This is a genomic window from Bradyrhizobium genosp. A (genome assembly GCF_049949275.1).
Taxonomy (GTDB): domain Bacteria; phylum Pseudomonadota; class Alphaproteobacteria; order Rhizobiales; family Xanthobacteraceae; genus Bradyrhizobium.
In genome coordinates this window covers 6,263,829-6,376,947 of the sequence record NZ_CP188196.1, presented here as the reverse complement: position 1 = coordinate 6,376,947, position 113,119 = coordinate 6,263,829, and the positions used below count along the sequence as shown (strand labels likewise).

105 protein-coding genes, 2 tRNA genes and 4 pseudogenes (2 of these 111 only partly in view) are annotated in these 113,119 nt (G+C 62.4%); 77 read left to right on the top strand and 34 right to left on the bottom strand.

The genetic code is table 11. The annotated features are described in order from the left end of the window. Together ACP2YP_RS29930 and ACP2YP_RS29925 are read left to right on the top strand one after the other, a co-directional pair. Positions 1-444, top strand: the 3' portion of a protein-coding gene (locus ACP2YP_RS29930; RefSeq protein WP_426419825.1) for a DUF2336 domain-containing protein. Its footprint begins 696 nt before the window's first position; 444 of the gene's 1,140 nt are visible here — the last part of the coding sequence; its start codon lies beyond the left edge, outside the window; the stop codon is at positions 442-444. A 405-nt stretch (positions 445-849) separates the two neighbouring features. After that, a pseudogene (locus ACP2YP_RS29925) lies at positions 850-1,491 on the top strand (SDR family NAD(P)-dependent oxidoreductase); the annotation flags it as partial. A gap of 7 nt (positions 1,492-1,498) precedes the next feature. On the opposite strand, the gene ACP2YP_RS29920 reads toward ACP2YP_RS29925, so the two are convergent. Then, complete coding sequence (locus tag ACP2YP_RS29920) at positions 1,499-2,119, bottom strand: hypothetical protein (RefSeq protein WP_426419824.1); 621 nt, start codon at positions 2,117-2,119, stop codon at positions 1,499-1,501. A gap of 220 nt (positions 2,120-2,339) precedes the next feature. Here ACP2YP_RS29920 and ACP2YP_RS29915 point away from each other — a divergent pair, with 220 nt between their 5' ends. Both ACP2YP_RS29915 and ACP2YP_RS29910 read left to right on the top strand, forming a co-directional pair. After that, positions 2,340-2,909: a TetR/AcrR family transcriptional regulator gene (locus ACP2YP_RS29915; protein WP_426419823.1), complete on the top strand. Its 570-nt coding sequence runs from the start codon at positions 2,340-2,342 to the stop codon at positions 2,907-2,909. Between the two features lie 192 nt (positions 2,910-3,101). Then, complete coding sequence (locus ACP2YP_RS29910; RefSeq protein WP_426419822.1) at positions 3,102-4,814, top strand: sulfatase-like hydrolase/transferase; 1,713 nt, start codon at positions 3,102-3,104, stop codon at positions 4,812-4,814. Between the two features lie 5 nt (positions 4,815-4,819). Here the strand turns inward: ACP2YP_RS29910 and ACP2YP_RS29905 are convergent, their stop codons facing one another. Beyond that, positions 4,820-6,373, bottom strand: coding sequence for a glycine betaine ABC transporter substrate-binding protein (locus ACP2YP_RS29905; protein ID WP_426419821.1), 1,554 nt, complete (start codon positions 6,371-6,373; stop codon positions 4,820-4,822). Beyond that, entirely contained in the window at positions 6,370-7,152 is a 783-nt protein-coding gene (locus ACP2YP_RS29900) for an ATP-binding cassette domain-containing protein (protein ID WP_426419820.1), read from the bottom strand. The genes ACP2YP_RS29905 and ACP2YP_RS29900 overlap by 4 nt, the downstream gene beginning before the upstream one ends. A gap of 132 nt (positions 7,153-7,284) precedes the next feature. Here ACP2YP_RS29900 and ACP2YP_RS29895 point away from each other — a divergent pair, with 132 nt between their 5' ends. The 6 genes from ACP2YP_RS29895 (at position 7,285) to ACP2YP_RS29870 (ending at position 12,338) form a co-directional block, all read left to right on the top strand. Continuing rightward, entirely contained in the window at positions 7,285-8,103 is an 819-nt protein-coding gene (locus ACP2YP_RS29895; RefSeq protein ID WP_426419819.1) for an ABC transporter ATP-binding protein, read from the top strand. Continuing rightward, a complete protein-coding gene (locus tag ACP2YP_RS29890) occupies positions 8,103-8,888 on the top strand; it encodes an ABC transporter permease (RefSeq protein WP_426419818.1) in 786 nt (261 codons plus the stop codon). Before ACP2YP_RS29895 ends, ACP2YP_RS29890 begins: the two co-directional genes overlap by 1 nt. 105 nt (positions 8,889-8,993) lie before the next feature. Continuing rightward, complete coding sequence (locus tag ACP2YP_RS29885) at positions 8,994-9,530, top strand: DUF305 domain-containing protein (RefSeq protein ID WP_426426308.1); 537 nt, start codon at positions 8,994-8,996, stop codon at positions 9,528-9,530. 9 nt (positions 9,531-9,539) lie between these two features. Continuing rightward, a complete protein-coding gene (locus ACP2YP_RS29880) occupies positions 9,540-11,009 on the top strand; it encodes a YncE family protein (protein WP_426419817.1) in 1,470 nt (489 codons plus the stop codon). Between the two features lie 40 nt (positions 11,010-11,049). Then, positions 11,050-11,568 (top strand): sigma-70 family RNA polymerase sigma factor, encoded by a 519-nt coding sequence (locus ACP2YP_RS29875; protein WP_426419816.1) that lies wholly within the window; start codon positions 11,050-11,052, stop codon positions 11,566-11,568. Next, complete coding sequence (locus tag ACP2YP_RS29870) at positions 11,565-12,338, top strand: anti-sigma factor family protein (protein WP_426419815.1); 774 nt, start codon at positions 11,565-11,567, stop codon at positions 12,336-12,338. Before ACP2YP_RS29875 ends, ACP2YP_RS29870 begins: the two co-directional genes overlap by 4 nt. A gap of 9 nt (positions 12,339-12,347) precedes the next feature. Here ACP2YP_RS29870 and ACP2YP_RS29865 read toward each other — a convergent pair whose 3' ends face one another. Continuing rightward, on the bottom strand, positions 12,348-12,932 hold the full coding sequence (locus tag ACP2YP_RS29865) for a cupin domain-containing protein (protein WP_426419814.1): 585 nt from the start codon (positions 12,930-12,932) through the stop codon (positions 12,348-12,350). Between ACP2YP_RS29865 and ACP2YP_RS29860 the strand changes: the two genes are divergently transcribed. The 14 genes from ACP2YP_RS29860 to ACP2YP_RS29795 all read left to right on the top strand — a co-directional run bounded on the left by ACP2YP_RS29860 (position 12,932) and on the right by ACP2YP_RS29795 (position 27,300). Beyond that, entirely contained in the window at positions 12,932-13,957 is a 1,026-nt protein-coding gene (locus tag ACP2YP_RS29860) for an ABC transporter substrate-binding protein (RefSeq protein WP_426419813.1), read from the top strand. The genes ACP2YP_RS29865 and ACP2YP_RS29860 overlap by 1 nt on opposite strands. Positions 13,958-13,986: 29 nt before the next feature. Beyond that, positions 13,987-14,691, top strand: a complete 705-nt coding sequence (locus ACP2YP_RS29855; RefSeq protein ID WP_426419812.1) for an NUDIX hydrolase — start codon at positions 13,987-13,989, stop codon at positions 14,689-14,691. 95 nt (positions 14,692-14,786) lie between these two features. Beyond that, positions 14,787-16,097, top strand: a complete 1,311-nt coding sequence (locus ACP2YP_RS29850; RefSeq protein ID WP_426419811.1) for an ABC transporter substrate-binding protein — start codon at positions 14,787-14,789, stop codon at positions 16,095-16,097. Between the two features lie 14 nt (positions 16,098-16,111). Next, positions 16,112-16,882: an ABC transporter ATP-binding protein gene (locus ACP2YP_RS29845; RefSeq protein ID WP_426419810.1), complete on the top strand. Its 771-nt coding sequence runs from the start codon at positions 16,112-16,114 to the stop codon at positions 16,880-16,882. Next, positions 16,882-17,586: an ABC transporter ATP-binding protein gene (locus ACP2YP_RS29840; RefSeq protein WP_426419809.1), complete on the top strand. Its 705-nt coding sequence runs from the start codon at positions 16,882-16,884 to the stop codon at positions 17,584-17,586. The genes ACP2YP_RS29845 and ACP2YP_RS29840 overlap by 1 nt, the downstream gene beginning before the upstream one ends. A 13-nt stretch (positions 17,587-17,599) precedes the next feature. Next, complete coding sequence (locus ACP2YP_RS29835) at positions 17,600-18,481, top strand: branched-chain amino acid ABC transporter permease (protein WP_128950396.1); 882 nt, start codon at positions 17,600-17,602, stop codon at positions 18,479-18,481. Beyond that, positions 18,478-19,497 (top strand): branched-chain amino acid ABC transporter permease, encoded by a 1,020-nt coding sequence (locus ACP2YP_RS29830; RefSeq protein WP_426419808.1) that lies wholly within the window; start codon positions 18,478-18,480, stop codon positions 19,495-19,497. Before ACP2YP_RS29835 ends, ACP2YP_RS29830 begins: the two co-directional genes overlap by 4 nt. Continuing rightward, a complete protein-coding gene (locus tag ACP2YP_RS29825; protein WP_426419807.1) occupies positions 19,457-20,374 on the top strand; it encodes a polyphosphate kinase 2 family protein in 918 nt (305 codons plus the stop codon). Before ACP2YP_RS29830 ends, ACP2YP_RS29825 begins: the two co-directional genes overlap by 41 nt. A 710-nt stretch (positions 20,375-21,084) precedes the next feature. Next, on the top strand, positions 21,085-23,421 hold the full coding sequence (locus ACP2YP_RS29820) for a mechanosensitive ion channel family protein (RefSeq protein WP_426419806.1): 2,337 nt from the start codon (positions 21,085-21,087) through the stop codon (positions 23,419-23,421). Positions 23,422-23,842: 421 nt separating this feature from the next. Next, positions 23,843-25,438 (top strand): NAD-dependent malic enzyme, encoded by a 1,596-nt coding sequence (locus ACP2YP_RS29815; protein WP_426426307.1) that lies wholly within the window; start codon positions 23,843-23,845, stop codon positions 25,436-25,438. A 312-nt stretch (positions 25,439-25,750) separates the two neighbouring features. Further along, positions 25,751-26,143, top strand: coding sequence for a BlaI/MecI/CopY family transcriptional regulator (locus tag ACP2YP_RS29810; protein ID WP_426419805.1), 393 nt, complete (start codon positions 25,751-25,753; stop codon positions 26,141-26,143). Then, positions 26,140-26,370 (top strand): hypothetical protein, encoded by a 231-nt coding sequence (locus ACP2YP_RS29805; RefSeq protein WP_426419804.1) that lies wholly within the window; start codon positions 26,140-26,142, stop codon positions 26,368-26,370. The genes ACP2YP_RS29810 and ACP2YP_RS29805 overlap by 4 nt, the downstream gene beginning before the upstream one ends. A 153-nt stretch (positions 26,371-26,523) precedes the next feature. After that, positions 26,524-27,048: a septal ring lytic transglycosylase RlpA family protein gene (locus ACP2YP_RS29800; RefSeq protein WP_426419803.1), complete on the top strand. Its 525-nt coding sequence runs from the start codon at positions 26,524-26,526 to the stop codon at positions 27,046-27,048. A 99-nt stretch (positions 27,049-27,147) separates the two neighbouring features. Then, a complete protein-coding gene (locus ACP2YP_RS29795; RefSeq protein WP_164988191.1) occupies positions 27,148-27,300 on the top strand; it encodes a hypothetical protein in 153 nt (50 codons plus the stop codon). 69 nt (positions 27,301-27,369) lie between these two features. Here ACP2YP_RS29795 and ACP2YP_RS29790 read toward each other — a convergent pair whose 3' ends face one another. The 3 genes from ACP2YP_RS29790 to ACP2YP_RS29780 all read right to left on the bottom strand — a co-directional run bounded on the left by ACP2YP_RS29790 (position 27,370) and on the right by ACP2YP_RS29780 (position 30,896). Then, positions 27,370-27,675: a hypothetical protein gene (locus ACP2YP_RS29790; RefSeq protein WP_426419802.1), complete on the bottom strand. Its 306-nt coding sequence runs from the start codon at positions 27,673-27,675 to the stop codon at positions 27,370-27,372. 128 nt (positions 27,676-27,803) lie between these two features. Then, positions 27,804-28,076, bottom strand: a complete 273-nt coding sequence (locus ACP2YP_RS29785; RefSeq protein WP_426419801.1) for a hypothetical protein — start codon at positions 28,074-28,076, stop codon at positions 27,804-27,806. A 129-nt stretch (positions 28,077-28,205) separates the two neighbouring features. Continuing rightward, positions 28,206-30,896, bottom strand: a complete 2,691-nt coding sequence (locus ACP2YP_RS29780; protein ID WP_426419800.1) for a flavin-containing monooxygenase — start codon at positions 30,894-30,896, stop codon at positions 28,206-28,208. Positions 30,897-31,124: 228 nt separating this feature from the next. Here ACP2YP_RS29780 and ACP2YP_RS29775 point away from each other — a divergent pair, with 228 nt between their 5' ends. After that, a complete protein-coding gene (locus ACP2YP_RS29775; protein ID WP_426419799.1) occupies positions 31,125-31,334 on the top strand; it encodes a hypothetical protein in 210 nt (69 codons plus the stop codon). An 82-nt stretch (positions 31,335-31,416) separates the two neighbouring features. Further along, complete coding sequence (locus tag ACP2YP_RS29770) at positions 31,417-32,886, top strand: carboxylesterase/lipase family protein (RefSeq protein ID WP_426419798.1); 1,470 nt, start codon at positions 31,417-31,419, stop codon at positions 32,884-32,886. A 7-nt stretch (positions 32,887-32,893) separates the two neighbouring features. Here the strand turns inward: ACP2YP_RS29770 and ACP2YP_RS29765 are convergent, their stop codons facing one another. Then, entirely contained in the window at positions 32,894-33,073 is a 180-nt protein-coding gene (locus ACP2YP_RS29765) for a hypothetical protein (protein ID WP_426419797.1), read from the bottom strand. A gap of 163 nt (positions 33,074-33,236) precedes the next feature. On the opposite strand from ACP2YP_RS29765, the gene ACP2YP_RS29760 reads away from it, so the two are divergent. Then, positions 33,237-34,025, top strand: a complete 789-nt coding sequence (locus tag ACP2YP_RS29760) for a DODA-type extradiol aromatic ring-opening family dioxygenase (RefSeq protein WP_426419796.1) — start codon at positions 33,237-33,239, stop codon at positions 34,023-34,025. 125 nt (positions 34,026-34,150) lie between these two features. Here ACP2YP_RS29760 and glgA read toward each other — a convergent pair whose 3' ends face one another. Continuing rightward, positions 34,151-35,602, bottom strand: a complete 1,452-nt coding sequence (glgA, locus tag ACP2YP_RS29755; RefSeq protein WP_426419795.1) for a glycogen synthase GlgA — start codon at positions 35,600-35,602, stop codon at positions 34,151-34,153. Then, the gene (gene glgC / locus ACP2YP_RS29750) at positions 35,599-36,861 is read right to left on the bottom strand and encodes a glucose-1-phosphate adenylyltransferase (RefSeq protein WP_426419794.1); all 1,263 of its coding nucleotides are present in this window, start codon (positions 36,859-36,861) and stop codon (positions 35,599-35,601) included. The genes glgA and glgC overlap by 4 nt, the downstream gene beginning before the upstream one ends. 356 nt (positions 36,862-37,217) lie before the next feature. Here glgC and ACP2YP_RS29745 point away from each other — a divergent pair, with 356 nt between their 5' ends. The 4 genes from ACP2YP_RS29745 to ACP2YP_RS29730 all read left to right on the top strand — a co-directional run bounded on the left by ACP2YP_RS29745 (position 37,218) and on the right by ACP2YP_RS29730 (position 40,487). Then, the gene (locus ACP2YP_RS29745; RefSeq protein ID WP_426419793.1) at positions 37,218-37,631 is read left to right on the top strand and encodes a hypothetical protein; all 414 of its coding nucleotides are present in this window, start codon (positions 37,218-37,220) and stop codon (positions 37,629-37,631) included. A gap of 375 nt (positions 37,632-38,006) precedes the next feature. Further along, on the top strand, positions 38,007-38,852 hold the full coding sequence (locus tag ACP2YP_RS29740) for a CmcJ/NvfI family oxidoreductase (protein ID WP_426419792.1): 846 nt from the start codon (positions 38,007-38,009) through the stop codon (positions 38,850-38,852). A 103-nt stretch (positions 38,853-38,955) separates the two neighbouring features. Next, positions 38,956-39,270, top strand: coding sequence for a septal ring lytic transglycosylase RlpA family protein (locus ACP2YP_RS29735; protein ID WP_426419791.1), 315 nt, complete (start codon positions 38,956-38,958; stop codon positions 39,268-39,270). Between the two features lie 47 nt (positions 39,271-39,317). Continuing rightward, positions 39,318-40,487 carry a Gfo/Idh/MocA family protein gene (locus tag ACP2YP_RS29730; RefSeq protein WP_426419790.1) on the top strand — a complete coding sequence of 390 codons (1,170 nt, stop codon included), beginning with the start codon at positions 39,318-39,320 and terminating at the stop codon, positions 40,485-40,487. Between the two features lie 219 nt (positions 40,488-40,706). Here ACP2YP_RS29730 and ACP2YP_RS29725 read toward each other — a convergent pair whose 3' ends face one another. Further along, complete coding sequence (locus tag ACP2YP_RS29725; protein ID WP_426419789.1) at positions 40,707-40,925, bottom strand: GCG_CRPN prefix-to-repeats domain-containing protein; 219 nt, start codon at positions 40,923-40,925, stop codon at positions 40,707-40,709. A gap of 113 nt (positions 40,926-41,038) precedes the next feature. Further along, entirely contained in the window at positions 41,039-42,349 is a 1,311-nt protein-coding gene (locus ACP2YP_RS29720) for an ABC transporter substrate-binding protein (RefSeq protein ID WP_426419788.1), read from the bottom strand. Positions 42,350-42,818: 469 nt separating this feature from the next. Between ACP2YP_RS29720 and ACP2YP_RS29715 the strand changes: the two genes are divergently transcribed. From ACP2YP_RS29715 to ACP2YP_RS29700, 4 genes are all read left to right on the top strand, one after another. After that, on the top strand, positions 42,819-43,949 hold the full coding sequence (locus ACP2YP_RS29715) for a sugar ABC transporter substrate-binding protein (RefSeq protein WP_200469262.1): 1,131 nt from the start codon (positions 42,819-42,821) through the stop codon (positions 43,947-43,949). Positions 43,950-44,013: 64 nt separating this feature from the next. Continuing rightward, positions 44,014-45,561, top strand: a complete 1,548-nt coding sequence (locus ACP2YP_RS29710) for a sugar ABC transporter ATP-binding protein (RefSeq protein ID WP_426419787.1) — start codon at positions 44,014-44,016, stop codon at positions 45,559-45,561. After that, positions 45,554-46,666, top strand: coding sequence for an ABC transporter permease (locus ACP2YP_RS29705; RefSeq protein ID WP_426419786.1), 1,113 nt, complete (start codon positions 45,554-45,556; stop codon positions 46,664-46,666). Before ACP2YP_RS29710 ends, ACP2YP_RS29705 begins: the two co-directional genes overlap by 8 nt. Further along, complete coding sequence (locus ACP2YP_RS29700) at positions 46,663-47,622, top strand: ABC transporter permease (RefSeq protein ID WP_426419785.1); 960 nt, start codon at positions 46,663-46,665, stop codon at positions 47,620-47,622. Before ACP2YP_RS29705 ends, ACP2YP_RS29700 begins: the two co-directional genes overlap by 4 nt. A 26-nt stretch (positions 47,623-47,648) precedes the next feature. Here ACP2YP_RS29700 and ACP2YP_RS29695 read toward each other — a convergent pair whose 3' ends face one another. Beyond that, positions 47,649-49,037: a PLP-dependent aminotransferase family protein gene (locus tag ACP2YP_RS29695; protein ID WP_426419784.1), complete on the bottom strand. Its 1,389-nt coding sequence runs from the start codon at positions 49,035-49,037 to the stop codon at positions 47,649-47,651. Positions 49,038-49,368: 331 nt separating this feature from the next. Here ACP2YP_RS29695 and ACP2YP_RS29690 point away from each other — a divergent pair, with 331 nt between their 5' ends. The 8 genes from ACP2YP_RS29690 to ACP2YP_RS29655 are packed head-to-tail and all read left to right on the top strand — an operon-like array spanning position 49,369 to position 56,293. Next, the gene (locus ACP2YP_RS29690; protein ID WP_426419783.1) at positions 49,369-49,851 is read left to right on the top strand and encodes an MSMEG_0572/Sll0783 family nitrogen starvation response protein; all 483 of its coding nucleotides are present in this window, start codon (positions 49,369-49,371) and stop codon (positions 49,849-49,851) included. A 38-nt stretch (positions 49,852-49,889) separates the two neighbouring features. Then, positions 49,890-50,945 (top strand): Nit6803 family nitrilase, encoded by a 1,056-nt coding sequence (locus ACP2YP_RS29685; protein WP_426419782.1) that lies wholly within the window; start codon positions 49,890-49,892, stop codon positions 50,943-50,945. Beyond that, the gene (locus ACP2YP_RS29680) at positions 50,872-51,990 is read left to right on the top strand and encodes an MSMEG_0568 family radical SAM protein (protein WP_426419781.1); all 1,119 of its coding nucleotides are present in this window, start codon (positions 50,872-50,874) and stop codon (positions 51,988-51,990) included. The genes ACP2YP_RS29685 and ACP2YP_RS29680 overlap by 74 nt, the downstream gene beginning before the upstream one ends. Next, positions 51,987-52,535: an MSMEG_0567/Sll0786 family nitrogen starvation N-acetyltransferase gene (locus tag ACP2YP_RS29675; protein WP_426419780.1), complete on the top strand. Its 549-nt coding sequence runs from the start codon at positions 51,987-51,989 to the stop codon at positions 52,533-52,535. The genes ACP2YP_RS29680 and ACP2YP_RS29675 overlap by 4 nt, the downstream gene beginning before the upstream one ends. 2 nt (positions 52,536-52,537) lie before the next feature. Beyond that, positions 52,538-53,533 carry a sll0787 family AIR synthase-like protein gene (locus tag ACP2YP_RS29670; protein ID WP_426419779.1) on the top strand — a complete coding sequence of 332 codons (996 nt, stop codon included), beginning with the start codon at positions 52,538-52,540 and terminating at the stop codon, positions 53,531-53,533. After that, a complete protein-coding gene (locus ACP2YP_RS29665) occupies positions 53,530-54,696 on the top strand; it encodes an MSMEG_0565 family glycosyltransferase (protein ID WP_426419778.1) in 1,167 nt (388 codons plus the stop codon). The genes ACP2YP_RS29670 and ACP2YP_RS29665 overlap by 4 nt, the downstream gene beginning before the upstream one ends. Then, positions 54,689-54,976: an MSMEG_0570 family nitrogen starvation response protein gene (locus tag ACP2YP_RS29660; protein WP_426419777.1), complete on the top strand. Its 288-nt coding sequence runs from the start codon at positions 54,689-54,691 to the stop codon at positions 54,974-54,976. The genes ACP2YP_RS29665 and ACP2YP_RS29660 overlap by 8 nt, the downstream gene beginning before the upstream one ends. A gap of 12 nt (positions 54,977-54,988) precedes the next feature. Further along, on the top strand, positions 54,989-56,293 hold the full coding sequence (locus ACP2YP_RS29655) for an MSMEG_0569 family flavin-dependent oxidoreductase (RefSeq protein WP_426419776.1): 1,305 nt from the start codon (positions 54,989-54,991) through the stop codon (positions 56,291-56,293). Positions 56,294-56,309: 16 nt separating this feature from the next. On the opposite strand, the gene ACP2YP_RS29650 is transcribed toward ACP2YP_RS29655, so the two are convergent. Then, positions 56,310-57,209, bottom strand: a complete 900-nt coding sequence (locus tag ACP2YP_RS29650; protein WP_426419775.1) for an SMP-30/gluconolactonase/LRE family protein — start codon at positions 57,207-57,209, stop codon at positions 56,310-56,312. A 201-nt stretch (positions 57,210-57,410) separates the two neighbouring features. Then, positions 57,411-57,542 (bottom strand): annotated as a pseudogene (locus ACP2YP_RS29645) (ABC transporter substrate-binding protein); the annotation flags it as partial. Between the two features lie 200 nt (positions 57,543-57,742). On the opposite strand from ACP2YP_RS29645, the gene ACP2YP_RS29640 reads away from it, so the two are divergent. Then, the gene (locus tag ACP2YP_RS29640) at positions 57,743-59,407 is read left to right on the top strand and encodes a hypothetical protein (protein WP_426419774.1); all 1,665 of its coding nucleotides are present in this window, start codon (positions 57,743-57,745) and stop codon (positions 59,405-59,407) included. Between the two features lie 141 nt (positions 59,408-59,548). On the opposite strand, the gene ACP2YP_RS29635 is transcribed toward ACP2YP_RS29640, so the two are convergent. From ACP2YP_RS29635 to ACP2YP_RS29625, 3 genes are all read right to left on the bottom strand, one after another. Continuing rightward, positions 59,549-60,064 carry a GNAT family N-acetyltransferase gene (locus ACP2YP_RS29635; protein WP_426419773.1) on the bottom strand — a complete coding sequence of 172 codons (516 nt, stop codon included), beginning with the start codon at positions 60,062-60,064 and terminating at the stop codon, positions 59,549-59,551. Then, positions 60,061-60,813 carry a 3-deoxy-manno-octulosonate cytidylyltransferase gene (locus tag ACP2YP_RS29630; protein WP_426419772.1) on the bottom strand — a complete coding sequence of 251 codons (753 nt, stop codon included), beginning with the start codon at positions 60,811-60,813 and terminating at the stop codon, positions 60,061-60,063. Before ACP2YP_RS29630 ends, ACP2YP_RS29635 begins: the two co-directional genes overlap by 4 nt. 96 nt (positions 60,814-60,909) lie before the next feature. Further along, positions 60,910-62,133: an SMP-30/gluconolactonase/LRE family protein gene (locus ACP2YP_RS29625; protein WP_426419771.1), complete on the bottom strand. Its 1,224-nt coding sequence runs from the start codon at positions 62,131-62,133 to the stop codon at positions 60,910-60,912. 309 nt (positions 62,134-62,442) lie between these two features. Here ACP2YP_RS29625 and ACP2YP_RS29620 point away from each other — a divergent pair, with 309 nt between their 5' ends. The 5 genes from ACP2YP_RS29620 to ACP2YP_RS29600 all read left to right on the top strand — a co-directional run bounded on the left by ACP2YP_RS29620 (position 62,443) and on the right by ACP2YP_RS29600 (position 67,174). Continuing rightward, on the top strand, positions 62,443-62,691 hold the full coding sequence (locus ACP2YP_RS29620) for a hypothetical protein (protein WP_426419770.1): 249 nt from the start codon (positions 62,443-62,445) through the stop codon (positions 62,689-62,691). A gap of 599 nt (positions 62,692-63,290) precedes the next feature. Then, entirely contained in the window at positions 63,291-64,853 is a 1,563-nt protein-coding gene (locus ACP2YP_RS29615; RefSeq protein ID WP_426419769.1) for a 2-isopropylmalate synthase, read from the top strand. Positions 64,854-65,156: 303 nt separating this feature from the next. Next, positions 65,157-66,161 carry a TRAP transporter substrate-binding protein gene (locus ACP2YP_RS29610; protein WP_426419768.1) on the top strand — a complete coding sequence of 335 codons (1,005 nt, stop codon included), beginning with the start codon at positions 65,157-65,159 and terminating at the stop codon, positions 66,159-66,161. A gap of 197 nt (positions 66,162-66,358) precedes the next feature. After that, complete coding sequence (locus ACP2YP_RS29605; protein WP_426419767.1) at positions 66,359-66,931, top strand: Spy/CpxP family protein refolding chaperone; 573 nt, start codon at positions 66,359-66,361, stop codon at positions 66,929-66,931. A 167-nt stretch (positions 66,932-67,098) separates the two neighbouring features. After that, positions 67,099-67,174 (top strand) — tRNA-Lys (locus ACP2YP_RS29600). A gap of 212 nt (positions 67,175-67,386) precedes the next feature. Here the strand turns inward: ACP2YP_RS29600 and ACP2YP_RS29595 are convergent. Together ACP2YP_RS29595 and ACP2YP_RS29590 are read right to left on the bottom strand one after the other, a co-directional pair. Continuing rightward, complete coding sequence (locus ACP2YP_RS29595) at positions 67,387-67,542, bottom strand: thiamine pyrophosphate-dependent enzyme (RefSeq protein WP_426419766.1); 156 nt, start codon at positions 67,540-67,542, stop codon at positions 67,387-67,389. Further along, positions 67,514-68,110 carry a thiamine pyrophosphate-dependent enzyme gene (locus ACP2YP_RS29590; protein WP_426419765.1) on the bottom strand — a complete coding sequence of 199 codons (597 nt, stop codon included), beginning with the start codon at positions 68,108-68,110 and terminating at the stop codon, positions 67,514-67,516. Before ACP2YP_RS29590 ends, ACP2YP_RS29595 begins: the two co-directional genes overlap by 29 nt. Positions 68,111-68,466: 356 nt before the next feature. Between ACP2YP_RS29590 and ACP2YP_RS29585 the strand changes: the two genes are divergently transcribed. Further along, positions 68,467-68,562 (top strand): hypothetical protein, encoded by a 96-nt coding sequence (locus tag ACP2YP_RS29585; protein WP_426419764.1) that lies wholly within the window; start codon positions 68,467-68,469, stop codon positions 68,560-68,562. A 73-nt stretch (positions 68,563-68,635) separates the two neighbouring features. On the opposite strand, the gene ACP2YP_RS29580 is transcribed toward ACP2YP_RS29585, so the two are convergent. Continuing rightward, positions 68,636-69,133 (bottom strand): winged helix-turn-helix transcriptional regulator, encoded by a 498-nt coding sequence (locus ACP2YP_RS29580; protein ID WP_426419763.1) that lies wholly within the window; start codon positions 69,131-69,133, stop codon positions 68,636-68,638. Positions 69,134-69,339: 206 nt separating this feature from the next. On the opposite strand from ACP2YP_RS29580, the gene ACP2YP_RS29575 reads away from it, so the two are divergent. The 14 genes from ACP2YP_RS29575 to ACP2YP_RS29510 all read left to right on the top strand — a co-directional run bounded on the left by ACP2YP_RS29575 (position 69,340) and on the right by ACP2YP_RS29510 (position 83,722). After that, positions 69,340-69,978 (top strand): 2-hydroxychromene-2-carboxylate isomerase, encoded by a 639-nt coding sequence (locus ACP2YP_RS29575; RefSeq protein WP_426419762.1) that lies wholly within the window; start codon positions 69,340-69,342, stop codon positions 69,976-69,978. 59 nt (positions 69,979-70,037) lie between these two features. Further along, a complete protein-coding gene (locus ACP2YP_RS29570) occupies positions 70,038-71,585 on the top strand; it encodes a class I adenylate-forming enzyme family protein (protein ID WP_426419761.1) in 1,548 nt (515 codons plus the stop codon). 44 nt (positions 71,586-71,629) lie between these two features. Then, positions 71,630-72,367 (top strand): SDR family oxidoreductase, encoded by a 738-nt coding sequence (locus tag ACP2YP_RS29565; protein ID WP_426419760.1) that lies wholly within the window; start codon positions 71,630-71,632, stop codon positions 72,365-72,367. A 12-nt stretch (positions 72,368-72,379) separates the two neighbouring features. Next, positions 72,380-73,561, top strand: coding sequence for an acyl-CoA dehydrogenase family protein (locus tag ACP2YP_RS29560; RefSeq protein WP_426419759.1), 1,182 nt, complete (start codon positions 72,380-72,382; stop codon positions 73,559-73,561). Positions 73,562-73,584: 23 nt separating this feature from the next. Beyond that, complete coding sequence (locus ACP2YP_RS29555) at positions 73,585-74,715, top strand: acyl-CoA dehydrogenase family protein (protein ID WP_426419758.1); 1,131 nt, start codon at positions 73,585-73,587, stop codon at positions 74,713-74,715. 14 nt (positions 74,716-74,729) lie between these two features. Next, positions 74,730-75,917, top strand: a complete 1,188-nt coding sequence (locus tag ACP2YP_RS29550; protein ID WP_426419757.1) for an acetyl-CoA C-acyltransferase — start codon at positions 74,730-74,732, stop codon at positions 75,915-75,917. Positions 75,918-75,938: 21 nt separating this feature from the next. Then, the gene (locus tag ACP2YP_RS29545; protein WP_426419756.1) at positions 75,939-76,946 is read left to right on the top strand and encodes an NAD(P)H-dependent flavin oxidoreductase; all 1,008 of its coding nucleotides are present in this window, start codon (positions 75,939-75,941) and stop codon (positions 76,944-76,946) included. A gap of 102 nt (positions 76,947-77,048) precedes the next feature. Further along, positions 77,049-78,254: an ABC transporter substrate-binding protein gene (locus ACP2YP_RS29540; protein WP_426419755.1), complete on the top strand. Its 1,206-nt coding sequence runs from the start codon at positions 77,049-77,051 to the stop codon at positions 78,252-78,254. 74 nt (positions 78,255-78,328) lie between these two features. After that, the gene (locus tag ACP2YP_RS29535) at positions 78,329-79,498 is read left to right on the top strand and encodes an iron-containing alcohol dehydrogenase (RefSeq protein WP_426419754.1); all 1,170 of its coding nucleotides are present in this window, start codon (positions 78,329-78,331) and stop codon (positions 79,496-79,498) included. Between the two features lie 79 nt (positions 79,499-79,577). After that, a complete protein-coding gene (locus ACP2YP_RS29530; protein ID WP_426419753.1) occupies positions 79,578-81,404 on the top strand; it encodes an AMP-binding protein in 1,827 nt (608 codons plus the stop codon). Positions 81,405-81,455: 51 nt separating this feature from the next. Continuing rightward, positions 81,456-82,283, top strand: a complete 828-nt coding sequence (locus tag ACP2YP_RS29525; protein WP_426419752.1) for an enoyl-CoA hydratase — start codon at positions 81,456-81,458, stop codon at positions 82,281-82,283. 98 nt (positions 82,284-82,381) lie between these two features. Beyond that, positions 82,382-83,086 (top strand): SDR family NAD(P)-dependent oxidoreductase, encoded by a 705-nt coding sequence (locus ACP2YP_RS29520; protein ID WP_426419751.1) that lies wholly within the window; start codon positions 82,382-82,384, stop codon positions 83,084-83,086. Positions 83,087-83,108: 22 nt separating this feature from the next. Further along, positions 83,109-83,390, top strand: a complete 282-nt coding sequence (locus ACP2YP_RS29515; protein WP_426419750.1) for a TetR/AcrR family transcriptional regulator — start codon at positions 83,109-83,111, stop codon at positions 83,388-83,390. A gap of 113 nt (positions 83,391-83,503) precedes the next feature. After that, a complete protein-coding gene (locus ACP2YP_RS29510; RefSeq protein WP_426419749.1) occupies positions 83,504-83,722 on the top strand; it encodes a hypothetical protein in 219 nt (72 codons plus the stop codon). A gap of 392 nt (positions 83,723-84,114) precedes the next feature. On the opposite strand, the gene ACP2YP_RS29505 is transcribed toward ACP2YP_RS29510, so the two are convergent. The 4 genes from ACP2YP_RS29505 to ACP2YP_RS29490 all read right to left on the bottom strand — a co-directional run bounded on the left by ACP2YP_RS29505 (position 84,115) and on the right by ACP2YP_RS29490 (position 87,860). Continuing rightward, positions 84,115-84,396, bottom strand: coding sequence for a hypothetical protein (locus ACP2YP_RS29505; RefSeq protein WP_426419748.1), 282 nt, complete (start codon positions 84,394-84,396; stop codon positions 84,115-84,117). Positions 84,397-85,334: 938 nt separating this feature from the next. After that, a complete protein-coding gene (locus tag ACP2YP_RS29500) occupies positions 85,335-85,937 on the bottom strand; it encodes a hypothetical protein (protein ID WP_426419747.1) in 603 nt (200 codons plus the stop codon). A 369-nt stretch (positions 85,938-86,306) separates the two neighbouring features. Then, positions 86,307-87,152, bottom strand: coding sequence for a universal stress protein (locus ACP2YP_RS29495; RefSeq protein WP_426419746.1), 846 nt, complete (start codon positions 87,150-87,152; stop codon positions 86,307-86,309). A gap of 30 nt (positions 87,153-87,182) precedes the next feature. Beyond that, positions 87,183-87,860, bottom strand: coding sequence for a TetR/AcrR family transcriptional regulator (locus tag ACP2YP_RS29490; RefSeq protein WP_426419745.1), 678 nt, complete (start codon positions 87,858-87,860; stop codon positions 87,183-87,185). Positions 87,861-88,065: 205 nt separating this feature from the next. On the opposite strand from ACP2YP_RS29490, the gene ACP2YP_RS29485 reads away from it, so the two are divergent. The 5 genes from ACP2YP_RS29485 (at position 88,066) to ACP2YP_RS29465 (ending at position 92,688) form a co-directional block, all read left to right on the top strand. Beyond that, complete coding sequence (locus tag ACP2YP_RS29485; RefSeq protein ID WP_426419744.1) at positions 88,066-88,710, top strand: TetR/AcrR family transcriptional regulator C-terminal domain-containing protein; 645 nt, start codon at positions 88,066-88,068, stop codon at positions 88,708-88,710. 447 nt (positions 88,711-89,157) lie between these two features. After that, positions 89,158-89,898: an SDR family NAD(P)-dependent oxidoreductase gene (locus ACP2YP_RS29480; protein ID WP_426419743.1), complete on the top strand. Its 741-nt coding sequence runs from the start codon at positions 89,158-89,160 to the stop codon at positions 89,896-89,898. 28 nt (positions 89,899-89,926) lie between these two features. Next, complete coding sequence (locus ACP2YP_RS29475; protein WP_426419742.1) at positions 89,927-90,739, top strand: oxidoreductase; 813 nt, start codon at positions 89,927-89,929, stop codon at positions 90,737-90,739. Between the two features lie 128 nt (positions 90,740-90,867). After that, positions 90,868-91,830, top strand: coding sequence for an alpha/beta fold hydrolase (locus ACP2YP_RS29470; protein WP_426419741.1), 963 nt, complete (start codon positions 90,868-90,870; stop codon positions 91,828-91,830). Between the two features lie 225 nt (positions 91,831-92,055). Further along, on the top strand, positions 92,056-92,688 hold the full coding sequence (locus ACP2YP_RS29465; RefSeq protein ID WP_426419740.1) for a TetR/AcrR family transcriptional regulator: 633 nt from the start codon (positions 92,056-92,058) through the stop codon (positions 92,686-92,688). Positions 92,689-92,973: 285 nt separating this feature from the next. On the opposite strand, the gene ACP2YP_RS29460 is transcribed toward ACP2YP_RS29465, so the two are convergent. After that, the gene (locus ACP2YP_RS29460) at positions 92,974-93,951 is read right to left on the bottom strand and encodes a GlxA family transcriptional regulator (protein WP_426419739.1); all 978 of its coding nucleotides are present in this window, start codon (positions 93,949-93,951) and stop codon (positions 92,974-92,976) included. Positions 93,952-94,061: 110 nt separating this feature from the next. On the opposite strand from ACP2YP_RS29460, the gene ACP2YP_RS29455 reads away from it, so the two are divergent. Together ACP2YP_RS29455 and ACP2YP_RS29450 are read left to right on the top strand one after the other, a co-directional pair. Continuing rightward, on the top strand, positions 94,062-94,703 hold the full coding sequence (locus ACP2YP_RS29455; RefSeq protein ID WP_426419738.1) for an HD domain-containing protein: 642 nt from the start codon (positions 94,062-94,064) through the stop codon (positions 94,701-94,703). A 119-nt stretch (positions 94,704-94,822) separates the two neighbouring features. Then, the gene (locus ACP2YP_RS29450; protein WP_426419737.1) at positions 94,823-96,307 is read left to right on the top strand and encodes a catalase; all 1,485 of its coding nucleotides are present in this window, start codon (positions 94,823-94,825) and stop codon (positions 96,305-96,307) included. Positions 96,308-97,187: 880 nt separating this feature from the next. On the opposite strand, the gene ACP2YP_RS29445 is transcribed toward ACP2YP_RS29450, so the two are convergent. Both ACP2YP_RS29445 and ACP2YP_RS29440 read right to left on the bottom strand, forming a co-directional pair. Further along, positions 97,188-98,006 carry a dienelactone hydrolase family protein gene (locus ACP2YP_RS29445; protein WP_426419736.1) on the bottom strand — a complete coding sequence of 273 codons (819 nt, stop codon included), beginning with the start codon at positions 98,004-98,006 and terminating at the stop codon, positions 97,188-97,190. Between the two features lie 190 nt (positions 98,007-98,196). Further along, positions 98,197-99,045, bottom strand: coding sequence for an alpha/beta fold hydrolase (locus ACP2YP_RS29440; protein ID WP_426419735.1), 849 nt, complete (start codon positions 99,043-99,045; stop codon positions 98,197-98,199). Positions 99,046-99,382: 337 nt separating this feature from the next. On the opposite strand from ACP2YP_RS29440, the gene ACP2YP_RS29435 reads away from it, so the two are divergent. After that, the gene (locus ACP2YP_RS29435; protein WP_426419734.1) at positions 99,383-99,973 is read left to right on the top strand and encodes a TetR/AcrR family transcriptional regulator; all 591 of its coding nucleotides are present in this window, start codon (positions 99,383-99,385) and stop codon (positions 99,971-99,973) included. A 440-nt stretch (positions 99,974-100,413) separates the two neighbouring features. On the opposite strand, the gene ACP2YP_RS29430 is transcribed toward ACP2YP_RS29435, so the two are convergent. Then, positions 100,414-100,992: a TetR/AcrR family transcriptional regulator gene (locus ACP2YP_RS29430; RefSeq protein ID WP_426419733.1), complete on the bottom strand. Its 579-nt coding sequence runs from the start codon at positions 100,990-100,992 to the stop codon at positions 100,414-100,416. A gap of 93 nt (positions 100,993-101,085) precedes the next feature. On the opposite strand from ACP2YP_RS29430, the gene ACP2YP_RS29425 reads away from it, so the two are divergent. The 3 genes and pseudogenes from ACP2YP_RS29425 (at position 101,086) to fabF (ending at position 106,600) form a co-directional block, all read left to right on the top strand. Beyond that, on the top strand, positions 101,086-102,204 hold the full coding sequence (locus tag ACP2YP_RS29425) for an efflux RND transporter periplasmic adaptor subunit (RefSeq protein ID WP_426419732.1): 1,119 nt from the start codon (positions 101,086-101,088) through the stop codon (positions 102,202-102,204). Continuing rightward, on the top strand, positions 102,201-105,317 hold the full coding sequence (locus tag ACP2YP_RS29420) for an efflux RND transporter permease subunit (protein ID WP_426419731.1): 3,117 nt from the start codon (positions 102,201-102,203) through the stop codon (positions 105,315-105,317). Before ACP2YP_RS29425 ends, ACP2YP_RS29420 begins: the two co-directional genes overlap by 4 nt. 15 nt (positions 105,318-105,332) lie before the next feature. Beyond that, positions 105,333-106,600: pseudogene (gene fabF / locus ACP2YP_RS29415) on the top strand (beta-ketoacyl-ACP synthase II). 661 nt (positions 106,601-107,261) lie between these two features. Here fabF and ACP2YP_RS29410 read toward each other — a convergent pair. The 3 genes from ACP2YP_RS29410 to ACP2YP_RS29400 all read right to left on the bottom strand — a co-directional run bounded on the left by ACP2YP_RS29410 (position 107,262) and on the right by ACP2YP_RS29400 (position 109,795). Further along, positions 107,262-107,750, bottom strand: a complete 489-nt coding sequence (locus tag ACP2YP_RS29410) for a hypothetical protein (RefSeq protein WP_426419730.1) — start codon at positions 107,748-107,750, stop codon at positions 107,262-107,264. A gap of 549 nt (positions 107,751-108,299) precedes the next feature. Further along, a tRNA-Trp gene (locus tag ACP2YP_RS29405) sits at positions 108,300-108,368 on the bottom strand. A gap of 302 nt (positions 108,369-108,670) precedes the next feature. Then, positions 108,671-109,795 (bottom strand): alkene reductase, encoded by a 1,125-nt coding sequence (locus ACP2YP_RS29400; protein ID WP_426419729.1) that lies wholly within the window; start codon positions 109,793-109,795, stop codon positions 108,671-108,673. A 283-nt stretch (positions 109,796-110,078) separates the two neighbouring features. Between ACP2YP_RS29400 and ACP2YP_RS29395 the strand changes: the two are divergent. Then, a pseudogene (locus tag ACP2YP_RS29395) lies at positions 110,079-110,184 on the top strand (LysR family transcriptional regulator); the annotation flags it as partial. A gap of 18 nt (positions 110,185-110,202) precedes the next feature. Next, positions 110,203-111,471, top strand: a complete 1,269-nt coding sequence (locus tag ACP2YP_RS29390; protein WP_426419728.1) for an adenylate/guanylate cyclase domain-containing protein — start codon at positions 110,203-110,205, stop codon at positions 111,469-111,471. A 93-nt stretch (positions 111,472-111,564) separates the two neighbouring features. Here the strand turns inward: ACP2YP_RS29390 and ACP2YP_RS29385 are convergent, their stop codons facing one another. After that, entirely contained in the window at positions 111,565-112,458 is an 894-nt protein-coding gene (locus ACP2YP_RS29385) for an SDR family NAD(P)-dependent oxidoreductase (RefSeq protein ID WP_426419727.1), read from the bottom strand. Between the two features lie 128 nt (positions 112,459-112,586). Continuing rightward, positions 112,587-113,119, bottom strand: the end of a protein-coding gene (locus tag ACP2YP_RS29380; RefSeq protein WP_426419726.1) for a hypothetical protein. The gene runs 616 nt beyond the window's last position; the window shows 533 of its 1,149 coding nt (coding positions 617-1,149); the start codon falls outside the window, past its right edge; the stop codon is at positions 112,587-112,589.

The following is a 113,119-nucleotide window of genomic DNA, read 5'->3' as shown; positions in this document are numbered from 1 at the left end:
GCGCGGATGGGGTCGAGCGAGCACGCCAGGGCATTGGCCGAGGTGAGGTCCCTGCATTCGAGCGGACAGCTCGATGATGCGCGAGTATGCGGCTACATCGGCGCGCGAAGCTTCGACAAGACGGCAATCGCCCTGTCGCTGATGAGCGAGCTGCCTCTCGGAGCGGTCGAGCGTGCGCTGGTCCGCTCCGAGCCAGAGCAGATTTTGATTCTCGCGAAGGCCATTGGGTTATCGTGGGACACGACGAAGGCGATCTTGACGTTTCGGCCTGGTTCGTCACTCGAGGCGAGAGAGCGACTGGAGCAGTGCTTTGCGAGCTTTCTCCGGCTGAAGCCGAATACCGCCAGAACGGCTCTCCAGTTCTATCGGCTCCGCGAGCGCGCGAGCCAGGTCCCACTGCACCAGCCAGCGGCGGACATTCCTTTAAAGCAAACCAAAAATTAAGTGCTCATCCGGTACGTTCGGAGGATAGGGGGACGTCTCGCCGCTCGCAGTCTTCCGAAGCATTGCTGCTTCATTCAAATTCTTCGCGCGTTGAAGTACACTCAGAGCGCCAAGAACTGACGCTTAAACCACATTCTTGGGTTCGCGTCGTTTCTCAGGACTTTTTCAAAATGCGCAATCGCCAAAAGCGCTGTGTCCTCAGAGTCTAGGATTCGGCTCTTCATCTGCACTCTCATCGCGCAATCAATCGCATTTTCGACGTTCGCACGCTGCTTCATCTTAAGAACCGACATCTGCTCCGCCTTCTTTGCGGCTCGACGCAGCCTCGAAAAGATCATCGGTGCGCAGCTTGAGAAGCGGACGCCATTGCCCTGGCGAGGCCTCCTCCTGCATGATTGCCGGGGCGAGGCGCTGGGCGGCGAGACGCTGGCTGGTCTCGTCAACAATGCCGGCATCGCTGTCGGGGGGCCGGTCCTCGAATTGTCTGCGGATGATTTCCGTCGCCAGATGGATATCAACGTCATGGGCCCTGTTATCGCGACGCAGGCTTTCGGGCCGCTGTTGGGTGCCGACCCCTCGCTGAAGGGGCCGAAAGGACGGATCGTGATGATCAGCTCGGTCGCGGGCAAGAACGGCAATCCGCTGTCGGCACCCTATTGCACCTCCAAGCATGCGATCGAGGGCCTGTCAGAGAGCCTGCGCCGTGAGCTGATGCTGTTCGGCATCGACGTGATCATCGTCGCGCCCGGCGCGGTGAATACGCCGATCTGGAGCAAGGCCGAGCAGTTCGACATGTCGGTCTACCAGAACTCGCCCTATCTCCCGGCGCTCAACAAGGTCATGGCGTTCATGATGAAGCTCGGTGAGACCGGGCTGCCAGCCGAACGGATCGCCGAGGTCGTCTTCGAGGCGCTCACCGCTGCGAAGCCCAAGGTTCGCTACCAGATCACGCCGGACTGGCTTCGACACTTCATGACCACTGCGCTGCCCAAGCGCGCGGTCGACCGCATCATCGCCAAGCGGCTTGGGCTGCTGCCGCAGGGCTGATGGAAGTTCAGCTTGCTTCGGCCGTCCGCTGCTGTGGGCGGGCGGCCATCGCGATCATTCGGAGCATCATCACGGCGAGGAGCGGGATAAGGAAGGCGGCATAGAGCGGCATCATTGGCACGCGCATGCCGAAGGACACCATGAACTGGAACCAGAGGTAGTAGCCGCCAACAAGGTGCAGTGCGCGCCATGCGCGCGGTCCGATCAGCGCCGCCGCGCGATCGAACGAGGTCGCGCTCATGGCGATGATCACGGCATAGCCGATGCCGCCGAAAATGTAGGAGGCCGGCGAGGTGGCCTCCGCAAAGCCGGCCGGATCCATTTTCGCGAATACGATGATCGCAACCGCATGGATGGCGTGGGAGGCGGCAAAGCTTAAGCCGAGATAGCGGCGGTTGCGGCGCTGCCAGCGTGTCCAGGCGTTCGGCCAGAGCCGCGCCAGCGCCGCGGCGCCGAAGGCGAGGCAGAACAGCAGCAGCGAGCTGCGCGCCGTGAAGCGGATCACCATGCGCACGCCCTCGACCTCGAACTGCCGCATCGAGGCGATCCAAAGGCTCAAGATGATCAGGCTCAGCGTGAGGACGGCGAGCAGCCGCCAGCCTTCGAACCAGCTTTGACGTTGCGACATGGTGATTTCCTCCATCATGTAATCATCGATTACATTTCGACGTGACAAGATCGTCAATGGTGTAATCGCTGCTTACATTCACGTTCGGGTGATGCTAGAAGGCGTCATGCCTGCCCGTCAGACGTCCAAGCCTCAGACCTCCAAGCCCCAGACATCCAAGGCTCGCGCCCGCCGCCAGACATCCGAAGCCAGGCCCTATCATCACGGCGACCTCCGCCGGGTGTTGATCGATGCTGCGCTGCAACTGGCGGCCGAGGGTGCCGAGGTCTCCGTACGCGAGGCTGCGCGGCGGGCTGCGGTGTCGCCGGGGGCGCCGTTCCGGCACTTCCCCAACCGCGACGCGTTGATGGCGGCGGTGGCCGAGGAGGCGCAGCGGCGCTTTCGCGTCGAGATCGAGGCCGCGCTGACGGAAGCGCCGTCGGCCGACCCACTGGCACGCTTCCGCGCCTTCGGTATCGCCTATGTGCGCTGGGCGATGCGCAACCCCGCGCATTTCGAGATCATCTCCACGGGGCGCTATTTCGTCCATGGCAGCTCGGCCGAGCTGACGCGCGACAATGCCGAATTGGTCGCGCTGACCGACCGGATGCTGACTGATGCGGACGAGCAGGGCCTGCTGCGATCGACGGATCTCAAACGCATCCTCATCGCCGGCCGCGCCCTGATCTACGGCTACGCCCGAATGAACCTCGACGGCCATTTTCCGCGCTGGGGCGTGGCGGAGGACGAGATCGAGCGGATGGCGGAGGGGGTGATCGACCTGTTCATCGCCGGGATCGCGAAACCCTAGCGTCGCCTGAGGTGCGGTCTTTCGCCTCCCGCTAACATTAAGCGAAGGTCGGATCGCCGCACGCGTTGCCTGCCCGTGACCATTCCGTTACAGTTTTGTGACGCGGCGCAGGCTTTTCCGGCTGCGCCAACGCCGCAGGCCGGTCAGACGGCTTGGCCTCACCCCCGCCGGACCAGCTGTTGCGTGTCGTCGATGGCGTCCGCGCCCAATTCAGGTCCTTCCGCCACCACCGCCGTCCTGGCGAGCGTCGCCGCGCTCGGGATCTGGCGTCTGCTTGCGGTTGCCGCACCGCATTTCGCAGCGCTTGCGCTGATGTACGAGACCGAGACCGATTTCGGCTCGCGCCTGTCTTTCCTGTTCGCCTGGGGTATCCTCAACTTCTTCTGGATCACGCTGTTGCGCCGGCCGGCACTGTCGGGCGCACTGTCGCTGACCATGGTCGTGGTGCTGGTGCTGCTGTCGCGGCTCAAGCACGACGTCGTCCAGATGACGGTCAACTTCATCGACTTGATGATGATCGACCGCGACACGGTCGCGTTCCTGTTCACGATCTTCCCGAACCTGCGCTGGTCGGTGATCGGGGCCGGCCTCGTCACGCTGCCGCTGATGTATGCACTGTGGTGGCTCGATCCGTTCCGCATCCGCCGCCTGCCGGCACTCGCCGCGATGCTCGCCTGTCTCGCGGGGTTGGTCGGCTATTCCGTCCATCGTCCGGACGAGGCCTGGCGCGGCTATTACGACGACGGCTATCTCTCGAAGTTCTTCCGCTCCGGCGTCGCCGCGGTCTCCGACTTCGCGCGGCACGGCTTTATGGAGTCGGCCGCCTCGATCGACGAGCGGCTCAACATGCCGCTGGTCGACGCCTGCCATCCGGCCGGTCGCCGGCCGAACATCATCATGATCCATGATGAATCGAGTTTTGACATCCGCGCCGCCCAGGGCATCAAGGTGCCGCCGGGGTACGGCAGCCACTTCAAGTCCTGGGACGGCAAGGAGCGCATATTTCTGGCCGAGAGCAATGGCGGGCCGAGCTGGTTCACCGAATACAACGTGCTTGCGGGTCTCTCCTCGCGCTCGTTCGGCCGCTTCGCCTATTTCGTGACGCGCATTGCCTCGGGCCGGGTCGAGCGCGGCCTGCCGCTGGCGCTGCGCCGTTGCGGCTACGACACCCTATCGCTCTATCCCGCTTATGGCGGCTTCATGGGCGCGCGCAGCTTTCAGGTGACGACCGGCGTCGAGCGCTTCCTCGACTCCAGGGATCTCGGCGCCAAGGACGTCGAACCCGACAGCTTTTTCTACGACAAGGCGCTGCGGCTGATGGGAGAGCAGACGCCGAACAAGCCGCTGTTCAGCTTCATCTATCTCGGCGCCAATCATTTCCCCTGGGAGACGCGCTTCCGCCCCGATCTGGTGCCGAACTGGCGCGCGCCGGGCAACGTGCCATCCATCGACGAATATCTGCGCCGGCAGGCGATGAGCGCCGAGCAATACAAGGCCTTCATTGCGGGCCTGAAGAAGAGCTTTCCGGGCGAGCCCTTCCTGATCGTGCGCTATGGCGATCACCAGCCTGAGTTCGCGCCGAAGCTCCTCGAGCCCGGGCTCGACGAGGGCGCGATCGGCAAGAAGCTCGACGCCTACGATCCGCGTCTCTACGCGACCTATTACGCGATCGACGCCGTCAATTTCGAGCCGGTGAAGAGCGACGCGGTGATGGACACGGTCGACGGTCCCTATCTGCCGCTGGTGATCCAGGAGGCCGCCGGCATTCCGCTCGATCCGTCCTTTGCCGAGCAGAAGGAGATCATGCTCCGTTGCAAGGGTATCTTCTACGGCTGCAAGGACGGCGCGGAAGCGCGGCGGCTCAACCGGTTGCTGATCGATGCGGGGATGATCAGGGGGCTGTAGTTGGCCTACTGCTTGCCCACCTTCTCCCACAACCACTTTGCCACCGCGTCTGGTGACGAATTCGCGTCATTGCCACTGGCGCGCAAATTGGCCTCGCGCATGGTGGCGATGTCGATCTTGCCGAGCAGCGGGCTCAGCGCCGCTTTGAGCCGCTCGTCGCCGGCGCGCTTCGGCGCCAGCAGCAGGATGGCATCGTAAGGTGGGATCGCGTGCTTGGGATCGTCGAGCACCACCAGATCGTATTTCGCGATCAGCCCGTCGCTGGTGTAGCCCGCGATCACGTCGACCTCTCCGCTCGCGACCGCCGCATACATGAAATCCGGCTGCATCTGGCGCTGTCCGCCGAACTGAAGGCCATAGGCCTGTTGCAGCGCCGCCCATTCCGGCCGCGAGAAGAATTCGTAGTCGCCGGCGATCGACATCGACGATGTGTGTGCGGCGAGATCGGCGATGGTGCGGATGCCAAGCGCGTCAGCACGCTTTTTCGGCATCACAAGCGCATAGGCATTCTCGAAACCGAGCTCGCCGAGCAGCGTGATGTTGTCCTTGGCGAGCGCCGTCTTCAAATCTGCTACCAGCTCCGCGCGCGGCTTGATGTCGGTGCGGTGCAGCTGGTTGGCCCAGAGCGTGCCGGAATAGTCGACATAGAGATCGATGTCGCCGGCCTTCAGCGCCTCGAAGATCACGCTCGAGCCGAGACCGGAGCGCGCCGTGGCGGAGAGGCCGGCGACATCGAGACGGTCCCGCAGGAGGGCCGAGAGCACGTATTGCTCGGCGAAGGTTTTTGCACCGACCACATAGCCGGACGCCGAACGTCCCATCGTCGGCACCAGCGTCGCCGCAACCAGCGCCGCGATCCCGATCGCACCGAGCCCGGCGCTCAGGCGGCTGCGATTGCGCAGGCCGCTCTCGATCAGGCCAAGCAGCTGATCGACGGCGAGCGCGAGCAGGGCTGAGGCAACGCAGCCGAACAGCACGAACACCCAGTTCTGGGTCTGTAGCCCCGCAAAAATGTAATTGCCGAGGCTGGTCTGACCGATCGGCGTCGACAGCGTCGCGGTGCCGATCACCCACACCGCGGCGGTGCGGATGCCGGCCATCATCACCGGCAGCGCCAGCGGAAGTTCGACCATGACGAGCGACTGCCGCGCCGTCATGCCGACGCCTTTGGCGGCTTCGATCAGCGCGGGGTCGATGCCGTTGAGCCCGGTGATGCCGTTGCGCAGCACCGGCAGCATCGAGTAGAGCGCAAGCGCCAGCATCGCCGGCAGGAAGCCGAATGCGGAGAAGGAGAGGCCGAACCATTTCAACGTCACGGACGCCGCGAGCAGCAGCAGCGGATAGAACAGCGCGAGCAGCGCCAGCCCCGGCACGGTCTGCACGATGCTGGCGAGCGCGAGCAGGACGGTGCGCGGCGCCGGGCGGTTGCGTGTGAGGATTGCGAGCGGCAGGCTGACGATCAGGCCGAGCGCGAGCGCGGCGAGGCTCACCCGGACATGATTGCCGAGATAATCGGGCAAATGTGACAGCGCCTCGCCCCAGCGCGGATCGGTTATCATGCGGCACCGCTCTGCAGTAGCAGCGCGTTCAGCCGCTCGACCTGGCGCCGAGGCGTGCGCAGCAGCTCGAGTACGTAAGCGTCGCTGCTCTTCGTTAGCTCCGACGGCGTGCCTTGCGCGAGCAGCTTGCCGCCACGCATGACTGCGATGCGGTCGGCGAGCAAAATCGCCTCCGTCATGTCGTGCGTGATCATCACGGTGGTCAGGCCGAGCTTGCGGTGCAGCTCGCGAAAATCCTCGCCAAGCGCATCACGGGTGAGGGCGTCGAGCGCGCCGAACGGCTCGTCCATCAACACGATGCGAGGCTTTGCTGCCAGCGCCCGCGCCACGCCGACGCGCTGGTGCTGCCCGCCGGAGAGCGCTTCCGGCAGCCGGTCGCGATGTGCGGCGCGGTCGAGCTGCACCAGCTCGATGAGCTCGTCGACGCGCGCGGCAATGTCGGCCGCAGGCTGGCCGAGCAGTTTTGGCGTGATCCCAATATTGTCGGCCACGCTTAAGTGCGGAAACAGCCCGCCGCTCTGGAAAACGTAGCCGATCCGGCGCCGCAGCACGACCGGATCGATGTTTTGGACGTCCTCGCCCTCGACCGTGATGGTGCCGCCATCGGCCTCGATCAGCCGGTTGGCGAGCCGTAGCAGCGTCGTCTTGCCCGAACCCGAGCCGCCGACGATGGCCAGAAACTCGCCCTCGGCGATGTCGAGCGAGACGTCGTCGACGGCCCTGAGGGGGCCGAAGCTCTTGGTGACGTGCGCATAGCCAATCATCGGCCTGGAAGGCATCAGACGTGCACTCAGCTCGTTTGCCCTCCAGGGGAGGGTGGGGGGTCGAGCCCCATGCGTAGCACGGTTGGCCGGTTGATTGAACTTGGCCGCGCGAGCGGCTAAGGCATCGCCAGGGTTCGGAGGAAACACATGACAACGCCCACGGCAGTGGCGCTGGAAGATACCAAGGTTGCGTTCCGGCTGGGGGACGGGCGGGTCTATACGGCGGTGGAGCAGGCCCATCTTGCGGTCGCGCAGGGCGAGTTCGTCGCCATTGTCGGCCCGACCGGCTGCGGAAAATCCACGCTGCTTAACGTCGCCGCTGGGCTGCTCAAGCCGGCTGCGGGCCGCGTCAAGATTTTTGATCGGCCGCTCGCCGGGCTGAACCGGGATGCCGGCTATCTGTTCCAGGCCGATGCGCTGTTCCCCTGGAAGACGGCGCTCGACAACGTCGCGATCGGGCTCGAGATCAAGGGTACGCCGCGCGCCGAGGCGCTGCCGCAAGCGCAGAAATGGCTCACCTCCGTAGGTCTCGGCGCCTTTGCGGGCCGCTATCCGCACATGCTGTCCGGCGGTCAGCGCAAGCGCGTGGCGCTGGCGCAGGTCCTGATCCGCGACCCAAAGATATTGCTGATGGACGAGCCTTTCGGGCCGCTGGATGCGCAGACGCGCCAGGTGATGGGCAACCTGCTGCTCGACTTGTGGAATGCCGACCGCAAGGCCGTGCTGTTTGTCACTCATGATCTCGAAGAGGCGATCGCGCTTGCTGACCGCGTCGTGATCATGTCGGCGGGGCCCTCGTCGCGCATCATCGGCGACTGGCGCGTGCAGCTCGCCCGCCCGCGCGACATTTTCGAGGTGCGGATGGACAAGGAGTTCCATGCGCTGCATCGCGAGATCTGGAGCGTGCTCAAGGACGAGGTGATGAAGGGCTACGCGCAATCTACCCACGCGGCGGAGGCGGTCTGATGTCGCGGGTCACGCTGCTTGGCTTGCAGGTGCTGGTCGCCGTCGTCTGCATCGTGTTGTGGCAGGTGCTCTCGACCGTGCCGGTGTTCGGAAAAATCCTGCTGCCGCCGTTCTTCTTCTCCAATCCGGTCGACGTGTTCGAGCAGATCGTCAAATGGTTCGTTTCCGGCGTGATCTGGAAGCATCTCTGGATCACGCTGGTGGAATCGATCCTGGCCTTCGTGATCGGCTCACTCGGCGGCGTCCTCATTGGCTTCTGGTTCGCGCGCCAGCCGCTGGTCGCTGCGGTGTTCGACCCCTACGTGAAGATGGTCAACGCGCTGCCCCGCGTCGTGCTCGCGCCGATCTTCGCGCTGTGGCTGGGGCTTGGCATCTGGTCCAAGGTCGCGCTCGGCGTGACGCTGGTGTTCTTCATCGTGTTCTTCAACGTCTACCAGGGCGTCAAGGAGGTCAGCCGCACCGTGCTCGACAATGGCCGCATGCTCGGCATGAGCGAGGGGCAATTGATGCGGCACGTCTATTGGCCGTCGGCGCTGTCGTGGATGTTCTCGTCGCTGCACACCTCGGTCGGCTTCGCCGTGGTCGGCGCCGTCGTCGGCGAATATCTGGGATCGGCGGCTGGCCTCGGCTATCTGATCCAGCAGGCCGAAGGTGTGTTCGACGTCGCCGGCGTGTTCGCTGGCATGTTCGTGCTGTCGGCCTTCGTCATCCTGATCGATTTCGGGGTGACGCTCGCTGAGCGGAGGCTGCTGGTTTGGCGGCCGACGATGGATGGGCGCGGCTAAGTTACCCACCTTACTTGACTGCTGACATTTATGTGATTGACGCGCCGGAATAGAACGCGCGACCACGCGTCATACCCCATGCAACCACCTGCATGGGAGTTCAGGATGCACCGGTCACCGTTTCGCCGCGTCGCTGCGGCGCTTGCAAGCAGATGCCGATGGCCAAAGCCGGGTCTCGGCACGGCGCTCCTTGCTGCACGCATTCTCGTCGCCTTCGCGGTGCCTCCGCTGGTATTCGCGCACGAAGCGCACCCGGCCGCTCCGCAGGCTGTTCTAAGCGCCGAGGAGAGCGCTTTCCTACAAGAGAACGACGCCGCGATGACCAAAATGATGAACGACATGGCGGCCAAGCCAACCGGCGACGTCGATCGCGACTTTGTCGCGATGATGAATCCGCACCACCAGGGTGCGATCGACATGGCGGTGATCGAACTGCGTTACGGCACGAACGAGCAGTTGCGGCGTATCGCCCAGGAAATCATCGTCGACCAAATGCAGGAGATCGCGGCCATGAAGCTCGCGATCGGTGAGCCGGCGAACGATATCACGCCCTCTCCGACCCAGCCGCCGTCCGCACCAGTCGTCAACGTCCATCATCATCCGGGCATGCAGATGGATATGTCTGCCGGGATGAAGAAATAGGAGCCTCGCATGAAGATCTTGAGAAACGCGATCGGGAAGAGCGTTCTTCTCGCGGCCACGATGCTTACGACGGGGTCGGTCGCATGGGCGGGGCAGGCGCCGAGCGCACTGTCCGCCCCCAATATTCCGATCAGCCACCACGACCGCGTCTACGCGGCAGAACAATTCTCGAACACTGTCTCCGTCACCGATCCCGCCGATAACGTGCTGCTTGGTGTGATCCGGCTGGGTGACCCGCAGCCCGGCAATTTTAGCCCGCTATACAAGGGGCAAGTGCTCGTGCACGGCATGGGCTTCTCGCCCGATCACAGGACACTCGCCGTGGTATCGATCGGCTCGAATTCGGTGACGTTCATCGACACGGCGACCAACGCGGTCAAGCATATCACTTATGTCGGACGATCGCCGCACGAGGCGTTCTTTACGCCTGATGGCAAAGAGGTCTGGGTCACGGTTCGCGGCGAGAATTATATCTCCGTCATCGACCCGATGAGCTTTGAGGAGAAGACCCGCATCACGACTCCGAACGGTCCGGGCATGCAGATTTTCTCACCTGATGGCAAGTACGGCTATATCTGCTCGTCCTTCAATCCTGAGACTGACGTGGTTGCGGTCGCCGAGCACAAGATCATCGCGACGGTGAAGCAGGAGAGTCCCTTCTGCCCGAACATCGCGGCGACGCCGGATGGAAACCAGGTCTGGTTCACGCTGAAGGATGTCGGCCGGACACAAGTGTTCAACGCCAAGCCGCCGTTCAACCCGATCAAGACGATCGATACGGGTCCGATCACCAATCACGTCAATTTCGCGCACACCGCCAAGGGAATGTTCGCATACGTGACCATCGGTGGCCTGAACGAGGTGAAGGTGTTCCGCACCGACGATTTCTCGCAGGTAGCGACGATTCCGGTCGGCAGTTTGCCGCACGGGGTCTGGCCGTCTGGCGACGGCACGCGCATCTATGTTGGGTTGGAGAACGGCGATGCGCTTGCGGCCATCGATACGACGACCAACAAGGTGGTTGCCAACGTTCCGATCGGCCAGGCGCCGCAAGCGATCGCCTACGTTCCAAACGCGGCGCCTAACCCGGCTGACCGCCAGAACCTGCTGGCACTCGGCGTTGCCGGTCAGGTTGCTCATTTGGCGCTCGCGTCAAAAGACGGCCCGAAGAACGGCAAGATTCCGACCAGCGTGTCATTGTTCGATCAGGGGCTGATCCAGATCTTGCAGGCCTCGGTGACGGGACTTCAGCCCAAGCAGAAATATGTGCTTGCGCTGGCCGACCATGGAGATGGTAGTGGTACACTGCAGCCATTGGCGGCGTTCATGACCAATCCGGCCGGATCCGCTATCGTCAATGCAGCCGGTCCGATCCGTCAGATCGTCGACCAATCTGCCACTGCTGCTAGGCGGTATCTGGTGATCGCGTCCGGTGACGCGGCCATGCCCGGCGAGGCGGTCCAGATCGAGGCGCAATGACGTCCGGCCGAACGGCAAGGGAGAGCAGGTGGAGCGCCCCATGAAGGACATGCTGGTTCAGGTCGAACCGCTGATCCCCGCGCTCCGGCGTTATGCGCGCGCGCTCATGCGCGATCGCGCGGCGGCCGACGACCTGGTCCAGGACTGCCTGGAGCGCGCCGTCAGCCGTTGGTATCAACGGCGCGACGGCAGCGTGCGCGCCTGGCTGTTCACGATCCTCCATAATCTGGCGGTCTCCCAATTTCGCCAGACGACAGCGCGGGGCAGACATATGCCGATCGACGATGCGGGCGAGCAGGAACTCGTCAGCGCGGCAGTTCAGGAGCAGAGGCTGATCTATCAGGATGTCCTAAGCAAGCTTGCGAACCTGCCTGAAGAACAGCGGGCCGTATTGTTGCTGGTTGCAGTCGAGGATCTTTCCTACGCGGATGCTGCTGAAGTTCTCAAGGTTCCGGTTGGCACCGTGATGTCGCGCTTGTCGCGCGCGCGGGAGAGGCTGCAGCAGGAGATGGATGGCGTTGCGCCAGGGAATGTCGTGACATTGCGGAGCGTGAAATGAGCCAGCGCCCGATCACCGAGGACGATCTCCACGCCTATGTGGACCAGGCGCTCGAGCCCGAGCGGCGCGCGGAGGTCGCATCCTATCTGGACGATCATCCAGACGTCGCTGGGCGCGTCGCGGCCTATGCCACCCAGCGCGAACAACTGCGTGGCGCGCTTGCGTCGATCGCCGGCGAGCCGTTGCCGGCCGAGCTGAATCTGGCGCACATCATCGACAACCGGAAGCGGCGTCCTCTGCGGGCGTGGGGTGCGATTGCGGCGCTTTTGCTGCTCGGTTGCGGTGGTCTCGGCGGCTGGACCATGCACAGCCTGCTACTGGAGGGATCGAACGGACTGTCTTCGTTGGCGCAAGAGGCCGCCTATTCCTATAACGTCTACGCACCGGACCGCGTGCGGCCGGTCGAGATCAGAGCGTCCGATAGCGCCGAGCTCACGCGATGGGTCTCCAACCGGCTGAAGCAGCCCGTCAAGGTGCCTGACCTCTCGATCTCGGGCTATCGGTTGATGGGTGGGCGCCTGGTTGCGACGTCGCACGGCCCGGCTGGGATGTTCATGTACGATGACGATCACGGTGACCGTCTCGTCGTGCTGACGCGCCCGATGAGCAATCGCTATCTGGCTACGCCGATGATGCCGCAATCTACTGGCGATGTCGCGGGTTTCGTGTGGGCGGATGGCGGCATGGGTTATACGCTCGTCGGCCAGCTCCCGGGGGACACCCTCAAGCCGATCGCGAACGAAATCCGGAAACAGGCACGCCCGATCTAGTGCCGGGATTCACGAAACGGGCCCGCACGGCAGTGCGAGCCCGAACGTTGGAGCGCGGTTGCGAAGAGATCCAATCCACAGCTTGGTGCCCCCATGCGCCGTGCCCTTGGGGATGATGACGAGGTCGCCCGGCTTCACCGTCACCTCCTTGTCGCCGAACCAGATCGTGCCGGTGCCTTCCTGAATGTACTGGATCTCGTTGGTGTTGGGATGCATGTGCTTGGGCACATTGCCGACCCGGATCGAGACGGTGGCGCCATCGGCAACCATGAACGTCTTGGAACGATAGCCGACATTATTCGCAGGCCCAAGCGCATCACCCGCCATCTCGGCGGTATGGATGATTTGCGGGGTGATGCTTTCGGCGGCCAGTGCCGGCCCGAACAGGTAGGTCGGGCCGCATCCGGCGACGAAGGCGGCGGTGATCGACAGCCCGGCTGCAAAGCGATTGATGGATGATCCGCGCCACCGGGAATTGTTGTTGTGCGCACATGCTATTGCGCCGAAAGGCCAACGGCCAGTGCCACTTAAGCGGTGCTTCTCAAGCCAGTCCCGCTGCTCTAATGTGCCGCCCAGCCGAACGGAGGAAACCAATGAAGAACACGATTGCGAGGCTGGCCGGCGCGCTGCTTGCGCTGACGCTCACCACCGGTCTTGCCGCGGCGCAAAGCAAGGTGACCATCGCGGTCGGTGGCGGCGCCTGCCTGTGCTATTTGCCGACGGTGCTGGCCAAGCAGCTTGGCGAGTACGAGAAGGCCGGCCTCAATGTCGATCTGGTCGACCTCAAGGGCGGCTCGGACGCACTCAAGGCCGTGCTTGGCGGCAGTGCCGACGTGGTTTCCGGCTATTTCGACCATTGCGTCAACCTGGCGGCCAAGAAGCAGGAGCTTCAAGCTTTCGTGGTCTATGACCGCTATCCCGGCCTCGTGCTGGTGGTCGCCCCCTCGCACACGGGTGACATCAAGTCGGTCAAGGATCTCGCCGGCAAGAAGGTCGGCGTCAGCGCGCCCGGCTCCTCCACCGACTTCTTCCTGAAGTATCTCCTGAAGAAGAACGGGCTCGATCCCGCCGGTACCGCCGTGATCGGCGTCGGCCTCGGCGCCACGGCCGTGGCTGCGATGGAGCAGGGGCAGATCGATGCCGCGGTGATGCTCGATCCCTCCGTCACCGTGCTCCAGGGCAGCCACAAGGACTTGCGCATCCTCAGCGACACCCGCACGCAGAAGGACACGCTCGAGACGTTCGGCGGCGAATATCCGGGCGGTGCGCTGTACTCGACCGTGGCCTGGGTCAATGGTCACGAAAAGGAGACACAGGCGCTGACCAACGCGATGCTCGCCACGATCGCCTGGATCCATTCGCATTCGCCCGAGGAAATCATGGCGAAGATGCCCGATGAGATGGTCGGCAGGAACAAGGACCTCTATCTCGCCGCGCTGAAGAACACGATCCCGATGTTCTCCGAGACCGGCAAGATGGATCCGAAGGGCGCCGACGCCGTGCTGGCGGTGTTCAGCGTCGGTTCGCCCGAGGTGGCCAACGCCAAAATCGACGTCAGCAAGACTTTTACCAACAAGTTTGTCGACCAGGCCAAGAAGACCACCGGGAGCGCCAAATAACTGACGCGAAGGCTTGGCAATCAGGCGTCATGACGTCACTGACCATTCATCGCGTCTCGACGCTTGAACTTGCCGTGCGCCCCGTCGTCTGGCCGTTCGCCGAGGAGCGGCGCGCCGAGATCAAGGCGCATTTCGCCGAGCAGCAGCGCGCGCGGCCGAAAATCTGGAACGGCCGGGTCCTGCTCGGGCGCGACGCCGTCTTCACCGACGGTCATCTCGCTGCGACTTATTTCGAGACGGATTTCGCGAGCTTCCTTGCCTGGCGCGACTGGGGCTTTCCCGATCTGGCCGTGTTCAACGGGTTCGGCGCGGGGGCGCTGCGCACCTCCGATGGCGCCTTCGTGATGGGCGAGATGGCGCATCACACCGCCAATGCCGGGCGCATCTATTTCGCGTCGGGTACGCCCGACCTCGACGATGTCAGAGACGGCACGCTCGACATTCCCGGCAGCGTCGTCCGCGAGCTCGAGGAGGAGACCGGCCTGCTCCCTGGCGATTATTCGGCGGAGGCGGACTGGCACTGCGTCGTCACCGGCAGCGCACTTGCAATGATACAAATCCTCAACCTGGACATGCCGGGTGAGGCGGCCCGCGCGCGGATTGAAGCCAATCTGGCTCGCCAGGACGAGCCGGAGCTTTCGGCCATCCATCTCGTGCGCGGAATGGATGATCTCACGCCGGCCATGCCGCGATTTGTCACGGCCTTCATCGCGCAACAGTTCGCCTCGCGCTGATGCGCGAGGCTTGACATCGCGCGGCCGAGCCCATGTGATGGGCGAAGGAGCAAAAACAAAAAAAATGCAATGTACAATCGTCCAGGGAGGTTTAGATGCGCCTGCGCATGGCTACCCGCTTGGTACGTGGGCTGTTGATCGCGATTGCAGCGATGGGCTTGACCGTTTCGGTTCAGGCTCAAGAGAAGAAGATCAAGATCGGCGTGATTTTCGACCTGACCGGCCCGCTCGCGGGCGGCGGCTCCGAGCTCGAATATCTCGGCACTAAGATCATCCTCGACCATTTCAGCAAGACCGGCGTCGAGGGCTACAAGGTCGAGGCGGTCTATGCCGACGCGCAGAGCAAGCCCGACATCGCCATCAACGAATCCGTCCGCCTGCTCGAGCAGGAGAAGGTCGACATGGTGCTCGGCTTCTTCTCCTCGGCGCAATGCGTGCCGGTTGCCGCCCGTGTCGAGCAGTTGAAGAAGTTCATGTGGATGACGACCTGCATCTCGTCCGCCGTGTTCGCCGACAAGAACTACAAATATGTCTTTCGCCCGCAGGCGAGCGGCGACCAGTTCGGTGCGATGACGATGGATTTCATTGCGCAGAACGCCCAGTCAAAGCTCGGCAAGGAGCCGAAGGACCTCCGCGTCGCCATCATCCACGAGGACGGCTCCTATGGCGTCGACGTCTCCAAGGGCAACGAGGCCGGCGCCAAGAAGGCCGGCTTCAACATCGTGCTGAAGGAGGGCTATTCGGCGACCGCGCCGGATCTCTCCGCACTGGTGACCAAGCTCAAGCGCGCCAAGCCCGACGTCGTTTTCCATACCGGCTACAACCCTGATATCACGCTGTTGCTGCGGCAGGCGCGCGAGCAGGGCCTGAAGTTTGCGGCCCTCGTCGGCCATGGCGCCGGCTACGGCGTCTACGAGAAGCTCAAGGAGGGGATGGGCACTGATGCGAGCTACATCTTCAACACCGATCCGATCTCGATCTGGCTCGCCAACCAGAAGACCATGAACCCGAAGCTCGCGCCCGTCATCAAGATGGTCGGCGAGGAGTTCGACAAGATCAGGCCGGGCGTTGCCATCCGCTCCGCCCATGTCGGCATCGGCGCGTCCAACACCTACGTGTTCATGGATGATGTCCTGCCGCGCGCGATCAAAAAGTATGGCGGGGTCGATCCCGAGGCGCTGCGCAAGGCGGCGCTCGACACCGACATTCCGGAGGGTGGCACCATGCTCGGCTTCGGCGTCAAGTTCTATGGCGAGGGCACGCCGATGGCGGGCCAGAACGAGCGCTCGTTCCCGGTCGTGATCCAATACATCGACGACAAGTCCTCGGTGGTGTGGCCCAAGAGCCAGGCGCAGCGCGAAGCCGTGCTGCCGCTGCCGAAGGGCACCACCTACAGCAACCAGTAGCAGCGGAGCGAGCGGTGCTGGAGGTCAGCGGGCTGGTGAAGCGGTTTGGCGGCTTCATCGCCGTCAACAACGTGTCGTTCAAAGTCGATCAGGGCGAGATCCTCGGCCTGATCGGCCCCAACGGCTCTGGCAAGAGCACGATCTTCAACATGCTTTCCGGCACGCTGGCGCCGAGCTCCGGATCGATCCTGTTCGATGGTGCGGAGATCGCAGGGCTGGCGCCGCACCGGATCATCAACCGCGGCATCGGGCGCACCTTTCAGATCCCGCGACCGTTTCGCCGCCTCTCCATCTTCGAGAACGTCGCGCTCGCGGGCTTCTACGGTCAGGGTCGGCACAGCCGCGTCAAGGCAGAGGAGGCGGCGGAGCGGTCACTCGCGATGGTGGGCTTGCCGACCGATCGTCACGCCAGCGTCGACGGCCTCGGGGCGGCCGGGTTGAAAAAGCTCGAGCTTGCGAAAGCGCTCGCCACCGCGCCAAAATTGCTGCTCGCCGACGAGAGCCTCGGCGGTCTCGACGAGGCCGAGATGGGCCAGGCCGCCGACATGCTGCGCAACATCCGCGACGAGCTGGGCATCACCATCATCTGGGTCGAGCACATCATGGGCGTGCTGATGCGCGTCGTCGACCGCGTCATGGTGCTCGATCACGGCGAGAAGATCTCGGAAGGCCTGCCGAGCTCGGTTGCGGGCGATCCGCGCGTCATCGAAGTCTATCTCGGCACCGATGCCGAGACCACGCAAGCTGCGGCCGCTGAAGCGCGCCGCCGTGCGGGAGGCCAATGATGCTGGAGCTTCGCGGCGTCAGTGCCGGCTATGGCACCTTCCAGGCGCTGTTCGACGTCAATCTCGACGTGAAGGCCGGTGAGGCCGTCGGCGTCATCGGCCCGAACGGCGCCGGCAAGACCACGCTGATGCGCGTCATCTCCGGCCTGATCCGCCCCTCGCGCGGCTCGATCACCACGGAGGGCGTCGACGTCCTGGCGACGCCGCCGCACAAGATCGTCAGCCTCGGGATCGCGCATGTGCCGGAGAACCGGCGGCTGTTTCCGCAGCTCTCGGTCGACGACAATCTCAGGATGGGCGCCTTCATGAAGGAGGCGCGCGCTCGCTATGCCGAACGGCTGGAGTTCGTGTTCGACCTGTTTCCGCGGCTGAAGGAGCGCCGCCATCAGATGGCCGGCACCATGTCCGGCGGCGAGCAGCAGATGTGCGCGATCGGCCGCGCGCTGATGTCGAATCCAAAGCTCCTGCTGCTCGACGAGCCCTCGGCGGGGCTGGCGCCCGTCGTGGTGCAGCAGGTGTTCGAACTGGTGAAGCGGATTCGCGCCAGCGGGCTGACGGTGCTGATCGTCGAGCAGAACGTGCAGCAGGTGCTGCGCGTGGTCGACCGGGCCTATCTGATCGAGGCCGGCACGATCCGCGCCTCAGGCACCTCGGCCGAGATGCTGTTAAGCACCACGGTCAAGCAAGCGTATCTCGGAGTGTGAGGGGCCTGCAGGCATGCAAGCATTTTTGGATATTTTCGACATCTATCTGCTGGAAGCCGTGATCAACGGCATCCTGCTCGGCGGCGTGCTGGCGCTGCTCGCGCTCGGGCTGAACCTGATCTTCGGCGTCATCGACGTGACCTGGATCTGCTACGCCGAGCTTGTGATGATCGGCATGTACGCGATGTATTTCATGGTCCAGTATTACGGCATCAGCTATTTCATCGCAGCACCACTGACCATTCTGCTCGTCGCGATCCTCGGCGCGCTATTGCATTATCTCGTGATCGCGCCGCTGCTGACGGCGCCGCCGATCAACCAGCTGCTCGCGACCGGCGGCGTGCTGTTCGTGCTGCAGAGCTTTGCCACCGTCGCCTTCGGCATCGACTTCCGCAATCTCGGCATCCGCCTGCCGGTGCTCGCCTTCGGCGACATGAACTTCAGCTACGCACGCCTGCTGTCGTTCCTGGCCGCGCTGGTCGGTATGGTCGCGGTCTATCTGTTCATGACCCGCACCTTCACCGGCACGGCGATCCGCGCCATCTCGCAGGACCGCCAGATCATGGCGCTGATGGGTGTCGACACCAAGCGTATTTATCTTATCACGTCCGCAATCGGCGGTGGGCTGGCCGGGCTCGCCGCCTGCCTGCTGGTGCTGCAATATGACGTGCATCCCTTCGTCGGTCTTTCCTTTGGGCCGATCACCTTCCTGATCTGCGTGCTCGGCGGCTTAGGCAATTTCATCGGCGGCTTCATCGCCGCCTTCGTCTTTGCCGAGATCATCTCGCTCGGTGGTCTGTTCTCCGATCTCGAATGGGGTTACGTGCTCGCCTTCGCCTTCTTCATCGTCATGATGTTCATCCGGCCCGCGGGCCTGCTTGCGAGGCGCCGATGATGGGGCAGGGCCGGCTTGTCGCATGGGGGATAGGACTGGCCGCGCTGGTCGCGCTGCCCTTCGTCTATCGCGATCCCTATCATCTGCACATTCTGGTGCTGATCCTGATCTGGTCGTTCGCCTACACGTCGTGGTCGATGATGGGGAGGTTCGGCTTGGTCTCGCTCGGCCACGGTGGCTTCATGGGGATCGGCGCCTATGTCACGGCGCTGCTGTGGAATCATCTCGGGCTGTCGCCATGGATCGGGATTCCCGTCAGCATGGTCGCGGCCGGTGCGCTGGCGCTGATCGTCGGTTATCCCTGTTTCCGCTTCCGCATCACCGGGCATTACTTCGTGCTGGTGACGCTCGCGCTCTCCGGCATCGTGCTTCAGGTTATCACGGCCACGCGCGACTATACCGGCGGCTCGCTCGGCTACACGCCGAACCGCGCGTCTGGCAACAAGCTGCTGGCGCTGCAATTCGACGACAAGACCACCTGGTATCTGATCGCGCTTGCGGTGTGGCTCGCCGGCATCGTCGTCTGGCATTTGATCGATCGCAGCATGAGCCGCTACGCGCTCGAGGCGATCTCGGAGGACGAGGACGCGGCTGCCGCCGCCGGCGTCGACGTCACCGCGGAAAAACTGAAGGTCACCTTGATCAGCGCTGTGATGACGGCGCTCGCCGGCGCGATCTATTGCCAGTACCAGATGTTCATCACGCCCGACACCGTCTCCGGCATCGCGGTGTCGCTCCAGATGGTGTTCGCGGCCATCGTCGGCGGCCTGTTCGTCTCGCTCGGTCCGACTGTCGGCGCCGTCATCACTATCCTGCTCGCGGAAACCTTGCGCATCGGCTTTGGCACCAGGGCGGTCGGCTGGGACAACCTCGTCTACGGCGTGCTGCTGGTGCTTTTCATCATATTCCTTCCGAAGGGCATCCTTGGTAGCCTGCTCGACCGATTGAAGCCGCAACGCAAGGTGCCCCGCGCTCATGAACAAAAAGCCGTCCAAATCGCTCGTCCAGGAACTTGACCGCTACATCACGCCATTCCGGCATGACGGGTCCGGCAAGTTTCACCTGAAGGATTACAAGACCAACGAGAAGGGCGATCTGGACAAGGAGACGGCGCAGGAGATTCTCGACGCCAACAAGAAGCGTCTCGTCGCATTCCAGGAAAAGCTCTATGCCCAGGACCGCTGGTCGATTCTGATCATATTCCAGGCCATGGATGCCGGCGGCAAGGATTCCGCGATCAAGGCGATCTTCGAGGGCATTAATCCGCAGGGCTGCGAGGTGTCCGCCTTCAAGGCACCGAGCACCAAGGAGCTCAACCACGATTTCCTCTGGCGTCACGTCATCGCGCTGCCGGAGCGCGGCCATATCGGCATCTTCAATCGCTCTCACTACGAGGAATGCCTGGTGACGCGCGTGCATCCCGAGATCCTCGCCAAGGAGAAGCTGCCGCCAAGTCTCGTCACCAAGAACATCTGGAAGGAGCGGTTCGAGGACATCTCCGCTTTCGAGCGCTATCTCTGCCGGAACGGCACATTGGTGCTGAAATTCTTCCTCAATCTCTCCAAGGAGGAGCAGCGCCTGCGCTTTCTCGACCGGCTGGATGAGCCGGCCAAACAATGGAAGTTCTCGATGGACGACATCAAGGAGCGCGCCTTGTGGCCACGCTACCAGGCGGTCTATCAGGACATCGTGCGCCACACCGCCACGCCGCATGCGCCCTGGTATGTCGTGCCCGCCGACCACAAATGGTTCGCCCGCGTCGTGATCGGCTCGGTCATCGTCGCGGCGCTGGAAAAACTGGATCTGCGCTTTCCGCGCGCCGACAAGGCTTCGCTGGCGGAGTTCGACGAAGTCCGCAGGGCGCTCGAGAACGAGGGCAAGAAGCGAAGGTGACAACGAGCAGGCAAATCAGCCGCGCGCTCGTAGTCACCGGAAAGAATCCTCGAAAACAACCCCATGCACAGTAGCCAACGATAGTGAAATCAACGGCTTGACTCGCCGGCGCAAACGATATTCGGAATTAGCGAATTTCATTTGACCCGACGGGCAAAACAGGGGCATGATGTCACCATCGCGCCGGTGACCCTCAGTACCCCCGGCCCCCACCATACGCTGCCGAGGGGGATTTCTTCCGCGCTCCGGTGTCGTCAGTCGTTGCGGAACAGGCGTGCAAATGTGATCCCCAGGCCATTGATCCCCGCTTGACAGATTTATGTCGCGGGAGGAGCATCCACGTGGTCGCAAACAAGCGACGCGTAACGTCCACTTCATGAGCAAGGGGAGGTCTATGACGCCACCTCCGCAAATCCAGCCGCGTTAAGTGCGATGGAGCTCGTTCGGACTATCGCATAGCGGCAGAAACCGCGAACGGCACGCCGGGTAAAGGTTTAGAGGGCTGCATCAGTAAGGCATAGCCCCTACCTGCCCGGCGCTGTGCGTTTTGGCGCATTCACTGCATTGCAGGAAATGCCAAGAGATCGTCGCCTCATCGGCAAAATTCCGACACACCATCGGGGCGAATAGCGGCATCCGACATGACGCATGCGCTTGGTGCGGCGACGATTCGACCGCTGCCGGCGCATTTCATTTTTTAAGGAATCCGCGTGTCGCATAAGCTCGCCCAGGCGCTCCTCGCAGCCCTCTTCCTTGCAATCTCCTCTCTCTCCAGTACCCGCGCCGAGCCGGCTGCTCCGGCTGCTGGCAATGCCGCCGTGCTGTCACCTGACGAGGCCAAGCGGGCGCTGGAGACGCTTCAGGACGACAAGAAGCGCGCGCAAATGATCGATACGCTGCGCGCGATCGCGAATGCGTCCGGTCCGCAGCAGCCAGCGCCCCCGCCCGAGCAGAAGTCACCGATCCCGCTGTCGGCTGACGGCCTCGGCGCGCAGCTTTTGCTCACAGTGTCCGAGGAGATCGGCGAGATTTCGCGCGATGTCGCCGACATGGCGCGGACGCTCACGCACTTTCCGGCGTTCTACTACTGGATCGTGCGGACTGCGAATGATCCCGATGCTTATAATCTCCTGATCGAGATCGCCTGGAAGCTGGCGCTGGTGTTCGGCTGCGCGCTTGCGGCCGAATGGGTGATGGTGCGCCTGGTCCGGCGTCCGGTCGCCTTCCTCGAAGCACGCGTGCCGCAGACCGCGCACCTGCCGGTGCAGGTGCTGCCCCTGGCCGATACGCTGTCATCGGTCGCCGACGTCGCGCCTTCGCCGGACTTGCACAAGCGCCGGCACAGCCTCGCGCGCGTCTGGCAACTGTTGCTCCGGCTGCCCTTCGTGCTGGGGCGGCTGCTGCTCGAACTGCTCCCGGTGGTCGTTTTCGTTGGCCTCGCGACCGCACTGCTCGGAACGGAGATCGGCGAGCCCGCGACCGTCCGTCTCGTGATCCTCGCGGTTGTCAATGCCTATGCGTTCTCGCGCGGGCTCATTTGCGTCGTCCGTGCGCTGGCCGGGCCGTTCGGCCTGTTTCCGGTGCGCGCAGAGACGGCGGCCTATATCGAGATCTGGGCGCGCCGCATCGTCGGCGTCGCGGTGACCGGCATTGCGTTTGCCAATGTGGCGCTGCTGCTCGGCCTGCATCGCGCCGGCTACGCGGCGCTGGTGCGCATGGTGATGCTGGTCGTGCACCTCTTTGTCGTCGTCATCATCCTGCAATGCCGCCGCCAGGTCGCAGACGCCATCCGCGCGCCGGCCGACCGGCAGGGGCTCGCGGCGCGCCTGCGCAACCGCATCGCCGGCGGCTGGCATTATCTGGCCATCGCGCTCGACCTGGCGCTGTGGGCGGTCTGGGCGCTGAACATCCGCAACGGCTATTCGTTGCTGCTGCAATATTTCGTCGGCACCATCGCGGTGGTGCTGATCACGCGGGTCGCGATCATGGTGACGCTGAGCTTGATCGACCGCGGCTTCCGCATCCAGCCGGAAGTCCTTCAGCGCTTTCCGGGACTGGAGGTCCGCGCCAACCGCTATCTGCCGCTGCTGCGCAAGATCGTATCCAGCGTCATCGCCTTCATCGGCTTCGTCGCCGTGCTCGAGGTCTGGGGCGTCGATGCCATCGTCTGGTTCTACGGTGGTCAGATCGGCAGCCGGCTGCTCTCGGCGGTGGCGACGATCGGCATCGCCGTCGTCATCGCCGCGGCGATCTGGGAGGCCAGCAACGCGCTGCTGGACCGGCAGATCAATACGCTGTCGCGCGACGGACATTATGCCCGCGCGGCACGTCTGCGCACCTTCCAGCCGATGCTGCGGACCGCGCTGATGTGCCTGATCGCCTCCGTCGTCGGGCTCACGACGCTGAGCGAAATCGGCGTCAATGTGGCACCGCTGCTCGCTGGCGCCGGCATCGTCGGCATTGCCATCGGCTTCGGTTCGCAAAAGCTGGTGCAGGATCTCATCACCGGCCTGTTCCTGCTCCTGGAGAACACGGTCCAGGTCGGCGATACCGTCAGCGTGTCGGGCTTGTCAGGCGTGGTCGAGAACGTCTCGATCCGCACCATCCGCTTGCGCGCCGGCGACGGCGCCGTGCACATCGTGCCGTTCAGCGCGGTGACGACCATCACCAATGCCAGCCGCGGCGCCGGCAATGCCTCCGTCAGCGTCAATGTCGCCTACAAGGAAGACACCGACCGCGCCGGCCAGATTCTCAAGGACATCGTCGAGGAGATGCGCCGCGAGAGCGAATTCCGCCCGTTGATCCGCGGCGATCTCGAGCTCTGGGGCATCGACAAGGTCGATGGTGCCATGGTGTCGATCGTCGGTCAGATCCGCTGCACCGAGGCCGGCCGCTGGCCGGTCCAGCGCGAATTCAACCGCCGCATGAAGCAGCGCTTCCAGCAGAACGGCATCGAGGTCGCATCCGCCACCCAGACCATCTTGATGCAGATCGCGCCGCCGGCCGATGTCGCCACCAATCTGACGTCAAGGCGGGCGGCCGGATAGTCGGTCGTCACATTTTCCGGCTTGCCTCCGCATATGGTGGCCGGTCGTGAAGGCTGCGGACATCAAGCCGGAATAGCTGAGCGGCGCCACAAGCGCGCTTCTCCTCCTCCTGAGGAGCCCGCGAAAGCGGGCGTCTCGAAGGATGCGCCGCGGGTGAGATCGGGGGCCTGCATGGTTCGAGACGGCGCTGGCGCGCCTCCTCACCATGAGGGTCGGAAGCTTGCGACGTTAACCTTTTATCGTTCGCGAAAATCTCGCTGCGGTGCGAGATCACAATCGCGGCCTGAGGGGCAACGTCCTTGATCTTGATGGAACGCTGGCCGACAATGTTTGCCCTTCAATAAGAAACTCCCTGGGGGATTTCGTGAATAGACCTGCTTGGGTCAGCGCCCAACCGACCTCATCCGATTCCGCGCAAGGCATGACGGTGCTGCGCGATCCCCTGCTTAACAAGGGCACGGCCTTCACCGAGGCGGAGCGCGCCGCGCACGGCCTGCGCGGCCTGCTGCCGCCTTGCGTGCTGACGATCGAGACGCAGGTCGACCGCGTGCTGACCAATCTGCGCACGCTGCCAACCGACCTGGAAAAATACGTCGCGCTGAATGCGCTGCATGACCGCAACGAGGCGCTGTTCTTCCGCGTCGTGGTCGACAATATCGACGAGATCCAGCCGATCATCTACACGCCGACGGTCGGGCTCGCGTGCCAGAAATACGGCCTCATCTTCCAGCGGCCGCGCGGCATGTTCATCTCCTCGCGCGATCGCGGCCAGATTGCCGAGATCCTGAAGAACTGGCCTTATCCGGCCAAGCTGATCGTCGTCACCGACGGCGAACGCATTTTGGGACTTGGCGATCTCGGTGCCAATGGAATGGGTATCCCCGTCGGCAAGCTTTCGCTCTATTCGGCCTGCGCCGGCGTGCACCCCGAGCACTGCCTGCCGATCGTGCTCGACGTCGGCACCAACAACGAGGAGCTCCTGAGCGATCCCTACTATCTCGGTCTGCGCGAGCGACGGCTCACCGGCGAGGCCTATGATAGTTTCGTCGACGAGTTCATGACCGCCGCGCGAAAGACATTTCCCGATGTGCTGATCCAGTTCGAGGATTTCGCCAACCATTCCGCGTTCAAGCTGCTGCACAAATACCGGGATGAAGCCTGTGTCTTCAACGACGACATCCAGGGCACCGCAGCGGTTGCGCTCGCCGGCCTGTTCTCGGCGTTGCGTGTCAACGGCGGCAAGCTGAGAGACCAGCGCATCCTGTTCCTCGGCGCGGGCGAGGCCGCAACCGGCATTGCTGATCTCGTCGTCTCCGCCATGATGGCGGAGGGCGCAACGGAAACCGATGCGCTCCGGCGCAACTGGCTGGTGGATTCCCGCGGCCTCGTTGTCAGCGGTCGCGAAGGTCTCTCCGGCCACAAGCTCCGTTATGCGCATAAGGATCAGGCGCCGATGGCCGACTTCCTCACCGCGATCAAGACGCTGAAGCCGACGGCGATCATCGGCGTCGCCGCGGTCGGCGGCGCCTTCACGCCCGAGGTGCTCAAGGCGATGGCCGCGCTCAACGAGCAGCCGATCGTGTTCGCGCTGTCCAACCCGACCTCGAAGGCCGAGTGCTCGGCGGAGGATGCCTATCGCTACACCGAGGGCCGCGCGCTGTTCGCCTGCGGCAGCCCCTATGATCCGGTCAAGCTCAACGGCCGCACCTTCGTGCCGCGCCAGGGCAACAACTCCTACATCTTCCCCGGCGTCGGACTTGGCGTCATCGCCAGCCGCTCGCGGCTCGTGACCGACGAGATGTTCATGGCGGCGGCCCATACCCTCGCCAATTGCGTCGGCGAGGACGACCTCGATCAGGGCAGCCTCTATCCCGCGCTGCCCCGCATCCGCGAGGTCTCGGCCCTCATTGCGGCGGCGGTCGCTGATGTCGCCTATCAGCGCGGGCTCGCCGACGGACCCGCGCCGAACGACGTCAAGGGCCTGGTCCGGTCGCAGATGTACGAGCCGAAGTACTGAGTTAGGAGGCTGTCGCTTATGACGGCTGGAGACTGCCGGGAGAGCTCGGCCTGCATGGTTCGAGACGCCCGCTTTGCAGGGCTCCTCACCATGAGGGTTTAATATCTCGCAGCAAACGCGACCTCATCCTGAGGGCCCGCCGTAGGCGGGCGTCTCGAAGGATGGGCCGCGGGCAAGCTGCCCGCTACGTCGTTCTGCATATTCGAAAGCCCTGCTGGCCATGACGGCACGGTGGAATCGCCGTTGTTTGCCGCCGCCTTATGTGCGACGGTTCGTAGCGTTACAAGAATCTCAAGCCGTTAGGTAGCCACCATGGATGATCGTTTGCCCGACCTGGGCGATCTTGAGCACGAGGTCATGCAATTGGTGTGGGCCCATGGGCCGGTCACGGCCGAAATCGTGCGCGAGCGGTTGTCGCGGCGCCTGAAGGAATCGACGGTGCGGACGGTGCTGCGCCGGCTGGAAGAAAAAGGCTATGCTCGCCACACCGTGGACGGACGTACCTACGTGTACCACGCCGCCGAAGAGCGCGCCCGCGTCGCGGCCAAGGCGGTGCAGCGCATCGTCGACTGGTTCTGCAATGGCTCGATGGAGGAGGTCCTCGTCGGCATGGTGGACAATGCGATGCTTGACCAGCAGCAATTGCGCGCGCTGGCCGACCAGGTGGCCAAGGCGAAGAAGGCGAGGGGAGTGAAAAGAGAATGATCGCAGCTCTGGCTGAGGCGGCGTTACGCTCCTTCGCGCTGGGAGGCGTCGTCTGGATCGGTCTCATCCTGTTTCGCGTGCGGGAGCTCGACTTTCTCGCCAGCCTGAGAACCGGCTGGCGGCTGCTCTATCGGCGCGAACTGATGCGGCTCATCAGGGGCGACGTCGAAGCCGGTGAGGCGCGGCCGGAGGCGCGCCCGATCAGCTGGCGCGCCGTATCAGGCTGATTTTCCGCCGGTCTGTGTCGATTCAGGACAGGTGACTGTGGTGGATTCATCACAGCCGGCGGCGAAACCATGGTGGCCGCAAGGCCGCTTTTGTTCAGCCAAGGTTCTGCCCTCATTGCCCACCGAAACTTAGGCGTGTTCGGAGGGCGCATCATGTCTCGCTTTGCACGTGCCGAAACTGTCCGGATTTCGCCGGCAACCGCGAGCCGGTTGCTGCTCGCCATCATCGGAGCCGCATCGCTCGCCGCGTGCGCGCAATCACCGGTTGGCCGTCAGAAGGCCGACCTTGCCGTGACCGGCCGGCAGGCGGCGATCGAGCGGCCGCACCGCGTGGCAGCGCTGCATCCGCGCCCGATCTACAGGCCGCGTCCGTCTGACGACACAGCGAGCACCAAGCGGACCGCTTCGCATGGCGTTGCGAGCTTCTATTCGGATACGGAGACCGCGAGCGGTGAGAAGTTCGACAAGAACGACTTGACCGCGGCCCATCCGAGCCTGCCGTTCGGCACCAGGCTGCGCGTCACCGATGTCTCCTCCGGCCGCTTCGTGACGGTCAGGGTCAACGATCGCGGGCCCTTCGTTCACGGACGCGTGGTCGACATCTCGCCCTCCGCCGCCGAGGCGCTTGGCATGGTCGACAGGGGCGTCGCCAATGTCCGGCTCGACGTCGTGCAATAGGGCTGCTTGTCGAGATCGACACGCCGCGCTTAACCGGCTGTTAGCTGCTCTCGCGCACCATGGGTGCCCGGCAATTCGGGGCTTTGGGGGAGATGGCGCTTGAACACGATCCAGTATCTCGAAGATCAGGCGGCGCGCGCCGAGCGGCTTGCCAAACGGATCACGGATACGCTGACGATCGAAAAGCTCCTGACCTTCGCCGGCGAACGCCGTCGCGAGATCGAAGTCATCGCCGGCCGCCGGCGCGCCTGACTCCGAGAGCGCCGCGGAAGCGGCGCTTTGTTGCCTGCTTGCTTGAGCTTGCCGCCGCGGCCCGCGCAATCAGCTATGGCTCTCGACGAAATCGCTGAGGTAGTCGGGGAGCGTCACGCCATCGATATCGCATCGTGCCTGGATTTCACCGGCGACATCGGTCGAGATGTCCTTCATCCAGTGCTCGAGCGTGTTGAACGAGATCACCTTGATGGGGTCGTTGAAGCAGCCGGCGACGAGCTCACCGATGGTGGCTTCGAGGTCGCTCCGCTCGACACGGATTTCAGTCGCCTTGTCGAGGCGATCGATCACCACGAACATTGTCTGGTCTGCGCCATAAGGCACGACCGGGGATGGCACGCCAGCTTCAAGCATGTGAGCGTCTCACGCCTTGGCTTCCGATCCCTGTCAACGGGAAAAACCGGAAGAAGGTTCCTGCCGAGATCGAAAGGCGCAGGTAAAGACGTTTGTCGTACGCGTGCGGCGGCGGTGTTCGCCTACGCTCAGAGAAATTCTCTCAGCCGCGACAGTTCGAGGACGTGCTCGGGCGAGAGGATGTCCGTGACCAGCGGTGGCTGCGGCACCGTGTGGATCTCATAGAGATGCCGGGTCGGCGCGGGCTTCGCCATGAAGGCCGAGATGCACTCGTCCAGCGTCCCTTCGCTCACCTGATAGGATGCGCGGTCCGGCCGGCGCTGGTTTCCGAGCGACGGCCATTTATGTAGCACGGCGAGGGCGCCGAAATCGACTTTTGACTCAACTGATACGCCAGCCATCGTCCCCGCCTCACGCGAAAAGAACCCCAGCACGCAACCTCGCGTGCCAGGGCCCATATCCATCGCTGCATCTCAATGCCACGCGCCGATAACGCGGCGGCCGGGAAAAGGTTCCCGGCCGATGGCGTCTTAACTCGCGGCCGCTGCGATTTGGTGCCTTGGGCTCGCCTGGCTCTGGCTGGTGTCGTCGCCACGGCTGACCTCCGGCGGAAGCCCTGCGAAACGCCGCAGGGCTTGCGCCATCTGCACCCGGCCCTGGACGCCGGTGATCACCACGTCGACCATCACAAAGGACGAGTGGAAATGGCCGCGCGCCTTGACTTGCTCGACCGGGACACCCGCTGCCGCCATCGCCTCGGCATAGGCGACGCCCTCGTCGCGCAACGGATCGAACTCGCAGGTGACCACCAACGCCGGCGGCAGGCCGGCGACCTTGCCGCGTAGCGGCGAGACGCGCGGATCGGTGCGGTCGGCTGGCGAGCAGTAGAGGTCCCAGAACCAGTACATCAGCGACCGCGTCAGGAAGTAGCCCGTCGCATTGTCGTTGTAGGAAGGCCGGTCGAAGGTGCAGTCGGTGACCAGACACACCAGCAGCTGGCCGGCGATGTCAGGCCCGCTGCGGTCGCGCGCGAGCTGGCAGGTGACGGCGGCGATGTTGCCGCCGGCGCTCCAGCCTGCGACCAGCACCGGGCCCGGCTTGCCGCCGAGCTCGGCCAGATGCTCGGCGATCCAGCGCGTCGCTGCATAGCCGTCCTCGGCCGCCGTCGGGAAGCGATGCTCCGGTGCGTGACGATACCCGACGCTGACAAAGGTCATGCCGGTTCGCCGCACCATGTCGCGGCAGAACGGCTCGTCCGACTGCTCGTCGCCGAGCACCCAGCCGCCGCCATGGAAATAGACCACGACCTGATGAGGTCCCGGTGTGGCCGGCTTGTAGACGCGATAAGGCAGCGGGCCATCCGCGCCGGGCAGAGTGCCGTCGACGATGTCGCCGATCAGCCGTCCGGCGGGGCGGCCCTTGTTGAACTCGTTGACGAAGGCGCGTGCGCCGATCGCGCCCATCGACTCGATCGGCGGCAGGTTCAGCGACGCCAGCAGGTTCAGCACCAACCGCACGTCCGGCTGCAGCCGCACCACCTCGCCGTCATTGCATTGCGCGGCGACGTTGGGGCCGGTGAGCCTGAAGCCGAGCATGCCGCGGCTCGTGACCTCGTCGCAGATGCTGCGATAGGGACCGACGCCGCCGGTGTAAGGCATCAGGCCCTGCACCTTTCCGGGTACGTTGGCGCCCGTGTACCAGGTGTTGGCGAGCCGGTGCAGCGTCACCATCGAGCAGTCGGCCATGTGCCGGCCCCAGCCGGCCTGCGCCGTCTCGGTCGGCTCGATCGTGGTGAAGCCGGCGTCGTGCAATGCTTTGAGCCGATCGACGACCCAGTCGACATGCTGCTCGATCGAGACCGCCATGTTCGACAGCACCGACGGGCTGCCGGGGCCGGTGATCATGAAGAAGTTCGGGAAGCCCTCGACCGTGAGACCGAGATAGCTCTGCGGTCCGTGTGCCCAGACATCGCTGAGCGACCTGCCGTTGCGCCCGGTGATCGGATGCACGGCGCGGATCGCGCCGGTCATGGCGTCGAAGCCGGTCGCGAACACGATGACATCGACGTCGACATTGCGTTTGCCGGTGGTGATGCCGCTGGCGGTGATTGCCTTGATCGGCTCCTGGCGCAGATTGACCAGCGTGACGTTCGGCCGGTTGTAGGTCGCGTAGTAGTTGGTATCGAGGCAGGGTCGCTTGGCACCGAACGGATGGTCGTGCGGTGTGAGTGCCGCGGCCGTTTCCGGGTCCTTCACTGCGGCGCGGATTTTTTCGCGGATCAGGTCCGAGACGATGTTGTTGCCGTCGAGATCAACACCCTGATCGGCCCAGAGCTGAGTCAGGATGTGGACGAGATCGCCCGCGGCCCAGGCGCGTTCGAACCGCTCGCGACGCTCGGCATCGCTCAATTGCCAACTCACCACCGTCTGCTGCGGGTAGGGGACGCCGGTCATCGACTGGCGCGCCTGCTCGCGATAGGCCGCGCGGTCGCTCTGGAACAGGTCCCTGCGATCGGCCGGCGAGGGGCCATTATGCGCAGGCAACGCGAAATTCGGCGTGCGCTGGAACACGGTCAGATGCGCGGCCTGCTCGGCGATCAACGGGATCGACTGGATGGCCGACGAGCCGGTGCCGATCACGGCGACGCGTTTTCCGGCGAGATTGACGCCGTCATGCGGCCAGCGTCCGGTGAAATAAACTTGGCCCTTGAAGTCCTTGACGCCATCGATCTCCGGCGGTTTTGGCGCGGAGAGGCAGCCGGTGGCCATGATGTAATGGCGGCAGGAGACCGGCGCGCCATTGTCGGTGGTGAGCTGCCAGCGCTCGGCTGCCTCATCCCATTTCGCTTCGGTGACCTTGGTCTTGAAGCGGATGTCGCGGCGCAGATCGTAGCGGTCGGCGACGAAGCCGAGATAACGCAGGATCTCGGGCTGGGCCGCGTATTTCTCCGACCAGGTCCAGGCCTTGTCGAGTTCCGGATCGAATGTGTAGCTGTAGTCGATGGTCTGGATATCGCAGCGCGCACCGGGATAGCGGTTCCAGTACCAGGTGCCACCGACGTCGCCGGCTTCGTCGAGACCGACGGCCGAGAGGCCGGCCTTGCGCAGGCGATGGAGAAGATAGAGGCCGGCAAATCCGGCGCCGACCACTGCGACGTCGACCTGTTGAGCTGTTCCACTCGCCGCCCTGGACTCGCGTGCGGCGACCATTGCGTCAGGCATGGTATTCCTCCCGTGTATTTTGTTTTGCCGGCAGGCTAGTCCTGCAGGCTCGGCTTGTCATCAGAGCAAGTGCAATCTTCGGTGGTCGTTTGCGGCGTCATCGTGGCGGCGCGAACCCTGCTTCAATGCACGGATCGCGGTGCACAATGGCCGTGATTACCCGGGCTAATCATACCTGACCCGCCTGTGTATGCTTGCGGCTACAAGCCAAGCGTATCCTAGGGCGTCATGACAGAGTTGAGTGAGCGAACCAAAGCCAACATGGACGTCGTCCTGGAGGAGACGTGCCGCCAATTGCCGCATGGCGGCGATCACGACAGCCGCAGGTTCATCGCCGAGCGCCTGATCGAGGCGGCGCAATCCGGCCACTCGACGCTCGGCGAGCTCGGCATCGTCGCGCGGCGTGCGCTGGCGGAGATTATTGCCAAGGGCGGCTAGCTCCAGCCACAGCGCTTGCCTCGCCGCAGGCCGCGGACGTAACCTGACGGGGAACATTTCCGCGCATCGAGATCCCCTGAAGATGCAATCCGTGCTTGCGCTCATTGCAGTCTTTGCATTGCTCTACACCGGCGCGGCCATCGCCCAGCCGGTTGGGCAATTTCCATTTGCGCTGACGCGCGAAGGCCAGATGCTTGGCGCCGTCGAGGGCGAGGTGGCGTCGTTCAAGGGGCTTGCCTATGCAGCGCCGCCGGTCGGCAGCCTGCGCTGGCGTCCGCCGCAGGCATTGCCCGAGAGTTCGGAGATGAGCATGGCTTATGATTATGGCGCGCCCTGTCTCCAGCCATCGCTGCCTGCGGCGCGCGAGGATTGCCTCACGCTCAACGTGTTTCGTCCCTTCGGCGTCGACGGGCCGCTGCCGGTGATGGTGTTCATCCATGGCGGCGGTTTTGTCACGGGCACCGCCAATGATCCGTTGTTTGATGGCGTACGGCTCGCGCAGGCCGGGCTCATCGTGGTCACTGTGAATTATCGTCTTGGCGTGCTCGGCTGGCTGACGCATCCCGCGCTGTCGGAAGGCAACTCCGGCAATTTTGGCCTGATCGACCAGATTGCGGCGCTGCGCTGGGTGCACGACAACGTCGCGGCCTTCGGCGGCGATGCGAACAACGTCACGCTGTTCGGCAACCGTGCCGGCGCAACGTCGATCGCGCTGCTGATGCTGTGCGCCCAATCCCGCGATCTCTTCCAGAAAGCCATTCTGCAATCGGTGCCCGGCCGCGCGCGGCTGCTGTCGTCGCAGGAGGCCGAGGCGGCAGGCCGGCAGTTTGCCGCCGCACTCGGGCAAGAGACGGATCTGCGCGCCGTCGAACCGGCGCGTCTGCTTGCTGCCGAAAAGCGTCTGCTGGAGACATCGCCGCGCAGCTTTACGCCGGCGATGGATGGACATCTGGTGACGGAAGACATCGCCGCCGGATTTGCGATGGGACATGAGAGCCGCATTCCCCTGATCATCGGCTCGAATGACGATGAGACGCGTTACGGCAGCGAGCTGGAGGTCAAGGAGACGCTATCCGCTTCGGGCGAGAGCATCGATGACCTGGGCAGGCTCTATCCCGATGCAACGCGGCCGTCAGACGTTGCGGCCAGCTTCTACACCGACAAGGTCTTCTCCGAGCCGGCGCGAATGCTCGCCCGGCTTCATGCCGCGACCAGCGCGCCGACCTTCCGCTATCGCTTTGCCTATGTGCCGGAAGCACGGCGCGGCCATCCCGACGAAGGCCACGGGCGGGAGTTGCAGTTCATCTTCGGTGTGGAGGGCGTGCCCGGTGCAGGCATCTTCTCGCGCCGGGATCGCGAGGTCGCAAACCGCATGCGGGCCTACTGGATCAACTTTGCCAGGAGCGGCGACCCCAACGGCGCAGGGCTGCCGCATTGGGATGCGGCCGCGGACCACGACCATCTGCTGCTGATCGCGAATGATCGTACCGCCAGCGGCGACGACCCTTGGGTGGAGCGTCTGGACCGGCTCGCGCGCGAGAGCAAAAAATGAGTTGGACTTAGGCCGCGAGCTCGACGCGCGGCGCCGGCGTCAGCCGCTCTTCTTCCAGATAGTCCATCGCGCCGTCCTTCTCGACGGCGTAGAACTGCTGGCCTTCCTTCGTTCGGTAGGCAGCGCGAACGACGCCGCGGCGGCCCTTGTCACTGTTGACGACGTCCCCCAGCGCAAACTTCCTCATCTCACGTCTCGCTTGTCTTTTGGGGCCGACTCCTTCGGCCACGCCGGCGATTTTGGGCGGCAAATCGTTAACGACTTGCTAACCATACCGGTTCGCCTATGCTCGCCGCCGATCGCGCGGGCCGTTCGCACGCGCATGTTGTCAACGAGACGAGCCGGCACAAATGACGCGATTTCCGACCCTCTTCCTGTCCCACGGCGGCCCCTGGCCTTTCATGGAGGACAGGCGGGTTCAATATGCGAAGACCGCAGCGGAATTCGGCCGGCTGCCGCAGCTTCTGCCGGCGCGGCCGAAGGCGGTGCTCGTCATCACCGGCCATTGGGAGGCCGACGCCTTCACGGTGTCGACCTCGGCGCATCCTCCGATGGTGTACGACTATTACGGTTTCCCCGAGCATACCTATCACATCACATATCCGGCGCCGGGCCAGCCTGAGCTCGCAGCAGACGTGAAGGCACTGCTCGCGCGCGCCGGTCTCGATTGTCGGGAAGATCCCAATCAGGGGTTCGACCACGGCACCTTCGTGCCGCTCGGCCTGATGTATCCGAATGCCGACATGCCGATCGTGCTGCTGTCGCTGAAGTCGAGCTACGATGCGGCCGAGCACATCAAGGTCGGGCAGGCGATCGCCTCGCTACGCGACGAAGGCATTCTGATCGTCGGCAGCGGGCTTACCTATCACAACATGCGCGGCTTTGGGCGCGCGGAATCGAAGCCGGTCTCGTATGATTTCGAAGCTTATCTGAACGAGGCGATCGGCGCGGATGCGGCGCGCCGCAACGCGATGCTGGTCGACTGGGAGAATGCGCCAAGCGCGCGTCCCGCCCATCCGCGTGAGGATCATCTGCTGCCGCTGATGGTGGCGGCCGGTGCGGCGGGCAGCGATGTCGGCAAGCGCGTCTTCGTCGACGAGGTCGCAAACGTCGCGATGGCGTCGTATGTGTTCGGGTGAATTAGGGCGGATTAGCGAAGCGTAATCCGCCATCGGGCCGCAACAAAGCTGGCGGATTACGCTTCGCTAATCCGCCCTACGCATCGCGCAAGCTCAACCGTATTTCCATTCGGCGGCGCCGAGGCCTACGCGCGGCGGGACGCCATCAGGCCGCGATAAAGCGCGGCGTACTCGCCGGCGCGGTTGCGCCAGGACACATCGGTCGCAAGGCCGCTCAATTGCAGCCGTCGCCAGGTCGGCTTGTCGTGGAAGGCGGCATTCGCCTTGCGCAACGTGCCGGCGAAGGCCTCCGCCGTCACCGGGCCGAACTTGAATCCGGTGGCATTTTGTCCGGTCTCGCCGATGTCGACGATGGTGTCCTCGAGGCCGCCGACGCGGGAGACGATCGGGACCGCGCCGTAGCGTAGCGCGCAGAGCTGGGTGAGCCCGCACGGCTCGAACCGCGACGGCACGAGCAGCGCGTCCGAGCCGGCCTGGATCAGATGCGCCAGTATCTCGTCATAGCCGATCAAGACTCCGATCCGGCCGGGATTGGCGCGTGCGGCGGCCTGATAGCGATCCTGCAGATCGCGGTCGCCACTGCCGAGCAGCGCGAGCTGCATGCCCTGGTCAAGGATCGTCGGGATCGCCTCGAGCAGCAGGTCAAGTCCCTTCTGCCACGATAGCCGGCTGATGACGCCGAGTAGCGGCGCTTCGTCGGAAGAATCGAGATTGAATTGCTGCTGAAGCACCGCCTTGTTCGCCGCTCGAAACGTGAGGTCCTGCGCGCCGAAGCGATAGGCGATATGCGGATCGGTTTGCGGATTCCACACTTCGGTGTCGATGCCGTTAAGGATGCCGCTCAGCACGCTTGCGCGCTCGCGCAGCAGGCCGCCGAGCCCCATGCCGCCTTCGTCGCTCTGGATCTCCTGCGCATAGGTCGGCGACACCGTGGTAATGCGATCGGCCAGTTGCAGCCCGGCCTTCAAAAAGCTGATACCGCCGAAATATTCGAGGCCGTGGACGTCGAACGACGCGCCCCGGGGCAAGCCAATCGCGTCAGCGAGCATGCGGTCGAACTTGCCTTGATAGGCCATGTTGTGAATGGTCATTACGGTGCCGGGCCGCGCCCTGCCATCGTAGTGCAGATAGGCCGGCGCCAGCCCGGCCTGCCAGTCATGGGCATGCACGACGTCAGGCACGAAGGCCGCAACGAGACCGTGGCCGATATCGGCGGCGATGCGCGACAGCGCCGCGAAGCGCGCGCCGTTGTCCGGCCAGTCGACGCCTTCAGTGGTGACGTAGGGGTTGCCCGGCCGCGCGTAGAGATGCGGCACGTCGAGCACGAACAGGTCGAGCCCGTCATGAGAGCCCGCAAGCAGCCGGCCCGGGCCGCCGAAATAATCCGGCCAGCGCCGGATTTCATCTGCGCCCGCGAGCAGCCGCATCACATCCGGATAGCCCGGCACCAGCGTGCGCATCTCGACGCCGTGCGCCTTCAGCGCAATCGGCAGCGCACCGGCGACATCCGCGAGGCCGCCGGTCTTGACGATGGGATAGACTTCAGAAGCGACCGCGAGGACGCGAACAGGCGTCATGTATTGAGCCTGTCGATCATCGTCTGGGTGATCAGCGAGATGCCCTGCTCGGTGGTGCGGAAGCGCTTTGCGTCGAGCTCGGGATCCTCGCCGACCACGAGCCCTTCGGGGATTTCGATGCCGCGGTCGATCACGACGTTCTTCAGCCGCGCGCCGCGCCCGACATTGACGTAAGGCATGATCACGGCGTTCTCGACATTGGCGTAGGAGTTTATGCGCACGCCGGTGAACAGCAGCGAGCGGCGTAGCGCCGCGCCGGAGATGATGCAGCCGCCCGAGACCAGCGAGCTTACCGCCGAACCGCGCCGGCTCTCCTCGTCATGGACGAACTTTGCGGGCGGCGTGATCTCCGCATAGGACCAGATCGGCCAGGCGCGGTCGAACAGATCGAGCTCGGGCACCACGTCGGTCAGGTCGATATTGGCAGCCCAATAAGCGTCGACCGTGCCGACGTCGCGCCAATAGGCACCGTTGTCGTTTCCCGAATGGACGCATGACGTCGAGAACTGGTGCGCGATAGCGCGGCCGTTCTTGACGATGTAGGGGATGATGTCCTTGCCGAAATCGTGGTTGGAGTGCGGGTCCTCGGCGTCGCGCTTGAGCTCCTCGAACAGAAATTTAGCGTCGAACACGTAGATGCCCATGCTGGCGAGCGAGACGTCCGGCTTGCCCGGCATCGGCGGCGGGTCCTTGGGCTTTTCCAGGAATTGCTGGATCCAACCGTTCTCGTCGATATGCATGATGCCGAAGCCGGAGGATTCCGCGCGCGGCATTTCGAGGCAGCCGACCGTGACATCGGCGCCGCTGTCGACGTGCTGCCGCAGCATCACCTCGTAATCCATCTTGTAGATGTGATCGCCGGCGAGCACGACGATGAAGCGGCAGGCGTGCGACTCGATGATGTCGATGTTCTGATAGATCGCATCCGCCGTGCCGACATACCACATGCTCTCCGAGACGCGCTGGCTCGCAGGCAGGATGTCAAAGCTCTCGTTGCGCTCGGGGCGGAAGAAGTTCCAGCCCATCTGAAGATGCCGGATCAGGCTGTGCGCCTTGTACTGGGTCGCGACCGCGATCCGGCGGATGCCCGAGTTGACCGCATTCGACAGCGCGAAATCGATGATGCGGGATTTGCCGCCGAAATAGACCGCGGGCTTGGCGCGCCGGTCGGTCAATTCCAGCAGCCGGCTGCCGCGACCGCCGGCCAGGACAAACGCCAAAGCCTGGCGGGCAAGCGGCTCATTTCCGGCGGCACTCATGTCATCCTCCCACTCGTCTGGCGCAAGCCAAATTCTGGCGCAAACCAAGGCCTTCGCGAAGTGCCTTCCGGCCGCGCACCATTGGAACCGATTGTAACGGTACGAATAGGTAATCGGGAAGGTGCTTGTTGGTTGCGAACGCGTGGGAAGCTTAACGCTTTGCAGCGGCGCGGCGGGCCCCGGCATCGTCGTCCCGGTGTCACATCGGCGCTCGGGAGGCGATGTCGGGTGGCCACAATTCCGGCATGGGAGCGCGTCTTGTGCGCTGCACGCGAATTCGAGGCTTTGACTTGGCGTAGCGATGCAAGATCATGGCATCCTTTCCAAATGAAGCGTCAGAGAGAAGGAGTGAGACGATGCATATCTGGAAGTCGGCAATTGCTTGTTCGCTGACGGCTGCGGTCATGGCCGGTCAGATCGAGCCGGCGGCAGCGGCCCCGCTGCCGACCAATGTCGCGACCATGAAAGCCGCGGCTGGCGACGACGTCACGCCGGTCTATTGGCGTGGCCGTGGCTTTGGATGGGGTCTCGGTGGCCTTGCTGCCGGTGCGATCATCGGCGGCGCGATCGCCAGCGGTGGGCCTTACGGCTATTACGGCGGCGGGCCGTACTATGGCTATCCGGGTTACGGTTATGGCTACGCACCGGCCTATTACGGCTATGGTTACGGCCCGGCCTATCCGCGATACTATCGGCCTTACCGTTCGTACTACGGCTACTACCGGCCGTACCGCCCATACTACCGTCCCTATTATCGCGGGTATTGGTGAGTTAGAGCGAGAGCCACACGATCAGGCTCATCCAGGCGAGATGCGTGAGCATGATCGCGGCGAGATGCAGCGGGCCGGCCTTGAGGCGAAGCCTGCGCATCTCGCCGCCTTCGTCGCGGCAGTGGCTCTCAGCGACATGGGCCCCGCCCAGCAGCGCATCACTGCGTGATGCGCTGCGTCCGGGGCACGAGACCTCACAAACATTCAAGCAAGCGTGAGGCCGGAAGAGCTTTCTCCATTCGATTGCAATCCTCGAAACGTTCCTTCTGCATTCCCGGGTCGCGACAACACCCCCATTGCTATTTGCAACACCTCCCTTGCACCACGTCTCATCCCGTCAAAAATCAAACAGACGACCACATCGGGAGACCGGCCATGGGCCTGCAAGAAACAAAAATTGAATCGCTTCCCTTCGTCACCGCTGAACTCAACTATCTCGCGCCGGTGTCCGGCAAGCCACGCACCTACGCCTTCGATCCGCCGCCGGGCGAACCGAAGAGCACCTCGCTGCCGGAGCCGCATCAGGTGCCGATCTTCGATGCGCGCCTGATTGCGCAGAATTTCTCGCTCGACCGCGAAGGCTTCGCGCTGGTGCGCCACCCCAACCAGGTGAAGGACTTCTACAACGACGAGGAAATCCGCACCGTCTACTATCCGGCCGTCGAGGCGTTCCTGCGCGCGACGCTGAAGGCCGATCGCGTTGTCATCTTCGACCACACCGTGCGCAAGCGCGTCGAGGGCGCCCCGGATATTCGCGACGGTGGCCCACGCCAACCCGCGGCACGCGTGCATGTCGACCAGACCGCCGTCTCCGGGGCCAACCGCGTGCGCGAGCATCTGCCAGATGAAGCCGAGGAGCTGCTCAAGGGTCGCGTCCAGGTGATTAACCTTTGGCGGCCGATCCGTGGCCCGCTGCGGGACTCACCGCTTGCGATGGCCGACGGCACGACCGTCGCGCCCGACGATCTCGTCGCCTCCGACCTGATCTATCCCAATCGCCGCGGCGAGACCTATTCGGTGAAATACAATTCGAACCACCGCTGGTTCTATTTTCCCGAGATGACGGCGGACGAGGCGCTATTGCTCAAATGCTATGACTCGGCGACCGACGGACGCACGCGTTTCGCTCCGCACACCGCCTTCGCCGATCCGACCACGCCGCTTGATGCCGCGCCGCGCGAGAGCATCGAGGTGCGTACGCTGGTCTTTCACAAACAGTAACAATGTGTGATGGCCCCGCCGGGCGTTGCCCGGCGGTGTTCCCGGAACCAAGTGGAACCAGGCGACGTTGCAGCGCGGGGCAGGGCCAACCGGGAGCGGTGCCGTGCGAGCGCAGCGGACGCTATTGTTTTGTCTGACCACTTTCTCGCTTTCTGCATTTTCCATCGCCCACGCTGAAAGCGGACTTGCCTCATATTACGGATACGGGAAAGCCGCGAAGAGCGGCGATCTGACCTGTGCGCACCGGACGCGTCCGTTCGGCAGCGTGCTCAAGGTGTCCTACAGCGGGCGGACGATTCAATGCCGCGTCAATGATCGCGGTCCCTTCATCCGCGGCCGCATCGTCGATCTCTCGGTGCCCGCCGCCCGCGCGCTCGGCATGATGAGCGCAGGCGTGGTACGGGTCTCGGTGGAATAGCCCTGCCACCGCGCTATAGTGCCGCCCAAAGCAAGGGGAGGGGCGCTATGGCCAGGATCAGGGTCGGACTCGTCGGCTGCGGCTTTGTATCTGAGCTGCATATGTATGCGTTCCGGCGCGTCTACGGCGTCGACGTCGAGGTTGCGGCGGTCGCTGCGCGTGGTGATCGCGTCGTCGAATTTGCCGGGCGTCATAACATCCCGCGGGTCTATCGCAGTTTTGCGGAGTTGATCGCAGACCGCACGCTCGATGTCATCGACATCTGCACGCCGCCCAATCTTCATGCCGGGATGATCGTCGCCAGCATGCAAGCCGGCAAGCACGTCATCTGCGAAAAGCCGTTTGCCGGCTATTTCGGCCGCAAAAATGACAAGCAGCCGATCGGCAAGCACGTGCCGAAGGCGCTGATGTATGAACGTGTGCTGGAGGAGATGGACGCAACGCGTGCCGCAATCGAGCGCACCGGAAAGCTCTTCATGTATGCCGAGGACTGGATCTACGCGCCAGCCGTGACCAAGACCGCCGAGATCCTCAAGGCGACAAAGGACAAGATCCTGTTCATGAAGGGCGAGGAGAGCCATTCCGGCTCGCACGCGGCGCATGCCGCGCAATGGGCGATGACCGGCGGCGGCTCGCTGATCCGGATGGGCTGCCATCCGCTCTCAGCCGTGCTCTATCTCAAGCAGGTCGAGGCAAAGGCGCGTGGCGAGACCATTGAGGTCGCCAGCGTCACCGGCGATGTCGGCAACGTCACGGCCAGTCTTAAGCCGGAGGAGCGGACCTACCTCAAGGCCAATCCGGTCGATGTCGAGGATTGGGGTACGCTGACAGCGACCTTCTCCGACGGTACCAAGGCCACCGTATTCTCCGGCGACATGATCATGGGCGGCGTGCGCAATCTGATCGAGACCTACACCAGCGGCGGCTCGCTGTTTGCCAACATCACCCCGAACACGCATCTGATGAGTTACCAGACGAGCGAGGAGAAACTCGCAAGCGTCTACATCACTGAAAAGGTCGACCGCAAAACCGGCTGGCAGTATGTCTGCCTCGAGGAGGAATGGACGCGCGGCTACCTCCAGGAGATCCAGGATTTCATGGAATGCGCCGCGACGGGACGGCAGCCGCTGTCGGACCTCGCGCTGGCGTACGAGACGATCAAGGTGAACTATGCCGGCTATTGGTCGGCGGAAGAGGGACGGCGGGTGGTGTTGTAGGGCGCCGACGCGCGTTCGCTCTCACCAATCTCGCTAGGCTCCGATATCCAACCTTAGCGTGAAAAGAATGACCCCTGGATGTATTTGCCATCGGCTGCAACGCGACGAACAACGACGGTCTTGGGCCGCTAAGCGCCTGCCGCGGATGACCATCCTCTCTCACGAGGAGAGAGGATGCGTTGCGTGGCATGGATGAAAGCGCGTAGCGAAAGTCTCAGGTCAGATGCACCTCATCGTCCCGTTGGGCATGCGCGTGGCCGGATGGCCGGTCTTGCGGATGCAGTAGTCTTCGTTCTGGCCGCCGAAAACGCAGCGGCCGGCTGCATTGCGATGCTGGTTCGGACCGCAACCGCCAAGGGCAACAGCGGATGTCGATGTCAAGCAGGCACCAGCCGAGAGAACAGCAATTCCAAACAGAGCAGCAGAAAGAACCTTCATTAAAACCTCCACTTTTCGCGCCACCGTCGGTGAATGGCGGCCTTCTATAGCACGAGTATTGAGCCAATGGATCAGGCGCGAGAAGGCTGCGCTGTCAACCTGATGTCAGGTAGCTACGCCCCGTAAGTCGAGCCCTTCGGCAGCGGAAAGACCGGATCCTGGGTGCGGATGTTGGTCGGCCACACCACGGAGATGTGCTCGCCGGCGTTCTGCATCACCACCGGCGTCGAGCGTTCGTTCTGGCCGGACAGAGGTGTGCCCGGCGGGAAGAATTTCACGCCGTAGCCCTGGATGGTGCCGCCGGGCGGGATGTCGACGTCGAGCGCGGCCTTGCGAATGGCCTCGGGCTCGAAGCTGCCGTACTTCTCCTTGGCCACCGGCAGCACGTTGTTGAGCAGCACCCAGGTCTGGTTGAAGCCCATCGAGCAGTGCGGCGGCACGTCGGTGGCCCCGGTCTTGGCCTGGTAGCGCGTAACCATGGTCTTGATCAGATCGCCCATGCCGGGCGCGAGCTTCGACGGATCGAGCAGCTGCGCCGGCACCGGATCGATGTTGCAGAAATTGTCGATGTCGGCGCCGAAGGCCGTGCGCAGCTTGTCGAGCTGGCTGTAGCCGGCGCCGGCGCCGAACAGCATCTTGAAGCGCAGGCCGCTTTCGCGGGCCTGGCGCAGGAACAGGGTGATGTCGGGATTGTAGCCGGCGTGCGAGATCACATCGACCTTGGCGCGCTTGAGTTTTGTGACGAGCACCGAGAGATCGGGGGCGGAGGCCGAATAACCCTCGCGCAGCACCACCTGGATGCCCGCCTCCTTGGCATAGGCCTCGTCGGCGGCGGCGACACCGACGCCATAGGGCCCGTCCTCGTGGATCAGCGCGACCTTGACCTCCTTCGGCTCCATGCCGAGTTTTGTCTTCGCGTGCTCGGCGATGAAGCCGGCGAACGCCTGGCCATACTGGTCGGAATGGATTTGCGCGCGAAACACATATTGCAGGTTCTTGTCCTTGAACACGGCGGTCGACACCGCGGTCGTGATCCAGAGGATCTTCTTCTGCTGCTCGACCTTCGCCGCCATCGGCACGGCGTGCGCGCTGGAATAGACGCCGTTGATGATGTCGATCTTCTCCTGGCTGATCAGGCGCTCGGCTTCATTGATGGCGACGTCGGCCTTGCTCTGGGAGTCGGCGGAGACGGGCGCGATCTTGGTCTTGCCGCCGATGCCCCCCTTCTCGTTGACGAGGTCGATGGCGATCTGCGCGCCGACCGAGGAGGCGACCGAGCCGCCCGCAGCGAATGGTCCGGTGAGATCGTAGATCAGGCCGATGCGCAAATTCTCGGCTTGCGCCTGGGCCGGGGTCCAATCGAGGCTGAGCGTGGCGGCGGCAGCCGCCGTACCCTTCAGCAGCTGCCTGCGTGAAGTCGGCATCCTATCCCTCCCTCCGAACCGTTGTTTGCGACTGATTTTATGTTTTTGGGCGAGTATTGGAGGGCGCTTGTGAAAGTCAACATGCACCGCACCAGGCAAATCGCGGCGGTCTGTGATCGGGTCGGCATTTTTCCCTGAGTATCATTCTTTTTGCGGAGCACTCAGGAAGAGATCGCTCCACTGTCCCTCACCGCGGATCGTTCGATTGCTTTGCATCCATGCCGGACGCGAACATCCGCTTGTCGTGCGTGTGCCTTCAGCGCCGCCCCGACACGACATCCCTCTCCCGCAATTGTGATGGTTTCGCTCCTGCGCGTTCGCCGCAGGCCAGGCTTACGACCGGCATTCGGCTTGTGCGCCTTGGAGGTTGCGTGCCATCCTAGCCGGGCAAATTGCACGGGAAGCCCAATTCCCGGCTTGGCCATCGCGCCACTTAAGGGTGGAACACAAAAGCTCAGGGAGAAGAGACATGGTGTGGACGCTTCGTTTTGCGGGGCTCGCTTGCGTTGGTCTGTTGCTGTCCCCGGTCAGTGCCTTGGCAGGGCCGAAGGTCGTGTCCGGTCCGGGTGCCGATCCCGGCTGCTTCAAGCCCTGGTCTGCACAAACCAAGTTCTTCCAGTGGGACAAGAAGCCCGGGCCCTACAAGATCGCTCTCGTCAACGGCTTCGTCGGCAACACCTGGCGCATCCAGATGGTGAAGACCGCGAAGGCCTTCGCCGCGCAGCCGGGCATCAAGGAGAACATCAAGGAGTTCAAGGTCGTCTCGACCGGCACCGATGTTGCAGCGCAACTCGGCGCGATGGAGGACTTCATCAATCAGGGCTTCGACGCCATTGTCACCATCGCCGTCGCCCCCGATGGCTTCGACCGCATTATCCGCCTCGCCGACAAGAATAACGTGGTCGTGGTCCCCTTCGACAACGTCCTCGACACCGACAAGGTGATGATGGTCAACGAGGACCAGAAGGAAATGGGCCGCATGTCGGCGAAGTGGCTCATCGATGAGAGCGGCAAGAAGGCGGGCGACATCCTCGAAGTCCGCGGCCTGCCGGGCAATTCGGTCGACCGCGACCGCCATCTCGGCTTCCGCGAGGTCATGGAAGCTCCGGGCAACAGCTTCAAGATCACCGAAGTGGTCGGCAATTGGGACACGGGCACCTCGCAGAAGGTGACGGCGGACGCGCTCGCGGTGCACGGCCATTTCGATGGCGTGTTCACGCAAGGCGGCTCCGACGGCACTGTGCAGGCGATGATGTCGGCGAAGCACCCCTTCGTCCCGATGTCGGGCGAGGGCGAGAACGAGTACCGCAAGCAGATCGCCGATCACGCCAAGGACGGGCTCAAGGGCATGTCCTACGGCCAGTCCCCGGCGCTGGTCGCCATCGCCACCAAGGCGGCGATCTCCGCGCTGCAAGGCAACGTCATGCCGCAGCTGATCTCGATCCCGATCCCGGTTGCGACCTACAAGGACCTGAAGCCCGGCACGAATTACTGGCCGGACCTCAATGCGAACTTCTTCGCGCCGAACCAGTTCACGCCGTGCGGTGTCAATTTCACGGCGCCGGAGATCATGTCGCAGAGCGAGAAGAACACCCAGTGAGCGCACTGGAGATGTCCCGGTTGCGGCCCGGCCTTGGCCGGGCCGTTGCTGCGTGAGCTCCGCCATGGCGGACGCCACCCTGAGCCAACCTGCTTTCCTCACCCTGTCCGGAATCTCCAAGCGCTACGCCGGTGTGCGGGCGCTCGAAGGGGTCGATTTCGCCTGCGAGCGCGGCAAGATCCACGCGGTGCTGGGCGAGAACGGCGCCGGCAAGTCGACGCTGATCAAGATCATCGCCGGCGTCGTCCAGCCCGATACCGGCACCATGCGGCTCGGCGGATGCGATGTCAGCTTCGCGACGCCGTCCGCCGCCAACGCAGCCGGCGTCGTCTGCATCTTCCAGGAATTGTCGCTGATGCCGGACCTTTCGGTCGCGGACAACATCTCGATCGCGTCACCGCCGCGCCGCTTCGGCCTCATCGACGCGCGGGCGCAGCGCCGCCGCGCCGAGGAGCTCCTTGCCGAGATCGGTTGCGAGGACGTCAATCCCTTGATGCGCGTGCGCGATCTGCCGTTGTCGCGCCGCCAGGTGGTCGAGATCGCCAAGGCCCTCGGCAAGACACCGCAGCTTTTGATCCTCGACGAAGCCACATCGGCCCTCACCAGTGCCGACGTCGAGAAAGTGTACGCCATGCTGGCGCGGCTCAAGGCCGAGGGCGTTGCCATTCTCTACATCTCGCACCGGATGCACGAGGTCGAGGCGCTGGCCGACCGCGCCTCGGTGTTCCGCAACGGTCGCCATATCGAGACCTTTGACAAGGGCCGACGCTCGACCGCCGATATCGTTCAGCTCATGATCGGACGCGACATCGCGGCCCAATATCCGCCCAAGCCCGCGCGCGGATCGCCGAAGCCGATGCTGGCCATCAATAAACTGAGCTGGGACAAGCGCCTCGATTGCATCTCGCTACGCGTCGGCGCCGGCGAGATCGTCGGCCTCGGCGGGCTGGACGGCCAGGGTCAGAAATCCCTGCTGCTGGCGCTGTTCGGGGTGCTGCGCGGCGTCTCCGGGCAAGTCACCGTGGAAGGCCGCGAGGTGCGTCCGGGGTCTCCGGCGGCGGCGAAGTCGGTCGGCATCGCGCTCGTGCCGGAGGATCGCAAGACCGAAGGCCTGATGCTGCCGATGTCGATCGCCGACAATCTGGTGATCGCCTCGCTCGACGCGATCTCGACCGGACCTCTGGTCGACCGTGCCCGCGAGACCGATGCGATCAAGCGCGCCATCGCGCGGCTGCAGATCAAGATCGGCGCGCCCGGCGACGCGGTCGCCACACTCTCCGGCGGCAACCAGCAGAAGGTCGTTCTGGCCAAATGGCTGATGACCGATCCGCGCATCATCCTGCTCAATGATCCCACGCGCGGCATCGATGTCGGCACCAAGCAGGAGCTTTACCGACTGATGCGCGAGCTCGCCGACCAGGGCGCCGCCATCCTGTTCTACTCGACCGACTATGACGAGCTCATCGGCTGCTGCGACCGGGTGGCGATCATGTATGACGGGCGCATCGTGCGCGAGCTTGAGGGTGAAGAGCTCACCGAGACCAACATCATCGCGAGCGCGCTGAACATCGACGCCGCGACGCCGGACATTCCCGGAGCCGCCCATGCTTGACGATGTCGCCATCAGGATTCGCCAGAACATCGGCATCGTCACCGCCGTCCTGTTGTTCTCCATCCTTTATCTGCTCTACAACCTTGCCCACCCCAAGGGCTTCTCGTCAGCGGTTCTGGTGCAGAACGGCGACGAGATCTTTGCACTCGCCATGCTGGCGATGGCCCAGACCGTGCCGGTGTTGGCGTCAGGGCTGGATCTCTCCGTGGGCGCCGTCATGACCATGGTGGGGTGTTTTGCGAGCTATCTGCTCACGGGGGTGGCGGGGGGTACGCCGTTGCATCTCGAGATCTTCGGTCTGCATCTCGGCCTCGGCACCTTTCCCGGCGGCGTCAGCGGCATCCTGCTCGGGATTGTCGTGTGTCTTGCGACCGGCGCGCTGGCCGGCTTCGTCAACGGCTGCGTCGTCGTCTATGGACGCATCCAGCCGATCATCGCGACGCTCGCGACCGGCGCGATTTATATCGGCATCGCGCTGTTCCTGCGGCCGACGCCGGGCGGCAAGATCGACGAGGATCTCAACTGGGCGCTGACCAATTCGCTCGGGGATTTCGCCGCGACCGTCCACATCTTCGATGATGGCGCAGCGAGCTGGTTTGCGCCGGTGGCCTGGATCCCGGTGCCGTTCGTGCTGCTCGTCCTGATCGCGCTGCTGGTCTCGGTGCCGTTCCGCCGCTCCGTGCTCGGCCGGGCCGTCTATGCGGTCGGCTCGGCCGAAGGCGCGGCCTACATGTCCGGCCTTCCGATCGAGCGCGCCAAGATCGCGGCCTTCACGCTTGCCGGCTTCTTCGCCGGCTGTGGCGGCCTGTTCCTCGCCATCCAGACATCCTCGGGCAATGCCGACATCCCGCAGGCCGGTGCCTACACGCTCAACTCGATCGCCTCCGTCGTCATCGGCGGGACTTCGCTGCTCGGCGGGACCGGCAGCGCGATCGGCTCGATCTTCGGCGCCATGGTTCTGCGCGTCATCTCGTTCTTCTTCCGCATCTTCGACATCGCACCGCTGCTGCAACCGCTGTTCGAGGGCCTGATCCTGCTGGCGGCGGTCAGCATCGGCGCGCTCGGCGTCCTGCGCGTCAAGAGCACGCTGGAGCTGTTCCGATGAGTTCGGCCTCACTCAGTCTCTCGCGCGATGACCGCCCGATCCTGATCGCGGCGCTGTTCATCCTCGTCATCCTGGTGGCGGGCACGGTCTATACTTTTGCGCGCTTCGGCAGCGCGCCGCTGTTGTCGCCGACCTATTTGTTGCAGCAACTTCAGATCGGCGCCTTCCTCGGCATCGTGGCCGCCGGGATGATGATGGTGATCCTGATCGCCCAGATCGACCTGTCGGTGCCGTGGACGCTTGCCGCGGCCGCCATGATGGCGACATCGGTCGGCGGACCGCTCGCGATTCCGGTCGGGCTCGGGGTCGGGCTTCTGGTCGGCCTCGTCAACGGCATCGGGGTCGCCTATTTGCGCGTGCCCTCGATGATCTTCACGCTAGGTGTCAACGCGGTGATGCGCGGCCTGATGGTCGCACACACCGGCGGCTACGCGCCGCAGACCACCGCCACCGACCTGATGCGGGTGCTCGCCGGCGACCGCACGCTCGGTATCCCCAACGCCTTGTTCGTCTGGGCCGCCGTGTCGGTGCTCGTCACGATTGTCCTCCAGCGCACCGCGCTTGGCCGATACGTCTATGCCATCGGCAACAAGGAGGCGGCTGCGTATCTGGCCGGCGTCGATACCCGCCGCATCACCGTGATCTGCTTCGTCTTGTGCGGTGTCGCAGCCGCGCTCGCCGGCGTCCTGCTCGCCGGTTACTCCACCAAGGCCTATCAGAGCATGGGAGATGCCTATCTGCTGCCGTCGATCGCGGCGGTCGTGATCGGCGGCACCAACATCCTCGGTGGCCGCGGCCGCTATCTCGGCACGCTGATCGGCGTCGTGCTGATCGTGCTTCTCAATAGCGTGCTGTCGATCATGGACATGCCCGAGGCCGGCCGCCAGGTGATCTACGGCCTCGTCATCATCTTCATGCTGCTGGTCTACGGGCGCGGCGAACGCGTCACGAGTTAGCACCGCGCCATCGTAGCCCTGACGGATCAGAGAAACGGCGACGCCAGGGCCGGAGTTTCGACCAGCGCGTGAGCAGCGTACTCGAGCGCAGATCTAATCTGCGCCCGGGTTGAAGGACCGCAGATGCATACTCTCACGGCTTCGGGAGGCGGATCGCTCACGACGAAGGCGTCGCTTGCGACGACACCGATGCCGGTCTGCCGCATATGCCCCACGAAAGCGGACCGGTTCCAGGCTTCGGGCAGCGCAACCCACAGGTTGAAGCTCAGGGGATCGCCGCGATAGGACCCCTTCGGCAGGATTTCGGCGGCGAGCTTCTGCCGCGCCGAAGTCTCGGCGCGGATGAACCGCAACATCGTGTCCGCGGTGCCGTCTTCGATCCAGCGCGTCGCGAGCGCCACGGTGAGGGGGGATGCCATCACAGTCGCCGACCGGAGAGCTGAGGCAAACGGCCAGGCCGAGCGCGTATCGGGCACGACGACGTAGGCGGTGCGCAAGCCCGCGCCGATGCATTTTGCCAGTCCCGCGACGTGCCAGGTCAGATCGGGCGCGATCGCAGCAAAGGGCGCGTGGCCGTGGCCGTGCTCGGGAATGAAGCCATAGGCATCGTCCTCGATGATCGGCAGCTTGAAACGTCGTGCGATCGCGACGATCTCGCGCCGACGCGAGTCCGGAATCGTCAGGGTCGTCGGATTCTGCAGCGTCGGATTGAGGTAGATGGCCTTGGGCTTCAGCTTCTTGCAGGCATCGGTCAGCGCCTGCGGCTCAATGCCATCGTCATCCATCGGCAGGCCGACGAGCGTGATGCCGAGCTGCGCGGCGATGGACCTGATCCCGGGATAGGTGATGGCCTCGCACAGCACCACCTCGCCTGCTTTCGCAAGGATCGAGAGGATGCCAAGCAGCGCCGGATGTGCCCCCGGCGAGACGAAAATGCGGCTCTGTGCCGGCACCAGCGCACGGCGGCCGAGCCAGCTCGACGCCGCATCCTTGTCGGCCTGCGTGCCGCCAAAGCCCTGGTAGCGCAGCAGCGATACGATGTCGCGCAGCACATGTTCGGCGCCGGCCTGCATCCGCTCGATCAGTTCGGGGTCATCAGGCTCGGGCGGCAGGTTCATGGAGAGGTCGACGGGACGGGGCGGAAAGCCCGTCGCCGAGCGCCGCGGTCGCGGCTTGTCGCGAACGAAGGTTCCCTGTCCGACCTTCGATTCAATCAGCCCGCGCTTCTGGGCTTCGACATAGCCGCGCGCGACGGTCGTGAAATCGACATCGAGGCGCTTGGCGAGTTTCCGCTGCGGCGGCAAGCGGTCGCCGATCACAAGCCGTCCGGCGGCGATATCGTCGGCAATTGCGTCTGCGATGGCGAGATAGCGCGGCTTGTCGCTGTTCGATAGATCGGGTCGCCAGTCGGCCATTGCTCAGTTCCGGAAAGTTACGTCAGTAGAATTGACTGTATATTGTTGCAACCGTTGATGCAATTGCATCGCGCCTGTTGGTTGCTTCCGGGAGGGGTCCCGTCTGAACGTGTTGCACACCAATCGTGCGCGCTGCCCAGTATTTTTCAGGCAGTATTTTTCGACTATAGCGCAACATCTCCAGATCCAGTCAGGTCTCCATTCAACAATGAATGCATAATTGAATGCAAATTGTATGGTATGATGATTTGTAGTGCAGAACGCTGCTTGGCACATTGATTGCAAAACCTGATCTCGATCCGGGAGGCCCGGACGTGAACAGGAGGTGTCTATGCCAGCAGTGAACATGCCCGCGCGTCAGAAGGGCGACTTTCTCGTCGACTACGAAGAGAAGGTTTTCGAGGACGTCAAAGCAAAGCCCGGTGAGAAGGCGCTCGTCACCTTCCACACTGTTGCGTTCGAGGGCTCCATCGGCCTCGTCAATATTCTCCAGGCGCTGCGCCTGAAGCGGAAGGGTTTCGAGACGTCGGTTCTGCTTTACGGTCCCGGTGTCACGCTCGGTATTCAGCGCGGCTTTCCGAAGATCGGCGACGAAGCCTTCCCTGGCGCGCAGAACTTCAACAACCAGCTCGCCAAATTCATGGATGAAGGCGGCAAGGTCTATGCGTGCCGGTTCGCGCTGCAGGCGCTCTACGGCCATGGCGAACCGTCGCTGATTCCGGGCATCCGGCCGATCAATCCGCTCGATGTGCTCGACCTCATGCTGCTTCACCGCAGGGACGACGCGTTCATGATCCACACCTGGACCGTCTGACCTCGGTTGGCTCACGCGACGGACGAGGGAGGAGCACAGTGACAGCGAAGCGCACGATCAGGGCTGGGGCGATTCAGATCGCGCCAGATCTGGATACGCCGACCGGAACGGTCGACCGGATCCTGGCGGCCATCGCCGAGGCGGCCGGCAAGGGAGTCCAGTTCGCCGTTTTTCCGGAGACGTTCGTTCCCTGGTACCCGTATTTCTCCTTTGTCCGTCCGCCGGTCCTGAGCGGCGCGGAGCACATCCAGCTCTACGACAACGCCGTCGTCGTGCCCGGTCCGGTTACGGACGCGGTTGCGCAAGCGGCCAAGCGTCATGGCATGGTGGTGGTGCTCGGCGTCAACGAGCGCGATCACGGCTCGCTTTACAACACCCAACTCGTATTCGACGCGAACGGCGCGCTCGTCCTGAAGCGGCGCAAGATCACCCCGACATTTCACGAGCGCATGATCTGGGGGCAGGGCGATGGCGCCGGCCTGAAGGTGGTCGAGACCGCAGTCGGCCGCGTCGGCGCGCTGGCCTGCTGGGAGCATTACAACCCGCTCGCCCGCTACGCGCTGATGGCCCAGCACGAAGAAATCCATGCGGCCCAGTTTCCGGGATCGCTGGTCGGACAGGTCTTTGCCGACCAGATCGAGGTGACAATCCGGCATCATGCGCTGGAAAGCGGATGCTTCGTCGTCAACGCCACCGGCTGGTTGACCGAGGAGCAGATTGCGAAAATATCGCCCGAAGAAGGCCTGCGCAAAGGCCTGCGCGGCGGCTGCATGACCGCGATCGTCTCTCCGGAAGGCAATCATTTGGCGCCGCCCTTGACCAGCGGCGAGGGCATCCTTGTCGCCGATCTCGATCTCGCCCTGATCACCAAACGCAAGCGGATGATGGACTCGGTCGGCCACTACGCTCGGCCGGAGCTGCTTTCGCTCGTGTTGAACGACCGAGCCGCGCGTCCGATGCACGGCTTTCACCCGAACCGCCTCGCGCCCATTCCGGGAGACCAATCAGATGAGACCGCAGATGCCGCAACCCAAGGCGATACCGACCGAGCAGCTGATCAACGAGTTGCAGTCCTTCGGGGTCCGGCTCGCTGATCCCAAGACCGCGGGAACCGGCCGCCGCGGCGGTGCCGGGCCGTCGGATCATACGCCGTTCACGATCGACGGCGCGACCGTGATGATTCCGGTCCACAACGCGCCGGCCTTCGAGAGTCCCTATCTCGTCGAGCGTCCCGACGAGGCCAGGCGCAGCCGCATCTCGCGCGACGGCGTGGTGCTCGCCGAAGTATCGTTTCCGCTGCGACCCAAATTCTACGACCGCACCACCGAGGACGGCGTTCCCTATTGGAAGATTGCGACCCTGCACGGGCGCGACGTTCTCGCCACCACCGTCCTGCAGACCTGCATTCGCTACCAGAGCCGCACCAAGACCTGTCAGTTCTGCGCCATCGGGCAGTCGCTCGCGGCGGGACGTACGGTCGAGCGCAAGACCCCGGCACAGCTCGCCGAAGTGGCCAAGGCGGCCGTCGAGCTCGACGGTATCAGTCACATGGTGATGACGACGGGCACGCCGCATACCTCCGATCGCGGCGCCGGGATGCTTGCGGAGAGTGCGCAGGCCGTCAAAGCCGCTGTCGATCTGCCGATCCAGGCGCAATGCGAACCGCCGGACGATTTTGCCTGGTTTCAGCGCATGAAGAATTCGGGCGTCGACGCGCTCGGCATGCATCTGGAGGTCATCGGGCCCGCCGTGCGGCAAAGGATCATGCCCGGCAAGGCGCAGGTCTCGATCGAACAATATATGGAAGCGTTTGCTGCGGCCGTCCCGGTCTTCGGCCGCGGTCAGGTCTCGACCTATATCCTGGCGGGCCTTGGCGACGAGCCTTCCGGGATTCTCGCGCTGTCGCGCCGGCTCATCGATATCGGCGTCTATCCCTTCGTCGTGCCGTTCGTGCCGATTGCCGGTACGCCGCTGGAGAGCCATCCGACGCCGTCTGCGGCGTTCATGCACGAAATCCTGCGTCCGCTTGCCGAGATGCTGCGCGCCGGCGGCTTGCGCGCCACTGACATCAAGGCAGGTTGCGGCAAATGCGGCGCCTGCTCGGCCCTGTCCACCTACGAACGCGGAGCAAGCGCATGATGTTCGAGCCGTTCAAACCGTTCGTTGCACCGGAATTCCAGGTGAAGTTCGCAACCGAAGCCTGGGAGCGTGCTGCCGCCGCAGCACTGCGCCGCAACGTCTTCTGTGAGGAGCAGAACGTGTTTGCGGGCGATGATCGCGACGCGGTCGACGACATCGCCATTCCGCTCGTGGCCGTGTCTCTGCTCGGCGTGGCCGAGGCCGATGTCGTCGGGACCGTGCGCATTCACGCCGATGAACACGAGGCGGATGTGTGGTGGGGCTCCCGCCTCGCGGTTGAAAAGGGCTACCGCCGGCTCAGCGCGGTTGGCGCCGGTCTGATCCGGCTCGCCGTCTCCTCTGCGCATGCGCGCGGCTGCCGGCGGTTCCTTGCCAACGTGCAGAGTCAAAATGCGCTTCTGTTCCAGCACATGCATTGGCGCTCGCTCGGCGAATTCGAGCTGCTCGGTCGGCCGCACCATCGCATGGAGGCTGACCTCGACCACTACCCCCCGTTCCGGACGCCTGAAACCGGCTTCCTGTCACTCGCAAAACTGGCGGCCTGACGATGCTGACGGACGCCGCACTCGCAGGCCTCGCCGAAAGGCTCCGCCAAAGCCGCGGCATTGCCGCCAAGGCCGACATCGCGGCCGTTGCGGCCACGCTCGACCTCTCGGGCGGCGACGCCATCGCGGTGGGGGACGACTGCGCGGCGATCCCGGAGCGTGACGGCTACACTCTGTTCGCCATCGAAGGCTTCATGAATGAATTCGTCGCCGCCGACCCCTGGTTTGCGGGCTGGTGCGGCGCCATGGTCAACATCTCGGACGTCGCCGCGATGGGCGGACGGCCGACTGCCATTGTCAATGCGATCTGGTCCAATGGTGCGGACAAGGCTGCACCCATTCTCGAAGGATTGAAAGCTGCTGCGAAGACATTCGGTGTGCCCGTCATCGGTGGACATACCAATGTGCGCAGCGGCCAGAGCCAGTTTGCCGTCGCGATCCTCGGCCGCGCCAGGCGGCTTCTCACGAGCTTCGACGCCAGGCCCGGCGACAGGCTCATCGCGGCGATCGATCTTCGCGGCCGCTACCGCGAACCGTTCGCGAACTGGGAGGCGGCGACCGACGCGCCCGCGGAGCGGCTGCGCGATGATCTGGAGATCCTGCCGTCCATTGCCGAGGCGGGGCTCGCACTCGCAGCCAAGGACATCAGCCAGGGCGGTATCGTTGGGACCGCGGCGATGCTGGCCGAGTGTTCTCAAGTCGCCATCACGCTGGACGTTGGGGCGATTCCGATTCCTGCCGGGGCGCCGCTCGAGCGCTGGCTGCTCACGTTCCCGAGCTTCGGCTATCTCCTGTCAGCGAAGCCCGAATCCGCCGATGAGATCCTGTCGCGCTTCCAGCGACGCGGCATCGCGGCGGCCGCGATCGGAGAGGTCAGCGTGGGAACAAGCGTGGACATTCGCGCCGCTTCCGGCCGCGCAACGGTCTGGGACTTCGCGGCGCAGCCCCTGATTGGCTGCGCGCCAGGTCAGAGCTATCAGCAGCGGAGCGTGGCATGAGCGGCGGTTCGCCCCGGCTTCGCATCGCGATCCTCACGCACTCGACCAATCCACGGGGCGGTGTGGTGCACGCGCTCGCGCTTGCGGACGCCCTCGCGGACCTCGGACACAGGCCGGTCGTGCATGCGCCGGACCCTACAGGCAAAGGCTTCTTCCGCCGCAGCGTCGCCTCGACACGCTCCGTGCCCGCGTCGCCCGCCTCGGGCGACGTCGTCGCGATGGTCGAAACGCGCATCGAGGACTATGTCAGGCATTTCGAGGATATCGCGAATCGGCAGTTCGACGTCTTCCACGCCCAGGACGGTATCTCCGGCAATGCGCTCGCGACACTGAAGCAGCGCGGCCTGATTCAGCGCTATGTCCGCACCGTTCATCACGTCGATGCATTCAGGGACGAACGGCTCTGCGAACTCGACCGTCGCTCGATCGTTCACGCCGACGGCCTGTTCGTCGTCAGCCGGGTCTGGCAGGCGCAGCTGAAGGCGGAGATGTCCCGCTCAGCGACGCTGGTTGGCAACGGCGTCGACACGGCACGCTATTCGGCCGTCCCGGCATCCGCCGACCAGGTGCTGCGCGCCCGGCTCGGCCTTCGCGCAGGCCCGATCCTGCTGTCCATCGGCGGCGTCGAGCAGCGCAAGAACACGCTCGGCATTCTCGATGCCTTCCGGCAGGTGCACGCCGTGCACCGGTCCGCGCAGCTCGTCATCGCCGGCGGGGCCTCTCTCCTCGACCATGGCCTCTATCGACGACAGTTCAAGTCACGGCTGCGCGATGCGGGACTGCCGGCGGGCGCTGTGATCGAGACCGGTCCGCTGACGGATGCCGAAATGCCATCGCTTTTTCGCCTGGCCGATGCGCTGCTGTTCCCGTCGTTGCGCGAAGGCTTTGGCCTGGCTGTGCTGGAAGCGATGGCCAGTGGCGTGCCGGCGGTGGTCTCGCATATCGCACCTTTCACGGAATACCTCGGCCCGGACGACGCTGCCTGGTGCGATCCGCATCACGCAGGCTCGATCGCGGATGCCGCCCTCAGTGCGCTCGCCGGCCCCCTGCGCTCGCGCCTGATCGCAAATGGCGCCAGGGTCGCCCGGAATCATGACTGGAGCCGCACCGCCAGGGCGCACATGGCGACCTATCAGGATTTGCGCGAGGTGCATTATGCCTGAGATGCACTTCAACGTGCGCTGGCCCGATCAGCGGATAGAGGCCTGCTATTCGCCCTCGCTCGTCATCAAGGATCATTTCGTCGCCGGCACGACCTATGGGCTCGACGATTTTCGCGAACGGAGCCGCGTTGCGCTGACGATTGCGGCCGAGCGTGTCCGTGAAAAGTACGGCTTTCTCTGCTCGCGCGCGCTCGGGCAGCTCGCCCGGATCGAGGCGACGGCCGCGCAGTTCGAGGCCACGCCCGGTGCTTCCGTCACTGTCGTCTCGTTTGAAGAATAGCAGGAGCCGATCATGTCTGACCTTCACACTCACTATCCGGTCGTCGTGATCGGGGGCGGCCAGGCAGGCCTTGCAGTGAGCGCGCAACTCACGAGCCAGGGTATTGAGCATGTCGTTCTCGAAAAGAACACCATCGCTCATTCCTGGAAGACGCAGCGTTGGGACGCGTTCTGCCTTGTCACGCCGAACTGGCAATGCCAGCTTCCCGGCTTTCCCTACGCCGGCGGGGATCCGCATGGATTCATGCTGCGCGACGAGATCGTCTCTTACATCGAGGATTTCGCCAGGCACATCAGTGCGCCGGTCCGCGAAGGTGTCGCCGTCACACGCCTCAGGCAATCCGGTCGCGGCTTCATGCTCGATACGACAGCCGGCGAGATCGCCGCGGATCGCGTCGTGCTGGCCGTCAGCGGATATCACGTCCCGAAAGTGCTGCCGTTTGCCGACCGGCTCGATCCATCGATCACGCAGATCCATTCCTCCGCCTACCGCAATCCGGATCAGTTGCCGCCGGGCGAAATCCTCGTGGTCGGGAGCGGGCAATCGGGCTGCCAGATCGCCGAAGACCTGCATCTGGCCGGCCGCAAGGTGCATCTCGCCGTCGGCAGCGCGCCGCGGTGCCCGCGCTTCTATCGCGGCCGGGACGCCGTGGCCTGGCTTGACGATCTCGGCCAGTATGACCTGCCCGTCGATCAGCATTCGCTGAAGGAGGGCGTTCGCAAGAACGCCAACCATTATCTGACCGGACGGGACGGCGGCCGCGACATCGACCTGCGCAGATTCGCCCTTGAAGGCATGAAGCTCTACGGTCGTCTCAGGGATGGCCGCGGAACCAGGTTGCGGTTCGGCGATGATCTTCAGATCAATCTCGACAGTGCCGATCGGGTCTACAACGGTATCTGCCGACTGATCGACGAGCACATCGCAAAGAATGGAATCGCGGCGCCTGTGACGCCTCACTATGAGCCCGTGTGGTCTCCCACTGCGGTGCCCACGGAGCTCGATCTCGCAGCGAGCGGCATCAGCAGTATCATCTGGACGACCGGCTTCCGGTCCGACTGGTCCTGGGTCGACCTGCCGATGTTCGATGGTACCGGTTATCCAACCCACAAGCGGGGCATTACATCGGTCGACGGCGCCTATGTGGTCGGCCTGCCGTGGCTCTACACTTGGGGCTCGGGCCGGTTTGTCGGCATCGGGCGTGATGCAGAGTTTGTTGCAGACCACATCAAAGAGCGATCGAGCGCATCGCATGCTGGCACGCATCAGGCCGGCCCACGCGAGGTCTCGCAATATGCAGCGAGCGAGGCTGTGTAGCCTCGCGATCGCGTTCTTATACCGCCGCCCGCGTGTTGAGGTAGATCGAATACAGCGAGGTCTGTCCGCAGATGTAGAGGCGGTTGCGGCGCGGGCCGCCGAAGCAGACATTGGCGGCGATCTCACCGATCGGGACCGTACCGAGATGCGTTCCGTCCGGCGCGTAGCAGAACACGTTGCGGCCCGCCGACGTCCAGATGTTGCCATGGATGTCGCAACGGAAGCCGTCATAGAGCCCGTCCTGGCAGGTGGCAAACAGCGAGGCTTCCCCGACTGTTTGCCCCTTGACTTCATAGGACCAGATCGTCGGCGGAAGCCCGCGGACATGCGTCGCGCCGGTGTCGGCGACATAGAGCCGGGTTTCGTCCGGCGAGAAGGCCAGCCCGTTGGGCTGCACCCGGTCGGATACGACGCGCGTGATGGCACCGGAGCCGCCCTCGATCCGGTAGACGTTGGAGGCGCCGATCTCTGACGGGCTCTGCTGTCCTTCATAGTCGCTGTCGATGCCGTAAGTCGGATCGGAGAACCAGATCGAATTGTCTGACTTGACCACGACGTCGTTGGGTGAGTTCAGCCGGCGGCCCTCGAACGCATCCGCCAGCACGGTGATCGAGCCATCATGCTCGGTGCGGGTGACGCGCCGCATGAAATGCTCGCAACTGACCAGCCGCCCCTGGCGATCGGTCGTGTTGCCGTTGGAATTGAAGCTCGGCGCGCGGAACACCGACACGGATCCGTCGGTTTCGTCGAAACGCATCATCCGGTTGTTCGGAATGTCGGACCAGATGAGATAGCGACCGGCCGGGAAGTAGGCGGGGCCTTCGGCCCAGCGGCAACCGCTGGTGAGTTTTTCGAGATTGACATGGCCGATGACCAGCCGCTCGAAGCGAGGGTCGTGGGCGACATAGGGGAGCATGCGTCCTCCTTGATGGCCGCAGATTCTTGGAACTGCCTGCGTGCCGTTTCCCTCAGTGTGATTGACCCCGCCGAATTTGCAAGATGCTTGGTCCCGTGACGCATCGATGCAGAAACGAAATGCCCGGGACATCTAGCGCGAAGACGCGCTTCGCGCTTCTGCCCGGGCATCACGCATTTGCGGAAAGCGTTCTTGCGCTTCTTACTGCGACAGCTTCACAAAGTTCGGAAACTTCAGCCTGCCTTCCGCGATCTTCTCCGGCCAGACCACGACCTGCTTGGAGTCCTGCCACTGGAAGACGAAGCCGGTCACCGCGCCGGGGCCGGACTTGATGGCCCCGATCACGGAGACGACCCGGTTTTGACTATTAGCCGACCGCGGCATCCGGGGCTCGGCGGGTGTGATTCATTTTTCTGGATTGTCAGCGTTCTGTCGTCGGATTGAGACGAACGAGTTCCAGTCTGGCGTCCCGCGCGTCCGCGAAGCGCATCCATCAAGCGGGCGCTCCTTTACAACTCAAGGGAATTTCCCTCATGAACAGATTGCTTGTGGGCGCCTCCGGCGTCCTTGCGGTGCTCTCTGCAGGATCCGTGTCGGCCGCTGACCCGACGATTTCCTATGTCCCGAAAAGCCTTGCAGAATCAGTGATCAAGCACGGTCCATGGACCCTGCATGAATCGGCCGACCGCTTTGAACAGGATGAGTCGGGCGATCATTTCAGACACGGCCGGGACGACCATCGCGATCGCGACGACCGCGATTTCTTCAAGCATGATGCGTCCGGCATCGTCCCGACGACAGCGGGTCCACCCTACGCCAATTCTGGCGTGCCTTATGCCAACTACTGCGTGAACGGCACCCCGACGATCAATCACACCGCCAGTGTGATGCAGCCGTATTATTTTCCGTTTGTTCGCCGCTACGGCAACATCCTCGAAGGGTTCTTCGACTATCGCCCGCGCAATCAGCAGGAAGCCGTTGTGGCGGCGATTTCGACCGACTGGGGTGCTTCATGGCGCTTCACCGGCAAAGCGCTGGCGCTCAACCCGTATTGCCCTTGGGATCCGACCGATCCGGACAATCTGTATCTGAGCGTCAACGGGGTCAAAACGGCCTACGGGGCGGACTCCGCCAGTGCCGGGGATAATGGCCTTGGGCACCCGGTGGTGCTGCGCGTGAACGGTGTGCAGCGCATCTATCAACTGAACCGGGCCAACGGCCATATCGACAACGACCCGCTGGTGGTGCACACGCTGCCTCCGTCGTCGGAGCCGGGCTCGCTGGTCTCGCTTCCAGACTATGGGTATGTCAGCCCGCTCTCCACGCTCGGCTATCCGGCGCTCGAGCCGACGGCCCAGGCAACGACCGGCCTGCAGAATCCCGACGCGATTATGGGCGCTGTCACCCACGGGACCACCACCACCGTCATCTACGTGGAAAAGACGCTGAATGCGGACAAGACTTTCCCCATTGCCCAGCAGTGCCCGAATACACCCGCCTTTGCGCTGACCAACTTCGTCAACGGAAAACCGCGCAAGCCAAATCATGACGTGACCACGGTGCGCGTGGCCACCACGACGGACGGCCTCAACTTCACCGACGTCGGCGTTGCCACCGGGCTGTTTGATCCGACGACCGTGGCGCGCAATGGGACCCGCTGGCTCGGCAGCGGCAGCATCATCCGCCTCTCCGACGGCCGTTACGGCATGTTCTTCGGGGCCGGCAACTGCCTCGATAACGACTCCGACGGCTTCCACTACATCGGCTACGCCGAAACCAACAACCAGGTCAACGCGGCGACCGACCTGCTGGCTTGGCATGTGGTCTACGGGTTTGACAATCCGATCCTGTCCACCGACACGGTTGTCGATCCGGCGGGACCGACGCCATATCCGAAGAATGCTCCGGTGGTGAACGTCACTGGCGCCGAAGCGCTGACCCCTGCTCAGGTCGCGCCATTCGTGCCGGCTGTGCCGCCCGCAGCAACGCCTCCCTTCGTGACGCCGCCGGGTGGCTACAACTCGAACTTCTTCAGCGGTCGCGTCTATGATCCGCAAGCGCTGTACACCGACGAGAAGACGGTGACGATCGTGTTTGCGGGCTACAACACGCCGCAACCCAGCAACAATCTGGGTGACTATCGCACGATCGGGCGCTTTCAGCTGCGCTTCCCGGCAGGCTACGTCTCGCCGTTCTGAGACTCGCATCTTGCGGGGGACAGGCAACGGCCTGTCTCCCGCAATGGCTTAATTATCACGCGCGCTGTCCGGAAGTCATGTGTTGCCTCGGAGAGGAGGGCGTGACTCATGAATTCGTCGACGCTGGCCCCTGACATGCCCTCAACCTCTATCGATCACCCAGCGGTTCACCGCTTGGTGAAAGTTGAGAGGGCCTGGAACAGTCATGTGCGTCTTGACGTACTTGAAGCCCGCCTTTTGGAGAGTGCGGTTCGGAGCCACGTTGAACGCATTGGGCTCACAGAAGAGCTGCTTCAGCTTGAGAGCCTGGAAATACAGTTCGACGGTCTGTCTGACACACGCGACGCCGACACCCTGTTGACGTTGTGAGGCATCGGTGATGTGAAGGTGCATATGTGCTTGCTGGCCAACGCGGATCTTGTCAGCGGTCGAGAACCCAAAGAACCTGTCATCGCAAAGCCAGCTCACCAAAAGGCTGCTCCTCTGTTCGACGGGCTGGTCGAACATCTGCTCATAGAGTCGCTGCCATTGTGATGCCTGCGGCAGTCGCGACGGATCGACCCCGAGCATTTCCAAATGCTCCGGCGTCGCTGCGTGGAAATACTCAATGACCAATGCAGTCTCCTGAAACGTCATCGGACGAACAGTGAGGGTCATTTGGTAGTCCTAGCCCTGGTCGCTAAAAGTTCTCGGGCGCGATCGAGATCGGCCAGCGTGTCGACACCCAACGGCTCGGTGTGGATCACCTTCGCGTCCATCCGCATGCCATGCTCGATTGCTCTGAGCTGTTCAAGGCTTTCGCGCTGCTCGAGGACGCCGCGTGCGAGGCTGACATATTTTGTCAACGCCTCGCGCCGATAGGTGTACATGCCGACGTGATGATAGTGCTTCCCCGCTCCTGAAGGGATCACGGCCCGGCTGAAGTAAACCGCACGACCGATGGTTTCTCCCGGGTTGATCGCAAGGGCGATCTTCACAACGCTCGGTGCCTGAAGCTCGACGGGATCCTCGATCTCGGTTGCGAGCGTTGCAATCGCGCATTCGGCATGTCGGGACAACGGCTCCATCGTCGCTCGTATCGTCGCCGGATCAATGGTCGGCAGGTCACCTTGAAGGACAACGACGACATCGTATGCCGCTTCCGTGTCGATCAACTGCAATGCCGCGTGCGCACGATCCGACCCCGTCGGGAGGGTTGGGTCGGTCAGGACGGCCCGTCCGCCCAGATCGTCGATGACATCCACGATGGCTTGATCGCCACAGGCAACGACGGCGGGGCCGATACCGGCCTCGATACCCCTTCGCCAGACGTGAACGATCATTGGCTGACCGTTGATATCCGTCAGCGCCTTGCCCGGGAGCCTGGTCGAACCGAGCCGGGTGGGTATGATTACAATCGGACGCATCGAAACTTTCCGCTTCCTGAATGGGCAACGTAGCGCGCATATTCGAGGCGCCAGCGGGGCACGCTGGCGCCTCGTCACGATTCAACTCGGGCCTGCTCAGCCCGGTCCCGCACCTTGCGTCGCTGTGTACACGGCGTAGAGCGACTGGCTCGCGGCCATGAACAGGCGGTTTCGCTTCGGTCCGCCGAAGCAGATGTTGCCGCAGACTTCCGGCAGGCGAATGCGGCCGAGCAGCTTGCCGTCCGGCGACCACACCGTCACGCCGTTATAGCCGACGGCGCGACCGGCATTGCTGGAGGCCCAGACATTGCCGTTGACGTCGCAACGCACGCCGTCGGGTCCGCACTTCACGCCGTCGATCATGAAGTCGCTGAACCGCTTCTGGTTGGACAATTTGTTGTCGCTGCCGACGTCGAACACGAACACCTCGCCCTTGCCGCCCGGGCCGGTGTCACCCGGTCCCTTGCCGGTTGAGACGACGTAGAGCTTCTTGAAGTCGGGCGAGAAGCACAGGCCGTTCGGATCTGGCACCTGCTCCTCGGTGACGACGAGATCGACGCGGCCTGAGGGGTCGATGCGATAGCAATTGGTCGGCAGCTCGCGCTTGCCCGGTGCGAAGCCGGCTGGCTGCCCGATCCGCGGATTGAGCTTGCCTGGCGCATTGCTCGGTCCGCCCGGGGCGTCGGGTTCGCCCTCGTAGAGCTGGCCGCCATAGGGCGGATCGGTGAACCAATAGCTGCCGTCGGGATGCGCCACGATGTCGTTCGGCGAGTTCAGCTTCTTGCCATTATAGTTGTCGCACAGAATCGTGGCGGTGCCGTCGTTCTCATAGCGCGTCACCCGCCGGGTCAGGTGCTCGCAGGAGAGCTGGCGGCCCTGGAAGTCGAACGAGTTGCCGTTGCTGTAGTTCGACGGCGTGCGGAACACGCTGACATGACCGTCGTCCTCGCTCCAGCGCATCTGCCGGTTGTTGGGAATGTCGCTCCACAACAGATATCGGCCTTGCGCGTTCCACGCCGGACCTTCGGCCCACAGCAGGCCGGTATGGAGCCGCTTGATCGCGGTGTTGGGCTGCGCGAGGTCGTCGAAGGACGGATCGACGGCGATGATGTCGGGATCCCAGAAATAGGTGGTCGGCGCGCCGCGCGGACTGAAATCGCGCGGCGGTGCGGTGATCGTCGTCGGCGGGGCGGCAGGTCCGGTCTGGGCCAGCGCGGTGCCCGTTCCGGCCATCGTGACCGCGGCACCGAGCGCAAGTCCCTGGACCAGCGTCCGTCGTGAAAGCGCAGCATCTTGCTCACGCTGCTGTTGGCGTGTCATTCGCGTCCTCCCAGGTCATGTTCGGCTGGCCGGTTGATCCGGCCGAGCAAGTGCAAGGTTAGTCCCGTCCGCAATGAGTTGCGAGGGCTGCCGTCGCATCGTCCGCGCGATTTAAAGATGGTTGAATTCGTCAATTTGCCGATTCATGTGGGAATAAAAGTGAACGGCCGTTCTGCACGGTGTGTCGCGACAATTCGCGCGCCCTTGAGAAATCCTTCGGGGAATTAACCCAGCCCCAGTTTGGACCCTGTCAAGCCTTGACGTCGCCTCTATTGCTACGCAGAAGCCTTGGGAGAAAGGCCGCAGCCAATGGTGCAGGGTATCATCACATTGATCGTGTTGCTCGGGATCGCGTATGCGGCCGGCTATTTCACGCGCGATTTCCAGTCCCGCAAGCGGCGTGCCGTGGCTCGCCGCTCGAGCGGCTACACGCAGCCGGACTGGCTTAGCCCCACCGTTCCCGCCAACACGAATGAAACTCCGACCCCCGCCCCCGGTGAACTCGGCCAGATGCTGGATCGCTGGGAAAGCAGGGCCCGCTCACGTCGCGCGGGGTAGGCCTCCAGGCGCCACAAGCTCAACCGTCATCCCCGCGCAACCGCGACGCGGTTGCGCGGGGATGACGGCAGTGCGTGTGGCCCGACCGATAGCAGCGCTATCCCTTGTGTTGGGCGCCGGGCAAAACACGCCATCGTTGGGTCAATCGGCGCGCGTCAAAATATTCCACTTTACCGAAATTCGGTTTTGTCGTATGTGTTGCCTATCCTGATCCGGCGAAAAGGGGCGGTCCTAGCAACCAGGTCAATCCCACTGACCATCTTTTGGCGTTGCAGGAGCCGCCATTTCTCGTCTAGAAACGACGCACTGAGCCTCCCGGCAACCAACCGTCGACGGTTTTGTCCGAGAATTTGGGGCTCAAAAGGGTCTGGCAATGCTGATTCGCGGCCAAATCGATGGGATTTCGGGGGAGGTGGCTCTGGCCGCCGCCACGATCCCGGCCGCGCTGCTGCCCACCCTCCTTCTTGGCGGGCTTCTTCTTACTTGCCCCTGAGGGCCGGCTGGGCGCGACGCGCCTGGGCGCTCAGGGGGTGTACGAGATCACCGGACCCCAGATGCGCCAGGAATGACCGGCGCGAACGCTTAAAGGGATTTTCGAAATGGCCCCCGTGAACAAGTCCGACAAGGACCGCGTCATCATTTTCGACACCACGCTGCGCGACGGCGAGCAGTGCCCCGGCGCCACCATGACCTTCGAGGAGAAGCTCGAGGTCGCGGAGCTGCTGGACGACATGGGCGTCGACGTCATCGAAGCCGGCTTCCCGATCACTTCGGAAGGCGACTTCCAGGCCGTCAGCGAGATCGCCCGCCGTTCCAAGAACGCCGTCATCGCCGGCCTGTCGCGCGCGCACCCGGCCGACATCGACCGCTGCGCCGAGGCGGTGAAATTTGCAAAACGCGGCCGCGTCCACACCGTGATCGCGACCTCGCCACTGCATATGCGGGTGAAGTTGAACAAGACGCCGGAGCAGGTGATCGAGACCTCGGTCGCGATGGTCGCGCGTGCCCGCAACCAGATCGACGACGTCGAATGGTCGGCCGAGGACGGCACCCGCAGCGAAATGGATTATCTGTGCCGCATCGTCGAGGCCGTGATCAAGGCCGGTGCGACCACGGTGAACATCCCCGACACCGTCGGCTACACGGTGCCGGAGGAATACACCCACTTCATGAAGACGCTGATCGAGCGCGTGCCGAACTCGGACAAGGCGGTGTTCTCCGTGCATTGCCATAACGACCTCGGCATGGCCGTGGCGAACTCGCTGGCCGGAATCGTCGGCGGCGCACGTCAGGTCGAGTGCACCATCAACGGCATCGGCGAGCGTGCCGGCAACGCCGCGCTCGAAGAGATCGTGATGGCGATCAACGTGCGCAACGACAAATTCCCCTATTGGAACAAGATCGACACCACGCAGCTCACCCGCGCCTCGAAGGTGGTGTCGGCGGCGACCTCGTTCCCGGTGCAGTACAACAAGGCCATCGTCGGCCGCAACGCCTTCGCGCACGAGAGCGGCATCCACCAGGACGGCGTGCTGAAGGATGCCTCGACCTACGAGATCATGCGGCCCGAGATGGTCGGCCTGAAGCAGTCCTCGCTGGTGCTCGGCAAGCATTCCGGCCGCCATGCCTTCGTGCACAAGCTGGAGGAGATGGGCTACAAGCTCGGTCCGAACCAGCTGGAAGATGCGTTCACGCGGATGAAGGCGCTCGCCGATCGCAAGAAGGACATTTACGACGAGGACATCGAGGCGCTGGTCGACGAAGAGATGGCGGCGTCGCACGACCGCATCAAGCTGACCTCGCTGACCGTGATCGCCGGCACCCATGGCCCGCAGCGCGCGACCATGAAGCTCGACGTCGACGGCCAGATCAAGATCGAGGAAGCCGAGGGCAACGGTCCTGTCGATGCAGTGTTCAATTGCATCAAGCGCCTGGTGCCGCATGAAGCCAAGCTCGAGCTGTACCAGGTCCACGCCGTCACCGAAGGCACCGACGCGCAGGCGGAAGTCTCGGTGCGTTTGTCGCATGAGGGACGTGCGATGACGGCGCGTGCGGCGGATCCGGATACGCTGGTGGCGTCCGCAAAAGCCTATCTCGGCGCGCTCAACAAGATCGTCATGAAGCGCCAGCGCGACACCGTGACGACGGCTGCGGCGAGCTGACACTGACTTCGCCTCTCCCGCTTGCGGGAGAGGCCGACGCGCCCCGGGCGATGCGAAGCATCGTCCCGCGCGCCGCGGGTGAGGGCTCTCTCCTCCAGGGGAATCTCGCTTGCGGAGACACCCTCTCCCCAACCCTCTCCCGCAAGCGGGAGAGGGGGCGCAGCGGCATCTGCGGCGAATAGCTGCCCTGCTAACGGCCAATAGCGGCTCAATGCGCGAGCCGCTATTGATGCTCCCGGCTTGAGGATAGGTGCCCACATCGGGCAGCCCAAGAGAACAACAAGAGAATAACAGGGAGAGATCATGCGCATCTTCGCGACCGCCGCGTCCATCGCGGTACTGGCACTTGGCTTGGCCGTACCGGCATCGGCCCAATCGCCGATCATCATCAAGTTCAGCCACGTCGTCGCGACCGACACGCCGAAGGGCAAGGCGTCTGAAAAATTCAAGGAGCTCGCCGAGAAGTACACCGGCGGCAAGGTCAAGATCGAGGTCTATCCGAACTCGACGCTGTACAAGGACAAGGAAGAGCTCGAGGCGCTTCAGCTTGGCAGCGTGCAGATGCTGGCGCCATCCAACTCGAAGTTCGGCCCGCTCGGCATCCGCGAGTTCGAGGTGTTCGATCTGCCCTACATCCTTCCCGACCTGAAGACGCTGCGGAAGGTGACGGAAGGTCCGCTCGGAGCAAAGCTGCTCAAGCTGCTCGAGCCGAAGGGCATCACCGGCCTTGCCTATTGGGACAACGGCTTCAAGCAGATGAGCGCCAACAAGAAGCTGGTTACGCCGGCGGATTATCAGGGCGTCAAGTTCCGCATCCAGTCCTCGCGCGTGCTGCAGGCCCAGTTCAAGGCGCTCGGTTCGCTGCCGCAGGTGATGGCGTTCTCGGAAGTCTACCAGGCGCTGCAGACCGGCGTGGTCGACGGCCAGGAGAACACCTGGTCGAACATCTATACCCAGAAGATGCACGAGGTGCAGAAGTACATCACCGAGAGCAATCACGGTTACATCGGCTACGTCGTGATCGTGAACAAGAAGTTCTGGGACGATCTGCCGGCCGACATTCGCGACCAGCTGGCGAAGGCGATGAAGGAGGCGACCGACTTCAACAACGCGCAGTCGCAGAAGGAAAACGACGACGCGCTCGCCGAGATCAAGAAGAGCGGCAAGAGCGAGATCATCAAGCTCACGCCGGAGCAGGACGAGGCGATGCGCAAGGCGATGGAGCCGGTCTACAAGGATGCGGCGAGCCGCGTCGGCCAGCCGCTGATCGATGAGTTTCTGAAGGAAGCCAAGAGCACGACGAACTAGTGTAAAGGAATGATGAAGGAAGGGCCTCCGTGTGCACTGCACGGAAGCCCTTTTTGTTACGAATGGTGTCAGGATGCGGCTGAACGGACATTCAACTGAGTTACATCTTTGATAGAACGCGCTTTCTGTCCAAGTTGTAAGTTGCACCTTGATCTTGCGGCCCTCATCTTGAGGACATCCTTCCAGAGGAGGTTCGTATGAGGAAGTTCACCATCGCCGCCATCGCCGTGCTCAGCATCGCCGGCTCGGGCGCGGTCTATGCCCAGTTTCATCGCCCGTGGATGGAGCACTTCCGCCACATCCGCATGAACCCGGAAGACCGCGCCGCCTTCGTCGACGCGCGGATCGCCGCCGTCCATGCCGGGCTGAAGCTCAACGCCGACCAGGAGAAGCTGTGGCCGCCGGTCGAGGCCGCGGTGCGCGACTTCGCCAAGCTGCGCATCGACCGCGCCAATGCGCGGATGAACGCCGGCCCGGGTGACGCTGCCAGGGACGGCGACAAGCCGGACGATCCGGTCGCCCGCCTGCGCCAGCGCGCCGACGACATGGGCGCGACCTCCGCGGCGCTGAAGAAGATCGCCGACGCTGCCGATCCGCTCTACAAGACCCTCGACGACGGCCAGAAGCGCCGCCTTGCCGTGCTGACCCGTCACCGCGGCCCGTTCGGCGGCGGCGAGGACGGCCCGCGCCACCATTTCATGGAGCGCGGCATGGACCACTTCCGCGGCGGCGACCGCGATGACGGCCCGGATCGGGAAGGGCGGCTGTGAGCGCTCCGGGATTCCCCGGGTATTAACCTTGGAGAAGCCGCTGGAATCCAGCGGCTTTTCGCATTTCCGGGGCTGTGGAAGAACCTTGGAAAACATGCGCCACATCGCTTGCCAGACCCGGATCGCTTTGCTAAACGACCGGCCTCGCAAGGCATTGACCGCCTTTCGGGCGCATAGCTCAGTTGGTAGAGCAGCTGACTCTTAATCAGCGGGTCCCAGGTTCGAGCCCTGGTGCGCCCACCAAATACAATCAATCACTTGCAGGGATTGAATACCAGAACGGTCTTTTCAGTTGGACGTTTTCGACGTCCAACCGAACCAAGAGACTGCTCGATCGTGCACGCGAGCGACCATCTGTTGCTCCGGCCCCGTAAACAGATCCTGGGAAATAAATCGCTTGGCAGCCCTTCGAGGGGCCATTCATTGTTCCGGGAGCATGCGGATTAGAAGCGCAACTACAGAGCGACTTCGATCAATCGGGGGCCGCGTTGTTTCATTGCGCTGTCGAATTGGGCCGCGAATTCGTCGATCGACGTTGCATGGCTCGCCTCGACGCCCATGCCGGACGCAAGTTTCACCCAATCAAAAACGGGGTTGTGCAGATCGGGCATCGAGAACGCCTTGGGGCCGGCGCTGTCTGCTCCAACGCGCGCCAGTTCGATGTTGAGGATCGCATAAGAATGTTTTGGCGAAGATCACCGTGGTGAGGTCGAGCGATTCCCGCGTCTGCGTCCACAACGCCTGTAGCGTATACATCGCGCCGCCAACGCCGTGGAGACAAACGACCTTCCTGCTCGAGCAGGCGATCGCGGCGCCCGTGGCCAGCGGGATGCCCTGTCCGATTGAGCCTCCGGTCAGCGTAAGGTGGTCGTGCGGCGCCATGGTGGCCGCAAATCGATGAACGAAGCCGCCCGCTGTTCCGCCTTCATCGGAAATGATGGCGCCATCCGGAAGATAGTGGGCGATGATCTGGCCGGTAGTCGCCGGATCGAGCGGTCCGCTCGGAAGTTCGGACGCTGCGGACGCGCCGACGTGCGCCGGTTGCTTTGGCGCCTTCACGGCCTCGGCGAGGGCTTCCAAGGCGACCACGCCATCCTCGTGCCTTTGGGCGAGGTAGAGGATCTTGCAGTCCTCGGGAGTGCACCACGAGGGCTTGTTCGGGTAGGCGAAGAAACTCACTGGCGGGTTCGCGCCGACCAGGAAGGTGAATCCAACCCAAGCCACTCAATGAGGACCTTCAGTCCGAATAGTGCGGAACACAGGTCATCTAGAAATGGATCTGCAGTGTGTGCGATTCTGGCTTGAGCAACTCGACTAAGGTCCGAATAAGAGCAGCGCCCCGCGTAGCGCGAGCAGCTATATCGTTCCGAATCGCCACCGAATCCTACATTTGCATCGGCATTCTTGAACCGCGAGGGATCCGACGCGCAAGGCGCAGATCGCGAGCCACACAAGATCGCTAGGCCCACGACAATTGCATAACCGTTGACGGGCAGTGATCGTGACTTTTAATTTTGGACAGCGCAAGCCTGCAGATGCGGCCCAGCATCCAGTATGTGGTCGATCCCGGCGAGACTAGCTCGAGTACGAATGCATTGGTGTTCGGTCTGAAGGCGGTCGCGAATTTCTGAAAGCAGCATCGATCGCTTAGAGGTGGGCGAGCAGCTGCAAATCGTCGAGGTCCGGCGGGCGCCTGATGGAAGGTCAATCAATGTTCTTCGCCGAAACACCGATGCTTCCGGTCGAAGACCGTCTCGCGCCGGGACCGGGATGAACGTGGACCGCCTTCGCCGTCAGCGGTTCGCCGCACTCCGAGCAGACCATAACGGGATCAAACATCTTGTGGCAGTTCTTGTGTTCGTGCAGCAGCGGTCGTCCGCGTGAGTCGACCATATGTACGTTGCCCCAATGCACGATCGACATAATGATCGGATAGAGGTCCAGACCCTTCTGCGTCAGGATATACTCATAGCGTTTGGGCGCTTCCTGATAGGGAATCTTGCGGAGTACGCCAAAGCGTACCAATTTTTTGAGCCGGTCGGCGAGCAGATGCCGGGTGATTCCGAGCGATGCCTGGAATTCATCAAACCTGCGGATGCGCAGGAAACATTCGCGCAGAACGAGCAGGCTCCAGCGGTCGCCAATGACCGCTACGGTGCGGGCCAGCGAGCACGGCTCCTCTTCGAGAGCATCCCATTTCATCAGCGTCTCCGACGATTCTGCAGCATAAGCAAAATAAATTCTAAATCAGAACTAACGGAATTTCAACAGGATACCATGTTATGGAGCAGAATTCTGAGCCTTGAATGATGATCGTCATATTGACAGTTCTGAAATAGAACTTTAGGACTCGCCTCACGATCAATCAGGCGACAGACAATTGTCGTCATCGAAGGGAAGGGCGTTCCATGTCTGCTCCGCTCAAAGTCGAGTTTCACTTCGATTTCGGCAGCCCTAACGCCTACCTCGCCGAGCTCGCGTTGCCCGCCATCGAGCAGCGAACGGGAGTGAAGTTCGACTACGTGCCGGTGCTGCTGGGCGGCGTCTACAAGGCGACCGGCAACATGTCCCCCGCTGAATCGCTACGCGGGATCAAGAACAAGCCGGAATACAATGCGCTGGAGACCGAGCGCTTCCTGCGCCGTCACAACATCACGAAGTTCAGGATGAACCCGTTCTTCCCGGTCAACACGCTCGCGCTGATGCGCGGTGCTGTTGCGGCGGAGGTCGAAGGGATGTTCGAGCCCTACTTCCGCGCGGCGTATCACCACATGTGGGTGGAGCCCAAGAAGATGGACGATCTGCAGGTGTTCCGCGCAGCGTTCCTTTCATCGGGGCTGGACATCGACCGCATCATCGCTCGCGCCCAGCAGGACGACGTCAAGAAGAAGCTCATCGAGAGCACGACCAACGCTGTGACGCGCGGCTCATTCGGCTCTCCGACATTCTTTGTCGGCAACGAGATCTATTTCGGCAAGGACAGCCTGCGCGACGTCGAAGACGAGATTCTTGTGCAATTGGCCGCGCAGCAGCGCAAGAGCGCCTGACGGCGCGGAGGCACGGCACAGAACCGAGCCCGCAAAGGGCCTTTCAACGGGAGGTGTCAATGATGAGCTGGCAGCAGGCTGCAGCCGAAATCACAAGTACATTGCCGCACCGTATCCACGAGGTGATGGACCCATATGTTGCCGCCACGCCCGATCGGACGGCGCTGATCGAAGACGGTGCCGCCCTGACCTATCGCGAGTTCGACCGGGCCGTCGGTGCCACGGCGGATGCGCTCCGCGCGCTGCGCATCCGGGCGGGCGATCGTATGATGATCGTCAGCGAGAACGCTATCGCGCTCGCTTGCCTCCTGTTCGCCGCAAGCCGGCTCGATGCCTGGGCGATTGTCGCCAACCCGCGGCTGTCGCCGCGTGAGCTCGATCAGATCAGGGACCACAGCGGCGCCCGGCGCATGTTCTTTACGGCAAAGGTCTCCGAAGAAGCAGCCGCGCACGCGATCCGTTACGGCGCGCCGGTCCAGGATGTCGGGCCGCTCCACGGCATCGGCGTGTCTGCCCTGAACCGGGAGACGCAGGCCGAGCCGGTCGAGGTCGACGGCGCGCGGCAAGTGGCGGTCCTCATCTACACCTCCGGGACGACCGGAACGCCGAAGGGCGTCATGCTCACGCATCGGAACCTGCTATTCTCGGCAAGGACGACGGCGAATTTGCGCAACATGACTGCAAACGACGTGCAGTATTGCGTGCTGCCGATCTCGCATATCGTCGGCATTTCGCTGTTGACGATGACGCTGATGGTCGGTGGCGTCACGCGCCTAGTCACCAAATACAGTCCCGCGGCGCTGGCCAAGGCGTTGGCCGAGGACGGCATCACGCTTCTGAACGGCGTGCCCGCCACCTACCAGCGGCTGTTGGAGTACAAGCAGATGGCCGGTTTGCCCAAGCTGGAGCGCGGGGCGCTGCGCCTGATGAGCGTTGCCGGCGCGCCGCTCGACCTAGAGCTCAAGGCGAAGGTCGAGAAGGAGCTTGGTCTTCCGCTCGGCAACGCCTTTGGCATCACCGAATGCTCGCCCGGAATTTCCGGCGTGCGGCCCGATGCGCCCCGTAGCGACAATTCGGTCGGTGTGCTCGTGCCAGGTATCGAGGCCCGTATCGTCGCCCGCGACGGCACCATCGTGACGAACGGCGATATCGGTGAATTGCATGTCCGCGGACCCAACGTGATGCGCGGCTACTATCGCGCGCCCGACCTCACGGCCAAAGCCATCGACCCGGACGGCTGGTTCAACACGGGCGATCTTGCGCGCTTCGAGGGCGATGCGTTGTTCATCGTTGGACGCACCAAGGAGATGATCATTCGATCCGGCTTCAATGTCTATCCCGCCGAGATCGAGGCCGTGCTGAGCACCCATCCCGACGTGGTGCAATGCGCGGCGGTCGGGCGGCCTGTCCCCGGCAACGAGGAGATCGTGGCCTTCGTCCAGCTCCTCAAGGGATCCTCGGCAACGGCGCAGGACGTGATGGCGCATGTCGCACCGGAGCTCACGTCATACAAGCGGCCGTCCGAGATCATCCTCATGGATGCGCTGCCGGCCACGTCGACGGGCAAGCTGCTGAAGCACAAGCTCGCGGAATCGCTACGCAACTGAAGCGACGAGATCGCTTCAACATCTCACAAGGCTGGAGAGGTCACATGCAGAAGAGAAACAGGACGGTCGCGGTGATTGGCGCCGGTGACTTCATCGGCGGCGAAATCGCCAAGAAGTTCGCCTCCGAAGGCTTCACGGTCTTCGCCGGTCGCCGCAATGGCGACAAGCTTGCGCCGCTGGTCAGGGATATCGAGGCCGCCGGCGGCGAGATTCACGCCCGCTCGCTCGATGCGCGCAAGGAGGAGGAGATCATCTCCTTCCTGAACGATGCCGACAAGCACGCGCCGCTCGAGGTCTGTATCTTCAACATCGGCGCCAATGTCAATTTCCCGATCCTCGAGACCACCGAACGGGTGTTCCGAAAAGTCTGGGAGATGGCCTGCTATTCCGGCTTCCTTGCCGGCCGCGAGGCCGCGCGGCTGATGCTGCCGCGGGGCAGCGGCAACATCTTCTTCACCGGTGCGACCGCGAGCTTGCGCGGCGGTTCCGGCTATGCCGCCTTCGCCAGCGCCAAGTTTGGCCTCCGCGCTGTCGCGCAGGCGATGGCGCGCGAACTCGGACCGAAGAACATCCACGTCGCGCACCTCATCATTGATTCCGGTGTCGATACCGAGTGGGTCCGGCAGCGCCGCATCGAGGCGCTTGGGCCCAATGCGCTCGACAATCCTGACGTCCTGATGCCGCCGGCATCGGTCGCGGCATCCTACTGGCAGCTTTACCAGCAGCCGAAGAGCGCCTGGACGTCCGAACTGGAGATCCGTCCCTTCGGCGAGAAGTGGTAGGGAGCAGGTCCAATGGAGCTCGCGCTTTCACCTGCGGATGCTGCCTTTCGAGACGAAGTCCGCGCCTTCATCGCGGAGAACTATCCGGCCGAGATGCGTGTTCCCAATCCGGAGACCGATCTGACCAAGGAGCAGATGCTGCTGTGGCATCGCATCTTGCACAAGAAGGGGTGGATCGCGCCGCTATGGCCGAAGGAATATGGCGGCCCCGGCTGGTCGATCACCCGGCGTTTCATCTTCGAGCAGGAGACCACCCGTACCGGCACGCTGCCTCCTCTGGCGTTCAGCGTCACCATGGTCGGCCCTGTCATCTATACATTCGGTAACGAGGCACAAAAGAAGAAGTATTTGCCGCGCATTCTCTCCGGCGAGGACTGGTGGTGTCAGGGCTACTCGGAGCCGGGCTCCGGCTCCGATCTTGCCACTGTCCGCACCAAGGCTGTGCGTGACGGCGACCACTACATCGTCAACGGGCACAAGACCTGGACCACGCTCGCGCAGCACGCCGACTGGATATTCTGTCTGGTTCGGACCGATCCGGCCGCCAAGCCGCAATCGGGCATCTCGTTCCTGCTGATCGACATGAAGTCGCCGGGCGTCACGGTGCGCCCGATCATCACCATCGATGGTTCCCACGAGGTCAACGACATCTTCCTCGAAGACGTCCGGGTGCCGGTCGAGAACCTGATCGGCGAGGAAAACAAGGGCTGGACCTACGCCAAATTCCTGCTCGGCAATGAGCGCACCAGCATGGCTGGGATCGGCCGCTCGACGCGTTACATCGACAGGCTGAAAAAGATCGTGAAGGCCGAAATCCCGGAAGACGATCCGGCCCATCTGGAATTCCTCAGGGACATCGCTCGGGTCGAACTCGACGTGCTGGCTCTGGAAGCGACCGAGCTTCGCGTCGTGGCTCAGATGGCGCGCGGCATCGATCCGGGGCCGGCGGCATCGTTGTTCAAGATCCGTGGCACCGAGATCTTCCAGAACATCACCGAACTCACGCATCGGGCCATCGGCAACTATGGCCTTGCGATCCGTGAGCATCCAGTCAGCGCCAACCATTTCATGCCCGGACCGGATTACGGTCACACCGCGTCGGAAAAATATCTCAACTCGCGCAAGCTCAGCATCTACGGCGGATCAAACGAGATCCAGCGCAACATCATCGCCAAAGCAGTGCTCGGTCTCTAGCAACGGGGCAACAAGAGGATCGGATGGATATCCAGTTCACGGAAGAGCAGGAATTGTTGCGGTCCAGTGTCCAGCGCTTGTTGCGGGACCAATATGATTTCGACGCGCGTCGCAAGATCCTCGCAAGCGAGGAGGGCTTCTGCCGCAAGCAGTGGCGGGTCTTCGCTGAACTCGGTCTGCTTGCCGCCCCCTTCTCGGAGGACGTCGGGGGACTTGGCGGTGGATCGTTGTCGACCATGATCATCATGCAGGAGTTCGGCCGTCACCTCGTGGTCGAGCCATTCGTCGAAACGATCGTGCTTGCCGGCGGCCTCATCGAGCATGTGGGGACTGAGGAGCAGAAGCAGGCGTTTATCCCGGACATCATCGCGGGAACCAAGATCTTGGCCTTGGCCTGGACCGAGAAGGGTTCGCGATTCGATCTCGCCAACGTCACGACCGCCGCGCGCCGAGATGGAGCGGATTATGTCCTCACTGGCGACAAAAGCGCGGTTATCGCCGCGCCATGGGCCGACTATCTGGTCGTGTCCGCCCGCACCTCCGGTCATCGCCATGACCGAGGCGGCGTCAGCCTGTTCGTCGTCGATCGCCGCGCCGCCAATCTGCATCTGCAGGGCTTCAAGACCATCGATGGCCGTCGTGCCGCCGAGATCAGCCTGCGTGGTGTCCGGGGACAGTTGCTCGGCAAGGAAGGCGAGGGCGCCCCTGTGCTGGAAGCTTGCCGCGACCGCGCGATCGGCGCGCTCTGCGCCGAAGCCGTTGGCGCGATGAGCGAGCTCAATTTCGCGACGCTGGAATATTCCAAGACCCGGAAGCAGTTCGGCACCACGATCGGCTCTTTTCAGGTGTTGCAGCACAGGATGGTCGACATGTTCATCGCGCATCAGGAGGCGCTCTCGCTGATGCAGCACCTCAATCTCAGCCTTAATAGCAGCGAAGCCGGCGTCTCGCGGCTCGCGTCCGGCGCCAAGTCGAAGATCGGATATGCCGGCAGGACCATCGCAGACCATGCGGTGCAGCTCCATGGCGGCATGGGCATGACCGACGAATTGAACGTCGGCCACTACTTCAAGCGGATCTCTTCCATCAACATCCAGTTCGGCGACCCCGCCTATCACCTGCTGCGCTATGCGCAGCTCGACACGGCGGCTTAAACAGAGAGGCAAGCATGACGACTGAGGCAGTAATCGTTTCCACCGCGCGCACCGGCGTCGGCAAAGCCTATCGCGGCGCGCTCAACAACACCGATGGCCCGACCCTGGCGGGACATGTGATCGCCGAAGCCGTGAAGCGCGCGGGCATCGCGCCCGGTGAGGTCGAGGACGTGGTCATGGGCTGCGCCATGCAGCAGGGGACCATGGTGATGAACGTCGCGCGCAAGGGCGCGGTTCGCGCCGGCCTTCCGGTCACCGTCGCCGGGACCACGATCGATCGCCAATGCGCCTCCGGCCTGCAGGCGATCGCAGTCGCGGCACGTTCGGTCATGCTTGATGGAGTCGAGATCGCGATCGGTGGCGGCATCGAGTCGATCAGCCTGGTGCAGAACGATCATATGAACAAGTTCCACGCTGTCGACGCCGAGCTGATGGCGATGAAGCCGGACATGTACATGTCGATGCTGGAGACGGCCGAAGTCGTCGCCGAGCGTTACAGGATCGGCCGCGTCCGGCAGGACGAATACAGTCTCGAATGCCAGCGCCGCGTGGGTGCCGCGCTGCAGGGCGGCCGCTTCAGCGACGAGATCGTGCCGATCACGACCAAGATGGCCGTCGTCGACAAGGACACCAAGGAGGTCAGCTACCAGCAGGTGACGCTGTCCAAGGACGAGGGCCCGCGCCCGGACACCACGGCGGAGGGTCTCGCGAAGATCAAGCCGGTCTTCGAGGGCAAGACCATCAGCGCCGGCAACGCCAGCCAGCTCTCGGATGGGGCCTCGGCCTGCGTGATCATGAGCGACAAGATCGCGGCGAGGAAGGGCCTGAAGCCGCTCGGTATTTTCCGTGGCTTCGTCGCGGCCGGCGTCGAGCCGGACGAGATGGGCGTCGGTCCGGTCGTCGCCATCCCGCGGCTTTTGAGCCGGCACAACCTGAAGATCGACGACATCGACCTCTGGGAGCTCAACGAAGCCTATGCGGTGCAGGTGATCTATTGCCGCGACAAGCTCGGCATTGATCCCGACAAGCTGAACGTCAACGGCGGCTCGATCGCGATCGGCCATCCCTACGGCATGACCGGCGCGCGCCTCACCGGCCACCTCCTGATCGAGGGCCGGCGCCGCAAGGCGAAATATGGCGTGGTGACCATGTGCATCGGTGGCGGCATGGGCGCGGCTGGCCTGTTTGAAATCGTCCACTGATCGGGAACGCGGGAGAGATATGTGAAGACAGCGATCACTGAACTGTTCGGCATCCAGCATCCGATCATCCAGGGCGGCATGCACTATGTCGGCTTTGCCGAGTTGGCGGCCGCGGTTTCCAATGCCGGGGGCCTCGGCATCATCACCGGCCTGACGCAGAAGACGCCTGAGCTCCTCGCAAAGGAGATCGCGCGCTGCCGCGACATGACGGACAAGCCGTTCGGCGTGAACCTCACCTTCTTGCCGAGCTTCACCGCGCCGCCTTATCCGGAATACATCGCTGCCATTCGCGAGGGCGGGATCAAGGCGGTCGAGACCGCGGGCCGCAGTCCGGAAGCCTACATGCCGGCGCTGAAGGCCGCCGGCATCAAGGTGATCCACAAATGCACGTCGGTGCGGCATTCGCTGAAGGCCGAGAAGATCGGCTGCGACGCCGTCAGCGTCGACGGCTTCGAATGCGGCGGTCATCCCGGCGAAGACGACATCCCGAACATGATCCTGCTGCCACGCGCGGCCGATGAATTGAAGATTCCGTTCGTCGCCTCGGGCGGCATGGCGGATGCGCGTAGCCTCGTTGCGGCGCTGTCGATGGGCGCCGCCGGCATGAACATGGGGACCCGCTTCGTGGCCACCAAGGAAGCGCCGGTGCACGACAATGTAAAGCAGGCGTTGGTCAAGGCGACCGAACTCGACACTGTGCTGGTGATGCGCGCGCTGCGCAACACCGAGCGCGTGTTGAAGAACAGGGGTGTCGACCAGCTGCTCGAGATCGAGCGCGAGAAGGGCGCGAGCCTGAAGGTCGACGACATCCACGAGCAGGTCGCCGGCGTCTATCCGAAGGTGATGGTCAACGGCGAGATGGATGCCGGCGCCTGGAGCTGCGGCATGGTGGTCGGGCTGATCCACGACATCCCCACGGTCAAGGAATTGATCGACCGCATCATGGTGGAAGCGGAAGCAATCATCCGCCACCGCCTGACCGGCTTTCTTGACGGCGTTGAGCAGCCAAAGGCGGTGAAGGTCGCATGAAGTGAGCCGTTCGCGACGTTTCGTCGAACGGCTGCCGACTTTTCGAAAAATAGCCGGAGACGCAAAAGCGCACGGCTCGAACCGGCGCAAAGGGAGAGAGACATGAGTATCAGATTCACCTTCGCGGCCGCGTGTGCGGTCATATCGCTATTCGCATCGCCCGCTTTGTCTGCCGACGAACCCGGCGTGAGCGCAACGGAAATCAAGATCGGCGGGATATTCCCGTTCAGCGGTCCGGCGTCCCCGATCGGCCTGGTTGGCAAGGGCGTGGTGGCCTATGTGCAGTCGATCAACGATCGGGGCGGCATCAACGGTCGCAAGATCAACTACATCGCGATGGATGATGCTTACAGCCCGCCAAAAGCAGCCGAGCAAGCCCGCAAGCTGGTCGAAAGTGACGAAGTATCATTCATCTTCGGTCAGCTAGGCACCCCCGGCAATTCGGCGACGGCAAAATACCTGAAAGCCAAGGGCGTTCCCTCGATCGCGATTGTCAGTGGTTCGAGCAAATTCACCGACGTCGCCCAATATCCGCTGACCACGACTGGTCTGGTCAGCTATCAAACCGAGGGGATAATCTACGCCAAGTACCTCGACAAGACGTTGCCCGGAGCAAAATACGCGATTCTTTTCCAGAACGACGACCTCGGCAAGGATTACGTCAGCGCCTTCAAATCGTTTCTGAAGGCGGACTTCGACAAGCGTGTCGTCACCGCGGCCTATGAGGTGACCGAGCCGACCGTGGATTCCCAGGTCGTCAATCTGAGGAGTTCGGGCGCCGAGGCGCTGTTCATTGCCGGCACGCCGAAATTCGCCGCGCAGGCAATCCGCAAGGCGGCCGAGATCGGCTGGAAGGCCAAGATCATCGTCAACTTTCCGTCCGGTTCGATCGGCGGCACGTTAAAGCCTGCCGGACTGGAGAATTCCATTGGTGTCATCGTCGGTACCATCAACAAGGACCCGACTGATGCGAGGTGGAACGACGATGAAGGCGTGCAGGCCTACAAGGCGTTCTTTGCAAAATATCTGCCGGGTGCGGACTTCGAGAACACCAGCTATCTCACCGGCTACATGGAAGGGATGATCCTTGAACAGATCCTGAAGCAGAGCGGGAACGACCTTTCGCGAAAAAACATCCTCGAGCAGGCGAAGTCGCTGAACCGTTTCGTACTCCCCACTGCGTCTCCGGGCATTGAGGTGAACACCAGTGAATCGAGCAACATGATCTGGAGCCAGCTGCAGTTGGAGCGGTGGAGCGGCAGCGCCTGGGAGCCCTTCGGCCCGATTCTGGACGCAAGCTCCGAATGATGCGGTGAGAGCAGACGCCGTCCAAGCAACATCGAAGTGCCGTCTTGCAGCTGATATCACCATGGAGAACGAGCATGACCAAGGTCGGTTTTCATCAATATCCGCCGATGGATCAAGTGATCTTCGGAAAGCCGGCGGCTCATGCATTGCGCGAGGAGGCCGAGCGGCGTGGCGCCCAGCGCGTCTTCCTCATCGTCAGCCGAACGCTCAATACCAAAACCGACGAGATCGAGAAGATCCGCAACGCGCTGGGTAGCAGACATGGCGGCACGTTCGATGGTGTTCCGCAGCATACGACGCGAGCGTCCGCGGTGGAGGCAACCGCGCGTGCCGCAGAGGCGAAGGCGGACTTGATCGTCGCCGTTGGAGGTGGATCGGTCGTCGATGCGGCCAAGATCGTCCTGATGTGCCTTGAACACGGCATCACCGAGGAAGCTGGACTCGATGGATTCGAAGTGGTTTCGACTCCGGAGGGACCCCGGCCAGGGCCATTTCGCGCTCCGAAGGTGAGGATGATCGCGATCCCGAGCACGCTTTCGGGCGGAGAGTATAACTCCGGAACGCTCGTCACGGACGCGCGCAGGAAGTTGAAGCAGATATTCAGCCATCCATTGATGATGCCGCTGTCGATCATCCTGGATCCGGAAATCACCCGGCACACCCCGCAAACCTTGTGGCTCGGGTCAGGCACCCGCGCGATGGACCACGGGATCGAAGCGATCTGCTCACCGAGAGGCAATCCGCTGGTGGAAAGCGTGTGCCTGCGCGGCCTGCGCTATCTGTACGACGGCCTTCAGGCCACCAAGGAAAATCCGAGCGATTTGGAAGCACGACAGTTTTGCCAACTCGGCTCCTGGATGTCCGCTTTCGGACTGCAGTGCCGCGTCCCGATGGGGGCCAGCCACGCGATCGGACACGTGCTGGGCGGCACCTGCGACGTCCCGCACTTCCTGTGCACGGCGGTGATGATGCCGAGTGTGCTGAAATACAATCAGCCGGTCACGGATGAAGCCCAAAGGAAAATCGCCGAGGCGTGGCGCGCGACGGACGCGAGCGCCAGCGACGCCTTCGCTCTGTTCATCGGTCGATTGGGATTGCCCGGCCATCTCTCGGAAGTCGGTGTGACCAAGGAGAAGTTCGAACTGATCGGCCGCAACGCGATGCAGTCGATCTTCACCCGGGCCAACCCACGGGCCATCAAGGGTCCGGAGGATATCGTCGAGATACTTCAACTTGCCGCATAGCGGCGGCTGCGGCCCCAGGGCAGGATACGCGCACCCCTCGGCACTCAAAAGAATAGATCGTTGGACAGGAGCACGCCGCATGACCCGTCACGAATCTCCAGCCATTCCTGCAGAAGGCCTCCGGTTCGCGCCGCGAGAGGTAAGGATCGAGACGCGGCCAGACGGGACCCTCGTGCTGCGGTCCCCGATCGAGTTCGAAAGCCCGCACTGGTCGATCCTGGATTTCATCCCCGAATGGGCCGAGAAGGCGCCGCAGCGCGCATTTCTGGCCCAGCGCGGCCGCGACGGCGAGTGGCAGAAGATTTCCTATGCCGAACTCTGGCAAAGGGTGCGGTCCGTCGGGCAGGCAATGATCGAACTGGGCGCCAAACGTGGCGACCGGCTTGCCATTCTCTCCGGCAATTCCATCGAGCACGCAATCGTCATGTTTGCGGCGATGTCGGTCGGGATCGTCGTAGCCCCGATATCGCCGAACTATTCGTTGATGCCGGGCGGCCTGGCTCGCTTGCAGGATATCGCAACGCTGCTTGGGCCTGCCTTCGTTTTCGTGCAGGACAGCGAGGCCTATTCGGGTGCGCGCACGATTCCGGAGCTTGCGTCCGCGACATGGATTGCAGCGGATCAGAAGGTCGGATCCGTGTGGGTTCAGTCGCTTTATTCGACGCATCCCGGCGCCGAGTTCGAGCAGGCCTTTCGTTCGATCGACAAGGAAGCCGCCGCCAAGATCCTGTTCACCTCGGGTTCGACCGGGCTTCCCAAGGGCGTGATCAACACCCACAGGATGATGGCAAGTTCAATGCAGATGGGGGCGCTGCTGGTGGCGTCTCGTGAAGCGCCGGTACAGGTCGAATGGCTTCCATGGCATCACACCATGGGAAGCAACGTCATCCTGCACGGCATTCTGAAGCATGGCGGCACGCTCTACATTGACGATGGGCGTCCGGTTCCCCAATTGTTTCACAAGACGATTGCCAATTTGAAGGAGATATCGCCTACGGCCATGTTCAGCGTGCCGGCGGGATACACGCTGTTGTGCGAGGCGCTGGAAACCGATCACGATCTGCGAGTCAATTTTTTCCGGCAACTCGACCGGATGACTTACGCCGGCGCTGCGATATCACGGACCACGCTCGACAAGCTCTATCAGCTGGCGAAGCAATCGACCGGCAGACCTATTCCGGTGATGGCAGGCTACGGCGCCACCGAAACGGCCCCCACGATCGCCACGACGCATTGGGCGACCGACACGCCGGGTGAACTGGGACTCCCGGCCCCCGGGGTGGAATTGAAACTGATCCCTGCCGGGGACACGTATGAGGCCCGCGTACGCGGTCCCAATGTGACACCAGGCTATCTTGGCCGTCCGGATTTGACCTCGGCGGCCTTCGACGATGAAGGCTTCTACCGGGTCGGCGACACCATCTCGTTCATCGATCCTGCCAATCCGAGCCGTGGTCTGCGTTTCACCGGCCGGGTTTCCGAAAATTTCAAGCTCGCCAACGGGACATGGGTAGCTGTCGGCAATCTGCGCGCCGCGGCACTCGCGGCCACCCATGGCGTCCTGCAGGACGCCGTCGTTGCCGGTGAAAATCGCCACGCCTGCGCCGTGCTGGGCTGGTTGAATCCTGTCTTGGCCAGGAAGCACGCCACCAACGCCGACGGCAATCTGAACTGCGACCCGGGCGTGATCGCTTTTCTCCGGCAATGCCTCCGGCTTTACAATGCCAATGTCGGAAGCAGCGAGCGCATCTGCGCGCTCACGCTCCTTGAGGAGCCGCCCTCGCTGGCGGCCGGCGAGATCACGGACAAGGCCTACATCAATCAACGCGCCGTCCTGGTCAATCGGGCGGCGCAGATGGAGCTGATCTATTCGTCCGAGTCTTGCAGCCAGGTGATCGTCATCTAGGCGATTGCGTGAGAGCGCGGCTTCGGTGGACCCAAAATGGGAGTGATTGAGATGGCGGAAGATCGGATCGAAATCGACACCGGAACAGGCGAACTCTTGTGCGAAATCCGCGATCGCGTCGCCCTGATCACGCTTAACCGCCCCGAAGCACGCAACGCGCTCTCCGATCATCTCACGCCGGCCTTGCGGCGGATGATCAAGCAATGCGGCGATGACCCGAACGTCGGTGCGTTGCTGGTCACGGGCGCGGGCACGGCCTTTTGCGCCGGCGGCGACGTCAAGGGTATGGGGAGCAATTCAACCAAAATCGAAATCGCGTTTGAAGATCGGGTTGCCGATCTACGGATCAGGCAACGCACCTTGACCGGGGCGCTGGTGGCGGTGAGAAAGCCGACGATTGCAGCCCTTCCAGGACCCGCGGCCGGCGCCGGGATGGCGCTTGCGCTTGCCTGCGATATCCGGATTGCTGGAGAATCCGCGATCATGTCCACCGGGTATGCCCGGGTCGGACTGACCGGGGACTATGGCATCGCATGGCTGTTGACCCGCCTTGTCGGGACCTCGCGAGCGCGGGAGCTGATGTTCCTGTCGGAGCGGATCGACGCGCGGCGCTGCGAGACGCTGGGTCTCGTCAACCGCGTGGTGCCCGACGCCGAGTTGCGCGAGGCAGCGTTTGCGCTCGCAAGGTCGCTGGCGGCGGGCCCGGCGAGCGCGCTGGCCCACATCAAGGACAATCTCGACCACGCCCTGACGTCGGACTTTCTGGATTCGATGGATCGCGAAGCCGAAAACATGGTCCGCTCGGCGCGGACGGCGGACCACAAGGAGGCGGTGCGCGCCTTCATCGATAAGCGCAAACCTGTATTCGCGGGGCGTTAGGCGCGCTGTCTCCCAACATCGAGATCAAAACCGATCGCGTGATCAACTGATGCTGTCCGGAATCCTGTTGCTGCAAACCAACACCTGGGGAGGCGCCGATGCCTGACAAGCCGATTGCGGTCGTTACGGGTGTCGGGCCCGGCACAGGTTCCGCGATAGTCCGGCGTTTCGCTGCGGAAGGATTTCGTGTCATCGCCATGGCACGTTCGCCGGATCGCATTCGCGCGCTGGAAGCCGAACTCACCGATACGCACTCGATCATGTGCGATGTCTCTAGCGAAAGCGAAGTTAAGGGCGCGATGGACAACATCCGCCGGTCCTACGGCGCCCCGAATGTCCTCATCCACAACGCCGTCGGGGGCGGGTGGGGGACGTTTCTCGAGATCGAGCCGAAAATGCTCGATCGGAATTTTCAAGTGAACGTGATGGGCTTGCTGTATCTGGCGCGTGAAGTGGCTCCGGACATGGTCAAAGCCGGGAACGGCACCATCCTCGTGACCGGCAACACGTCAGCCATTCGCGGCAAGGCGAACTTTGCCGGCTTTGCCCCGACCAAGGCGGCCCAGCGCATTCTGTCGGAATCGATCGCGCGCGATCTTGGGCCCCGCGGTATCCACGTTGCTTATGTCTTGATCGATGCCGTGATCGACGTACCGCGAATGCGCGAACGCCTGCCGGAAGCGCCCGATGATTTCTTCATCAAGCCATCCGCGATCGCCGAGGAATTATGGCACCTCTACGGCCAGGACCGCTCCGCATGGTCCTTCCTGACCGAGCTTCGTCCGTTCGGGGAGAAATGGTGAAAACAATGTCCCGGAGCTATCTATGCGGTACGTGAAAGGCCACAAGCTGCAAACCCGGAGTCGGATCCTCGAGGAAGCGTCTTACGGATTGCGTCAAGCTGGCGCCGATGGCATCAGCGTGTCCGATTTGATGAAGCGCGCCGGTCTCACGCATGGAGGCTTCTACACCTATTTCGAATCGCGAGAAGCCCTGATGATAGAAGCGTTCGCCATGGCGATGGATCGAACCATCTCTCCGTGGCGGAATCAGATGGACAGGCTACCCGTGAGGAAAGGTTCGACACCTTCGTTGAAACGTACCTGAGGCCCGGTCATCGGGATGATCGCGCAGGTGGTTGCGTGATGCCGGCCTTGGGTACCGATATTGCTCGTTCCAGCCACAAGGCGCGGCGTGAGTTTGCGAGGAAGCTCGACGAAATGATCGACGTGATCGCCACCTTGCTCCCGGAACAGCCGCCGAAGCAGGCGCGCCAGATCGCCACCGCCACGCTTGCCACCATGATGGGCTCGATCGCACTCGCGCGCGCGGTCGGCGGCAAGAAGCTGTCCGACGAAATACTTTCAGCCGGACGGCGCGCTCTAAGCGGTCAATCAACGAAACGAAAGACTGCGAGCGCCTCCGTTCGGACGAGTTAGCGCTAGGTGAATGTCCGTATCAGCGGTTGCGTCTCTCCTATTTGAACCTAGGCCGGGCTCATCGGCCGCGGGTCAGGGCGGAGAGCTCGGTCGTGTGTGCTCCCATCAGCGACACTGCGCCATTGTTTTGACTGGATCTCGTTAGACCTTGCTCGCTGGAACTAGATCAGACTTGCCAATGATGGACTGGACCGACACATCCCGAAAAGCGAAGCGTAATCAGGACTTAACAACGGTCGCGAAGTGTCATGCTGTACCGACCAACTTTGAAGAGGCGCAGGCGAGCAATTTCGCGTTTGCGCTTTCTCTCGGCCGCTGTGGCGTATCCTGGCGGCACTGCGACCCGCTGCGGAATGAGGCGACGGTTATGGCGCGCGGACCCTCTACGGCGCTTATGGCCTCGGCCGTCGCGTCGAATAGGTTAGAGCCGCGAGCACTATGATGGCGCCCTGCGCCATCAGCTTCTCCGGCTCGCCCAGCCCGAAGCTGGTAAGAAAGTTGAAGAGGAACGTTAGCATGAAGGCGGCGAGCGCAGGCCTCACCATGCCGCCGCGCCCGCTGCCGAAATTGACGCCGCCGAGAATGCATGCCGCGAGCGTGTTCAGCGGCAGATCCTGACCGACCGTCACACTGCCCATCCCGACAAAGCCGGTCAGCAGAAGAGCGCTCGACACCGCCGTCACACCGGACAAGACGTGGGTGATGAAGATGATCCGCTGGTAGGGTGTGAATCCTCATCGAATAGTGACCCCCATCGACGTCGCCGGGCTCTCATCAAGCCATTGATTTCGCTAAATGGGGTGATGGGACCCCGCGCCGATCATAGTCGAGACCCCACGCCGAAACACACTCGGCCGTCTCGATCGCGTTGACTCGGCAGTTACTAGGCGTTTTGCTGGCGCGTCGTATCCGTTCGAATTGCTGGCGATCGACGGCCCCATCTCGCGGGAGCGTGGCAGTCACGCCGACGTCCGCGAGGGCGTCGCCTCCTTTCTCGAGAAACGCCAGCCCCCGTTTCCCGGGAAGTCTCAATCGACATGCCGAGCCAATATCCATGGTGGACCGAACTTTGAAAGTTGCTGTTCTTTTTGCTTCCCGTCGTTTCGGCTGATTTACAATTCGGCTGTAACCCTTTGATCTGGATAGTAGCTCGATGTATTAAATTTACAGGCAAGTATCTGATATTGCGTAGTAAAAATCTGACTCTTAATCAGCGGGTCCCAGGTTCGAGCCCTGGTGCGCCCACCACCCTCAAGAGACTGGCCCGAAAGGGCTTTTTTAATTTGCTCGATAGAACAAATCCGGTCTCGTGCGACGTTTTTTGTGGTCGTACGTCGCACGCTGTGCGACGAGTTCGGATGTGCGGAGAGCGTTCTTAACCGGATCCAATACGCAGTGGTTGTCTATGACCAGATGGGTCGCAGGTACTATCCGCGCTAGAATTGAAGCCGAGCGCCGGCGCGGTCGAATGTGTTTGGTGCTGCGAGAATTGCACTCAGAAGGCCCAAGCTGTTATCGGCTGCGTTGTGCAACCCAATATTGATAGGCCGGGCACCACAGGATCGCGCACAGCTACAGAGCGCCGAAGACATGAGATTCAACCGCTCTGCGATCAGCCCTTCATACCTTCTTTGCGCACTTGCAATTGGAGCCGGTCGATGCCGGAATCGGCGCGATCCACATTGCGTGCGCGGTAGTGCTTCACGATGGTCTGCGCGCTTCGGTACGAGTGCCCGGTGATGTCGCAGATCGTCAACAGGTCGCAGCCGGCCCGATCGAGCAGCATAACGCACGTATCGCGCAGGTCTTGGTCGTGCTTCTGGTCTAGTTCGCCGGTGCCGTTGACGAACATCAGCGCAGGGCACGGCTTCAGGCGCCATGCCGTCTCATCGCCATTGCTGTCGCGCGTCGCTTGCGCATTCAGCCATTCCGCCAACACACGCTTGCGCTGATCGACCGCGCGGGCGCGCTGCGCCTTGTTCTGTTCATCAAGCGAGAAAGCCGCGAACAGCTTGTCGACATTTCTGATCAGTTCGGCGCTCAGCTGCTCCGCGCGAACGATTGCCTGGCGAACGGTATCGCGTGCGAGAAAGCCGAACACGGCGACGGCGCGCGCGGTCGAGACCCAATGGCGATAGGTGTTCTCGTCATAAGGCTCACCATTGTCTTCGTTGACGACGAGTTCGAGCGGCACCTTCTCAAGCTGAAGGCGCAATTTGAGCCCCTTTATTCGCACGCGCGAGGCGTTTAGCCGTGCGCTGTGAATCGGCGTGGGGCCCAAGCGCCGATCGGCATCCTAAGTGCTTGATCAACTTCGTATAGAGGGGGTCAATATTGTGCGCCGATTAACACGTCTGGGCAGAGCACTGCCTCGGCGGAATCCTTGGGGCGGGAACCAGCCGATGCGGGCAGCAGATCATAGGCAATCCGCCCGCCAGACCAACCGGTCAAAACCTCTGTGCAGAGGTACTAGTCCGAACTTCCTCTTGATGGACTGGACCGACCAGCATTGTGAGCGCCATCCAACCACTTGTAGAAACGATCGCTGTTCTCAGAATAGCGAGCTTCCGACCGACACAGTCGCTTACCGTGACATCAGGACGGGCACACGCGCTTGTTTCAGCAACGTCCGGGTGACGCCACCGAACACCATCTCGACAGAGCGGGCGTGGCTGTAGGCGCCAATGACGATCAGATCTACGCCGTGATCTCTGGCATAGGACAGGATGATGTCGGCGACCGGAGTTCCTTGCGACGACACCTGCTCCACTTCGACGCGGGCCCCGTGACGCGCGAGATAAAGTGCGATATCAGCGCCCGGCTCCTCACCGTGCCGGCCGGCTCGCTCTTTCGAATCGACAACCAAAAGCGTCACGGAACTAGCCGCGACGAGGAACGGGAGCGCGTCTGCGACCGCGCGCCGCGCTTCGCGGCTGGCGTTCCAGCCGACCAGTATATTGTTGCCGATAGACTCGGATTTCCAGCCGCTCGGTATGACGAGAATAGGAGCACCGCTGGAGAGCAGGAGCTTTTCGGGGGATGCGTAGCCATTCAGCTCGTGCAGCGCGCGCTGACCGATCACCACGAGATCGGAATGAAGCGAGCTGAGGGTCAGATCTTCGTCAGGTCCACCTCGACGGATCACCCGAAACTCTGCGCTGAGGTCGCGCTTCGCTGAAATGGCTTCGAAGCGCCGCCGGACATTGGAGGTCGCGGCTTCATCGGCCGCTTTCCGCTCGGCGAGCATGGCTCGGATCGCCTTCTCGCCAATCACATAGTAATCGGATCGATATTCCGGGCGAACTGCGGATACGACGTGAACCCCGGCAAGGTGGGCGCCGCACTGGTGGGCGAGCGCAGCTGCATAGTCGATCCGCTTCTCTCCTTCGGGGGTGGCGTCGACAAACACCCCAATGTTTTTCAAAGTCATGGTATCCTCTCCTGTCGGCAGTTTCTGACGTCATTCAGCGTGTCGCGAAGCTCCGCTCGGCGACACGGATCGGTTCAACAAGGCATCTGCGATCAACCGGCTCACGGCCTCGCGCGCAGAGGCGTCGTACCTGTCCCGGCAGGACAGGACGACGTCCGGCTCGACCAGAGCACAGGCTGCCGCCTTCACGTGCCGGGCTTCCTGCCCGGCAGCACCTGCCAGCCTGAATTCTCCGGATGCGCTCGCCGCAGCGAGTATCCTGGTGATGTGGTGGACGAGGCGCGCGTCATAGTGGCTGTGGCAGGGCCATTGTTCCGCCGTGGCATCGGCGAGCAACGCGCTGATCCGCGGCTCGTAATCAGCGAAGGTCATCAGAGCTGTGTTCAAGCCGGTGAGAAACCCACTGAGCCGGTCGCGCGCCGCATGGCGGTTGGAGATCGCGCAAGCAAGGGCGGCGCGTTCAGTCTCGCGCAGGTAGTGGGACGCGAGCGCATCGAGGATCGCGCGGCGGCTTGAGAAGTATCGATAGACGTTGGCGGCGGAGAAGCCGCAGGCGTCGGCGATGTCCGCCACGGTGACTTTGCGATGGCCGCAAATTCTGAGAAGTCGTTCGGTCTCGAGCAGGATGCCTGTTGAATTTTCCCGAAGGGCGGATCGCAAGGCACCGTACAGCCGTGGGCGCCCGCAAGGCTTGTCGGCAACTTCCACTGACGAGGATCGAACTCGCCGGGGGCCTGGAACGGCGGCGAGAGGGCGCGCAGTCGCCAACTCCGCCCGGGGGTGGTCGGTGAAAGGCCCGATCGTATCGGTCGCGGGCAGGACCGGGCTTGTTGCCGGGGCAAGGGGCCGACTTGACATCACGACCTCCAATGATAACGTAATGTACGTTACGTTTTGGGGAAAACAAGAGGCCATGCCGACGACCGCTACCGCAACAGTGCCGAGGACCAGACCGCGCGGCGAGATACGACGCTCTCAAATTCTGGACGCCGCCGTCGAAGTCTTTCTGGAGAACGGCTTCGGCGGCGCCACCATCGACCTTGTCGTCGAGCGCGCCGGGGCGTCCAAGGCCACCGTATATTCGTTTTTCGGCAGCAAGAACGGCCTGTTCGCCGCGATCGTGGAGGAGCGCGCCGCGCGCATCCTTTCCGCGTTCGGCGACCCCGAGGTCGTTCACTCTGACGTCCGCCATGCGCTCGCGCACATCGCGCGGCGCTATATGGAGGTCGCGATGGCTCCGGATGCTGTCGGTCTTTGGCGGCTGATCATCGCCGAGGGCACCCGCTTCCCCGAACTTGCGCGGACCTTTTACCAGCTCGGACCCGACCGCACCTATGCGCAGCTTGCCGGCATGTTGTCGGTCTGGCGCGGGCGCGGCCTGATCCGCCTCGACGATCCGCTGCGCGCGGCCGTGCAGTTTTTCGACTCCGTCGGCGGTGACCTGCATCGCCGTGCGATGGCTGGGATATTCCCAAAGAGCCGCACCGCGATCCAGCGCAGCATCGATCATGCGGTTCAAATCTTTTGGAACGGCATCAGAGTTGACCCCCGCACGTGAGTTGCTCGGGATTTAGTTAGTAGGTGCCAGTTACAGCAACGATCAGATCGGCCAGAGCTGACCGCCGACCGGTCAACAGCACGCGAGGCGGCGGAAGCCGGAGAGAAGGACTACCTCATCTGGGACGACGAACTGCCGGGCTTCGGACTCCGGGTCTTTAGTTCCGGCAAGCGTAGCTACGTCATCCAATATCGAACGTCCTTCACACTACTAACCTTAGGTGTCTTTTCACACGGACATTAGGCCTCCAGCCAGAATGCGCCTCCACCCGGCCCGCTCATGGTTCCCGCCGGGTTTCGGCGGCCGTGGGTACAAGGCCGGGCGTCAAAGACCTGAAAAACAGCTTGACTTTAATCATTGCAATAGCAATTAATATATAAGTTGCGTACGCGATGAATGGCTATGGCCTCCGTGGTGGACGCTGTAGACCGTGCGATGGAGGTTCAAATGAAGATTCAGGGCTCGGTGGTGCTGGTCACTGGCGCGAACGGCGGAATCGGCCGCGCATTCGTCCAAGAGTTGCTGAAGCGAGGCGCGTCCAAAATCTACTTGGGCGCCCGCAATAGAGCAGCCGTCCAAGATTTGGCGGCCGAAAGCGACAAGCTGGTCACGAGAGATTTGGACGTGTCCAACCCGGAGCATCTGGCGATGGCAGCAGAGACAATGTCCGACATCAATCTATTGATTAACAACGCTGGCGTAGCCGCCTTCACCGGCGCGCTCTCCACTCAGGATACTTCGAGCGCCCGCAAGGAGATGGAAGTCAATTACTTTGGGATGCTGGCCCTTTCGCAGGCGCTGCGTGCCACGGCCGCGTTCCAACCCGGGGGCGCCATCGTCAATATGCTCTCGATTCTATCCCATGTGACCCTGCCGGTCGCGGGGACCTATTCGGCCTCCAAGGCGGCCGCTCTGGCTCTGACCCGCACGCTGCGGGCGGAACTAAAAATCCGCGGGGTTCAAGTCCTTGGGGTGATGCCGGTACAGGTCGACACCGCGATGGGTGCGCCACTCCCTGAGCCGAAGCTTACGCCGCAAGAGGTCGTGTCCGATACCCTCGACGCGCTAGAAGCAGGGCAAGACGAAGTATTCCCTGGCGCTCTCTCCCGCGGTGCGGCCCAAGCCTTCAAACAAGACCCGGCCGGCATGCAAGCTCACATGGCGAGCCTTGTCCACGCCATCGACTGACGCTGAGCTCTCAATAGGAGAATCAATTATGCAGAAAGTTATCCTGATCACGGGCGTGTCCTCGGGTATCGGAGAGGCCACCGCCCGCGTGCTCGCCAAAGCCGGACACCGCGTATTCGGCGGCGCCCGCATCCCGGAAAAGGTACGGGCCACTCACGGTGTGGAGCTCCTGCGCCTGGACGTGCGCGATGAAGCATCCATCCAGGCGGCGGTGGCCCATGTCATCCACGAGGCTGGGCGGATCGACGTATTGATCAACAACGCCGGCGTGTCGCTCGTCGGGCCGGTCGAAGCGACCCGAGTAGACGAAGCGGAGGCGCTGTTTGACACTAATTTGTTTGGGGTACTTCGCCTCGTACGGGCAGTTCTCCCCAGCATGCGGCGAAACGGGTCGGGGCTGATCGTAAATCTGAGTTCGGTTCTTGGTTTTCTGCCTGCGCCGTTTATGGGTCTTTATGCCGCTAGTAAGCACGCGCTTGAGGGCATGTCCGAGACACTGGATCATGAAGTTCGCGGCTTCGGTGTGCGGGTTGTCCTCGTGGAGCCCAGCTTCACCAAGACCAAGCTCGACACCAGTGCGAAGAAGACGGCTGAGCAGATCTCCGACTACAGTTCTGAGCTCAATGCGAGCACAAAGGCGGTGCAGCAGCAGGTTGAGGCGGCTCCCGAAGCTGAGGTGGTCGCGCAGAAGATCGCCACCATACTCAAGGGCCCTCATCGCCTTCGTCAGCCGGCGGACGGACGCGCCAAGCTGCTCAGTGTACTTAGGCGGTTCGCGCCGGCCAAGCAGGTCGACAAGAGTCTGCGCGGCAGCTTCGGCCTGCGTATCGCTGCCCGGTGAACGGAAGCGGGCAACCAGGTCTTCCGAAGGCCGACACAAACGAATTCGAGTTACTGGAACGAGACAATCCACCCAAGCGCCACGCTCGGTGCGCTGATATCCGCTCGATCAATTCAAGGAACAGCCCAATGAACTTTAAAGCCAAAACACTGCACGGCCCAAGCCGTGGTGCCATCGCCTCGCTGGCCGCCTGCCTTGCGAGTATCCTTCTTGCGACGGGTGCTCCAGCCCCCCTGCTCGCAACACCTGAGGCAGCTTATGTCAAAACCCACAATCATTACGTGACGGTCGAGGGGGCGCGATTAGCGTACCGTGCCATCGGCATAGATCGCCACGCGCCCCCGCTTGTGCTGTTGCAACACTTCACAGGCACCATGGACGATTGGGATTCGTCTCTGATCGACGCCTTGTCGCAGAGGCGCCGAGTCATCATCCTGGGCAACCCCGGCGTCGGCGCGTCCGTCGGCGCAGCGCCGGACTCAGTCGACGCCATGGCGCATCTGACCGAAGGCTTCATCGACGCTCTCCACCTGGGCAAGGTGGACTTGCTCGGCTTCTCTATCGGCGGATCGGTGGCCCAGAAACTAGTCGCTGAGCGCCCTGAGGTGGTGCGTAAGCTGATCCTTGTCGGAGCCGGCCCGCAGGGCGGCGAAGGTATAAAGGACCTGCAAGTAGTTATCGCTGAGGGCTTCAGGCGTGGCGGCGAGCTGAAGATCGACCCCAAGGTCCCGCTGTTCTTCACGTCTACGCAAAATGGCATGTCGGAAGGGGCCGCTTTCCTTAAACGGATCCACGACCACACGGTGGATATTGAGCCCGTCGCCTCGCAAGCTGCCGTCGGTGCTCAGGCCAAGGCCTTGATCACCTGGGGTCTGTCACAGGCAAATTACGCGGAGCTCGAAGCGATCAAGCAGCCGGTGCTGATCGTCAACGGAAGTCACGACCTGATCATTCCGACGATCAACTCCTACGTGCTTTACCAGCATATTCCTAATGCTCGGCTGATCCTTTACCCTGACTCCGGTCACGGTTCGCTGTTCCAATACCACGACCTCTTCGTCTCGGAAGTCAACGGGTTCCTGGATGACTAACCTTGACACGACAGTGACCGAAGCTCGCGCAGAGGTGCAAGTGAAAGACTAGGTTGTGCTTGCTGGCCTATGCTGCCAGCATTGCACGACTGTCGGGGTGGAAGGCGGTCGGATGACAAACGAGTGTAGCCGCCGTCTTGACCGAACCATCCCCGCATAACATTATACTCGCAATGAATAGTTTGCGGCGTCAAGCGGGCGCGCGACAACGAAGCGGCAGGACAGATGAAGGTCAGCAAAGCGCAAGCCACCGAAAATCGCGGCGCCATCGTCCATGCAGCCGCCAGGCAGATCAGAGAAAGAGGTTTCGATCAGGTCAGCGTGGCAGATGTGGCACGGGCTGCCGGACTGACGCACGGAGCGCTCTACAGTCACTTCACTTCCAAGGAAACTCTGCAGGCCGAAGCGACGCGCGAGGCGTTCAAGGAAACGCTCGCCGCCTTTACCGGTTTGTCTTCAGAGGAGTTCCTGAGGCGCTATCTCTCGCCGCAGCATCGTGACAGCGCCGCCGTGGGATGTCCGAACGCGGCGCTGGTGTCGGAAATCTGGCGTCAACCCGAAGAGACGCAGCAGGCCTTTCTTGAGGGCCTGCTCGGCTTCATCAACTTGACGAGTGACACGCTTGGCAGCGACGCCCATGAGCATAGCCGTGACCGCGCCGTGACTGTCTTCGCCACGCTGGTGGGTGGTCTCGCACTCTCCCGGGCTATTCGCGATGTGGATCGTGCAGTGTCCGACGATATTCTGCGCGCCATTGCAAGCCAGATAAAAAGCCTGATCGGCTCCGGGCGCGTGGACGGTAAGGCGGCGACAGGGAATCGGCCAGCGAAAGGTGCGCTCACAAAAGGCAAGCTGTAGCACCTCCTTGTCATCCTGATTTTCTTGATCGCTTTTTCCAGGCCAAGGGCTAAGTGGGAGGGATCGGGCTAGCGAAACCGGGTCAGCGAAACATTGAAGGGTCTCTCCGCGTGTCCGCCGAACACCTGGCCAAGGCCTTCGCAGTCTTGGGGCGACCCGTTCGTCTTGAGACCGCATTCCTCTACAAGCCTGCTCCGCGTAGAAAGCGAGCACGCCTCTCCCCAGATATCATCGCCGTGCTCGTAAGCGGAGATGAGGTTGTCCGAGCGCGCTTTCCAGGCGCGCTCACGCCGTGATGCGGGCAAATCGCTTACGATATTCGGCTGGCGTGACGCCCACGTGCCGAACGAAGGCGCGCCGCAGAGTATCCGCGTCGGCGAATCCGCAGCGTGTCGCGACCTGCTTTGGTGCTTCTTGGCCACACTCCAGAAGATCCCTTGCCGCTTTTATACGGGCTTCTTCGACCCAGGTCGCCGGCGTAATTCCGACCTCGCTTTTGAATAATCTCGCGAAGTGGCGCGGACTTAAATCCATGCGTTCAGCAAGACTGGCGACGCTATGGTCAACAGCGGGATTCGCCGCCACCCATCGCTGCAGCTCCTGTAACGCGGCGCGTCCGGCCGGGACCGCTTCACCTTTGCGGCTAAATTGCATTTGCCCGCCCGGACGCTTGAAGAACATGACGAGCTGACTTGCGACCTTCATCGCGATCTCGGATCCCAAATCCTCCTGCACGAGTGCAAGCGCCAAATCCAATCCCGCCGTGACGCCGGCCGCCGTCCTGAGCTTGCCGTCGCTGACCTGAATCGCATCCTCGTCTACCGTGACCGTTGGATATCGAGCGGCGAGGCGTTCAGCGACAGCCCAATGTGTCGTCACCCGCCGGCCCTCAAGCAAGCCCGCAGCAGCAAGAAAAAAAGCTCCGCTGCAAACGGAGCCGAAGCGCCGCGCGCTCGGCGCACGTCGCCGCAGCCATTTGATTACCAGATCGTCCACTGGAGCCTCGGCTGCGTTGGGGCAGCCTGCAACGAGGAGGGTGTCGATTCTTTCGTCGATGTCACGATCGATAATTCGATCCGGCATCAGCCCGACGCCCGACGAACTCCGGATTGGCCCAGGTCCACTCGCAGCAACAAGCAATTGATACACCGCGCGGCCTGCCTGGACGTTCGCTTCCGCGAACACGTCAAGGGGCCCCGAGACGTCCAGAAGCTGCACGCCGGGTAAGGCCAAGATGACCACTGTCTTCGATTTCAGTTTCATGCCGATGACCGCTTGGGACTGGTATTGTCCGTATTTGACGTATCACGTCGATTGAGGACAAGATAGCTCCGATTTATCGTGGCCGCCGGTAGAAACTCTAGGAGAGAGCTATGAGCCAGTTAGTCGAAGCCGCCGCCATTCCCGACAGCAAATTGGGACGCGCCATCACCGAGTACATTCGCGATGTCGAGACGGAGTTGCTCTTCAACCATTCGAGCCGAGTGTACCAGTTCGGCGCGCTGGCCGGCGTCCACCGCGGCCTGAAGTTCGATCGCGAACTGCTCTATGCCGGCGCAATGTTTCACGACATCGGCCTGATGCCGGCCCACGGCAGCAAAGACGAGCGCTTTGAAGTTGACGGAGCGCACGCCGCGCGAAACTTCCTGCGGAGCCACGGCATTCCAGATGCGGACGCGTATACGGTTTGGACCGCCATCGCGCTCCACACCACGCCCGGCGTGCCTCAGCACATGCATCCCGTCGTCGCCCTCGTCACCGCCGGTGTGGAGATGGACGTGCTCGGGCTCACCTACAAGCAATATACGGATAAAGAGCGGGAGAGCGTCGTCAGCGCATTTCCGCGCACCCCGCAATTCAAGGAAGACATCATCCAGGCCTTCTACGACGGCATCAAACACAGGCCCGACACGACCTTCGGCAACGTCAAGGCCGATGTCATTGCCGACAAGGAGCCGCATTTTCACCGTGGCAATTTCTGCAGCGTGATCCGCTGCTCCGCCTGGCACGGCTGATCAGTGTCTGCACGATCGTCGTGCGATCCTGAAATCGACACGTGCAAACACGTGCGATTCTGGAGACCGCGGGTTTAGACAGCAGCATCCAACTATCACCTAACAAACAGGAGCATCCCATGAGTGACCAGCCAGAACATTTGACCCACGCGACGGGCGCGCCCGTCAGCGACAACCTCAACATCCAAACCGCCGGACGCCGCGGCCCGGCGCTGCTGCAGGATATCTGGCTGATCGAGAAGCTCGCTCATTTCGACCGCGAGGTGATTCCCGAACGGCGCATGCACGCCAAGGGCTCCGGCGCCTTCGGCACCTTCACCGTGACGCATGACATCACCCGCCACACCAAGGCGAAGATCTTCTCGGAGGTCGGCAAGCAGACGCCGATGTTCGCCCGTTTCTCGACGGTCGCCGGCGAACGCGGCGCGGCCGACGCCGAGCGCGATATCCGTGGTTTTGCGCTCAAATTCTACACGGAGGAGGGCAATTGGGACATGGTGGGCAACAATACGCCTGTGTTTTTCTTCCGCGATCCGCTACGCTTCCCCGACCTCAACCACGCCATCAAGCGCGATCCGCGCACCGGCATGCGCAGTGCCGACAACAATTGGGATTTTTGGACGCTCCTGCCCGAAGCGCTGCACCAGGTCACCATCGTCATGAGCGAGCGCGGTATTCCGAAAAGTTACCGGCACATGCACGGCTTCAGCAGCCACACCTATAGCTTCATCAATGCCGCCAACGAACGTACCTGGGTGAAGTTTCACTTCCGCACCCAACAGGGCATAGCGAACATGAGCGACGCGGAAGCCGAGGCTGTTGTCGGCAAGGACCGCGAGACCCATCAGCGTGATCTGTTCAACAGCATCGAGCGGGGTGATTTCCCGCGCTGGACGCTGTCCGTGCAGGTGATGACGGACGAGCAAGCCAAGGTATTTCCGTTCAATCCGTTCGACCTCACCAAGGTGTGGCCGAAGGCGGACTTCCCGCTGATCGAGGTTGGCTATTTCGAGTTGAACCGGAATCCTGAGAACGTCTTCGCCGAGGTCGAGCAGGCCGCGTTCTCGCCGGCCAACGTTGTGCCGGGCATCAGCTTCTCGCCTGACAAAATGCTCCAGGCGCGCCTTTTCTCTTACGGAGACGCGCAGCGCTATCGCCTCGGCGTCAATCACCACCACATCCCGGTCAACGCGCCGAAATGCCCAGTCCACAGCTACCATCGCGACGGTGCGATGCGCACGGACGGCAATCTCGGCCGCACTCCGACCTACTTCCCCAACAGCCGGGGTGAATGGACCGATCAACCCGATCTCAACGAGCCGCCGCTTGAAATCGAAGGCGCGGCCGCCCATTGGGATCATCGGGTCGACGACGACCATTACCAGCAACCCGGAGATCTATTCCGTAAGATGAATCCGGCCCAACGCCAGACACTTTTCGACAACACCGCGCGCCAGGTGGGCGGTGCGGCCGTCCACATCCAAGAGCGCCACATCGCCAACTGCACCAAGGCCGATCCGGAGTACGGGGCCGGCGTCCGCGAAGCTCTCTCTCGTCTGGCCGCCGTCCGCTCCGTTGGAAGCAGCCGCCCTTCTACCGAATAACCAGGGCACAAACTGGTTGGACCAGCACTGCGCCGCGACGCGCCGGCGCAGTGCCTGTAAAAAGCACGTGTGGGCTCAATTGTCCTGTTTCCTTCACCGTCATCGTCATCCGCCAAAGCTTTGCCCCAGGGAAATCACACCTGGCGGATCTCCCAACACGCCGATAATGAGAGAGTCCTCGGCAGGCTGCCTACCGGTGCACGTGCGGTTTTTGGACTGCCTCGGCATGCAGGTATCCGAACCTGATGGCTTCTGCCCCGGTCGCGCCCCGCTACTCGCGAACGAACGTTGACGCGCCTCTTGGCCGCAGCGCGCTGAAGATCTTGTTCAGCTTGGATTTGGAGTACGGTCTAAGTTTCAGTGGGTTGTAGGACGGTTTGTGCTTGATGAGTGCGAGGAGATCAAGGAAAAACTAACGAGGGTGAGTGAGCCTCGTCGCCAGTCCGATGAAGTGAGATGGGCCGCCGGGGTAGGGCGCTCAGTGCGGCTTAAGAGTTAGTCGTGCGCATGACGGCCGTGCTCTGCGCAAGCTCTACGCGGAAGAATTCTGCGGATTGCGGAAGGTATAAGATTAATGCCGGACGTTTCGGGCACGCCCCACGACCGCGTGTGACTCGCTACTACAGCGGGCTCCGAAGGATCGCTCCGCCCCGCCGCACGGTTAGCTCTCCCTTCGCCCCGTCTCGAAGCGTTGCCATTGGCATTTCGGGTGGTACTGACGCACTGCACAAGCGCTCAAAAGTCTGCGAGCAAAGGGCGACGGTCGCCTCCGCGCTGGCGCGAGAGTCGGAAGCGTCGCGAATCGCTATCGGGCCGCGACGCTGATGTTTCCGTTTTAAGGTTTGGAAGCCGCGGGAGAACAGCGTAGAGCCGGCGGGTACTATGACACGAGCCGGCGGACGAAAAATGCAAGAATTTCGTCGCGAGCCTTCCGGGTAGGTTGGCCTTCCTCGTCGATGAGATGAGCCGTCACGACATGGTGAGGACTCTGCACGACCTTTTCCGAGAAATCGGGCATATCGGGATTGGCCGCGCTGTCGGGAAGGACGCGGCCGATAAAACGATCGCCAAGAGCTTCCTGGTACGCCGCGAAGCGCTGGGCCTTGCAGAAGCGGTCGCCCTCGAATCGGTACGCCATCACGGTAAGGTCTTCCCGATCGAGCCGCTCCCTGACGGCTGTGAGCTCATCGGGAGCAATCTCCAAGCCACCATCTACGTCCAATGGCAGAGCGGGTTGCGATAGTACAGGCGCGAGCATCGAGGGCTCGAGCATCATGGTGAGCGCGAAGTTGCCCGAGAAACACATGCCGATTGCGCCCACACCGGGGCCGCCACACTCCTCATGCGCGAGCTTAGCCAATGCCCGAAGCCACTTGGTAACCGGGCTCGAACCTCCAGCGCCGAAGGCTCGAAATTCTGCGCTTACACAGGCACGCTTGAAGATGGCTTCCCCGATTTCTGCGGTTGCTGGCTCGCCGTCACGACCGTAGAGCGATGGCACATAGACGGTGAAGCCCGCCTCTCTCACCCATCGGGCGAAGCGTGCGACGTGTGGAGTGATGCCTGGTATTTCCGGAAGTACGATCACCGCCGGTCCGTCGCCCGAGACATGAACCATTTTTGTGGTCTCATTCAGCGAGACTTTGCGCGGCTCGAAATCTTCGAGCGGATCATACACGTCGAGTTTTCTTGTCTGCATACTATGGCGTCCTTGTCGTTAGCGAGGCTTGCATCTCTGGCTTGGCCCAACCGCCAAGCGAGAGACGAAGTCGTTGGTAGCGGTCGTATAGGAGCTCGCGTTCGGTTCCTGCCAGTCGCGCCTTGGGCCATACCCAGAAGGAAACGAGGCAGACTGAGAGCAGCAAGGCTCCTATTTCCTTCCGACGGCGCTATTTCCGTTTGCCATCCAGAAAAAGCTTCGCATGTTCCAGGAAGAGCTCTGGATACTGGAAGTGCGAACCATGTCCCGAGTCTGGATAGATGATGAGCTGCGAGTTTGGGATGTTCTGCTGAATGTAAAACGAGTTGATCGTGGCAATCATGATGTCGTTGTTGCCGTTTACGATCAGCGTCGGCTGCTTAATCGCATTCAGATGAGCGTAAGGCTTCTCGCCGACAGGTTTGAGATAATCCTGGTATGCTGCCCACTGCGCTTGCGCGGTTTGCTCTGAGCTTAGGGGATCTGCATCTACCGTACGCTGATGGCGCCTTGCCCAAAAGTCATGCCCGGCCTTCTTCGCAGCTTCCGACTCGCCGAAGAAAAGGAAAACGAAATCGTCTGCCTCATGGACCGGCTTTGACGCCACCGCGGGCATGCGCGGATCAACATAGGGGTCCATCCCGCGCGGACCGGTGCCGAGAAGCATCAATTTCCGGACCAGTTCCGGATGGCGCAACGCGATCTCCTGGGCTTGCATGCCGCCGATCGAAAATCCGACGATATCAACTTGGGAAAGGCCAAGAGAGCGAATAAAAGCTGCGGCCTCGTCCGCCATCACTTCGAACCGGTCCGGTGTTTCGCCGCTAGAACTGGACACACCTCTCCCGTCGTACAGAATGACTTCCCGGCCTGCCGCAAGTCCATCCGTCATGAGCGGATCCCAGTGGTCCATGCCGCCGCGGAAATGCTGGATGAAAAAAAGGGGTGTGCCGCCCTTCCTGCCCCAGCGCCTATAGGCATAGCGGGTCCGGTTGATTTCCTTGAATTGAGTTTTCGCGGAGAGGTGGGTCTCGGTCATAGCGATTCTTCCTCTGGATTGTTGGCGATTTTATAATGATGGTCATACGCAATAATGTCAATGATGATGATCATCACTATTAAGTTAGCTTTGAAGGTCAATCGCAAGCACTTTGGCAAGCAGCTGCTCTTCGTGGCGCGAAACAAATCGGTCAATCGAGTGCAATTCTGAGGAGCGTGGATCGAGCTCGATTCCGACGCGACAGACATCCAGGCTTCCGCTGCAAAAGACGATGCGAGGCGCCGGTCCTTGAAAGTTACGATGATAGTCATACTTATTGTGCATGATCTATTGCCGTGGCAAGTTGCCGGGCGTACTTGGCTAGTTGGCGGACGAAATGCGCATCAGCAAGGAAAAGGCTCAAGAAAACCGCGACCAGATCGTTGAAGCCGCAGCTGCTTTGTTTAGGCGGCATGGTTTCGATGGCATAGGTGTTGCCGATCTTATGAAGGCGGCTGGTTTCACCCATGGCGGTTTCTATAATCATTTCAAGTCAAAGGATGAACTTGCGGCAGCAGCGGCAAACGCCGCTTTCAAGAAGCTTGATGAAGAGACCGGCCGAATCAAAAGCGTCGATGGCATCATACGACGGTATATTTCCCGTCAGCATCGCGACGAGGTAGCAACGAGTTGTCCGGCCGCGACTCTTGGTGGAGAAGCGGCCCATCAGAATGACGACGTCAAGGAAATATTCGCGGAGGGAATCGAAAATTGGATCAGTCGACTGGACAAGGCGCTCGGTAACGATGGTAGAGAAGTCGGACGAGAGCGCCGCGAGCTGGCCATCATCCTTCTGACACAAGCTGTTGGCGCCGTCGTTCTTTCGAGAGCCATTCCGGATGCGAATAAGCTCGCTGACGAAATCCTCAAAGTTAATCTCAAGGAGAGTCTCAGGTCTTCCCAGCGCCGAGCTGGCAAGGAACGCTAGCCGGTTTGCCACCGATGTTCTGTCGTCCGGTCGGTTATGGCGAGGGAAGAGCCGAGGAAAAACCGTTAGTGCGCCGACCGGCGGCGCCGCAAGCCGACCGATCGGGTCATCGCGAGACGAACGTGCTGCGTCTAGCTTTTCAAGCATTTCAACAAGAGCGCGTCCGCCGTTGGATATAGTCCAACGGCCGGACTCACGCCTAACAAGCTTCTGGCCGAAGAGATCGGGATCCGGCGCTAGCGAGGTCATCCGCTTCACACGTACCGTCCATTACGGCCCGATTCTGTAAAATACCGCAACGCATTGCTTGTCCCCATCAAGGCTCGCGGCGCCATCAGATTGGCCGGTGAACCCGGCGGCGCGATCCAGCGAAGGCTACATCCGCTTCGTCCCGGTCGCGGCCCACGACGGAGCCGATCAATCACGTGGACGTTGGAGACTTATGCGACCTCAGCTTTGCTGATCGCTTCAGCGGCTGACGATAGAAACCCCTCAGATAGTTTTTTATCGTCTGTAGCCCTCGACAGCAGCAGAGCTCCTACCATGGTCGCCAGAACGGCCATCGCCTTCCCTGGCAAAACGTCGCCATTATCGCGGCTCATGTAGCCATCGAGGATATCGAGATGAGCTTTGATGCCTGTTTCGAATGCTGCTCGGACCGCCGGCCCTTCTCGACCTACGTCCGAACCTAACGCAACGAGCGGACAACCGTCTCCGAGTAGGTCGCGATGTTCTGGGCTCAAATAGAAGTCGAACAAAGATTCGAGAGGACGCTCGGGGTCCGCGCTCGCAATCGATGACCATTGTTCGGCGGCGAGACGCATGGCGCGCTCGCATGCCTGCGCGGCCAGATCCTCTTTGGATTCGAACTGCTTATAAAAGCTGCCCTGCGTGAGGCCGGCGCCGTTCATCAGATCTTTGAGACCGATCCCATTAAAGCCGTGCTCTTTGAAAAGGCGGCTCGCGACGTCAATAACCCTCAGTCGATTTTCGGTGGCCTGTGACCTTGTTACCCGCATCCCTTACACCTGTTTTGATTGCAATCGTAATCTATCCATCTTATGTATGACGAACGTAATCTAAAAGATAGGCCCGAGAGCCAGGTGACTGCCATGACACGTAAACGTCTTCTAATAACTTCAAGCCTCTGTGCGGCCGTTTTGGTCATAGCCGGGGCCGGTATCGCGTCCGTTTCAAGCAAATCGAGCGGTGGATCGCCGCAGACCGATCCGCGAGCGATCCCTCCCTACGTTAAGGTTGCCGACGCGGCGAGTGTGGGTGGCAATAGCCGCGGATTCACCGGCTCCATTGCAGCGAGAGTGCAGAGCAATCTTGGATTCCGGGTCCCCGGCAAGATCGTGGAACGCCTCGTGGACGCCGGGCAGCAAGTCAAGCTCGGCCAGCCTCTCATGCGGATCGATGAGAGCGATCTGCGCCTCGCCGTGACGGCGAAGCGCAACACCGCGGCCGCTGCGCGTGCATCGCTCGTTCAAGCGACTGCGGATGAAAAGCGTTATGCGGCTCTGATACAAAGCGGTTTCGCTACTCATCAACGCTACGAGCAAGCGAAAGCCGCCCTTGACACCGCTACAGCTCAAGTCGCCGCGGCCGAAGCTGAAGCGGGAGTCGCCGAGAATGAGGCGGCCTATTCCACGCTTACGGCCGATGCGGACGGCACAGTCATGGAGACGATGGGCGAACCCGGCCAGGTCGTTGCGGCCGGGCAGACGGTTGTCCGGCTCGCTCACGCTGGTCCGCGCGAGGCGATCGTTGCTCTTCCTGAAAACATGAGGCCAGCCATCGGATCCGAGGCCCTGGCAAGCGTCTATGGTTCTGAGAAACAGCGATGGTCCGCGCGCCTACGCACTCTTTCGGATGCGGCCGATCCCCAAACACGCACCTATGAAGCCCGCTACGTCCTGGACGGAGACGCCGCGCTCGCTCCACTGGGGGCCACGGTGACGGTCCGGATCGCAAGCAAGGCCAGCCGGGCGGAAATAGAGGTGCCGGTGGGCTCGATCTTCGACGACGGCAATAAGGCCGGCGTCTGGGTCGTGGATAAGGCTACATCTACAGTTCACTTCAAGCCAGTACAGATTCGCCGCATAGGTGAGGACAACGCCCTTGTCACAGGGCTCGACGCGGGCGAGCCCGTGGTTGCACTTGGCGCGCATCTCCTGCGGGAGGGCGCCAGCGTCCGGACCTCGATCCAGAAGGCGGATGTGCAATGAGCTTCAATCTTTCAGCGACCGCTGTCCGGGAGCGATCGGTAACGCTTTTCTTCATTATGCTGTTGGCTGCTGCCGGCGCCCTCGCTTTTCTGCTCCTGGGGCGCGCCGAAGATCCGACATTTACAGTCAAGACTCTAACGGTCACGACCGTCTGGCCTGGTGCCACGGCTCGGGAAATGCAAGAACTGGTCGCAGAACCCTTGGAAAAGCGTATCCAAGAACTCACGTGGTACGACCGCGTCGAGACCATGACTAGGCCCGGCTACGCGTTCCTTACAGTCACTCTGAAGGATAGCACCCCTCCTTCTAAGGTGCAGGAGGAGTTTTACCAAGCACGCAAGAAGATCGGCGACGAGGCCAAGAATCTGCCCTCGGGGGTTATTGGACCATTCGTAAACGACGAGTATTCCGACGTCACCTTCGGGCTTTACGCGCTGAAGGCGAAGGGCATGCCCATGCACGAGTTGGTGCGACAGGCAGAAACCATCCGGCAGGAATTGCTGCACGTACCCGGTATCAAGAAGATCAACATCCTCGGCGAACGGCCGGAGCAGATCTTCGTTCAGTTCTCGTTCGCCAAACTGGCCACTCTCGGCATCTCCGTCCAGGACATCGCGGCAGCATTGCGCCGCCAAAACACAGTTACGCCGGCGGGCTCGATTGACACCAAGGGTCCACAAGTCTTCATCCGCTTTGACGGCGCCTACGACAACCTGCAGACCATCGCGGATACTCCGATCGTCGCAGGCCAGCGTACACTCAAGCTGTCCGACGTGGCCCAGATACAACGAGGCTACGAAGATCCGCCTACATTTCTCATCCGGCACCAAGGTGAGCCAGCGCTGATGTTGGCGACGGTCATGCAGGAGGGCTGGAACGGTCTTGAACTCGGCAAGGCTCTCGAGGAACGGGCGGCGGCGATCGCGAAGACGCTGCCGCTCGGCGTGCGGTTCGACAAGGTCAGCGACCAGGCAGTCAACATCCAATCTGCCGTGGGCGAATTCATGCTGAAGTTCGCGATGGCGCTCGGCGTCGTCCTGTTCGTTAGTCTGGTAAGCCTCGGCTGGCGCGTCGGCGTCGTGGTCGCCGCAGCCGTCCCCCTGACGCTCGCGGTCGTCTTTCTCATCATGTTGGAGACCGGCCGTTTTTTCGACCGCATCACGCTGGGCGCGCTGATCCTAGCTCTAGGTTTGCTGGTCGACGACGCAATCATTGCGATTGAGATCATGGTTGTAAAGATGGAAGAGGGCATGGATCGCGTGACGGCCGCTGCGTATGCGTGGAGTCATACCGCCGCACCGATGCTATCCGGGACATTCGTCACGATCGCCGGTTTCTTGCCCGTAGGCTTCGCTCAATCCACCGCTGGCGAATATGCCGGTAACATTTTCTGGGTCGTTGGTTTCGCTCTCATTATCTCTTGGCTGGTCGCGGTGATCTTCACGCCCTACCTCGGCGTCAAGCTGCTCCCCAAGATCAAGCCCGTCCAGGGCGGTCACCACGCAATCTACGGCACACCGAACTATCAACGTCTTCGGCATCTCATTACGTTTGCCGTACGCCACCGGTATGTGACATGCGCTGCAGTCGCGATCACGTTCGGCGTGGCATTCGTCGGATTAGGCACAGTCAAGCAACAGTTTTTTCCGACGTCCGACCGGCCGGAGGTCCTCGTCGAAGTCCGCTTGCCTGAGGGAACCAGCATCGAAACAACGACCGCGACGGTCGAGAAGCTCGAAAATTGGCTGAAGAGCCAGCCCGAAGCAGAGATCGTGAGCAGCTACATCGGCCAGGGTGCTCCTCGTTTCTTCTTGGCGATGGCTCCCGAATTGCCCGATCCGTCCTTCGCGAAGATGGTAATTCTGACTGCAAACGAAGAGACACGTGAACATCTGAAGCTGACGTTGCGTGACGCTGTTGCGAAGGGGCTCGCACCCGAGGCCTATATCCGGGTCACGCAGCTCGTGTTCGGACCGTATACGCCTTTCCCTGTGGAGTTTCGTCTCATCGGACCAGATCCTGGCAAGCTCTATGAGATCTCAGAAAAGGCGCTGAACATTATGCGCAGTGTGCCCGACGTGCGGCAGGCAAACCGCGATTGGGGTAATCGCGCCATGGTGCTGCGCTTCATTCCGGATCAGGACCGGTTGAACCTGATCGGGCTTTCGCCAAACGAAGCTGCACAGCAGCTGCAGTTCCTTTTGACTGGAGTTACGGTCACGCAAGTTCGTGAGAACATCCGCAACGTCGCGGTCGTCGCACGCAGTGGCGGCGCTGAGCGTTTGGATCCGACACGACTGACGGATTTCTCGCTGTCTAGCCGCGACGGACGACCGATTCCGCTCGATCAAATCGGGCATTCGGAATATCGCTTCGAAGAGCCGATCATGAAGCGCCGCGATCGGATCCCAACCATTACGATCCGCTCGGACATCAACGAGGAGACCCAGCCACCGGAAGTCTCCAAACAGGTGATGAAGGCGCTTGAGCCCTTGATAGCGTCGCTCCCAGATGGCTACCGGATCGAGCTGGGCGGCTCTATCGAAGAGGCGACTAAGGCGAACGACGCGCTCGGAAAGGTCTTCCCCGCGATGTTCGCGGCTATGCTGATCGTGATCATTCTTCAGGTCCGGTCGATGTCTACCATGTTCATGGTTATTCTCACCGGGCCGCTTGGCCTCGTTGGCGTCGTTCCGATCCTGCTGATCTTCCATCAGCCATTCGGTTTCAATGCGATCTTGGGGTTGATCGGGCTGGCAGGTATCTTGATGCGAAATACGCTTATCTTGACGGAGCAGATCAAGGAGAACCGGGCCGCGGGTCTCGACGACTACAATGCGGTCATCGAAGCCACGGTCCAGCGCACACGTCCCGTGATCCTAACGGCACTTGCGGCCGTACTTGCATTTATCCCGCTCACGCACTCTGTTTTCTGGGGCTCGATGGCCTATACGCTGATCGGGGGTACGGCGATCGGTACCTTGCTCATCCTGCTTTTCCTGCCAGCGCTCTACGTCGCCTGGTTCAGAATCAAGCCGAGTCCGGGAGAGGAACTCTATCCCTCGGACCACGTCGCAAATGGCCCGGCCGGGTTTGCGGTGGCTGCAGAGTAGAGACGAGGAGGGAATATGCGACGAATAGTTGTCACTGGAATGGGGGCCGTGAGCCCGCTCGCTTCTGGCGTTGAGGCTTCCTGGTCGCGGCTCCTCTCTGGCCGGTCCGGTATTCGAAGGCTTCCAGAAGAGATCGTCAAAGATCTTCCGGCTAAAATCGGCGGCGTCGTCCCCGGACGGGGAGATGACGGAGAAGCCGGCTTCGACCCCGACCTCGTTGTTGCCCCGAAAGACCAGCGGAAGATGGACCGCTTCATCCTGTTCGGACTGATTGCTGCGCATGAAGCGATTGAACAGGCTGGGTGGAAGCCTTCGACTGAACGCGAGAAGCAGCGCACGTCGACTATCATCGCATCCGGCATCGGCGGCTTCCCCGCGATAACGGATGCGGTGCGGACGGTCGATCGGCGTGGTGTGCGCCGCTTGTCGCCGTTCACCGTCCCGTCGTTCCTTGCGAATCTCGCTGCTGGACAGATTTCCATCCGCCATGGCTTCAAAGTCCGTTAGGTGCTCCGGTAACGGCCTGCGCCGCTGGCGTGCAGGCTATCGGTGATGCTGCGCGTCTGATACGTGCCCAGGAGGCAGATATTGCCATCTGCGGAGGCGCGGAAGCTTGCATCAACGAGGTCAGCCTCGGCGGCTTCGCTGCTGCGCGCGCCCTTTCGACCGGCTTCAACGAATCGCCGGAGCGGGCATCACGCCCCTTCGACGCCGATCGCGATGGATTTGTGATGGGTGAGGGCGCCGGTGTCATTGTCATCGAAGCCCTGGATCATGCAATAGCTCGCGGTGCGCGACCGATCGCCGAACTCGCCGGATATGGCACAACCGCTGACGCGCACCATATGACTTCGGGATCTGAAGACGGTGAGGGCGCCCGGCGAGCGATGGAAATCGCGATTACACAAGCTGGCATTACGCCGCGAGACGTTGCGCATTTGAATGCTCACGCGACCTCGACGCCTGTCGGCGATCTCGGGGAGATCGAGGCCATCAAGTCGGTGTTTGGGACGGACAAACGGATCGCTGTGAGCGCGACAAAATCCGCCACGGGCCATCTGCTTGGAGCCGCCGGCGGGTTGGAAGCCATCTTCACGATCCTTGCCCTGAGAGACCAGATCGCACCGCCATCTTTGAACCTCGAGGTCCCGGATGCCGCTGGCGAGGGCATCGATTTCGTTGCTGAGGCCGCCCGCCCAATTCGGGCGCAATATGCCATCTCCAACGGGTTCGGCTTTGGCGGTGTGAACGCGAGCGTACTGTTCAGAGACTGGCCACAATGATGACGGCAGTTCGAAGAGTTGACCGGTACGATGCAAAAAAAAGGGCCATAGATCACGCATCCTGGCGGATCGGGCCAGGATCAAAATCGGAACGTTCGCGGCGTCGCGCACGCTGGTCAGTTGCTGTCCGCGATGGGAGCCCGACGCGCGGCGGCACCTGCCCGCTCTCATCTCTCGATCAAGATGGACAAGACAATGACGGCGAGCTGAAGAACGTGATGATGTGTGCCTTCGGCGCATTCGCCGGATCGCGCGGCACCGCTAGGAACGGTTCGATCGAGCTTCGGAAAGGTTACGCTCGTCGCACCGGCTTTTGACAATGGGATTGGGAACAGTCGGTCAAGTATCCCTTCCGCACCGAAACAAGAGTGTGCCGCACACCCGGCAGGCAGTCGCAGGCCGTGCCTGAGAGCGAAACGAACGTACGAGTTTACGGCTTGCACACCGGGGCGGCCACTTGCGCGTGCCGTTCTCAGCCCTGCAGGACCAAACATTACGGCCGTGCAAGAAACTCTGCTATAGCTTCCGCGACATCAGGAGCGAACTCCTCATGCAGAGAGAGCTTGCCTCGCGGCAGGCAGACGCTTTGCATGCCCTCCACGTCTGCCAAGTGCTTCCATCTCGGCACGGGATCGTGGAGGCGTTTGATCGCCATAAACCGTCAGCATCGGGATCGCCGCTTGCCGCGCCAGTGCCAAAAACCGCTCGCTTGTTTCGGCCGGATCGAGGCACCGGTCACAAACCGGATCGACGCATATCGGGCGCCGGGAGTTCGGGTGACCGTCAGTTTTTCGCGCAGCCGTTCGCCGCTTAGCCACGCCGGGTCGGCGTAAACGTGTCCAGCAGCCATGAAGCGAACGACGACCCGATTGACATTCAGTCTGTACAGCACAGGTCCGACCACCGGCAGATCGACGGCCCGACAAAGTCGATCGAAGAACGGCCGACGTCCATTCATCATGGTCGGCAAGGGCCCGCGCCAAGTCGGCGCTAACAGAACGAGTCGCCCCAACGACCCGGGGCGAGCACGAGCGTGAGCGAGTGCGTAAGTTGCCGCGTGCCCCGCGGCAATGATGGCATGCGGAGAAGCAGCCACGTTCTCGAGAAGATATTCCAGGAATGCCGCATAGGCCGCGGGTGTCCAATCCATCGTGGGGCGCGGCTGGTCTCCGAAGCCCGGCCAATCGACGGACACAGTGCGAACTTAGACGCTCCTGCAGCGGCCACATTTCGCGGCGCGTCGAGATCGAGCTCAATGCAGGCAGCAGAAGCACTGTCGGCCCCTGACCGCTGGTGTCGAAGCCGAGTTCGACCGCCTTGCCGCGCCACGTCCAGCTAAGCTTTGCAGAATGCATGTAAAGTCTCGGCTCCCGATGCGGGAGGCGCATCGTTGTGGTCGTATTAGGGCTACTCCCTTTGCGAATTCCGTCAACTGCCCTGCGTGTGCCGCAGTGCGGAGCGCCCCCAAATTAGTCCGTGGATACGCGGCCAGTTGGCCGGAGAAAGACAAAAGTGCCACCGCACGCCTTGTCGTAAGCCTCTCTAGGACGAAAGCTGATAGTTTCCGAGAGGAGTTCATGCGTTGCCCGCGCCTTTGCCTTCCGCTAGTCGGCTTGACGGCAATATGGGCGGATTGGTGGGTCTGTGATGGGCTTCGAATTGAAGGCAGATAATCGAGGTTGCACGTCGATGTTGTTGACGCACCCGACACGATTCGAACGTGTGACCTTTTCCTTTGGAGGGCAACGCCAGCCGCTCAGGCGACCGCCTGAAACAGCAATTTGAGATGGTTGCAGGTCCGGGATTGAACCTATTCGCCAACCATTTAGTCGTGAGGGATAGCGCACGAACGGCGGCCTTCGCCGGACTATCGAAACGCGGCTTCTTGAGTTAGGCTGCACGCCGATAGCAGGGCTTCTGAGATAGTGGGTTTCGCGATGTAGCGGACCCCCACTACCAAGCGTACGATTTTCTACGCCGACCTACGAATTTGTGCGATGTCCTGCGCGCGATGGTAGCGCCCGAGCGGCTCTGCCATCGTTTCGGCCACCTTGCCGCGACCCAGGAGCACTAGCCTTCCTCGGCGACTTCCTGCGCAACGGACTCAAGGCTCGGATAGTCGAGATATCCGGCATCCGAACCGCCATAGATTCCGAACGGCTTTGGCGAATTGTAGGGGCCGCCAGCTCGAATGCGCGCCGGGAGGTCCGGATTGGCGAGAAAGAGACGACCGAACGCGACTGCATCCGCCTCGCCGGAATTGACGATGTCGGCGGCGCGCTCGGGGGTGATGCCCGCGTTAACGATGAGAGGCCCGCGATAGTGTTCGCGAAATATCGGCAGCATCCTCTCGTAGTCAGGCGCTCCGGTCCATGCATTGGTATCGGCCAGATGCAGATACGCGAGCCCGGCGGTCTGCAGCCAATGTGCGAGCCGTCCATAGGTGAATGCGGGGTTTGGATCTCGCGTGCTGTTGTAGTCGGCGAAGGGCGATAGCCTCAGGCCTATGCGCGATCGCGGCATGACATCGCAAATCTCCGCAACGATTTCGAGCAGCAATCTCGAGCGGCCTTCGACGCTTCTACCATACTCATCGGTACGCTGATTGATGGTCGGCGAGAGAAACTGGTGTATCAGATAGCCGTTGGCACCGTGAATTTCCACGCCATCAAAGCCTGCGCGAACGGCGTTGGCGGCCGCCAGCTTGAATTCCTCCACGGCTACTCGGATTTCCCCAAGGGTCATCGCGCGCGACGTCGTCGCGGAGACGCGCACGTAGGCACCGTTGGCGAGAAGGGCCCATACCTGCAGCCGGTCCAGATCGTCATTCACGCCCGATGGCGAGAGCGGTTGCTTGTCGTACAAAAGACCACGGGCACTGGCGCGCCCACCGTGCCAGAGCTGGGCGACGATGCGGCCGCCTTTATCGTGGACGCGATCGACGATCGCTCTCCATCCCTCGGTCTGCGCGTCGCTCCACAGGCCAGACGTTCGATCAAACGCGTTTGACATCGGTCCAACGTTGATGCCCTCGCTTATGATCAGACCGGCGTCCGCGCGCGCTGCGTAGTATTCGGAAGCGGAAGGATTGATGACGCGGCGTTCGTCGGCGCGCGAGCGCGTCATCGGCGCCATGACGATCCTGTTTGTGAGATCGAGATCACCCAAGCTTGTCGGATGAAAGAGACCCGCCATGTTTCTCGCCCTCCAGGAAATCGCTGCGTCGATACTGCGCTGGCGAGATCAGCTTCCGTCGGATGCCCGAAAGTTGTCCCGGCGAGCAGCATCGCGCGCCACAGCCTCCAGAGAAGCATCTTTGGCGTCGTCCGGCTTGCACATCCTCCATCTGATTTGAACGATTTTGCACGTTACGCGACAGGTGCCGGCGAGAGACCGAATTCGGTAATGTCTCGTCCCGCAGACCACATTGCGCGCAGTGCATACGCAGTCTTCAAGCCGTCCGTGCTAACTATCGTCACTGGCCCTTTACGCAGTCTATCCACCCACGCGACATCTTTCGGTCAAGGGTTCGGCCCTTCATCGATTCTCTCGTCGATCGGTTCGGGCGCGACGTCGCTACCTGAAGCCCGAATGGATTTCACATGAATAAGAAGATTCCAGATCCCTCGCCCCGATGCTATCCGCCCTCGGTTTCCTTCGTCCGCCGGGCGGGCCCTATCGAGATAACCGCCAAGGTCAATGACACATTCCCAGAGATCGAGCACTGGTTGCTGGAAGATGCGTCCGCGGAACGGGAGATGATCGAGCTGCTGGTCAGGTTGATTGCAAGGATGAAGGCGGCCGGCTCCTCCATTGACCGTCTGACGTTGCACATCGGTACGCTTCACCCGCAACTCGTCGGATTTGCCTGGGTATGGAATGCGGATGACGGTTTTTGCGATGAGGTGCGCGTCGCGGATGCGGCAATTGTCTCCGATGCCTACATGCTCAATCCATTGCAGCGGATTGTCGCGACCGGCGATACGATTCGAAGAGCGCCCCAGACGCCTTCAGCGCAGGCGGAGTTTCCGATCATGCGCGAACTGGCGGCCGCCGGCATGACAGACTACGTCGCGATCCCGTTGTCCGGCCTCGACACGCGCAACGTGATCACCATCGCTACCACGGCGGTGGAGGGCTTTTCCGACGCGGAAATCGGTTGTCTGAACGCACTTTTCAAGCTGTTCGCACTGCATGTGCAGCGACATAGCGAACTCAGGATCTCCGAGAATACGTTAGGCGCCTATCTCGGCTCGGGCGCCGCGGCGAAGGTCCTCGAAGGCGCCATCAAGCGTGGAGCAGGCGATTCCATACGGGCCGTCATCTGGGTCTCCGATCTCAGAAACTTTACGACGATGTCGGACACATTGGCCCCGGCGGACATGCTCGTCCTGCTCAACGCATATTTCGAAACGATGGCGAGCGCCGTCGCCGCCCATGGTGGCGAAGTCCTCAAGTTCATCGGGGACGGCATGCTCGCCGTGTTTCCGGTGACATCGGGCATCGAACATGCGTCGCACTCGGCGGTGCTGGCCGCCAAGGACGCCATGGCACGTCTGGCCATCCTCAACGAAAAGGCGGCCGGGTATTCGTCACTTGAGATCCGTCCCGAACTCCGGGCAGGCATCGTCTTGCACGAAGGCGAAGTCTTCTTCGGTAACGTCGGAGCGCCCGATCGGCTCGATTTCACCGTAATCGGCGCGGCCGTCAACGAAGCCTGTCGGGTGGAAGCGCTCACGAAGACGATTGGCCGGGAACTGCTCATGACGGAAGCAGTCGCACGACATCTTTCCCAGGATGTCGAACATCTCGGCGAACACCAGTTGCGAGGCGTGTCCGCTCTCGTGTCTGTGTACGGACTGTCCCGGTGATCTCGTCGATTGGTCCGGATCGTGCGCCAGTCCGGCCAGCCGCCGTTCCAGGACATGAAGGCAATTCGTGCGACGAGGCAAAAGCGCAGCCGCTTAAGGCAGTTTGAATCCGCCCTCAGAGGTCAGGAAATCGCGCAGTATCTTGGCGGTCGCCGCCCACAGTTCCTGTTGGGCATCGGGGTCTCCGCCCGGCGCAACCGGCACGATCGGGTTCGTCTGGCGGACCGTATAGTACCCTCCAGTGGTGTTGGCGACGGCAGGATCCGTGGCGAGCTTGTAGATGAGAGACGCTCCGCGTTCGGGGGATCCGATGCGAAGCGCTGTCAGCGCTCGCGCCAGGATGCCCGAAAACGGCAGATCCCGCCCGAGCCCGGTGACATTGAAGCCGGGATCAAGGCAGTTCACAGCCACGCCCTTACCAGACAGCCGTCGCGCGAGCTGGCAGGAGAACATGATGTCCATCAATTTGGTGCGGCCGTAGACTTCCGATGATCCCATCGCGGAGAAGCTGCTGGTGTCGAGCAGGTCGATCTCGGGACGAATGCCTTTCGCGCGGCGCGATGCTTCCGAGGCGACCGTGACGATCCTGGACGGAGCCGATGCCACGATCCGGTCGCACAACAACGCGGTCAACAGCCATGGCGCGAAGTAGTTGACGGAAACCATTTCCGGAAGGCCGTCACGGGTGATGCGCTGCTGGAAGGCGTGAATACCTGCGTTGTTGATGAGACAATCGATTTTCGGATAGTGGTCGAGAAGGGTGCCGGCGGCGCGTCCCACCGATGCGAGATCCGTGAAGTCGGCCTCGATGAAGTCGATTTGCGCCAGCGATCCCGATTTCGAGATTTCGGCGCGCGTTTCCGCCGCCTTCGCTGCGCTCCGAGCGATCAGGACGAGCGTTCCTCCCTCTCGGCACAGTTTGCCGGCTGCGACCCTGCCGATTCCGTTGGTCGCACCGGTGATGATGATCGTCGGGAAAACCGTCATTGCCAAAGCTAAAAGTCCCTTACTTCATGTGCTCTTTGAGGCTCGCCTTGACCCGTGGTCGGAAGACGACTTGCGCACCTTCATTGAACCTCGGGGGGCGCGCGCATCGTGCACCCAAGCTGATCGAGCTAATCGGTGCTCCTTTCGCGCGACCAGCGATTGCCGAGCGCGAGGCCGTATTCGTAGAGGGCGTTGCCATATTCCAGTTGCAACTGCTCCGTGGACTGGAGAGCGACGTCGACGTTCGAGCGTGCCGACTTCAATGCGCGTGCGAGAACCGAGGCCTCGTAGGCCGCCTTGGCGGTTCCCCCCGCGGTGTGTGGCCGCACGACGAAAGCTGCATCGCCGGTCAGCAGGACACGACCGAACTGGGTTTTCGGTACCGTCACGTCGAGAATGGTCTGAAGGAAAGGGTCCGGCGTTTCCGAGACCAATGCGGCCATCTTCGGATGGATTTCGCGCGAGGCGCGGGCCCGAAGATCGGCTATGGTCCTCTCCGGCGTCGTGCCGCGCGGAAGCGAAGACCGATGCCGGCCGCCATTCTTGTCGGTAAGCGCATTCGTCAGGTCGGCAAGACCGACGTGCGTATACCACACCCAGTTCAGCCGCCGCGATCCTTTCTCGACGGCGCCGTCGCTTCCCGGAATGAAATACGCCAACA

Bases quoted from the DNA above. Each gene is read 5' to 3' on its own strand.
- ACP2YP_RS29920 (WP_426419824.1), bottom strand. From the start codon at position 2,119: ATGTCGCAACGTCAAAGCTGGTTCGAAGGCTGGCGGCTGCTCGCCGTC.
- ACP2YP_RS29910 (WP_426419822.1), top strand. From the start codon at position 3,102: ATGGCGTCCGCGCCCAATTCAGGTCCTTCCGCCACCACCGCCGTCCTG.
- ACP2YP_RS29905 (WP_426419821.1), bottom strand. From the start codon at position 6,373: ATGATAACCGATCCGCGCTGGGGCGAGGCGCTGTCACATTTGCCCGAT.
- ACP2YP_RS29900 (WP_426419820.1), bottom strand. From the start codon at position 7,152: ATGCCTTCCAGGCCGATGATTGGCTATGCGCACGTCACCAAGAGCTTC.
- ACP2YP_RS29895 (WP_426419819.1), top strand. From the start codon at position 7,285: ATGACAACGCCCACGGCAGTGGCGCTGGAAGATACCAAGGTTGCGTTC.
- ACP2YP_RS29890 (WP_426419818.1), top strand. From the start codon at position 8,103: ATGTCGCGGGTCACGCTGCTTGGCTTGCAGGTGCTGGTCGCCGTCGTC.
- ACP2YP_RS29885 (WP_426426308.1), top strand. From the start codon at position 8,994: ATGCACCGGTCACCGTTTCGCCGCGTCGCTGCGGCGCTTGCAAGCAGA.
- ACP2YP_RS29880 (WP_426419817.1), top strand. From the start codon at position 9,540: ATGAAGATCTTGAGAAACGCGATCGGGAAGAGCGTTCTTCTCGCGGCC.
- ACP2YP_RS29875 (WP_426419816.1), top strand. From the start codon at position 11,050: ATGAAGGACATGCTGGTTCAGGTCGAACCGCTGATCCCCGCGCTCCGG.
- ACP2YP_RS29870 (WP_426419815.1), top strand. From the start codon at position 11,565: ATGAGCCAGCGCCCGATCACCGAGGACGATCTCCACGCCTATGTGGAC.
- ACP2YP_RS29860 (WP_426419813.1), top strand. From the start codon at position 12,932: ATGAAGAACACGATTGCGAGGCTGGCCGGCGCGCTGCTTGCGCTGACG.
- ACP2YP_RS29855 (WP_426419812.1), top strand. From the start codon at position 13,987: ATGACGTCACTGACCATTCATCGCGTCTCGACGCTTGAACTTGCCGTG.
- ACP2YP_RS29850 (WP_426419811.1), top strand. From the start codon at position 14,787: ATGCGCCTGCGCATGGCTACCCGCTTGGTACGTGGGCTGTTGATCGCG.
- ACP2YP_RS29840 (WP_426419809.1), top strand. From the start codon at position 16,882: ATGCTGGAGCTTCGCGGCGTCAGTGCCGGCTATGGCACCTTCCAGGCG.
- ACP2YP_RS29835 (WP_128950396.1), top strand. From the start codon at position 17,600: ATGCAAGCATTTTTGGATATTTTCGACATCTATCTGCTGGAAGCCGTG.
- ACP2YP_RS29830 (WP_426419808.1), top strand. From the start codon at position 18,478: ATGATGGGGCAGGGCCGGCTTGTCGCATGGGGGATAGGACTGGCCGCG.
- ACP2YP_RS29825 (WP_426419807.1), top strand. From the start codon at position 19,457: ATGAACAAAAAGCCGTCCAAATCGCTCGTCCAGGAACTTGACCGCTAC.
- ACP2YP_RS29815 (WP_426426307.1), top strand. From the start codon at position 23,843: ATGACGGTGCTGCGCGATCCCCTGCTTAACAAGGGCACGGCCTTCACC.
- ACP2YP_RS29810 (WP_426419805.1), top strand. From the start codon at position 25,751: ATGGATGATCGTTTGCCCGACCTGGGCGATCTTGAGCACGAGGTCATG.
- ACP2YP_RS29805 (WP_426419804.1), top strand. From the start codon at position 26,140: ATGATCGCAGCTCTGGCTGAGGCGGCGTTACGCTCCTTCGCGCTGGGA.
- ACP2YP_RS29800 (WP_426419803.1), top strand. From the start codon at position 26,524: ATGTCTCGCTTTGCACGTGCCGAAACTGTCCGGATTTCGCCGGCAACC.
- ACP2YP_RS29790 (WP_426419802.1), bottom strand. From the start codon at position 27,675: ATGCTTGAAGCTGGCGTGCCATCCCCGGTCGTGCCTTATGGCGCAGAC.
- ACP2YP_RS29785 (WP_426419801.1), bottom strand. From the start codon at position 28,076: ATGGCTGGCGTATCAGTTGAGTCAAAAGTCGATTTCGGCGCCCTCGCC.
- ACP2YP_RS29780 (WP_426419800.1), bottom strand. From the start codon at position 30,896: ATGCCTGACGCAATGGTCGCCGCACGCGAGTCCAGGGCGGCGAGTGGA.
- ACP2YP_RS29775 (WP_426419799.1), top strand. From the start codon at position 31,125: ATGACAGAGTTGAGTGAGCGAACCAAAGCCAACATGGACGTCGTCCTG.
- ACP2YP_RS29770 (WP_426419798.1), top strand. From the start codon at position 31,417: ATGCAATCCGTGCTTGCGCTCATTGCAGTCTTTGCATTGCTCTACACC.
- ACP2YP_RS29765 (WP_426419797.1), bottom strand. From the start codon at position 33,073: ATGAGGAAGTTTGCGCTGGGGGACGTCGTCAACAGTGACAAGGGCCGC.
- ACP2YP_RS29760 (WP_426419796.1), top strand. From the start codon at position 33,237: ATGACGCGATTTCCGACCCTCTTCCTGTCCCACGGCGGCCCCTGGCCT.
- glgA (WP_426419795.1), bottom strand. From the start codon at position 35,602: ATGACGCCTGTTCGCGTCCTCGCGGTCGCTTCTGAAGTCTATCCCATC.
- glgC (WP_426419794.1), bottom strand. From the start codon at position 36,861: ATGAGTGCCGCCGGAAATGAGCCGCTTGCCCGCCAGGCTTTGGCGTTT.
- ACP2YP_RS29745 (WP_426419793.1), top strand. From the start codon at position 37,218: ATGCATATCTGGAAGTCGGCAATTGCTTGTTCGCTGACGGCTGCGGTC.
- ACP2YP_RS29740 (WP_426419792.1), top strand. From the start codon at position 38,007: ATGGGCCTGCAAGAAACAAAAATTGAATCGCTTCCCTTCGTCACCGCT.
- ACP2YP_RS29730 (WP_426419790.1), top strand. From the start codon at position 39,318: ATGGCCAGGATCAGGGTCGGACTCGTCGGCTGCGGCTTTGTATCTGAG.
- ACP2YP_RS29725 (WP_426419789.1), bottom strand. From the start codon at position 40,925: ATGAAGGTTCTTTCTGCTGCTCTGTTTGGAATTGCTGTTCTCTCGGCT.
- ACP2YP_RS29720 (WP_426419788.1), bottom strand. From the start codon at position 42,349: ATGCCGACTTCACGCAGGCAGCTGCTGAAGGGTACGGCGGCTGCCGCC.
- ACP2YP_RS29715 (WP_200469262.1), top strand. From the start codon at position 42,819: ATGGTGTGGACGCTTCGTTTTGCGGGGCTCGCTTGCGTTGGTCTGTTG.
- ACP2YP_RS29710 (WP_426419787.1), top strand. From the start codon at position 44,014: ATGGCGGACGCCACCCTGAGCCAACCTGCTTTCCTCACCCTGTCCGGA.
- ACP2YP_RS29705 (WP_426419786.1), top strand. From the start codon at position 45,554: ATGCTTGACGATGTCGCCATCAGGATTCGCCAGAACATCGGCATCGTC.
- ACP2YP_RS29700 (WP_426419785.1), top strand. From the start codon at position 46,663: ATGAGTTCGGCCTCACTCAGTCTCTCGCGCGATGACCGCCCGATCCTG.
- ACP2YP_RS29695 (WP_426419784.1), bottom strand. From the start codon at position 49,037: ATGGCCGACTGGCGACCCGATCTATCGAACAGCGACAAGCCGCGCTAT.
- ACP2YP_RS29690 (WP_426419783.1), top strand. From the start codon at position 49,369: ATGCCAGCAGTGAACATGCCCGCGCGTCAGAAGGGCGACTTTCTCGTC.
- ACP2YP_RS29680 (WP_426419781.1), top strand. From the start codon at position 50,872: ATGCCGCAACCCAAGGCGATACCGACCGAGCAGCTGATCAACGAGTTG.
- ACP2YP_RS29675 (WP_426419780.1), top strand. From the start codon at position 51,987: ATGATGTTCGAGCCGTTCAAACCGTTCGTTGCACCGGAATTCCAGGTG.
- ACP2YP_RS29670 (WP_426419779.1), top strand. From the start codon at position 52,538: ATGCTGACGGACGCCGCACTCGCAGGCCTCGCCGAAAGGCTCCGCCAA.
- ACP2YP_RS29665 (WP_426419778.1), top strand. From the start codon at position 53,530: ATGAGCGGCGGTTCGCCCCGGCTTCGCATCGCGATCCTCACGCACTCG.
- ACP2YP_RS29660 (WP_426419777.1), top strand. From the start codon at position 54,689: ATGCCTGAGATGCACTTCAACGTGCGCTGGCCCGATCAGCGGATAGAG.
- ACP2YP_RS29655 (WP_426419776.1), top strand. From the start codon at position 54,989: ATGTCTGACCTTCACACTCACTATCCGGTCGTCGTGATCGGGGGCGGC.
- ACP2YP_RS29650 (WP_426419775.1), bottom strand. From the start codon at position 57,209: ATGCTCCCCTATGTCGCCCACGACCCTCGCTTCGAGCGGCTGGTCATC.
- ACP2YP_RS29640 (WP_426419774.1), top strand. From the start codon at position 57,743: ATGAACAGATTGCTTGTGGGCGCCTCCGGCGTCCTTGCGGTGCTCTCT.
- ACP2YP_RS29635 (WP_426419773.1), bottom strand. From the start codon at position 60,064: ATGACCCTCACTGTTCGTCCGATGACGTTTCAGGAGACTGCATTGGTC.
- ACP2YP_RS29630 (WP_426419772.1), bottom strand. From the start codon at position 60,813: ATGCGTCCGATTGTAATCATACCCACCCGGCTCGGTTCGACCAGGCTC.
- ACP2YP_RS29625 (WP_426419771.1), bottom strand. From the start codon at position 62,133: ATGACACGCCAACAGCAGCGTGAGCAAGATGCTGCGCTTTCACGACGG.
- ACP2YP_RS29620 (WP_426419770.1), top strand. From the start codon at position 62,443: ATGGTGCAGGGTATCATCACATTGATCGTGTTGCTCGGGATCGCGTAT.
- ACP2YP_RS29615 (WP_426419769.1), top strand. From the start codon at position 63,291: ATGGCCCCCGTGAACAAGTCCGACAAGGACCGCGTCATCATTTTCGAC.
- ACP2YP_RS29610 (WP_426419768.1), top strand. From the start codon at position 65,157: ATGCGCATCTTCGCGACCGCCGCGTCCATCGCGGTACTGGCACTTGGC.
- ACP2YP_RS29605 (WP_426419767.1), top strand. From the start codon at position 66,359: ATGAGGAAGTTCACCATCGCCGCCATCGCCGTGCTCAGCATCGCCGGC.
- ACP2YP_RS29595 (WP_426419766.1), bottom strand. From the start codon at position 67,542: ATGCCCGATCTGCACAACCCCGTTTTTGATTGGGTGAAACTTGCGTCC.
- ACP2YP_RS29585 (WP_426419764.1), top strand. From the start codon at position 68,467: ATGCGGCCCAGCATCCAGTATGTGGTCGATCCCGGCGAGACTAGCTCG.
- ACP2YP_RS29580 (WP_426419763.1), bottom strand. From the start codon at position 69,133: ATGAAATGGGATGCTCTCGAAGAGGAGCCGTGCTCGCTGGCCCGCACC.
- ACP2YP_RS29575 (WP_426419762.1), top strand. From the start codon at position 69,340: ATGTCTGCTCCGCTCAAAGTCGAGTTTCACTTCGATTTCGGCAGCCCT.
- ACP2YP_RS29570 (WP_426419761.1), top strand. From the start codon at position 70,038: ATGATGAGCTGGCAGCAGGCTGCAGCCGAAATCACAAGTACATTGCCG.
- ACP2YP_RS29565 (WP_426419760.1), top strand. From the start codon at position 71,630: ATGCAGAAGAGAAACAGGACGGTCGCGGTGATTGGCGCCGGTGACTTC.
- ACP2YP_RS29560 (WP_426419759.1), top strand. From the start codon at position 72,380: ATGGAGCTCGCGCTTTCACCTGCGGATGCTGCCTTTCGAGACGAAGTC.
- ACP2YP_RS29555 (WP_426419758.1), top strand. From the start codon at position 73,585: ATGGATATCCAGTTCACGGAAGAGCAGGAATTGTTGCGGTCCAGTGTC.
- ACP2YP_RS29550 (WP_426419757.1), top strand. From the start codon at position 74,730: ATGACGACTGAGGCAGTAATCGTTTCCACCGCGCGCACCGGCGTCGGC.
- ACP2YP_RS29540 (WP_426419755.1), top strand. From the start codon at position 77,049: ATGAGTATCAGATTCACCTTCGCGGCCGCGTGTGCGGTCATATCGCTA.
- ACP2YP_RS29535 (WP_426419754.1), top strand. From the start codon at position 78,329: ATGACCAAGGTCGGTTTTCATCAATATCCGCCGATGGATCAAGTGATC.
- ACP2YP_RS29530 (WP_426419753.1), top strand. From the start codon at position 79,578: ATGACCCGTCACGAATCTCCAGCCATTCCTGCAGAAGGCCTCCGGTTC.
- ACP2YP_RS29525 (WP_426419752.1), top strand. From the start codon at position 81,456: ATGGCGGAAGATCGGATCGAAATCGACACCGGAACAGGCGAACTCTTG.
- ACP2YP_RS29520 (WP_426419751.1), top strand. From the start codon at position 82,382: ATGCCTGACAAGCCGATTGCGGTCGTTACGGGTGTCGGGCCCGGCACA.
- ACP2YP_RS29515 (WP_426419750.1), top strand. From the start codon at position 83,109: ATGCGGTACGTGAAAGGCCACAAGCTGCAAACCCGGAGTCGGATCCTC.
- ACP2YP_RS29510 (WP_426419749.1), top strand. From the start codon at position 83,504: ATGATCGACGTGATCGCCACCTTGCTCCCGGAACAGCCGCCGAAGCAG.
- ACP2YP_RS29495 (WP_426419746.1), bottom strand. From the start codon at position 87,152: ATGACTTTGAAAAACATTGGGGTGTTTGTCGACGCCACCCCCGAAGGA.
- ACP2YP_RS29485 (WP_426419744.1), top strand. From the start codon at position 88,066: ATGCCGACGACCGCTACCGCAACAGTGCCGAGGACCAGACCGCGCGGC.
- ACP2YP_RS29480 (WP_426419743.1), top strand. From the start codon at position 89,158: ATGAAGATTCAGGGCTCGGTGGTGCTGGTCACTGGCGCGAACGGCGGA.
- ACP2YP_RS29475 (WP_426419742.1), top strand. From the start codon at position 89,927: ATGCAGAAAGTTATCCTGATCACGGGCGTGTCCTCGGGTATCGGAGAG.
- ACP2YP_RS29470 (WP_426419741.1), top strand. From the start codon at position 90,868: ATGAACTTTAAAGCCAAAACACTGCACGGCCCAAGCCGTGGTGCCATC.
- ACP2YP_RS29465 (WP_426419740.1), top strand. From the start codon at position 92,056: ATGAAGGTCAGCAAAGCGCAAGCCACCGAAAATCGCGGCGCCATCGTC.
- ACP2YP_RS29460 (WP_426419739.1), bottom strand. From the start codon at position 93,951: ATGAAACTGAAATCGAAGACAGTGGTCATCTTGGCCTTACCCGGCGTG.
- ACP2YP_RS29455 (WP_426419738.1), top strand. From the start codon at position 94,062: ATGAGCCAGTTAGTCGAAGCCGCCGCCATTCCCGACAGCAAATTGGGA.
- ACP2YP_RS29450 (WP_426419737.1), top strand. From the start codon at position 94,823: ATGAGTGACCAGCCAGAACATTTGACCCACGCGACGGGCGCGCCCGTC.
- ACP2YP_RS29445 (WP_426419736.1), bottom strand. From the start codon at position 98,006: ATGCAGACAAGAAAACTCGACGTGTATGATCCGCTCGAAGATTTCGAG.
- ACP2YP_RS29440 (WP_426419735.1), bottom strand. From the start codon at position 99,045: ATGACCGAGACCCACCTCTCCGCGAAAACTCAATTCAAGGAAATCAAC.
- ACP2YP_RS29435 (WP_426419734.1), top strand. From the start codon at position 99,383: ATGCGCATCAGCAAGGAAAAGGCTCAAGAAAACCGCGACCAGATCGTT.
- ACP2YP_RS29430 (WP_426419733.1), bottom strand. From the start codon at position 100,992: ATGCGGGTAACAAGGTCACAGGCCACCGAAAATCGACTGAGGGTTATT.
- ACP2YP_RS29425 (WP_426419732.1), top strand. From the start codon at position 101,086: ATGACACGTAAACGTCTTCTAATAACTTCAAGCCTCTGTGCGGCCGTT.
- ACP2YP_RS29420 (WP_426419731.1), top strand. From the start codon at position 102,201: ATGAGCTTCAATCTTTCAGCGACCGCTGTCCGGGAGCGATCGGTAACG.
- ACP2YP_RS29410 (WP_426419730.1), bottom strand. From the start codon at position 107,750: ATGGATTGGACACCCGCGGCCTATGCGGCATTCCTGGAATATCTTCTC.
- ACP2YP_RS29400 (WP_426419729.1), bottom strand. From the start codon at position 109,795: ATGGCGGGTCTCTTTCATCCGACAAGCTTGGGTGATCTCGATCTCACA.
- ACP2YP_RS29390 (WP_426419728.1), top strand. From the start codon at position 110,203: ATGAATAAGAAGATTCCAGATCCCTCGCCCCGATGCTATCCGCCCTCG.
- ACP2YP_RS29385 (WP_426419727.1), bottom strand. From the start codon at position 112,458: ATGACGGTTTTCCCGACGATCATCATCACCGGTGCGACCAACGGAATC.